Raw genomic sequence first — 112,269 nt, forward strand, 5'->3', positions numbered from 1 at the left:
TCATGGGCGTGGCCACCGGTGTGCTCTCCGCGCTCAAGCGGGGCACCCTCGTCGACCGCACGGCCATGATCACCGCCCTGGCCGGCGTCTCGCTCCCCATCTACTTCACCGCCATGCTGGCGATGTTCCTCTTCCGTACCCAGCTCGGCTGGCTCGACGCCAAGTACGTGCCGATCGAGGAGTCCTTCGGCGGCTGGTTCGGCGGCCTGCTGCTGCCGTGGATCACGCTCGCCTTCCTCTACGCGGCGATGTACGCGCGGCTCACCCGCGCCACCATGCTGGAGGTCCTCGGCGAGGACTACATCCGTACGGCACGGGCCAAGGGTCTGCAGGAGCGGGTCGTGCTGGGCAAGCACGCCATGCGCTCCACGATGACCCCCATCCTGACCATCTTCGGCATGGACCTCGGCGCCCTCATGGGCGGCGCCGTCCTGACCGAGACCGCGTTCAACCTGCCGGGCCTCGGAAACGCGGCCTTCAAGGCGGTCAGCGACCGCGACCTGCCGCTGATCCTGGCGGTCACGCTCATCACCGCGGCCGCCGTCGTCGTCGCCAACCTCGTGGTGGACCTTCTGTACGCGGTGATCGACCCCCGAGTGAGGCTCGCATGACGGACAAGCTGACCAAGACCGGCGCGGCCCTGGGGGAACCTGTCGCGTCCGGGAACGCCCCGTCCGACGCCTTCCTCGACGTCCGTGACCTGAAGATCCACTTCCCGACCGACGACGGCCTGGTCAAGTCCGTCGACGGGCTCACCTTCCAGCTGGAGAAGGGCAAGACCCTCGGCATCGTGGGCGAGTCCGGCTCCGGCAAGTCGGTGACCTCGCTCGGCATCATGGGCCTGCACACGGTCGGCCAGTACGGCCGGCAGAAGGCGCGGATCTCCGGTGAGATCTGGCTGAACGGCCGTGAGCTGCTCTCGGCCGACCCCGAAGAGGTGCGCAAGCTGCGCGGCCGCGACATGGCGATGATCTTCCAGGACCCGCTGTCCGCGATGCACCCGTACTACACCGTCGGCGCGCAGATCGTGGAGGCGTACCGGGTCCACCACCCGGTCGACAAGAAGACCGCCAAGAAGCGGGCCGTCGAGCTCCTCGACCGGGTCGGCATCCCCGAGCCGGCCAAGCGCTTCTCGAACTACCCGCACGAGTTCTCCGGCGGCATGCGGCAGCGCGCCATGATCGCGATGGCGCTGGTCAACAACCCCGAGCTGCTCATCGCGGACGAGCCCACCACCGCGCTCGACGTGACCGTGCAGGCGCAGATCCTCGACCTGATCCGGGACCTGCAGAAGGAGTTCGGCTCCGCGGTCGTCATCATCACCCACGACCTCGGCGTCGTCGCCGAGGTCGCCGACGACATCCTGGTGATGTACGGCGGCCGGTGTGTGGAGCGCGGCCCCGCCGAGGCGGTCTTCTACGAGCCGCAGCACCCCTACACCTGGGGCCTGCTCGGCTCGATGCCGCGGATCGACCGTGAGCAGACCGATCGGCTCCTTCCGGTGAAGGGCAACCCGCCCAGCCTGATCAACGTGCCCAGCGGCTGCGCCTTCAACCCGCGATGCCCGTACGCGGACGTGCCCAAGGACGGCATCACGCGCACCGAGCGCCCGGAGCTGCGGCTCGCGCCGACGGGCGGCGAGGGCGCCGACCGCCACTACTCCGCGTGCCACATGTCGCCGGAGGAGCGGAACCGGATCTGGACCGAAGAGATTGCGCCGAAGCTGTGAGCGACAACAAGAGCACTGAGCCCCTGCTCAAGGTCAACGGCCTGGTGAAGCACTTCCCGATCAAGAAGGGGCTGCTGCAGCGCCAGGTCGGGGCGGTCAAGGCGGTCGACGGCATCGACTTCGAGGTGTACCCGGGGGAGACCCTGGGCGTCGTCGGCGAGTCGGGCTGCGGCAAGTCGACGATGGGCCGGCTGATCACGCGGCTGCTCGAACCGACGGGCGGCACGGTCGAGTTCGAGGGCGTGGACGTCTCGCACCTCGGTGTGGCCAAGATGCGTCCGCTGCGCCGCGACATCCAGATGATCTTCCAGGACCCGTACGGCTCGCTGAACCCGCGCCACACGGTCGGCTCGATCGTCTCGGCGCCGTTCACGCTCCAGGGCGTGGAGCCCGAGGGCGGGGTCAGGAAGGAGGTCCAGCGCCTCCTCGGCCTGGTCGGCCTGAACCCGGAGCACTACAACCGCTACCCGCACGAGTTCTCCGGCGGTCAGCGCCAGCGCATCGGCATCGCCCGTGCGCTCGCCCTGAAGCCGAAGCTGGTCGTGGCCGACGAGCCGGTCTCCGCGCTGGACGTCTCGATCCAGGCCCAGGTGGTGAACCTCCTGGACGACCTCCAGCAGGAGCTGGGCCTGACGTACGTGATCATCGCCCACGACCTGTCCGTCATCCGGCACGTGTCGGACCGGATCGCGGTGATGTACCTCGGCAAGATCGTGGAGCTGGCGGACCGCAAGTCGCTGTACGAGGCGCCGATGCACCCGTACACCCGAGCCCTGATGTCGGCGGTGCCGATCCCGGACCCCCGCCGCAAGGGCGCGAAGAGCGAGCGCATCCTGCTCACCGGTGACGTTCCGTCCCCGATCGCCCCGCCGCCGGGCTGCCGCTTCCACACCCGCTGCTGGAAGGCGACGGAGGTCTGCAAGACGCAGGAACCGCCGCTCATCGAGCTCCGTCCGGGCCAGCGGGTGGCCTGCCACCACCCGGAGAACGCCGAGGGCCTGACGGTCCCGTCGGCGCGGCAATCGGTGGAGGTGTCGACGGCGGCCCCGGGGGAGACCCCGTCGAAGGACGCCCTCGCGAAGGCGCAGACGCCGTCGAAGGACGCCCCCGCGGAGCCGGCGGAGTCTCCGGCCGAGGCGGAGACCGCCGAAGCCCCGGCGAAGGGCGAGGAGCCCGAGGCCGCGGACGCGCCGGACACCGAAGGCGACGCACCGCCGAAGGCGTAGCGGCGTTCACCGACGCGGCGAGGCCCCGGACCGGGAAGGTCCGGGGCCTCGCCGCGCGGGGCCGCCGTCCGCCTGGCCGTCGGCGCCCCGGGGACCCGGCACAATTGCTCGGTGCTCCACGACCTCTTCAGCCCCTCCGTGCAACACGCCCTCGATCTCGTCGGCATCTTCGTCTTCGCCATCTCAGGCGCCCTCCTCGCCGTCCGCAAGAACTTCGACGTCTTCGGCATCGCCGTCCTCGCCGAGGTCACCGCCCTCGGCGGCGGCCTCTTCCGCGACCTGATCATCGGCGCCGTGCCCCCCGCCGCCTTCACGGACCTCGGCTACTTCCTCATGCCGCTCGTCGCCACGGTCCTGGTCTTCTTCCTCCACCCCGAGGTCGAGCGCACCCAGAACGCCGTCAACGTCTTCGACGCCGCCGGCCTCGGACTCTTCTGTGTCACCGGCACCACCAAGGCGTACGACTACGGTCTCGGACTCACCTCCTCCGCCGTGCTCGGGCTCGCGACCGCCGTCGGCGGCGGTGTCCTGCGCGACGTCCTGGCCAACGAGGTTCCCTCGCTCCTCCGCTGGGACCGCGACCTCTACGCCGTGCCCGCCATCGTGGGCGCCACCATGGTCGTCCTCTGCATCCGCTTCGACATCCTCAACGCGTATACGAGCGGTGTGGCCGTCGCGACCGCCTTCGTCCTTCGTCTCCTCGCGATGCGCTACCACTGGCGCGCGCCCCGCGCCTGGAACCGCCGTTCCTCCGCCCGTGAGGAACCGGAAAAAGCTACCGCTCAGTAGTTTCCTGCTGTACCGTCGAAAACATGAGCACGAGTATCGAGACGACCGCGGCGACCAGCGAGTTCGACCGCGACACCGCCGTCACCCTCCGCGCCCCCGGCGTCTACGACGCCGAACTCTCCGCCGGGTGGACCATCATCAGCGCCGTCAACGGCGGCTATCTCCTCGCTCTGCTCGGCCGCGCACTCGGTGACCACCTCCCGCACCCGGACCCGTTCACGATCTCGGCGCACTACCTCACGCCGTCCGTGCCGGGACCCGCGGTGATCCGCACCGAGACCGTCCGCACCGGCCGCACCCTCTCCACCGGTCAGGCGTCCCTCTTCCAGTACGCCGAGGACGGCACCGAGGTCGAGCGCATCCGGGTCCTCGCCTCCTACGGCGACCTCGACGCCCTCACCGACGACGTCCGCACCGTCGCCACGCCCCCCGCGATCGCCCCCATCGAGCACTGCTTCGGCGCCTCCGACGGCCCCAGGCCCCCGATCCCCGGCTCCAGCGCCATCACCGAGCGGCTCGACCTCAAGCTCGACCCCGCGACCGTCGGCTGGGCGATCGGCGCTCCGTCGGGCAAGGGCGAGATGCGGGCCTGGTTCGGTCTCTCCGACGGCCGCGAGCCCGACGCGCTCTCCCTGCTCCTCACCGTCGACGCGCTGCCGCCGACCTCGTTCGAGCTGGGCCTCAAGGGCTGGACCCCCACGGTCGAACTCACCACCCACATCCGCTGCCGCCCGGCCCCGGGCCCGCTGCGCGTCTCCATCACCACGCGCAACCTCGCCGGAGGCTTCCTGGAGGAGGACGCCGAGGTCTGGGACAGCGCGGACCGACTCGTCGCGCAGTCCCGCCAGCTGGCCCGGGCGCCGCGCGGCTGACGAGCGGTGGGGCTTCGCGAAGTCCCGCCGCCCGGGCGGCCGAACGCGCCTCCCGGCCACGGGGGCGAGCCGGCGGCGGGCGCCTCGGGCCCCCGGCGGGCCCGGGGGCCGCGTCCTCGTAGAATCTAGGCACCATGGCTTACCTCGACCACGCCGCGACCACGCCCATGCTGCCCGAGGCGATCGAGGCGATGAACGCCCAGCTCGCCGTCGTCGGCAACGCCTCCTCGCTCCACGCCGCCGGGCGGCGCGCCCGGCGGGTCGTCGAGGAGGCGCGCGAGACCCTCGCCGCCGCCCTCGGCGCCCGGCCCAGCGAGGTGGTCTTCACCTCCGGCGGCACCGAGGCCGACAACCTCGCCGTGAAGGGGCTGTACTGGGCCCGCCGCGACGCCGACCCCGCCCGCACCCGCGTCCTCGCGAGCCCCGTCGAGCACCACGCCGTGCTCGACGCTGTCGACTGGCTCGCCACCCACGAGGGCGCCACCGTCGAGTACCTTCCCGTCGACCGGTACGGCCGCGTCCACCCCGACGACCTGCGCGAGGCGATCGCCCGCGAGCCCGGATCCGTCGCGCTCGCCACCGTCATGTGGGCGAACAACGAGATCGGCACGGTCATGCCGGTCCGCGAACTCGCCGACGTCGCCCGTGAGTTCGATGTCCCGCTGCATGCCGACGCCGTCCAGGCGTTCGGCCAGATCCCCGTCGACTTCGCCGCCTCCGGCCTCGCCGCCCTGACCGTCTCCGGCCACAAGATCGGCGGACCCTACGGCATCGGCGCCCTGCTCCTGGGCCGCGAGTACAGCCCCGTCCCCGTCCTGCACGGCGGCGGCCAGGAGCGGCACGTCCGCTCCGGCACCCTCGACGTACCCGCCATCGCGGCCTTCGCCGTCGCCGGACAGCTCGCCGCCGAGCGGCGCGCGGAGTTCGCCCGCGAGATCGGCGCCCTGCGCGACGAACTCGTCGCCGCCGTCCTCGCCGCCGTCCCCGACGCGATCCTCGGCGGCGACCCGGACGACCGGCTCCCCGCCAACGCCCACTTCACCTTCCCCGGCTGCGAGGGCGACTCCCTGCTCCTGCTCCTCGACGCCCAGGGCATCGAGTGCTCCACCGGCTCGGCGTGCACCGCGGGCGTCGCCCAACCGAGCCATGTCCTCCTCGCCACCGGCACCGACCCGGACCTCGCCCGGGGCACCCTGCGCTTCACCCTCGGCCACACCTCCACCAAGGAGGACGTGGCGGCGGTCGCCGCGGCCATCGGCCCGGCGGTGGAGCGCGCCCGCACCGCCGGCCTGGTCTGAGCCGCAGCCGCAGCGCCGCGGGCTCCGGGAGCCGAGCCCTTCGAGCCGCGGCGTCCGGGTGGCTCGGCCCCGGGTGGCCCGGGCCCCGTGCGGCTCGTGCCCCGTGCGGTTCGGGCCCCGGGGCTCAGGTGACCTTCTTCGAAGCCTCCCGTACGAGCTTCATGTAGCGGTCCCAGTCCCAGTGCGGCCCCGGGTCCGTGTGGTCCGTCCCCGGCACCTCGACGTGCCCGATGACGTGCTCCCGGTCGACGGGGAGGCCGTACCGGGCGCAGATCCCGGCCGTCAGCCGCGCCGAGGACGCGTACATCGCCGCGGTGAAGTCCTGGGGCCGGTCGACGAAGCCCTCGTGCTCGATGCCGACGCTCCGCTCGTTCATGTCCCGGTTCCCGGCGTGGAAGGCCACGTCGAGCTCGCGGATCATCTGCGCCACGTGTCCGTCCTTCCGGACGACGTAGTGCGTGGCGGCGCCGTGCCCCGGGTTCTTGAAGACCTTCAGCGCGCTCGCGTAACTGCCCTGGACGACATGGATCACCACCCGGTCGATCGTGTAGTCGGCCGGCCGGTCGGCCCGCCGCCAGTTCGCCCGGGACGCGGCGGACCAGTCGGCCCCCTTGTGGTCGAGCTCGCCCTCCACCCGGTCCTTCTCGGTGCCCGGCAGCCGCCACCAGGCGCGCGCCAGCTCGTCGCGGGCCAGCGCCGCCGTACCCAGCACGGCCGCACCGCCGCCGAGCAGGACGGCCCGCCGCCCCACCCCCCGCTTCTTCTCGCTCCCCATGTGCAGGACAACGCTTACTCACGCGACCGTGGTTCCCGACGCCCCGTACCCTGGTAGGGCTATGACTCAGACTCCGCCGCAGCGCCCCCTCCGTGTCCTCGCCGCCATGTCCGGCGGGGTGGACTCCGCCGTCGCCGCCGCCCGCGCGGCCGAAGCCGGGCACGACGTCACCGGCGTCCACCTGGCGCTCTCCGCGAACCCCCAGTCGTTCCGTACCGGCGCGCGCGGCTGCTGCACCATCGAGGACTCCCGCGACGCCCGCCGCGCGGCCGACGTCATCGGCATCCCCTTCTACGTCTGGGACCTCGCCGAGCGGTTCCGCGAGGACGTCGTCGACGACTTCGTCGCGGAGTACGAGGCGGGCCGCACGCCCAACCCGTGCCTGCGCTGCAACGAGAAGATCAAGTTCGCGGCGCTGCTCGACAAGGCTCTCGCGCTCGGCTTCGACGCGGTCTGCACCGGCCACTACGCCACGGTCGTGCTCCACGAGGACGGTTCGCGCGAGCTGCACCGCGCGTCCGACATGGCCAAGGACCAGTCGTACGTCCTCGGTGTCCTGGACGAGAAGCAGCTCGCCCACGCGATGTTCCCGCTGGGCGACACCCTCACGACCAAGGACGAGATCCGGGCGGAGGCGGAGCGGCGCGGGCTCGCGGTGGCGAAGAAGCCCGACAGCCACGACATCTGCTTCATCGCCGACGGCGACACCCAGGGCTTCCTGGCCTCCCGGCTCGGCCGGGCGGAAGGCGACATCGTCGACGAGTCGGGTACGAAGGTGGGCACCCACGAGGGTGCGTACGGCTTCACCATCGGCCAGCGCAAGGGCCTGCGGATCGGGCACCCGGCACCGGACGGCAAGCCGCGCTACGTCCTGGACATCTCCCCGGTGAACAACACGGTCACGGTCGGCCCGGTCGAGGCGCTCGACGTCACCGGCCTCACGGCGATCAAGCCCCGTTGGTGCGGCACGGCCCCGGAGGGCCCCGGCCGCTACACCGCCCAGCTGCGCGCCCACGGCGGCGAGACGGCGGTGACGGCGGCCCTGGAGGACGGCGAGCTGACGGTCACCTTCGACGAAGCGGTCAGGGGTGTGGCCCCCGGCCAGGCGATCGTGCTGTACGACGGCACGCGCGTGGTGGGCTCGGCGACGATCGCGACGACGGTGCGCGGCACGGCGACGGCGACGGTCTGACGATCTGACGGCGATCGGGCCCCGGGGCGGCCGGTGCGCTCCGGTCGGCGCCGGGATCGGCCGTCCGCCGGTCCTGCCCGGACGACGGGCGGTCCACCGCTCACCCCCGGCGGTTCACTCCTCCTCGAAGAACTCCTCCAGCGCCGGTGCCAGCACGTGCGGGGCCACCTGGTGCGTCTGGCCCGTCAGGGTGCGGTGGCGAGCGCGGGGGAGGGTCGTCGAGACGACGCGGGCCGCCCGGCGCATCCAGGCGGGGCTCGCGCCGCCGTCGACGACCAGCACGCGCGCGTGGACCCGGCGCAGGCGTCCGGCCGGCACAGCGCCGTCGCCCAGCACCGCATGGTCGTAGGCCAGGGTGTGCGCCACGGCCTCCAGCCGGGGCCACTCCGCCCCGCCGCGCATCCCGGCCAGTGCCCCCGGCGGCACCGCGTCCGCCAGGAACAGTTCCAGGGCCGCCGTCCGCAGCCCCCGCTCCAGCAGCCCGGTCAGCCGGCGCCGGTGCGCGGCGTACGTCTCGCATGCGCCGGCCTCCGCCGAGAACGGCGGCTCGTAGACCGAGAGCCGGTCGATCGGCAGCCCGGCGCCCGCCGCGGCCAGCGCCAGCGCCCCGCCCGAGGAGGTGCCGTGCACGATCACCCGGCCACCCACCTCGTCGATCAGCGCCGCCAGGTCGTCGACCTCCCGCTCGACGGTGTACGGGCCGGTGTCGCCGCTTGCGCCCCGGCCCCGCCGGTCGTAGGTCACGACCGAGTACCGCGGCGCGAGGAGGCCGGCCAGGGGCGCCTCGCTCTCGGCGGTGCAGAGCGCGCCGCCCACCAGGATCACGGGCCGTCCCTCCCCGCAGCGCTCGTACGCGATCCGCGTGCCGTCCCCCGACGTGACCCGTCCCCGGGACCGGCGCAGTGTGCTGTTCACCTCGTCCATGCCGGATAGGACCGCGGTCGCTCCCCGAACTCATCGCCGCTCGGCTGGATTTCCCGGAAATTCTTGGAACCCGCAGGTCGGCGCCTACCGTGGGGCCATGAACATCTGCGTCTTCCTCTCCGCCGCCGACCTCGACGAGCGCTACACCGCCCCCGCCCGCGACTTCGCCGAACGCCTCGGGAAGGCGGGCCACACCCTCGTCTGGGGAGGCTCCGACGTCGGCCTGATGAAGGTCGTCGCGGACGGCGTGGAGGAGGCGGGCGGCCGGCTCGTGGGCGTCTCGGTCGACTTCCTCGCCGCCAAGGCCCGGCCGGGCGCGGACGAGATGATCATCGCCAAGGACCTCGCCGAGCGGAAGGCACTGCTCCTGGCCAAGTCCGACGCGATCGTCGTCATGGTCGGCGGCACCGGCACCCTCGACGAGGCCACCGAGGTCCTGGAGCTGAGGAAGCACGGCAAGCACACCAAGCCGGTGGTGCTGCTGAACACGGCCGGCTTCTACGACGGCCTGAAGACCCAGTTCCACCGCATGGACGCCGAGGGCTTCCTGCCCCTGCCTCTGACCGACCTGGTCTTCTTCGCGGAGGACGCCGTGTCCGCTCTCGCGTACCTGGAGGCCGCGGCCTAGTCGACGGCGTCCGCGCCTTCCCGGGGAGGCGCGCGTGACCTGCGGAAAGATCCACGACGGGGTTACCGCGGGTTCGGCCTCCGCGCACACAGGATCGTCACCGAACCGACATACCGAGCGGTCGGAAACCCTCTTACGCAAGGGCCATACCCATGAGTAACGTACGCGGACCACCGGCGCCACCCGCCCGTCCCCCGGGTCCGCAAGGAGCAAGATCGATGTCGTACCACCAGCCTTTCCCCGGCCCACCACCTGTACCGCAGCACCGGAACGCCGGGCGGCACCGCCACGAGGCGGCGTCGCAGTCCTGGGAGGGTGGACCGCCGTCCTGGGACACCGACCCCCAGGCGGCCTGGGACTCGTCCCCGCGAGCGTGGGACTCCGCGCAGCAGGGCTGGGACTCCACACAGCAGCCCTGGGAGGCGTCCGCCCAGCCGGGACCGCCCGCCGCCGACGACCGTGACGATCTGCGCCGGCTCGGTTCGGCCTACCGCAGGCTCCGCCGCGTCGCCACCTTCACCGCGCTCGGCTACTTCGTCGTCTTCCTCTTCCTGTCCGGCTACGCCCCCTCGATGATGACCGGCGACCTCGCCGGCGGTCTCACCACCGGTCTGGTCCTGGGGCTCCTCCAGCTGCCCGTGGCGCTGGCGGCGATCGCGCTGTACGAGCGGATCGCGCGCAAGCGCGTCGACCCGCTCGCCGCGGCGATCCGCGCACGCGCCGAGCAGGCGGCCGCGGCGGCCGCACCCCGGCCGGAGCGCCCGAGCCGCCCCGGCCGTCCCGTGTGGCAGCAGCCGGGCGGAGGTGCGCGCGCATGACCAGCTTCAGCTCCGAGGCCCAGACCATGTCGCTGATGGCCTTCATCGCCGTCATCACCGTCACGCTGATGCTGTGCGTGATGACCAGCCCCGACCGAGACGACCTGGGCGACTTCTACACCGGCTACCGCTCGCTCTCCCCCGTGCAGAGCGGCCTCGCGATCGCCGGCGACTACATCTCCGCCGGCACCGTCCTCGGCACCATCGGCATCATCGCGCTCGTCGGCTACGACGGCGTCACGCTCGCCCTGAGCACCGTGCTCTCACTGGTCCTGATGATGTTCCTGCTCGCCGAACCACTGCGCAACGCCGGCCGGTTCACGATCGGCGACGTCTTCACCCGGCGTCTCCCCGGCCCCGCCGTGCGGATCACGACGGCCGCCGTCACCCTGACCGCGCTGCTCCCGCTGGTGATCTTCCAGCTCGCGGGCGCCGGCGATCTCCTCTCCGTCGTCCTCGGCTTCGACGCCGACGGCTTCAAGACCGGGTCGATCGTCTTCCTGGGCCTGCTGATGATCGCGTACGCGGCGATCGGCGGCATGAAGGGCACCGCCTTCATCCAGATCGTCAAGACCGTCGTCCTGCTCGGCGCCTCCCTCGCGATCGCCGCGCTCATCCTCCACCGCTTCGACTTCAGCCTGCCCTCCCTGCTGGACGCCGCCCAGCGCGGCAGCGGGGCGGGAGACGCCTATCTCGCCTCCGGCCTGCAGTTCGGCGGCGACGAACTCGACATGATCAGCACGCAGCTGACGGTCGTGCTGGGCGCCGCGGTGCTGCCGCAGATCACCATGCGCATGTTCACCGCCCGCAGCGCGACAGCCGTGCGACGGTCGATGTCCTGGGCCGTGTCGACCGTCGTCGTGACCTGTCTGCTGATCACCGTCATCGGCTTCGGCGCGGCGGCGATCGTCGGCCACCAGGGGATCGTCGCCGGCGACCCGCAGGGCAAGACGGCCTTCCTCATGGTCAGCCAGGCCGTCATGGGCACGGACCAGACGACCGTGGAGACGCTGCTGTTCACGGCCGTGGCGACAGCCATCTTCCTCACCCTGCTGGCCTCGGTCGCCGGGATCACCCTCGCCTGCGCCAACACCCTGGCGCACGACCTCATCACCCACGGGCTGCGCCGCAAGGCGCGACTGAAGGGGTCCACGGAGATGGCGATCGCCCGGACCGCCGCGGCGGTCGTGGGGCTCGTGGCGATCGCGATCGCCGCCGGTGCCCGGCACCTGAACCTTCAGGCACTGCTCACCCTGTCCTTCTGCATCGGCGCGTCCGCGGTCGCACCGGCCCTCATCTACAGCCTCTTCTGGCGCCGCTACTCCCGTACGGGACTGCTCTGCACCCTCATCGTGGGCAGCGCCTCCGCGTTCATCCTCATGACCGGCAGCAACCTGGTCTCCGGATCGCCCCAGGCGATCTTCCCGGACCAGGACTTCAACTGGTTCCCGTTCACCACGTCGGGCATCCTCTCGGCCCCGCTGGGCTTCCTCGCGGGCTGGCTCGGCACGGTGCTCCGTGAACGCGACCCGGCCGACCAGCGCATCCGGTACGAAGCGGTGGAGGAGACGATCCTGGCCGGCACACCCGCGGCGAACAGCGCCTCCGCGTCCTGACGCGCACGCGCCGACGGGTGGTCGCCCGGCCCGCCGGGCGACCACCCGTACCCTCCGCCCGGCCGCGGATGGGACCATGTCCCCATGCCTACACATGTGATCACCGGGGCGGGTTCCGGCATCGGCGCGGCCGTCGCCCGTCGGCTGCACGCGCGCGGGGACGAGCTCGTGCTGCACGCGCGCGACGCCGGCCGGGCCAAGGAGCTCGCCGCCGAGTTCCCCGGCGCCAGGACCCTCGTCGGAGACCTCGCCGACCCCGACCGGCTCTCGTGGGCGTTCTCGCACCAGAGCCTGCCCGAGCGGGTCGACACGCTGCTGCACATCGCGGGCGTCGTCGACCTCGGGCCGGTGGGCGACCTCACCCCGAAGACCTGGCGCCACCAGCTCAACGTCAACCTCGTCGCCCCCGCCGAGCTGACCCGGCACTTCCTGCCCCAGCTGCGGGTCTCCCAGGGCCACGTGGTCTTCGTCAACTCCGGCGCCGGGCTCAACGCCCACGCCGAGTGGAGCGCCTACGCCGCCTCCAAGCACGGCCTGAAGGCGCTCGCCGACTCCCTGCGCCACGAGGAGCACGGCAACGGCGTGCGCGTCACCTCGGTCTACCCGGGGCGGACCGCCAGCCCGATGCAGGCCAAGGTGCACTCCCAGGAGGGCAAGGAGTACGACCCCTCCCGGTGGATCGACCCGGAGTCCGTCGCGACCACGATCCTCACGGCCGTCGACCTGCCGAGGGACGCCGAGATCAACGACCTGACGGTCCGTCCGGGACGGTAGGAACAGTGAGCGAGACCAGCGAGCGGGCGGCGTCCACCTGGGGGCCCGCCACCGGCGTCGGTTCCATGCCCGGAGGCGACGCCCGGGAGGCGGCCAGGACCGTCACGGGCTCCTTCGAGGACTTCCCCTTCCTGGCGGAGCTCCCGGCCCGCGGGCCCGGCGCCGACATGATCGGGCGGACCATCGGACTGCTCGTCGAGATGTACGCGCACGTGGAGCCGAGCGGATGGCGGGTCAGCGACCGGCCCGGCCGGGACACCCGGCGCGCCCGCTCCTGGCTCGGCGAGGACCTCGACGCCCTGGAGGAGTTCACCCAGGGTTACGAAGGCCCGCTCAAGGTCCAGGCCGTGGGCCCCTGGACGCTCGCCACCGCCCTGGAGCGACGCGGCGGCGAGGCGGCCCTCGGCGACCCCGGAGCCTGCCGGGACCTCGTGGGCTCCCTCGCCGAAGGGTTGGGCGGCCACCTCGCCGAGCTCCGCAAGCGGGTCCCCGGCGCCCGGCTCGTCCTCCAGCTCGACGAGCCCTCCCTGACGTCCGTGCTGCGCGGCCAGGTCCGCACGGCCAGCGGCTACCGCACCCACCGCGCCGTCGACCGGCAGGTCGTCGAGAGCGCCCTGCGCGAGGTGATCGCCGTCCACGACGGCCCGGTGATCGTCCACTCCTGCGCACCCGACGTCCCGTTCGGGCTGCTGCGCCGTGCCGGCGTCGCCGGGGTCTCGTTCGACTTCGGTCTGCTCACCGAACGTGACGAGGAGCCGATCGGCGAGGCCGTGGAGGCGGGCACGAAGCTCTTCGCGGGCGTGGTGCCCTCGACCGACGCCCCATTGTCGGACCCGGGCGGTAGCGTCATGGGTGTCAGGACGCTGTGGCGCAGGCTGGGGCTGAATCCGGGGACTCTCGCCGAGTCCGTGGTGATCACTCCGACGTGCGGGCTCGCGGGCGCTTCTCCGGCATATGCCCGGGCGGCGCTCGCCCACTGCGCCCGGGCGGCGAGATCGCTCGCGGACAACCCTGAGTGACTTCGGTCCAGGCAACGGGAGGACGAGTAACGGTGGCAGTCGAACAGGGGGCCCTGCCCGCCGAGGCACGGGAGAAGCACGCCGAGCTGGCCGAGCAGGTCGAGGAGCACCGCTTCCGGTACTACGTGAAGGACCAGCCCGTCATCAGTGACGGCGAGTTCGACAGGCTGCTGCGCTCCCTGGAGGCGCTGGAGGAGGAGTACCCCGGGCTGCGTACCCCGGACTCGCCGACGCAGAAGGTCTCGGGGGACTACGAGACGGGCCTGGCCAAGGTCGACCACCGCGAGCGCATGTACTCGCTGGACAACGCCTTCGACGACGCCGAACTGTCCGCCTGGGCGGACCGGGTGGCCAAGGACGTCGGCACGTCCGCGTACAGCTTCCTGTGCGAGCTCAAGGTCGACGGCCTCGCGATCAACCTGACGTACGAGAGGGGACGGCTCACCCGGGCCGCCACCCGGGGCACCGGTGTCACCGGCGAGGACATCACGCCCAACGCCCGGACCATCCACGGCATCCCGGACCGGCTGTCCGGCGACCGCATCCCGGACCTGGTGGAGATCCGGGGCGAGGTCTACTTCCCGATGGAGGGCTTCGCCGACCTCAACGCCCGCCGGGTGGCGGCCGGTGAGCAGCCGTACGCGAACCCGCGCAACTCCGCCTCCGGTTCGCTGCGCCAGAAGGACCCGAAGGTCACGGCCACGCTCCCGCTGCGCATGGTGGTCCACGGCATCGGCGCCCGCGAGGGCTTCGACATCGACCGCCTCAGCCAGGCGTACGACCTGCTGCGCGAATGGGGCCTGCCGACGGCCCGGCACAACCGCGTGGTCGGTTCGCTCGACGAGGTACGGGAGTTCATCGCGTACTTCGGGGAGAACCGCCACTCCGTCGAGCACGAGATCGACGGGGTCGTCGTCAAGCTGGACGAGATCCCGCTCCAGGGCCGGCTCGGCTCCACCGCGCGGGCCCCGCGCTGGGCCATCGCCTGGAAGTACGCGCCGGAGGAGGTCAACACCAAGCTCGTCGACATCAAGGTCGGCGTCGGCCGGACGGGCCGGGTCACCCCGTACGCCCAGGTCGAGCCGGTCAAGGTCGCGGGCTCCGAGGTCGAGTTCGCCACCCTCCACAACCAGGAGGTGGTCAAGGCCAAGGGCGTCCTGATCGGGGACACGGTCGTGCTGCGCAAGGCCGGTGACGTCATTCCGGAGATCCTCGGCCCCGTCGCCGACCTGCGGGACGGCACGGAGCGGGAGTTCGTGATGCCGGCCGAGTGTCCCGCCTGCGGGACACCGCTGCGGGCCATGAAGGAGGGCGACATCGATCTGCGCTGCCCGAACGCGCGGACCTGCCCGGCCCAGTTGCGTGAACGTCTCTTCTATCTGGCGGGCCGGGAGTGCCTGGACATCGAGAACTTCGGTGCCGTGGCGGCGGCCGCCCTGACCCGCCCGCTGGTGCCCTCCGAGCCGCCGCTCGTCGACGAGGGCGATCTCTTCGACCTCACCATCGAGCAGCTCCTTCCCATCAAGGCACACGTCCTCGACCCGGACAGCGGGCTGCCCAAGCGGGACCCGAAGACCGGTGAGGAGAAGGTCGTCACGGTCTTCGCCAACCAGAAGGGCGAGCCGAAGAAGAACGCGCTCGCGATGCTGGCGAACATCGAGGCGGCCAAGGCGCGGCCGCTGGCCCGGTTCATCAACGGTCTGTCGATCCGCCACGTCGGGCCGGTGGCGGCCCAGGCGCTGGCCCGTGAGTTCCGCTCCCTTGAGCGGATCGAGCAGGCCACCCAGGAGGAGCTGGCGGCCGTCGACGGAGTCGGCGGGATCATCGCGGCCGCGGTGAAGGACTGGTTCTCCGAGGAGTGGCACCGGGAGATCGTGCGCAAGTGGCGAGCCGCCGGAGTCACGTTCGAGGACGAGGGCGCGGGCGAGGAGCAGGGGCCGCGTCCGCTGGAGGGGCTGACCGTCGTCGTGACCGGCACCCTGCAGAACTTCACCAGGGATGGCGCAAAAGAGTCGCTCCAGAGCCTCGGGGCGAAGGTGACCGGTTCCGTTTCGAAGAAGACCCACTTCGTGGTCGTCGGTGACAACCCCGGGTCGAAGTACGACAAGGCGATGCAGCTGAAGGTTCCGGTTCTGGACGAGGACGGCTTCGCGGTGCTGCTCGCGGAGGGTCCCGAGGCCGCTCGGGAGGCGGCGGTCCCGGTAGAGGGTTAGACGGGAGAGAAGCAAGGGACAGCCGGGAACGTCACCCGTTCGGCGCATACCAGATCGTTAGGGGTGGGCGGGTCGCATTCGGGCAAGAGATGGAGAGCGCTGCCCGTCGGAGCCCTCCGCGGCCTACTGTTGTGACCGTGCGTCTGTCGTGCACGGCCTGCGAGGGCTCTGCCGGTCGTGGAGGCATGACAACGGCCCATCGCGTTGCGACGGCACCGCCGGCTGTGAGAGGGACGGAATGAAACCGACCGAGAGTGCCGCCACGGTCTCACGGCCGCGTGGCCGTGAGACCTTCGTGGGCATCACCTCCGGGCTGCCCGCCGCCGTCGTGGCCGTCGCGGCCCTCGTGCTCGCCACCGGTTTCTACCGGGCCCTGAGCACCGGCCACGGACTCTTTCCCGGCGGCGCCGCGGGCTGGTCCCTCGCGATCCTCACCGGGCTCATCGTCGGACACCTGGTCGCCCTCGGCCGCGACCGCTGGTGGGGCGGCACCGGCTCCGGCGCCGCCCTCACCCTCGCGGTCCTGCTGCTCTACGGCTGGGTGCCCGCCGGCCTCGTCTCCATGGCCGTCGTCGTCCTCGTCGGCGCGGCCCGGCGCCACCGCTGGCGCCAGGGGCTCCTGCACGGCGCCGTGGACGTCCTCGGCATCGGCGCCGCTGCCCTGGTCCTCGCCGCCTTCGGAGACGTACCGACGGTGGAGAGCCCCTGGCAGCCCCTCGACTGGGGGATCACCGACGTCCCGGAAGTGGCGCTCGCCGCCGCCGCCTACCTCGTGGTCACCCGACTGCTCCTGTGGTACGCCCTCTCGCCCCAGGGCGGCGGCCTGCCGACCGTCGCCCGCACGGCCCTGCTCCGGCAGGGCCTCGTCGCGGTCGCGCTGCTCGGCATCGCCCCGCTGATCTGTGTCGTCGCGGTCTCCCAGCCGATCCTGCTGCCGCTCTTCGCCGTCCCCCTCATCGCCCTCGACTCCACCCTCTGGATCGCCCGCGCCCGGGCCGAGGAGCAGCTGCGCGACCCGCTCACCGGCCTCCCCAACCGCCAGTGGCTCCTGGAGCGCGCCTGGACCGCGCTCGAAGAGGCCGAGGGAGAAGGCGCGCGCTCCGCCCTCGTCCTGATCGACCTCGACCGATTCCGATCGGTCAACGACACCCTGGGGCACCTCGCCGGGGACCGGCTCCTGCTCCAGATCGCCGAGCGGCTCAGGCTCGCCCTGCCGCGCGGAGCGGAGGCCGCACGGCTCGGCGGCGACGAGTTCGCCGTCCTCCTGCCGACCGCCGACTCCACCACCAGCGCCCAGCGCGTCGCCCGCCACCTCGTCGCCGAACTCTCCTCGCCGCTCGACCTGGACGGCCTCACCCTCGTCCTGGAGGCCAGCGCAGGCGTCGCCGTCTTCCCCGACCACGCCCTCGACGCCGAGGGACTGCTGCGCCGGGCCGACGTGGCGATGTACCAGGCCAAGCGGGACCGTACGGGCGTGGAGGTGTACGAGTCGAAGCGCGACTCCAACACCCCCGACCGGCTCGGACTCCTCGGCGACCTGCGCCGCGCCCTGGACGCCGGCGAGGTCGAGCTCCACTACCAGCCCAAGGTCCGCTTCGACGGGCAGGTCGCCGGCCTGGAGGCCCTGGTGCGCTGGGTGCACCCCGAGCGCGGCCGGGTCCCCCCGGACGAGTTCATCGCGATCGCCGAGTCCTCGGGGCTGATGCCCCACCTCACCGAGTACGTCCTGGAGACCGCGCTCGCGCAGGTCGCCCGGTGGCGAGCCCAGGGGTTGAACGTTCCTGTCGCCGTCAACGTGTCCCCCCGCGACGTCCACACCCCCGGCTTCGCCGGCGCCGTCGCCGCCCGCCTGGCCCGCCACGGCGTCCCGGCCGGCGCGCTGCAGCTGGAGATAACGGAGCACGTGCTCCTGGAGGACCCGCAGCGAGCCGCCGACACCATGGCCGGCCTGACCGGCCACGGCGTGAAGATGTCCCTCGACGACTTCGGCACCGGCTACTCCTCCCTCGTCCACCTGCGGCGGCTCCCGGTGAGCGAGCTGAAGATCGACCGCTCCTTCGTCGCCCGGCTCGCCGTCGACGCCGAGGACGCCGAGATCGTCCGCTGCACCCTCGACCTCGCCCACTCGCTCGGCCTGCTCGTGGTCGCCGAGGGCGTCGAGGACGACGAGACCTGGGAGCGCCTGCGGGACCTGGGCTGCGACGCCGTCCAGGGCTGGCTCGTCGCCGCCGCGATGCCGCCCGGCGAGACCACGGCCTGGCTCCGGGCCCGCGGCGAGCACGGCTGGCGCCGCCCCTCCGAGGAGGCCGCGCTCCCGGCCGTCGACCAGCCGTCCGGACACGTGGTGCAGTAGCGGTCCCGCCGCCCCCGGGGCACGCCCCCGGGGCGGCAAGGGCAAACCGTTTCACGGGCAGAGGTGCGGGCCCCATAGGATTGGGCTCAACACCATCAAACTCACCCCGTGAGGATCGCATGCCTGGCATCACGCGCGAGGAGGTCGCCCACCTCGCCCGGCTGGCGCGTCTGGAGCTGAAGGGCGAAGAGCTCGATCACTTCGCCGGTCAGCTCGACGACATCATCGGCGCGGTCGCCCGCGTCTCCGAGGTCGCCGACCAAGACGTTCCGCCGACCTCCCACCCGCTGCCGCTGACGAACGTCATGCGCGCGGACGAGGTCCGTCCGTCGCTCACCCCCGAGCAGGCGCTCTCCGGCGCCCCGGCCCAGGAGCAGCAGCGTTTCAAGGTGCCGCAGATCCTGGGGGAGGACTAATCACATGACGGACAGCACCATCATCAAGCTCACGGCCGCCGAGATCGCCGGGAAGATCGCCTCAGGCGAGCTCACCGCGGTCCAGGTGACCGAGGCCCACCTCGCCCGTATCGAGGCCGTCGACGAGAAGGTCCACGCCTTCCTGCACGTCGACCGCGAGGGCGCCCTCGCCCAGGCGCGCGCCGTGGACGAGAAGCGCGCCAGGGGCGAGAAGCTCGGCCCGCTGGCCGGCGTCCCCCTCGCGCTCAAGGACATCTTCACCACCGTCGGCATCCCGACGACCGTCGGCTCGAAGATCCTCGAAGGCTGGATCCCGCCGTACGACGCGACCCTGGTGAAGAACCTCAAGGCCGCCGACGTCGTCATCCTCGGCAAGACCAACATGGACGAGTTCGCCATGGGGTCCTCCACCGAGAACAGCGCCTACGGCCCCACCGGCAACCCCTGGGACCTGACCCGGATCCCCGGCGGCTCCGGCGGCGGCTCCTCCGCCGCGCTCGCCGCGTACGAGGCCCCGCTCGCCATCGGCACGGACACCGGCGGCTCGATCCGCCAGCCCGCCGCCGTCACCGGCACCGTCGGCGTCAAGCCGACCTACGGCGGCGTCTCCCGCTTCGGCATGGTGGCCTTCTCCTCCTCCCTCGACCAGGGCGGCCCCTGCGCCCGTACGGTCCTGGACGCGGCGCTGCTGCACGAGGCCATCGCCGGGCACGACCCGCTGGACTCGACCTCCATCGACGCCCCGGTCCCGCCGGTCGTCGAGGCGGCGCGCAACGGCTCCGTCGCCGGGATGCGCGTCGGCGTCGTCAAGCAGTTCCGCGGCGAGGGCTACCAGGCCGGTGTCGTCCAGCGCTTCGACGAGTCCGTCGAGCTGCTGAAGTCGCTGGGTGCCGAGATCGTCGAGCTGGACTGCCCGACCTTCGACCTCGCCCTTTCGGCGTACTACCTGATCGCGCCGTCGGAGTGCTCCTCCAACCTGGCCCGGTTCGACGCCATGCGCTACGGCCTGCGGGTCGGCGACGACGGCACGAAGTCGGCCGAGGACGTCACCGCCCTCACCCGTGAGGCCGGCTTCGGCGACGAGGTCAAGCGCCGCGTCATCCTCGGCACGTACGCGCTGAGCTCCGGCTACTACGACGCGTACTACGGCTCGGCGCAGAAGGTCCGCACCCTCATCACCCGCGAGTTCGAGCGGGCCTTCGAGCAGGTGGACGTGATCGTCTCCCCGACGACCCCCACCACCGCCTTCCCGATCGGCGAGCGCGCCGACGACCCGATGGCGATGTACCTCGCGGACCTGTGCACCATCCCGACCAACCTGGCCGGCAACGCCGCCATGTCGCTGCCCTGCGGTCTCGCGCCGGAGGACGGTCTGCCGGTCGGGCTGCAGATCATCGCCCCCGCCATGAAGGACGACCGGCTGTACAAGGTCGGCGCCGCCGTCGAGGCCGCCTTCGTGGAAAAGTGGGGACACCCGCTGCTCGAGGAGGCTCCGTCGCTGTGAGTGCCATGGCAAAGAAGGCCAAGAACTTCAAGAAGTCGAAGACCGGCGTCTACGTCTCGCTGGCGACCACCGCGTTCGGTGCCATCAGCGTCGCGAAGCAGGCCAAGATGGCCCGCAACGACAACGACATGCTGCGGCTGATCGACTCCGCCGTGTCCGCCGCCGCCATCGTTACCGGCCTGGCGATCCTCTACCGGGAGCTGAAGCGCCTGGGCGACGACGACGTCCTGCTGGGCTGAGAGGGAAAGTCTCACCGTGACCGTCACTGAACTGCTGTCGTACGACGCGGCGATCGCTGCGTACGACCCCGTCATGGGCCTGGAGGTCCATGTCGAACTCGGTACGAAGACCAAGATGTTCTGCGGCTGCTCGACCGAGCTGGGCGCCGAGCCCAACTCGCAGACCTGCCCCACCTGTCTCGGTCTGCCCGGCTCCCTCCCGGTCGTCAACGCGATCGGCGTCGAGTCGGCCGTCAAGATCGGTCTCGCGCTGAACTGCGAGATCGCCGAGTGGTGCCGCTTCGCCCGGAAGAACTACTTCTATCCGGACATGCCGAAGAACTTCCAGACCTCGCAGTACGACGAGCCGATCGCCTTCAACGGCTATCTGGACGTCCAGCTGGAGGACGGCGAGATCTTCCGCGTGGAGATCGAGCGCGCCCACATGGAGGAGGACACCGGCAAGTCGACGCACATCGGCGGCGCGACGGGCCGTATCCACGGCGCGTCCCACTCCCTGCTCGACTACAACCGTGCCGGCATCCCGCTCATCGAGATCGTCACCAAGCCGATCGAGGGCGCGGGCGAGCGGGCCCCCGAGGTCGCCAAGGCGTACGTCGCCGAGCTGCGCGAGCTGATCCGCGCGCTGGGCGTCTCCGAGGCGCGCATGGACAAGGGCCAGATGCGCTGCGACGTGAACCTGTCGCTGCGCCCGCACGGCACCGAGGTCTTCGGCACCCGCTCGGAGACGAAGAACGTCAACTCGCTCCGTTCGGTGGAGCGGGCGGCGCGCTTCGAGATCCAGCGCCACGCGGCCGTCCTCCAGTCGGGCGGCACGATCGTGCAGGAGACCCGCCACTTCCACGAGGACGACGGCTCCACCACGTCCGGCCGGATCAAGGACAACGCCGAGGACTACCGGTACTTCCCGGAGCCCGACCTCGTCCCCGTCGCCCCGGCCCGCCAGTGGGTCGAGGAGCTGCGCGCCGGGCTGCCCGAGCTGCCGCGCGTGCGCCGCAACCGGCTCCGCGAGGAGTGGGGCGTGTCGGAGCACGACATGCAGTCCATCCTGAACGCCGGCGCGGTCGACCTCATCGTCGCCACCACGGACGCCGGTGCGCCGTCGGACCAGGCCCGCAAGTGGTGGATGGGCGAACTGGCCCGCTCCGCCAACGAGTCGGGCACGGCCCTGGACGAGCTGCCGATCACCCCGGCGCAGGTCGCCCGGGTGACCGAGCTGGTGGCCTCCGGTGACCTCACCGACAAGCTGGCCCGCCAGGTCATCGAGGGCGTGCTCGCCGGCGAGGGCGGCCCGGACGAGGTCGTCGAGAAGCGCGGCCTGAAGGTCGTCTCCGACGAGGGCGCGCTCGGCACGGCGGTCGACGAGGCCATCGCGGCCAACGCCGGCATCGCCGACAAGATCCGCGGTGGCAAGGTCGCGGCGGTCGGCGCGCTGGTCGGCGCGGTCATGAAGGCCACGCGCGGCCAGGCGGACGCGGCGCGCGTGAAGGACCTGATCCTGGAGAAGCTGGGCGTCAGCGAGGGCTGACCGGCTGGTTTCGCAGGGACGCGTACGGGAGCGGCCCGCACCGGAGGAATCCGGTGCGGGCCGCTCCCGTCGTGAGGGGCCCGGGTTGATAGGCAAGTGGTTACTTGCCTATGGTGAGGGCATGACGGAGGATGTCTTCAAGGCACTGGCCGATCCCACCCGTCGGCGCATCCTCGATGAGCTGGTGGAACGGGACGGTCAGACCCTGTTCGAGATATGTACGCGGCTGGTCACCAAGCACGGTCTGGGACTGTCCCGCCAGGCGATCAGCCAGCATCTCGCCGTACTGGAATCAGCGGGTCTGGTCGTCTCGCGGCGGCAGGGCCGCTACAAGTTCCACGACCTGGACACCGAACCCCTTGAGCGCATCGCGAGCCGGTGGCTCAGGCCCGAGACACCGGAGAGCACCCCATGAGGATCCACATCACCAGCGTCTTCGTCGACGACCAGGAGAAGGCCGAGCGCTTCTACACGGACGTCCTGGGCTTCGTGAAGAAGCACGACGTCCCGCTGGGCACGGACCGCTGGCTGACCATGGTGTCGCCGGAGGACCCCGAGGGCACCGAACTGCTGCTGGAGCCGTCCCGCCACCCCGTGGTCCGGGCGTACAAGACGGGGCTGGCGAAGGACGGCATCCCGGCGGCCTCCTTCGCCGTGGACGACGTACCGGCGGAGTTCGACCGGCTGCGCGCCCTCGGGGTCGAGTTCACCCAGGACCCGCTGGAGATGGGCCCGTCCACCACCGCGGTCCTGGACGACACCTGCGGCAATCTGATCCAGATCGTGCACGTCAAGTAGGGACGGAACCACATCCGGCCTCGTGGCCGGAACTCGCTTGGACTTCCGTGACGGCCTGATGGACGTTCACCGCCTCGCCGCCACCGGGTCTTCTCTCCGTCATCCGGTCTCACTAGCGTCCCCTGCGTACCACCCAATGGCTCGAAAGCGAACCATTGGCCGTCGTCTGGAGGTCGTTCGTGTCACCCGAGATGTCTCGCAGAAGGCTCCTCGCCCTGGGCGGCGGCGCCCTCGGTGTCGCCGCCGCCGGGTCGTTGCTTCCGCCGTCGCTCCAGGAGGCGATGGCCGCGGGGCCCCCGGCCGGCGGGATGTCGGCGGTGCGGCACGTCGTGATCCTCATGCAGGAGAACCGGTCCTTCGACCACTACTTCGGCACCCTCCGCGGCGTGCGCGGGTTCGGTGACCGCAACGCCATCGAACTCCCCTCCGGCAAGCCGGTCTTCGAGCAGCCCGCCGCGCTCGACCGGACCGTGCTGCCGTTCCCGATCAGGAACGCCGCCGAGGCCCAGCAGAAGGACCTCCAGTACATCGGCGACCTCGACCACTCCTGGAGCGGCGGCGCCAAGGCGTGGCACGACGGCTGGATGGACGGCTGGGTCTCCGCCAAGACCGCGGCGACGATGGCGTACTACGACCGCCAGGACATCCCGCTGCACTACGAGCTGGCCGACACCTTCACCATCTGCGACGCCTACCACTCGTCCATCCACACCTCCACCAGCCCCAACCGGAACCACCTCTGGTCCGGCTGGACCGGCTTCGAGGCGGACGGCAGCCGCGCCGTCACCAACGCCGCGTACGCCGAGGGCACCCACCCCGGCTACTCCTGGCCCACCTACGCCGAGCGCCTCGAAGCGGCCGGACGGAGCTGGAAGACGTACACGGAGTGGGAGAACTTCACCGACAACAACATCGAGTTCTTCACCAGCTTCAAGAAGATCGCCCGCAAGGCGCTCGCCGGCACCGGCGGGCACACCTTCATGGAGTCCTTCTACGCCGCCGTCCGCGACACCGACGACGCCGCCGAGCGGACCCGTCTCCTCGCCGCCCTCGACGACGGGGTCGCCACGCTCACCGCCGCCGAGCGTTCGCTCTTCGAGCGCGGACTGCGCCGCGTCGAGACCGGCACGCTGGCCGACGCCTTCCGCGCCGACGTCGCCGCCGGGACACTGCCGGAGGTCTCCTACCTCGTCCCCTCCGCGATCGACTCCGAGCACCCCGGCTCCTCCTCGCCGATCGCCTCCGCCTCGCTCGTCTACAAGGTGCTCGACGCCCTCGGCTCGCACCCCGACGTGTGGCGCCACACCGTCGTGCTGATCAACTACGACGAGAACGACGGCTTCTTCGACCACGTGCCGCCGCCGGTACCGCCGGCCGACAACACGGACGAGCGGTACAAGGGCCTGCCCACCGGACTCGGCATCCGGGTTCCGCTGCTCGTCGTCTCCCCCTGGTCGGTCGGCGGATACGTCTGCTCCGAGACCTTCGACCACACCTCCGTGGTCCGCTTCCTGGAGAGACTCACCGGCATCCAGGAGCCCAACATCACCCCGTGGCGCCGCGCCGTCACCGGCGACCTGACCTCCGCCTTCGACTTCCGTCGCGGGCACCGCCAACCGGAGGTCGAGCAGCCGGGTCCGATCCCGCCGTTCTCCGGCCGCTGGCGGCCGCAGCCCCCGGCGGTCCAGCGGATGCCGGTCCAGGAGCCGGGCACCCGCCCCGCCCGCCCGCTGCCGTACCAGCCGGACGCCGATTCCGCGGTGGGGGAGAAGGAGGTCACCGTCGCCCTGCGCAACAGCGGGAAGGCGAGCGTCCACTTCGCGCTCTATCCGTACGACGGCGAGTTCGCCGTCCCCCAGCACCGGGACGTCCGCGGAACGGCGCAATGGCGGGTCCCCCTCACGAGTGATCACTACCGGTTCACGATCACCGGGCCGAACGGCTTCCGCCGCGAGTTCGAGGGCCCGGCGGCGGGCGGCGCCGAGCTCGCCTCGCACGTCGACCATCACGACCGTGACCTGCATCTCACCGTACGCAACACGGGCGCCGCCGCGGTCTCCTTCACCGTCCGCCCGCTCGGCTACGTGGACCGGGACGACCTCCGCGGCTGGACCCGCACCGTCACCGTCAAGCCCGGCAGGAGCCGCACCGTCGTGCACTCCGCCGCCGACGCGCACGGCTGGTACGACGTCGAGGTCACCGCCCCCGGCGGCTTCCGCCGACGGCTCATGGGACACATCGAGAACGGACGGGCGAGCGTCTCCGGCTGAGAAGCACCCGAAAGCGGCGTCCGAGCGGAGGTCCGGGACCAAAGCCCCGAGCCTCCGCGCGGCGCTGTGAGTAACGACACGAAAGGGACAAAGGATCTCTTAAGGCTGTAACAGTGGCCTCATGTAGGTCATGCGTTCTTTGCGGGCTTTACCCGGTAAAGATCCACGAACCACCCACCAGGGAGCCCGTCCTTTGGCAGCCATCGCACGGTGGTGCATCAAGCACCGCCTCGTCGTCGTCCTCCTCTGGCTCATCGCCCTCGGCGGAGCCGTCGCCGGCGCAGCGGTGGCCGGCAACGCCTACTCCAACGACTACGAGGTACCGGGCACCGAGTCCGGCCGTGCCACCGAGCTCCTCGACAAGGGCTTCCCCGGCGCCGGCGGCGACAGCAACACCATCGTCTGGCACACCGACGCCGGCAGCGTCCGCGCCACCGGCGTCGAGAAGCGCATGACCGAGATGCTCGACGAGGTGGCCGAACTCCCCGGCATCGCGTCGGTGACCTCCCCGTACGGAACCACTCCCGCCGCCGCGACGCAGATCAGCGAGGACGGGCACACCGCCTACGCCGCCGTCGTCTTCCACGAGCAGGCCGACGACATCCCGAAGGCCCAGGCCCAGGCGCTCGTCGACACGGCCCGCGCGGCAGCAGGCGACGGCGTCCAGGTCGAACTCGGCGGCGGCGCCATCGCCCTCACCGAAGCCCCCGGCGGGCACATCGCCGAGGCCGTCGGGGTGGTCGTCGCGGCCGTCGTCCTCTTCCTCGCCTTCGGCTCGCTCGCCGCCTCCGCGCTCCCCATCGCCACCGCCCTCGTCAGCGTCGGCATCGCGTACTCCGGGATCGCGCTGCTCGGCCACGTCATGACGGTCGCCGACTTCGCGCCCATGCTGGGCATGCTCATCGGCCTCGGCGTCGGCATCGACTACGCCCTGTTCATCGTCACGAGACACCGGAAGGGCCTCAAACGCGGGCTCTCGGTCGCCGAATCCGCGCAGATCGCCGTCGCGACCACCGGCCGCGCCGTCGTCTTCGCCGGCGCCACCGTCTGCATCGCCCTGCTCGGCATGCTGATCCTCCGGCTCAGCTTCCTCAACGGCGTCGCCATCGCCGCCTCGCTGACCGTCGTCCTCACCGTCGCCGCCTCCGTCACCCTCCTTCCCGCGCTGCTCTCCCTGATCGGCATGCGCGCGCTCAGCCGCCGCGAACGCCGGCGGCTCGCCGAGCACGGCCCCCAGCCGGAGCTCCCGACCGGCTTCGCCGCCCGCTGGTCCGCCTTCGTGGAGCGCCACCCCAAGCTGCTCGGCGCGGTCGCCGCCGTCGTCATGCTGGTCCTGGCGCTGCCGACCCTCTCGCTCCACCTCGGCACCTCCGACCAGGGCAACGGTCCCGCCACGGCCACGACACGGCAGGCGTACGACCTGCTGGCTCATGGGGGTCCCTCCCAGGCCGAAGGCTCCGGCGGAGGATTCGGGCCCGGGGTCAACGGGCCGCTCACCCTCGTCGCCCAGATCGACGGCGCCGACGACCGGGTGGCCCTCGGGGAGCTGCCGGCCGAGCTGGCGAACACCCGGGGCGTCGCGTCCGTCTCGCCGATCACCTACAACAGCGCGGGGGACACGGCCGTCCTCACCGTCGTACCGGACTCCTCGCCGCAGTCGAAGGCGACGAGCGAGCTCGTCGACCGGCTGCGCACGGACGTGCTGCCCTCGGCCGAGCGGGGCACCTCCCTGGACGTGCACGTCGGCGGTGTCACCGCCTCGTACGACGACTTCGCCGAGATCATCGTGGGCAAGCTGCCGCTCTTCGTGGGCGTCGTCATCGCGCTCGGCTGTCTGCTGCTCCTGCTCGCCTTCCGGTCGATCGGCATCCCGCTCAAGGCCGCCGCCATGAACGTGGCGGCCGTCGCCTCCTCCTTCGGCATCGTGGTCGCGATCTTCCAATGGGGATGGGGGAGCGAGCTGCTCGGTCTCGGCAGCGCCGGCCCGATCGAACCCTTCCTGCCCGTGATCATGGTGTCGGTGCTCTTCGGGCTCTCGATGGACTACCAGGTCTTCCTGGTCAGCCGGATGTACGAGGAGTGGCTGGAGACCGGCGACAACCGGCGGGCGGTCAGGGTCGGGCTCGCCGAGACCAGTCGCGTGATCAACTCCGCGGCGGTCATCATGATCTCCGTCTTCCTCGCCTTCGTGCTGAGCGGCGACCGGGTCATCGCCATGTTCGGCATCGCCCTCGCCGCCGCCGTCGCCCTCGACGCCTTCGTCCTGCGGACCCTGCTCGTCCCCGCGCTCATGCACATGCTCGGCGGGGCGAACTGGTGGCTGCCCCGCTGGCTCGACCGCCGACTGCCCCGGATCAGCATCGAACCCGCCGAGTCCCGGGCCCTCGCCGACGCCCGCGACGCCGAAAAGGACGCGGCACGCGACGACACCCGTGCGAAGATCCCCCTGCAGCGTGTGACCGTTTCGAACACGGAGGACAGCAAGGATGTTCGCGATATCGCTGGGTGACGACGGGGCCGAGCTGAGGCCGCTGGAGCCCTCCCACGCCGAGGAGTTCCTCACCCACATGAACCGCGGACGGGAGCACGTCGGGCAGCACATCGCCCTCCCCGACTTCGTGACGGACCTCGACTCGGCCCGCTCCTTCCTCACGGCGTACGCCGAGAAGACGGCCGCCGACGCCGGCCGGATCTACGGCATCTGGACCGGGGGCACCCTCGTCGGCGGTGTGCTCTTCCGCACCATGGACACGACGCAGGGAACGGCCGAGGCCGGCTGCTGGCTGGAGCCGTCGGCGGTCGGCAAGGGCCTGGTCACCCGGGCCGCGCGCACCATCATCGACTGGGCGATCACGGAACGCTCCATCCACCGCGTCGAGTGGCTGGTCTCCTCGAAGAACGAGGCCAGCATCGCGGTGGCCCGGCGGCTGGGCATGACGAAGGACGGCGTGCTCCGGCAGAGCTACGCGTACCGAGGACAGCGCCACGACATGGAGGTCTGGTCGGTGCTCGCGCCGGAGTGGAAGACGCTCGGCGCCGGGCGGGCTTCTTAAGGCCCCTCTCATACGCGGCACCTAGCGTGCCGGTCATGACTGCCAAGACTGACGAGAACACGGAAGCCGAGAAGACCGCGGAGGCCGAGAGGACCGCGGAGGCCGGCGGCGACCCCGTCGCCGCCGACGCGGCCGAGGAACGGGATGTCGTCGACGAGCAGGACGCCGCGGACGACCTGGACGACCTGGACGAGCGGGCGGGGGCCGACCGGGTCCCCGCCGCCCCCACCGGCGTCACCGCGGGCGCCGCGGCCGTCGTCTCCGCCGCCCTCGGACTCGCCGCGCTGAGCGGCACCTGGGTCGGGAAGGTCGGCAGCGAGCGCGAGACGCTCATGGGCCAGATCAAGGCCCAGGGCGGCACGGCCGCCCAGCAGATCTCCGAGATCTACGGCGACGCCTGGCACACCACCGCCCTGGTCAACGGCCTCTTCTCGCTCCTCGCCCTGATCACCGCCACGGTCGTCCTCACCCGCCCCCGGCGCCCCGTCTGGGTCCGGGCCGTGGCCGTCGCGGGCGCCGTCCTGGGCGGAATCGGACTGTTCCTCTCCACGGGCATGTACTTCGACCTGTTCCTGAGTCTCCCGACGGCGCCCTAAGGCCCCCCTAGGACCCTCCTAAGGCCCCCCACCCGCCGAACATGCGGCACTCTCCCGATGTGGCGACACCCCCTGGGAAACGAGAGTAGAGGCATCGCAAGGAGCGATACCGACACCAGGGAGCATCGAATGTTCGCGTACGAACTGCACCGCATGAACCACGACGAGCGCGTCCGTGAGGCCGCCGCCGAGCGCCTGGCCCGCCAGGCCGTCAAGGCGGCGCGGCGCGCCGCGAAGGCGGCCGCCCGGTCCGGGAGCCATGAGTCCGAAGGGCGGGTGGGAGCCGAGCGGGGACGTTTCGCCCGGGCCGCGTGATCACCCGTACGAGCGCGACCCCGGATCTCTGTGCGATGCTCGGCGCCGTGGAGACCAGGTCAGTCAGCCCCGTGTTCGTCGGCCGGGCCGGCGAACTCACCGCCCTCACCGACGCGCTCGCCCGCGCCGGTGACGGAGAGCCCCAGGCCCTGCTCATCGGCGGCGAGGCCGGCGTGGGCAAGACGCGGCTCATCGAGGAGTTCGTCGCCGCGGCCTGCGACCGCGGCGCCTTCGTCGCGGTCGGCGGCTGTGTCGAAGTCGGCGCGGACGGCCTGCCGTTCGCGCCCTTCTCGACGGCACTGCGCGCGCTGAGCCGCCGACTGCCCGACGAACTGGCGACCGCGGCCGCCGGGCAGGAGGGCGAACTCGCCCGTCTCCTGCCCGAACTCGGCGACGTCGGCAGCCACGAGCCCTCCAACGAGGACTCCACCGCCCGCCTCTTCGAACTGACCGTACGGCTCCTGGAACGGATCGCCGCCGACCGTACGATCGTGCTCGTCCTGGAGGACCTGCACTGGGCCGACGCGTCCACCAGGCACCTCCTCGCCTACCTCTTCCGCACCCTGCGCCGCGGCCGGATCGTGGTCGTCGCCACCTACCGCGCCGACGACATCCACCGCCGCCACCCGCTGCGCCCCCTCCTGGCCGAACTGGACCGGCTGCGGACCATCCGGCGCATCGAACTCGCCCGGTTCACCCGGGCCGAGGTGCGCCGCCAGCTCACCGGCATCCTCGCCGCCGAACCCGACGCCGCCCTCGTCGACGAGGTCTTCGACCGCTCCGACGGCAACGCCTTCTTCGTCGAGGAACTCGTCGTCTCCCACGAGTCGGGCTGCGCCCCGGGCGCCCTCACCGACTCCCTGCGCGATCTGCTGCTCGTGCGGGTCGAGACCCTTCCCGAGGACGCCCAGCGGGTCGCCAGGATCGTCGCCGAAGGCGGCTCCACCGTCGAGTACGCGCTGCTCGCCGCCGTCGCCCGGCTCTCCGAGGACGACCTCATCGAGGCGCTGCGGGCCGCCGTCGGCGCCAACATCCTGCAGTCCGTCCCGGACGGCGACGGCTACCGCTTCCGTCACTCCCTGGTCCGCGAGGCCGTCAGCGACGACCTCCTGCCCGGCGAACGCTCCCGCCTCAACCGGCGCTACGCCGAGGCCCTGGAGGACGACCCCTCCCTGGTCCGCGCCGACGAACGGGCCGCCAGGTCCGCCAGCTACTGGTACCACGCCCACGACCCCTCCCGGGCGCTGCCCGCCGTGCTCCGCGCCTCCGCCGAGGCCCGCAAACGCTACGCGTACGCCGAGCAACTGCGGCTCCTGGAACGGGCCATGGAACTCTGGGACGAGGTCCCCGCCGAGGTGCGCGGCTCGCTGCGGCCGATGGACTACGCCGAGGCGTACCCTCCGTGCGGCTGCGACCCCGAGACCACACCGCTGCGCTATCTCGACCTGCTCGCCGAGGCCGCCTACGCCGCCCGGCTGTGCGGCGAACGCGAACGCGCCCTGAAGATCGGCAAGATGGCGCTGCGGCTTCTCGAAGGGGAGGAGGACGAGGACCGCGACCCCCTGCGCTCCGCCTGGTTCTGGACCGAACGCTCCCGCATCGTCTCCGGGCTCGGCCGCTCCGACGGCTGGGACGAGATCGCCACCGCACAGGAACTCGTCAAGGGCCTGCCCCCCTCCGGCGTGCACGCCCGCATCCTGGCCGTGGCCGCCGGCTGGGGAATGCTCCACAACCCCGGCCCGGAGAGCCTCGCCGCCGCCGAACGGGCCGTCGAGTACGCCCGCCTCGTCAAGGACGAGTCCATCGAGCTCAGCGCCCGTCTGACCCTCGGCACCCTCCAGACCGGCGCCGGCGACCTGGAGACCGGCCTCGCCACCATGTACGAGGTCCGCGACCGCACCCGCGCCCTCGGCCTCCACCACGAGTCCTCCCGCGCCCACGTCAACCTCTCCCACTCCCTGGAGAACCTCGGCCGCTCCCAGGAGGCCGTCGACGTCGCCGAGGACGGCATCCGGCTCACCCGCGACCACGGCCTCCTCGACAGCCAGGGCTGGATCCGCTCCAACCAGGCCGAGTCCCAGCTCTCCCTCGGGCTCTGGTGCGAGGCCCAGCGCAACTGCGAGTGGCTGGAGCAGGCCGGCATCCGGTCCAAGCCGCGCGGCTCCGTGGCCCTGCGCCTCGCCCAACTGGCCCTCGCCCGGGGCGAGGTGGACACAGCCGTCACCCAGCTCGCCGCCGCCCGCGAGCACTTCGGCGAGGCCGACCCCATGCCCCAGTACACCGTTCCGACGCGCATGGTCGAGCTGAGCGTCGCCGCCGCGGGCGGTCGTATCCAGGAGGTCCGGACCGTGCTCGCCGCCGCGGTGGAGGCCGGCTTCCCGCCGGGCACCCACCGCGAGGGCTGGCCGCTGCTCCTCGCCGCCGCCACCGCCGAGGCCGACGCACGCGGACTGCCCGCCGCCGAAGAGGGCCGCGACGAAGGGATCGCCCTGCTCCGCCGCGCCGCCCGAGGGCTGGCGACCCCGGCGCCCGTCTGGGAGGCGTACTCGCTGTACACCTCGGCGGAGCTGGACCGCGCGGAGGACCGCCGCCCCGTGGACCGCTGGGCCGAGATCGTCACCGCCTTCGAGCGGGTGGAGCGCCCCTACCCGCTCGCCCAGGCCCGCCACCGGCTCGCGGACGCCCTGCTCGCCGAGGGCGGCCGCCGCGAGGAGGCGGCGGCGCTGCTGCGCGAGGCCCACGCCACCGCCGCCCGCCTCGGCGCGCACCCGCTCCGCGAGGACATCGCCCTGCTGGCCGCCCGCGCCCGGCTCTCCCTGACCACCCCGGACCACGCCCCGGAACCGGAACCGGGAGACGCCTCCTTCGGCCTGACCCCCAGGGAGCAGGACGTCCTGCGCCTGGTCGCCGCCGGCCGCACCAACCGTCAGATCGCCGAGGAGCTCTTCATCTCACCGAAGACGGCGAGCGTCCACGTCTCCAACATCCTGGCCAAACTCGGCGTCTCCGGCCGCGGCGAGGCGGCCGCCCTGACCCACCGCCTCCGCCTCCTGGAGCCGACGCCCTAGCCGTATCGACCCGCGGGCGCTTTCGCACCGGCCCCGGTGGAGACGACGAAGCGAGGCGACGCCCAGGGGAGGGGCCGACGCGCTGTGCGCAGGCAGGCCATGGCCCGCGTCCATCGCCTCGACCTCGCCGGATCGACAGACGCCCGACACGGCAGCCCGGCGCGACCGTGCGACGCGGACCCGGGGAGCTCTACGGGGCGGACGAGCCTGAACCGTCCCGCTCCTCCGGGGCGGCCTGGCTGTCCTCCGCGCCGGCCCGGCCGTCCTCCGGGGTGGCCGGGACGCGGACCGTCACGCGGCCCGAGGTCAGGTCTATCGGCCCCTTCCCGGGGTCGCCGTCGCCCAGGTCCTCCCGGGTCAGGGCGAGCCGCCGGCGCTCGTCCTCGGTGTGCTTGCGGCCCGGTGCGAAGAGCTCTTCCGCCAGATTGAACATGGTCCGCCCCTATCTCACCTCCAGCCGGAGGATCTTGTCGTCGCCCGGCCCGGGCGTGCCCCGGGAGTCGGTCTCGCTCGTGGTCAGCCAGAGCCGGCCGTCACCCGCCGCCAGGACCGTACGGAGGCGGCCGTACTCCTCCACGAGGAACGCCTCGGGCTCCCCTGAGCGTTCCGCCCCCGAGAGCGGGATCCGCCACAGGCGCTCGCCTCTGAGCCCGGCCATCCAGATCGCGCCCTCGGCGTAGGCGATCCCGCTCGGGGACGCCTCGTCCGTCCTCCACTGGGCCACCGGGCTCACGAAGCCCGACACGTCCGACGCACCCTCCACCCGCGGCCACCCGTAGTTCTTGCCGGGCTCGATCAGATTCAGTTCGTCCCAGGTGTTCTGGCCGAACTCGGCCGCCCACAGCCGGCCCTCCGCGTCCCAGGCCAGGCCCTGCACATTGCGGTGCCCGTACGAATACACCGGGGAGCCGGGGAAGGGATTGCCGGGCGCCGGTCTTCCCTCCGGCGTCATCCGCAGGATCTTGCCGCCCAGCGACTCCAGGTCCTGCGCGAGACCCGTCTCGCCCCGCTCGCCCGTCCCCGCGTAGAGCATCCCGTCCGGGCCGAACGCGATCCGCCCGCCGTTGTGCACGTTCCCCTTGGGGATGCCGGAGAGGACCACCTCGGGTGCCCCCAGCCGGTCCGTGCTCCCGCCTCCGTACGGCATCCGGACGATGCGGTTGTCCGACTCGGCCGTGAAGTAGGCGTACACCTGGCCGTCCCGCACGGCGAGGCCCAGGAGCCCGCCCTCACCGCCGGGTACCACCCCCGGAACCTCTCCGACCTGCGTCTTCTCTCCGGTCTTCGCGTCGACACGCGTGATCGTCCGCTCGTCCCGCGAGGCGACCAGGAGGTCCCCGCCGGGCAGCGCCGCGACGCCCCAGGGCGACTCCAGGTCCTCGGTCAGCGTCCCGGCCACCCGCACATCGGCCGGCGCGCCCCCCGTCCCCGTCCCCGACCGCGACGCGGACGCGGACGCCGACGTGGGCGAGGACGCGGCCCCGCTCCCGCCCGACGAGCACCCCGTCACGAGCCCCAGCACGGCGGCGGCGCTCACAGCTCCCACAAAAGCTCGGCCCACGGTCCCGATCCCTTCGAACGGCGCTCACTACCCTTGATACACCGCTCGGCCCGATCAGGTTCCCGCGCTCAGTCCCACGATCCCCGCGGCGCCGGCAGCAGCGCGATCTCCTCCAGGTCCGCCGCCGTCAGCACCAGCTCCGCCGCCCGTGCGTTCTCCACCGCCCAGAGCTCCCGCTTCGTCCCCGGGATCGGCACCACGTGCGGCCCCTGCGCCATCGCCCAGGCCAGCGCCACCTGGGCCGGAGTGACCTCCGCGCCGTGCCGGGCCGCCACCCGCCGCAGACCGGCCACCAGCGGCTGGTTCGCCGCCATCATCTCGGCGGTGAAGCGAGGATGCCGGGCCCTCGGGTCGTCCGGCTCGAAACCACCGCCCGGCGTCAGCGTCCCGGTCAGGAAGCCGTTCCCCAGCGGCATCGCCGCCAGGAACCCCACACCCCGCGCCTCGCACCACGGAAGCAGCCGCTCCAGCGCCTCGGGGGACCAGACCGACAGCTCGGCCTCCACCGCGCTGACCGGGAAGACCTGCTGGACCCGCTCCAGCTGCCGGATCGTTCCCTCGTGCAGATGTGCCGCTCCGCCGCGCCGGGCGGCCCGGGCCCCCACCGCGCAGAATCCGAGCGCCCGGACCTTGCCCGCCGACACCAGCTCGGCCATCGCGCCCCAGGTCTCCTCGACCGGCACCTCGGGATCGGCCCGGTGCAGCTGGTAGAGGTCGATCACATCCGTCTGCAGCCGGCGCAGCGAGGCGTCGCAGGCGCGCCGCACGTATCCCGGCCGCCCGTTGGCCACCACGTGCTGATCGCCCACGAGCAGACCGCACTTGGTCGACACGAACGCCTCCGCCCGGCGTTCCTTCAGCGCCCGCCCCACCAGCAGCTCATTGGTGAACGGTCCGTACATGTCGGCGGTGTCGAGCAGGGTCACCCCGGCGTCCAGCGCCGCGTGCACCGTGCGCAGAGAGCGGTCGCCGCGCTGCTGCGAGGCGCTGTAGGCCCAGTTCATCGGCATACAGCCCAGACCGACCGCCCCCACGTCGAGCGCCGCCGCCCCGATAGTCCTGCGCTCCACCTGCCGGTACCCCTCCCTGTGCCTCCCCCAAAGTAACCAATGGTGAGCCGGGTTCTTCGCATAGCCTCCCGGTCATGACACTCGATGAGACGACCGCCGACGTGTGGCTTCCGATTCCCGCGGACGAGATCGAAGGGCTTCCGGAGCCGGGCGCGTCGGGGCTGAACTACCTTTTCTGGGACGGTGGTCCGGACTTTCCCGCCGATCCCGCGCGCTGTGCCTTCTACGTGGTCCCCTACATGAAGGGCACGGAGATCGCCGTCCGGCCGCTCGCCGCGATGACCTCGGTGCGCGCGGTGCAGACGCTGTCGGCGGGCACGGACCACGTGACCCCGGGGCTCGGCTCGCTGCGCCCGGGGGTCGAGCTCTGCAACGCCAAGGGCGTCCACGAGGCCAGCACCGCCGAGCTGACGCTCGCCCTGATCCTCGCCTCGCTGCGCGGCATCCCCGGCTTCGTGCGCGGCCAGGACGCGGAGGAATGGCGGGCCGGCTTCTACCCGGCGCTCGCCGACAAGTCCGTGCTGATCGTGGGGTACGGGTCGATCGGTGCCGCCATCGAGGACCGGCTCGTGCCGTTCGAGTGCGCGCGGGTGGTGCGCGTCGCGCGCTCCGCCCGCACCACGGAGCGCGGTCCGGTCCAGCCGATGTCCGCTCTGCCCGACCTGCTGCCGCAGGCGGACGTCGTCGTGCTCTCCACGCCTCTCACGCCCGCGACCAGGCATCTTGCCGACGCGGGGTTTCTGGCGCGGATGCGCGACGGGGCCCTTCTGGTCAATGTCGCCCGGGGCCCCGTGGTGGACACCGTCGCGCTGCTCAAGGAGGTCGAGAGCGGCCGGATCACCGCCGGGCTCGACGTCACCGACCCCGAACCGCTGCCGCCCGGCCACCCGTTGTGGCACGCTCCCGGTGTCCTGGTGAGTCCCCATGTCGGCGGTTCCACTTCGGCGTTCATGCCCCGGGCCAAGCGGCTGATCGCCGGCCAGCTGACCCGGTTCGCGGCCGGAGAGCGACTGGCCAACGTGGTCCTGACCACGTGAGCCGCGCGTTCTCGTCGTGCGCCCCTCGGTGCGCCCGTCGTGAACCCCAGGGCCGTCACTGAGAGTACAGCACCCCTGTCCCTGAGTGACGGTCCTGGTGTATCGTCCCGGAACGGGGGGCTGCGTCGAGTACGAGCTGGCGCTGGGGAGCGAAGTGACGGGTCACCAGAATCCGAGGGGGGCGACGGGTGAAGTACGGCCGATGGACCGACGATCCGACGCGGCGGGGCCGCCGTCGACGACCCTCGCGCGCCCCATTCCGGCACAGGAGGCGCCCGACGGCGGCGGCGCGCGCGGGGGAGCCCCGGTGACCGCCCCCGGAGCGCTCATCGGCCGCAAGCCGGTCGCCGCGGGCGCCGCGAAGGGCGGCGCCCCGGCGCAGACGGCGGGCGGCGCCCCTCCGAAGAAGGCGGGGGGCGGTGCGAGCGGCGCCCGCGGACCCGCCCGGGCCCCGTCCGAGAGCGGCGGAGTCGTCGCCCAGGTCGTCCTCGGACTGATCTGCGCGGGCTACGCGACCGGCGCCGCCCTCGGCTGGGGATCGAGACAACTGGCCCTCATCATGGGCGACTTCGGACTGAGCGCCGCCGCCCTCGCCGCGGGCGTCTCCTGTTTCCTGTACGCCCGCGTCCGCGAGAGCCGCTTCCGCCCGGCCTGGCTGCTGTTCGCCTTCTCCTCCACGATGGCCGCCGCCGGGAACGCGGTCTGGGGCTGGTACGAAGTGGTGCTCGGCCGGGAAGTACCCAGCCCCTCCATCGCCGACCTGTTCTTCCTGCTCTTCGCCCCGCCCGCCATCGTCGGTCTGCTCGTCCTCGCCAAGAAGCCCGTCACCCGGGCCGGCTGGGTCTGCCTCGGCCTCGACGCCTGGCTCATCGGAGGGTCGCTGCTCACCCTCTCGTGGAGCCTCGCCCTCGCGCACACCGCGCACTTCCAGGGCGAGAGCGTCGCCGAGGCCGCCCTCTCGCTCGCGTACCCGCTGCTCGACATCGTTCTCGTCAGCATGGTCCTGGCCCTGCACTTCCGCCGCTCCAACGTCAACCGCTCGGCGACGAACACGGCCATCGCCGCCCTCGCCCTCACCGTGCTGTGCGACGCCCTGTTCACCTCGCCGCTGCTCCGTGAGAACTACACCTCCGGGCAGCTGCTCGACGCCGGCTGGTTCGCCGGATCGCTGCTCCTGGCCTACGCCCCCTGGGGGGTGCGCCGGGGCCCCGAGAGTCCGTCCACCCCGCGCGGCCAGCGCCTCCCGAGCCGCCCCGTGGCCGGCTCGCTGGCCGCCCTCACCCCGTATCTCGCCGCCGCGGTCTGCACGCTCGGCATCCTGTACAACGTCGTCGAGGGACGCAGAGTGGACCGCGTGGTCGTCTTCACCGGCTGCACGGTCGTGCTCGCCCTGGTCGTCCGGCAGGGCATCATGCTCCTCGACAACATCGCCCTCACGCACGAACTGGCCCAGAAGGAGAACCACTTCAGGTCCCTCGTGCAGGGTTCCAGCGACGTGATCATGATCGCCGCGCCCACCGGCATACTCCGGTACGTGAGCCCCGCGGCATCCGGGGTCTACGGCCGCGAGGCCGAGGACCTGATCGGTTCCGAACTGGCCTCCCTCATCCACCCGGAGGACCTCGGCGGCGTGGTCCACGAAGTGCGGCGGTTCCTCGCCGCTCCTCCCTCGGAGGAGCCGACGACCCGGATCGAGTGCCGCTTCCGCTCCGGCCGCGGCGACTGGCTCAACGTCGAGTCCACCGTCAACCGCCACCAGGGCGGGCTCATCTTCAACAGCCGCGACGTCACCGAACGGGTCCGCCTCCAGGCGCAGCTGCAGCACAACGCCGAGCACGACCCGCTCACCGACCTGCCCAACCGCGCGCTGTTCACCCAGCGTGTCCGCAAGGCCCTCACCGGCCGACGCTCCTCCGACCCCGGCACCGCCGTGCTCTTCATCGACCTCGACGGCTTCAAGGGCGTGAACGACCGGCTCGGCCACCAGGCGGGGGACGAGCTCCTCGTCCAGGCGGCCCGTCGCCTCCAGGACTCCGTACGGGCCGGGGACACCGCCGCCCGCCTCGGCGGCGACGAGTTCGCCGCGCTCATCCTCGGCGACGGCTCGCGGGACACGTCGGCACGCGAGTACCAGGTCCACGAGATCGCCGACCGGCTCCGGCTCACCCTCTCCCAGCCGTACCGGCTCGACGGCGGGGACGAGGTGCGGGTCGCCGCGTCGATCGGCGTGGCCTTCGCCGAGCCCGGCATCAGCGCGGGCGACCTGCTTCGCAACGCGGATCTGGCCATGTACCGGGCCAAGGCCGCCGGCAAGGACCGGGTCGAGATGTACGCCCCGCAGATGCAGGCCGAGGTCGTCCGCAGGACGGAGCTGGCCACCCGGCTGCGCACCGCCCTCGACGACGGCGAGTTCGCCCTGCTCCACCAGCCCGTCGTGAACCTCACCAGCGGCCGTATCACCGCCGTCGCTGCCCAGGCCCGCTGGCGCTCCGCCCAGGGGATCCTCTTCACCCCGGCCGAGTTCCTGCGCGTCGCGGACGACGGCGAGCGCGCCTCCGACCTCGGCCGCTGGCTCCTGGAACAGGCCGTCGAGCAGGCCGCCGAACGGGCCGGGCTCGGTCATCGGACGCCGGTCGCCGTACGGCTCTCCGCCCGGAGGCTCCTGGACCGCTCCCTGCCCCTCGGTACCGTCGAGGCGCTGCTGACCCGCCACGGGCTCCCCTCGGGCTCCCTGGTGATCGAGCTCGCCGACAGCGACCCCAGGGTCTCCCTGGACGACCTGGAGCAGCGCCTGGTCGCCCTGCGCCGGCTCGGCGTACGGATCGCCCTGGACGGCTTCGGCAGCGGGCACGCGGCCATCAACGCCCTGCGCCGCCTCCCCGTCGACGTACTGAAACTGGACAGAGGTCTGGTGGAGGGCGTCGTCGAGTCCGCCCGGCTCCGCAAGATCACCAGCGGCCTGCTCCGCATCGCCCGCGACCTCGGGCTGCAGTCCGTCGCCGACGGCGTGGACGTTCCCGAGCAGGTGATCGCGTTGCGTGCCATGGGCTGCACGCACGGCCAGGGCACGGCCTTCTCGGGTCCGCTGGACGAGTACCGGCTGCGTCGCGCGCTCGTGCGGGACACGTATCCCGTCCCCGGAGGGGTGGCGATTCCAGCCGGAAACCATCCCCCGTTCCGCTCAAATAGTGAGACGCCCGTCCCACCCCCTTGACACTGATGGTGCGTCGGGGAGAGGGTCAGTGCCATGCGCACCCGAATTCTCGTACTTGGAAAGCGCGTCGGCTGAAGCAGGGCCATAGAAGGCCCGGCTTGAACGCTACCGACGCGCTCCCCTCGCTTGCCTCCCGGCACGAGGGGTTTTTTGTTGCACCGGCTCCCCCCAAACCCTCGCAAAAACCCTCTGCTTCGAGAAGAGAATGCTGATGACCGAGCAGGCCACCGGGCACCATCCGCAGCCGCGGGCCCGTAACGGCGGACAGACCGCCACCACCGTCGAGCACGTCACGGGTGCGCAGTCCCTCATCCGTTCTCTCGAGGAAGTGGGGGCCGACACCGTCTTCGGTATTCCGGGCGGCGCCATCCTCCCCGCGTACGACCCGATGATGGACTCCACGAAGGTCCGCCACATCCTGGTCCGCCACGAGCAGGGCGCGGGCCACGCCGCCACCGGCTACGCCCAGGCGACCGGCAAGGTCGGCGTCTGTATGGCGACCTCCGGCCCCGGAGCCACCAATCTGGTGACCCCGATCGCCGACGCCCACATGGACTCCGTCCCGCTGGTCGCGATCACCGGTCAGGTCGCCTCCAAGGCCATCGGCACGGACGCCTTCCAGGAGGCGGACATCTGCGGCATCACGATGCCGATCACCAAGCACAACTTCCTGGTCACCAAGGCCGAGGACATCCCGAGGACGATCGCCGAGGCCTTCCACATCGCCTCCACCGGCCGTCCCGGCCCCGTCCTCGTCGACATCGCCAAGGACGCCCTGCAGGCCAAGACCACCTTCAGCTGGCCGCCGCAGACCGACCTGCCCGGCTACCGCCCGGTGACCAAGCCGCACGCCAAGCAGATCCGCGAGGCCGCCAAGCTGATCGCCGCGGCCAAGCGCCCGGTCCTGTACGTCGGCGGCGGCGTCCTCAAGGCCGGCGCCACCGCCGAGCTGAAGGTCCTCGCCGAGCTCACCGGCGCCCCCGTCACCACCACCCTGATGGCGCTGGGCGCGTTCCCCGACAGCCACCCGCTGCACGTGGGAATGCCGGGCATGCACGGTGCGGTCACCGCCGTCACCGCGCTGCAGAAGGCCGACCTGATCGTCGCCCTCGGAGCCCGCTTCGACGACCGCGTCACCGGCAAGCTGGACAGCTTCGCGCCGTTCGCCAAGATCGTCCACGCCGACATCGACCCGGCCGAGATCGGCAAGAACCGCGCCGCCGACGTCCCGATCGTCGGTGACGCCCGCGAGGTCATCGCCGACCTGGTCCAGGCCGTCCAGGCCGAGCACAGCGAGGGCAACACGGGCGACTACACCGCCTGGTGGAGCGATCTGAACCGCTGGCGCGAGACCTACCCGCTCGGCTACGACGTGCCGGAGGACGGCAGCCTCTCGCCGCAGCAGGTCATCCAGCGCATCGGCCAGCTCGCCCCCGAGGGCACCATCTACGCGGCCGGCGTCGGCCAGCACCAGATGTGGGCCGCCCACTTCATCGACTACGAGAAGCCGGCCACCTGGCTGAACTCCGGCGGCGCCGGAACGATGGGGTACGCGGTCCCGGCCGCCATGGGCGCCAAGGCCGGTATGCCGGACCGCCCGGTCTGGGCGATCGACGGCGACGGCTGCTTCCAGATGACCAACCAGGAGCTGGTCACCTGCGCCCTCAACAACATCCCGATCAAGGTCGCCATCATCAACAACGGCGCCCTCGGGATGGTCCGCCAGTGGCAGACCCTCTTCTACAACCAGCGCTACTCCAGCACGGTCCTGCACGCCGACGAGACGGGCCACGATGCCACCGGCTCCCAGGTCGGCGCGAGCACGGCGCCCCGCAAGGGCACCCGCATCCCGGACTTCGTCAAGCTGTCCGAGGCCATGGGCTGTGTCGCCCTGCGCTGCGAGGACCCGGCGGACCTGGACAAGGTCATCGCCGAGGCCAACGCCATCAACGACCGTCCGGTCGTGATCGACTTCATCGTCCACGAGGACGCCCAGGTCTGGCCCATGGTCGCCGCCGGCACCTCCAACGACGAGGTCATGGCCGCCCGGGGCGTCCGCCCCGACTTCGGCGACAACGAAGACGACTGAGACCGAGAGCCGTAGGAAGAGGAACGACGCACATGACTAGGCACACGCTCTCCGTCCTGGTGGAGAACACCCCCGGCATCCTCGCCCGGATCGCCGCCCTGTTCTCCCGCCGCGGCTTCAACATCGACTCGCTCGCCGTCGGTGTCACCGAACACCCCGACATCTCCCGCATCACCATCGTGGTCAATGTCGAGGACCTGCCCCTGGAGCAGGTGACCAAGCAGCTCAACAAGCTGGTCAACGTCCTGAAGATCGTCGAACTCGAGCCCTCCGCTGCGATCCAGCGCGAGCTCGTCCTGGTGAAGGTCCGCGCCGACAACGAGACCCGCTCCCAGATCGTCGAGATCGTCCAGCTGTTCCGCGCCAAGACCGTGGACGTCTCGCCCGAGGCGGTCACCATCGAGGCCACCGGTTCGAGTGACAAGCTCGACGCGATGCTCAAGATGCTGGAGCAGTTCGGCATCAAGGAGCTCGTGCAGTCCGGCACGATCGCCATAGGGCGTGGAGCCCGGTCCATCACGGACCGCTCCCTGCGAGCCCTCGACCGCAGCGCCTGACCCTGCCGCGGCGCCCGGCCCTTCCGAGCGTCAACGGGCACGGACCGCCGGGTCCATCCGGCGGTCCGCCTGGCGAGACCCGAAAACTTTCCTCCCGCTCCCCGCCGTACGGTGGGACGCAACACCAGCACATCAAGGAGATTCCCAGTGGCCGAGCTGTTCTACGACTCCGACGCCGACCTGTCCATCATCCAGGGCCGCAAGGTCGCGGTGATCGGTTACGGCAGCCAGGGCCACGCCCACGCGCTGTCGCTCCGTGACTCCGGTGTCGACGTCCGCGTCGGTCTGCACGAGGGCTCCAAGTCCAAGGCGAAGGCCGAGGAGCAGGGCCTGCGCGTGGTGACGCCCGCCGAGGCCGCCGCCGAGGCCGACGTCATCATGATCCTGATCCCGGACCCGATCCAGGCCCAGGTCTACGAGGCGTCCATCGCCCCGAACCTGAAGGACGGCGACGCGCTGTTCTTCGCCCACGGCTTCAACGTCCGCTTCGGCTTCATCAAGCCCCCGGCCGGCGTCGACGTCGCGCTCGTCGCCCCGAAGGGCCCCGGCCACCTGGTCCGCCGCCAGTACGAGGAGGGACGCGGCGTTCCCGCGATCGCCGCCGTCGAGCAGGACGCGACCGGCAACGCCTTCGCCCTGGCGCTCTCCTACGCCAAGGCCATCGGCGGCACCCGTGCCGGTGTCATCAAGACGACCTTCACCGAGGAGACCGAGACCGACCTCTTCGGTGAGCAGGCCGTCCTCTGCGGTGGCGCCTCCGCGCTGGTGAAGGCGGGCTTCGAGACCCTGGTCGAGGCCGGCTACCAGCCGGAGATCGCCTACTTCGAGTGCCTGCACGAGCTGAAGCTCATCGTCGACCTCATGTACGAGGGCGGCCTGGAGAAGATGCGCTGGTCGGTCTCCGAGACCGCCGAGTGGGGCGACTACATCACCGGCCCGCGGATCATCACCGACGCCACCAAGGCCGAGATGAAGAAGGTCCTCACCGACATCCAGGACGGCACCTTCGCCAAGAACTGGATGGACGAGTACCACGGTGGCCTGAAGAAGTACAACGAGTACAAGACCCAGGACGAGAAGCACCTCCTGGAGACCACCGGCAAGGAGCTGCGCAAGCTCATGAGCTGGGTGAACGACGAAGAGGCGTAAGCCCGACCGGGGGTCCTCCACGCCCCCCGGGGCGTGGAGGAGAGGGGTCGGACCAGGTGTGGTCCGGCCCCTCCCCACACGTTGGACAGGCCGTCCAACCACGGACGAGTGATCCTTCCAACGAGGCGCATGAACCGCGCCGACGCACCACTACACTGCTCAACAACATTCGCGTTCAGGCCCACAGCGTCGTGCGTCTTCCACGCGGCTAGCCCCTCCACCGCCTGCGGCCGTCGGGACGGCCGTCCGCACTGCAATTGTGAGGACTCACGTGAGCTCGAAACCCGTCGTACTCATCGCTGAAGAGCTGTCGCCCGCCACCGTCGACGCACTGGGCCCGGACTTCGAGATCCGGCACTGCAACGGCGCGGACCGCGCCGAACTGCTGCCCGCCATCGTCGATGTGGACGCGATCCTGGTCCGCTCCGCGACCAAGGTCGACGCGGAGGCCATCGCCGCCGCCACCAAGCTCCGGGTCGTGGCCCGCGCCGGTGTCGGCCTGGACAACGTCGATGTCTCCGCCGCCACCAAGGCCGGCGTGATGGTCGTGAACGCCCCGACCTCCAACATCGTCACCGCCGCCGAGCTCGCCTGCGGCCTGCTCGTCGCCACCGCGCGCAACATCCCGCAGGCCAACACCGCGCTGAAGAACGGCGAGTGGAAGCGCTCGAAGTACACCGGCGTCGAGCTGAGCGAGAAGACCCTCGGCGTCGTCGGCCTCGGCCGCATCGGTGTCCTGGTCGCGCAGCGCATGTCCGCCTTCGGCATGAAGATCGTCGCGTACGACCCCTACGTGCAGCCGGCCCGCGCCGCCCAGATGGGGGTGAAGCTGCTGGCCCTGGACGAGCTCCTGGAGGTCGCCGACTTCATCACCGTCCACCTGCCGAAGACCCCGGAGACCCTCGGTCTCATCGGCGACGAGGCGCTGCACAAGGTCAAGCCCAGCGTCCGGATCGTCAACGCCGCGCGCGGCGGGATCGTCGACGAGGCCGCGCTGTTCTCCGCCCTCAAGGAGGGCCGGGTCGCCGGCGCCGGTCTCGACGTGTACGCGAAGGAGCCCTGCACGGACTCCCCGCTCTTCGAGCTCGACCAGGTCGTCTGCACCCCGCACCTCGGCGCGTCCACGGACGAGGCCCAGGAGAAGGCCGGCATCGCGGTCGCCCGCTCGGTGCGCCTCGCGCTCGCCGGTGAGCTCGTGCCGGACGCGGTCAACGTCCAGGGCGGCGTCATCGCCGAGGACGTCAAGCCGGGTCTGCCGCTCGCCGAGAAGCTCGGCCGCATCTTCACCGCCTTGGCGGGCGAGGTCGCGGCGCGTCTCGACGTCGAGGTCTACGGCGAGATCACCCAGCACGACGTCAAGGTGCTCGAACTCTCCGCGCTCAAGGGCGTGTTCGAGGACGTGGTCGACGAGACCGTGTCGTACGTCAACGCCCCGCTGTTCGCGCAGGAGCGCGGTGTCGAGGTCCGTCTGACGACCTCCAGCGAGTCCCCCGACCACCGCAACGTGGTGACCGTGCGCGGCACGCTGTCGAGCGGCGAGGAGGTCGCGGTCTCCGGCACGCTGGCAGGTCCCAAGCACCTCCAGAAGATCGTCGCCGTCGGCGACTACGACGTGGACGTGGCGCTCGCCGACCACATGGTGGTGCTCCGCTACGAGGACCGCCCGGGCGTCGTCGGCACGGTCGGCCGGATCCTCGGCGAGGCCGGTCTGAACATCGCCGGGATGCAGGTGGCGCGTTCGGAGGAGGGCGGCGAGGCGCTCGTCGTGCTCACCGTGGACGACACGGTTCCGCCGGCGGTGCTCGCCGAGATCTCGGCGGAGATCGGCGCGGCCTCGGCCCGCTCGGTCAACCTGGTCTGACCCCTACCGGGCCCCGGCCCGGTACGCGAGCGACCCCGTACCCGGTGCGCTAGACGATCGTCTTACACGAGCGTCTAGCCGCCGGGTACAGTGCTGTCATGGGACACAAGGAAGACCTGCTCGAAGGCGCGAAGCACTGCCTCCTGGAGAAGGGCTACGCCCGCACCACGGCGCGCGACATCGTCGCCGCCTCGGGCACCAACCTGGCCTCGATCGGCTACCACTACGGCTCCAAGGAGGCCCTGCTCCAGCAGGCGTTCCTCACCCTGACGGAGGAGTGGGGCAACCGGGTCGGCCCCGCCGGGACCGGCGAGGAGCGGAAGGCGCTGCCCGCCGACCCGTACCAGCGCTTCCACGCCGTCTGGGAGCAGGTCATCGCCGCGGCGGACGCCAGCCGGCCCGTGTGGAAGCTCCAGACGGAGGTCGTCACCCGCCTCGACGACGACGAGAGGCTCCGTGAGGCCATCAAGGAGCCCCAGCGGGAGGGCCGCCTCGGCATGGCCGAGGGCTTCCTCGGCATCGATCCGGAGGCCGACCCGGAGAAGGCCCGTGTGGCGGGGCTGCTCTGCCAGGCGCTCGCCACGGGCGTGATGATCCAGTGGATGGTGGACCCCGAGACGGCCCCGACCGCCGAGGACCTGACGGCCGGACTCAGGGTGCTGATGGGGGAGGAGTAGCGCCGGGTGCGGGTGGGGCCCCCGCGCGGGCGTGACCCCGGTCGCCGGCCGGAGCGCGGGGGCTCAGCGCCACGGAAGGTTCCGCCAGGGGCTGCCCTCATGCTCCGTCAGGACGCGGTGGGCGGCCACGTTCTCCTCGTGGAACCGGCCGTACTCCTCCCCGTCGAAGCGCAGCACCCGTCCCAGCGCGTACCCCGCCGAGTACTCCTCCCACGAGGGGTACGCCGAGCGCGCCAGCGCCCCCGCGTGGACGATCGCCTGCTCCGCCTCCGGGGGCGCGCAGAACCGTGCCGTCAGCCCCCAGCGGGCCAGGTTCACCGCCCGGCCGTAGTCGTACGCGACCGTCCTGCGGACCCGCCCGTCCGGCGGCAGCAGCCCGTCGGCCCGGAACCGGGCCTCGTAGCGCAGGATGCGGCGCACCAGTTCCTCGATGTGCCGCACCGTCCCCGGGCTCGCGCCCAGATCCTGGGCGTGTCCGGCGGCCGTCTCCCGCCACTCGTCCGGCGAAGGCACCGCGCCACGGGCGACCCGCAGCTCCTCGCGGATCCGGAGGGCGAAGTCCGGTTCCGGTGGGCTGTTGCGCCCGTCGAGCAGCGCGTCCAGCTGCTTGCGCCAGCCCGCGCGGTCCGTGACGCCCCACCCGTCGCGGAGCGTGTCGAGCTCGTGGGTGTACCCCAGATAGACCGAGCCGACGTCGTTCCAGGGGACGCCGTTGCCGAAGGCCAGATGGGTGCCGCAGGCGAGACCGAAGGCGAGCGGCCCGTGCAGGGGACCGTGGCGCAGGGCGACGAACCGGTCGCCCGCACCCCGTTCCCGCTCGGCGTACACGCGCAGCCACTTCGCGCGGGCCTCCGGAGTGGTGGGCAGCAGCAGTTGACCCGGGGTGCCGCCGTTGACCGCGAGGAGCACCCGGGAGTCGCGCCAGCCGAACTCGGCGACCCACCGGAGGGTGACGTGGTGGAACACCCACTCCGGATGCCAGGGCGGCAGCATCCCGCGCGTCAGGACCGGCCGGACGTAGAGGGCCCTCCCCACCTGCTGGACCGGCCAGTAGACGTCGTCCGGGGCGGCGTCCACGTCCGCCTTGGGGGCGCCGATGAAGAGTTCGGCCTCGGCGAGGACACGGATCTGTGCCGCGACGTCGCCGCGCAGCCCCGCCTCGTGCAGCAGCTGCTCGGTCTCGGACGGCGGGGTCCACGGGGCGCCCTCCGGGGCGGGCGTGCGACGGGGGCTCATGACCACGGGATGTTCCGGTAGGGGCTCGACGGGTCCTGCGTGAGCGCGCGGTGGATGGTCACGGATTCCTGGTACATCGGTTCGGGGTCGCCCTCGTCGAAGTGGATCAGCCGGGCCAGCAGGTAGCCGAGCGAGAAGTCGGTCCAGGAGCCGTACGCCCGCCGGGCCGGTTCGAGGACCTGGAGCAGGGACCGCTCCGCCTCCTGCGGGTCGCAGTAGCGCGCGCCGAGCGCGAGCCGTACGACGTTCACCGCCCGGCCGTGGTCGAAGGCGGCGAGGGTGTCGACCCGCCCGTCCGGCGGGAGGAGGCCGTCGACGCGGAACCGTCCCTCGTACTGGGTGATCCGGCGCACGAACTCCAGGGCCTCGGCCAGCTCCTCGGCGGAGGCGTCGTTCCGCTCGAACGCGCCGGTGACCATCGACGTCCACTGCACCTCGCTGGGCGTGTGGCGCAACCGCGCGGTGAGGCGGCGCCGCATCTCCAGGACGGACTCGGGGACCCGGCCGACGAGCCGGGTGGCGATCAGGGTCCGCACCTTGTCGCGGAAGTCCGCCCGGTGGTGGACGGCCCAGGGGCGGCGCAGCCGGGAGACGTCGGTGGGGTAGTCCTCGTACTGGGCGCCGAGCCGGTTCCACACCAGGCCGTTGAGCACGGCGAGGTGCGCGCCGAGCGCGAGGGCGTGCGCGACCGGCCCGTGCAGCTGCTCTCCGGAGTGGGTGAGCAGGCGCAGCCGAGCGGGTCCGCCGCCGCGCGCGCCGGCCTCCTGCCAGGCCCGGCGGTCCGAGGGCCTGGCGGGCAGGGCGGCCGCGCACGGGGTGTCGGAGTTGACGGCGAGCCACCACCTGTCGTACGGCCAGGCCGCGGCGAGCCTGTCGAGGGTGGTCTGCTTGAACACCCAGTCCGGGTGCCACGGCGGCAGCATGCCCTCGGTCAGCACGGGCACGACGGTGCGCCGGGCGCCCTTGTCGCGGTGGCTGGGGAGCGGCGGGGTGTAGCCGGGCGCGTCGGCGTGGAGCCGCGGGAGGAGTACGTAGAGACGGGTCCGCCCGAGGGCGTCCAGTACGGCCGTCCGGTCCCCGCGTGCCTGGTACAGCAGCTGCTCGGTGTACGTCGGCGCCGCCCAACTCCCCGTGGTCATGGGGAGATCCTATAAACCGGTCCGGTGCGGCCCGTGGTCAGAGCCTCGCGGCCTTGAGCGCCATGTGCAGCAGCAGGCGGTCCTCGCCCGCGTCCAGGTCGAGGCCGGTCAGCTGCTCCACGCGGGACAGGCGGTAGTAGAGGGTCTGGCGGTGGATGCCGAGAGCCGTCGCGGTGCGTCCGGCCTGGCCCGCGTGGTCGAGGAACACCTCGGCGGTGCGGGCCAGTTCGGTGTGGGAGGCGGAGAGCAGCGTCCGGACCGCCGGGTCGGGGGTGGTCCGGGGGAGGGCGGTGAGCAGACGGTACGGGCCGATGGCCGACCACTCGGCGAGCGGACCGAGCCCCGGCTGGGCGGTCGCCGCCCGCGCGGCCGCGGCGGCCTCGTGCCAGGCGGTGTCCAGGTCGGCGAGACCGCGGCGGGGGAGCGCGATGCCCGCGACGGCGTCGCTGCCCGCCCCCGCCGCCGTCTCCCGCAGCCGCCCGGCCGCCGCGGTGGCCGGGGCGAGGTTGTCCGCGGCCCTCAGCCGCACGAGCGCCGCCAGCGCCCACGCGTCCGCGTCCTCCGGGCTCCCCGTGGCCGGCGTGGCGGCGCGCCACGGCATCGTGCAGAGCGCCGCCGCGGCCGGGACCGTGCGGACCGAAGGGCTGTCCTCGCCCGGCCAGGGGGTCACGGCCACCACCGCGTGCAGCCCGTCGGCGTCCGCGCCCAGAGCCGTGCGGAGCGCGGCGAGCGCCATGTCGTACTGCCAGCCCCGCTCGGCGGTCAGGGCGGCCCGCAGCTCCCGGGACAGGTCGGAGCCCGCCCGCTCCTCGTCCGCGAGCAGCCCGCCGATCCGCGCCGCGACCTCCATGGCCGCCGTGAGCTGGTCGGGGGTGGGATGGGGCTCGGCGTCCAGCAGCCAGACGTACCCGAGGACGACGCCCCGGTGCCGTACGGGAAGGCAGATCCGGTCCCGGAACACCCCGGCGTCCGGTGCGGCGGGGATACGGACCGGGCCCGTCGCACGCGTGATGCCGAAGCCCTCGAACCAGGCGCGGACCGCCGGCGTCGACTTCCTCGTCAGGATCGAGCGGGTGCGGACGGGGTCCATGGCGGTGTCGTCGTCGCTGTCGTGGGCCCCGAACGCGATCAGCCCGAAATCGCGGTTCTCCAGGGTCGCCGGGGCGCCGAGCAGCGCCGAGATCTCGTCGACCAGGTCTTGGTAGTCGCCCTTCACGGCGCCATTCTCGCACCCTCTCAGACATATGTATGAGATGCCGTCCACGGATGCGTGACAGCTGTCGATGGCAGAGGATCGGAGCGATCCTTAGGTTTCACGGTGGTTCTCCGTGCTGTTCCCGTTTCCGTACGAAAGATCGGGTAAGGCACTCTTCGTCACCCTGCCCTTCTGGAGGTCCCCGTGCTGGGTCCCGTGATCCTCGCCGCGTCGCGCAGCGACAAGATGCGCCGTTTCGTGTCGGCCGCCCCCGGGACCAAGCAGGTCGTCGACCGCTTCATCGCGGGCGAGACGGTCGAGCACGTCATCCCGATCGTCGAGGACATCACCGGCCGCGGTCTGGAGGTCACCCTCGACGTCGTCGGTGAGGACATCACCACCGTCGAGCAGTCCCACGCCGCCCGTGACGCCTACCTGGAGCTCATCGGCCGCCTCAAGGAGCTGGGCCTCGGCGAGCGCGCCGAGATGTCCGTCAAGCTGTCGATGTTCGGCCAGGCGCTGGAGGGAGGCCACGAGCTGGCCCTCGCCAACGTCCGCCCGGTCGTCGAGGCCGCCGCCGAGATCGGCACCACGGTGACCCTGGACGCCGAGGACCACACCACCCTCGACTCGATGTTCGCCATCCACGAGGAGCTGCGGAAGGACTTCCCGCAGACCGGCTGCGTCATCCAGGCGTACCTCTTCCGCACCGAGGAGGACGCCCGGCGCCTCGCCGCCAACGGCTCCCGCGTCCGGATCGTGAAGGGCGCCTACAAGGAGCCCGCCTCCGTCGCCATCCAGGACAAGCCCGAGATCGACAGGGCCTACGTCAGGATCATGAAGATCCTGATGGAGGGCGAGGGCTACCCCATGATCGGATCGCACGACCCGCGACTGATCTCCATCGGCCAGGAGCTCGCCCGCCGTGCCGGGCGCAAGCTGGACGAGTACGAGTTCCAGATGCTCTACGGCATCCGCAGCGAGGAGCAGAACCGTCTCGCCGCCGAGGGCCACCGGATGCGCGTCTACACGGCCTACGGCACCGACTGGTACGGCTACTTCATGCGGCGCCTCGCGGAGAAGCCGGCCAACCTGCTCTTCTTCGCCCGCTCCATCCTCACCAAGGGCTGAGCCCACCCCTCAAAAGGAGTTACGAGACTCATGGACGCTGTGACCCAGGTCCCCGCTCCGGTCAACGAGCCGGTGCACAGCTACGCCCCCGGTTCCCCGGAGCGCGCCCGTCTCGAGACCAAGCTCAAGGAGCTTGCCGAGAACCCGCGCGACCTGCCGATGACGATCAACGGCGTGAAGCGCATGGGCGGCGGCGAGCGCGTCGACGTCGTGCAGCCGCACAACCACAAGGCCGTCATCGGCACCTTCGCCGGCGCCACCCAGCAGGACGCCCAGGACGCCATCGACGCCGCCCTGGCCGCCGCCCCGGCCTGGCGCGCGATGTCCTTCGACGACCGCGCCGCGATCATCCTGCGCGCCGCCGAGCTGCTGTCCGGCCCGTGGCGCGAGACCCTGGCCGCCTCCACGATGCTCGGCCAGTCGAAGACCGCCCAGCAGGCCGAGATCGACACCCCGTGCGAGCTCGTCGACTTCTGGCGCTTCAACGTCGCGTACGCCCGCCAGATCCTGGCCGAGCAGCCGCCGGCTAACTCCCCGGGTGTGTGGAACCGTCTGGACCACCGCCCGCTGGAGGGCTTCGTCTACGCGATCACGCCGTTCAACTTCACGGCCATCGCGGGCAACCTGCCCACCGCCCCCGCCCTCATGGGCAACGTCGTGGTCTGGAAGCCGTCCCCGACCCAGACCCACTCCGCCGTGCTCCTGATGGAGCTCCTGGAGGAGGCCGGCCTGCCCAAGGGCGTCATCAACCTGGTGACGGGCGACGGCATCGCCGTCTCCGAGGTGGCCCTGAACCACCGCGACCTCGCCGGCATCCACTTCACCGGCTCGACCAAGACCTTCCAGCACCTGTGGAAGACGGTCGGCAACAACATCGAGTCCTACCGCTCCTACCCGCGGATCGTCGGCGAGACCGGCGGCAAGGACTTCGTCGTCGCCCACCCCAGCGCCGACCGCGCGATCCTCAAGACCGCGCTGACCCGCGGCTCCTTCGAGTTCCAGGGCCAGAAGTGCTCCGCGTCCTCGCGTGCGTACGTCCCGGCCTCCATCTGGAACTCGGGCTTCAAGGAGGAGTTCGCGGCCGAGGTCGACGGCATCAAGATGGGTGACGTCACCGACCTGACGAACTTCATCGGCGCCGTGATCGACGAGCGTTCGTTCGCCAAGAACAAGGCCGCGATCGACCGCGCGAAGGCCGACGAGACCTGCACGATCGTCGCCGGCGGCACCTACGACGACTCGGAGGGCTACTTCGTCCGTCCGACCGTCATCGAGTGCACCGACCCGGAGAACGAGGTCTTCACGACCGAGTACTTCGGTCCGATCCTCGCGATCCACGTCTACGAGGACGACGCGTACGACGAGATGCTGACCCAGATGGAGTCGGCCTCCGACTACGCGCTGACCGGCTCGGTCATCTCCGGCGACCGCGCCGCCACGGCGTACACGATGGAGAAGCTCCGCTTCGCCGCGGGCAACTTCTACATCAACGACAAGTCGACCGGTGCCGTCGTCGGCCAGCAGCCCTTCGGCGGCGGCCGTGCCTCCGGCACGAACGACAAGGCCGGTGCGCCGCAGAACCTGATGCGCTGGACGCTGACCCGCGCGATCAAGGAGACGCTGGTTCCGCCGACCGAGTACGGCTACCCCCACATGGGCTGACGCCCCCCCGGGCCGCTCCGCGGCCCGCCTCCGACACCGCCCCCCTCCCCGGTCCCCCAACCGAGGACGGGGGCGGTTCTCATGCGGGGGGCTTAGGCTGCTGGGAGGGGGCACGCTGAGGAGGTACGCCATGCCTGGTTCGACGACACTCGGCCCCGGGCACGGGGTGGACGCGATCGAACACCTCGACGCGGTGCGGATGACATCCCTGATGAAGGAGCTCCACCGGCTGCTGAGCGAACCGGGGCCCGACCGGCTCACGGACGCGCAGGTCGCGGCCCTGCGCGGGGGCGAGGGCCCGCACCGGGAGGGCTTCACCGACTGGGTGGAGCGCATGGCCCGCGACCTGGAGAAGGCCACGGCCTGAGGCGGCGCGGACGCGCTGTGTAGGGTGACTGGACCGACGCCCATCTCACGGGGGTGGATATGGCGTTCGACGACGAGTGGTCGCGGATCAAGACCGAGACGACCACGAACCGATGACATGGCCCACCCGTGCCGCCCGCCCGGTGCTCGGGGTGGCTCTCCTCGCCGCCGTGCTGCTCACCGGCTCCGGCTGTTCGTCCGGGGCGGACGAGCGGCGCGGGCCGGAGTGGAAGAAGGGCGCCGGAGCGCCCGAGACCGCGGCGTACATGAAGGTCGAGGTGCCCGAGGGAGCCACCGAGGTGAAGGGAGCGGTGAAGCTCGTCCCCCAGGACGCCGTCCAGCTGCTCACCTTCGTCACCACACCGGAGAGGGCCGAGGACCTCGGGCAGCAGTTCGTGGGGCAGGGGCCCTTGATCGTGCGGCCCGCGCAGAGCGGGCAGTCCGCGGGCGACCCGTCCTTCGCCCACCTCGGGACCCCCGAACCGGAAACCCTCCCCGGTCTGCGCTGGGCCGGTGTCTGCCCGCCCTGCCTCAAGGACCAGCGGCGCAAGCACATGCAGTGGATCGAGATCTACCTCCAGAAGCTGGACGCCGACCGCACCCGGGTCTATCTGCGCGCCTGGTGATCGCCACGGCCCGGACAGGAGAACCGCCCCCGTCCCCGGTCCCCGGACCGTGGGCGGGGGCGCTTCTCGTTGCGGTGGTCCGCGATCCGGAGCCGGCTACGGCCCGACGGGGACGCGCCGCGCGAGGAAGTCCCCGATCAGCTCGGCGATCCGGGGTGCGTGGGTCTCCAGGGCGAAGTGTCCCGTCGGCAGGAGGTGGATCTCGGCCTCCGGGAGGTCGCGGCGGAAGGCCAGGGCGCCCGCCGGGACGAAGACCTCGTCGCCCTCGCCCCAGACGGCGAGCAACGGGACCCGGGTCGTGCGGAAGTAGTCGTGGAAGGCGGGGTAGAGCGCGAAGTTGGAGCCGTAGTCGCCGATCAGGTCCAGCTGGACGGCGTCCTGTCCCTCCCGGGCCATCAGGGCGGCGTCGTGGTGCCAGGCGTCCGGGCTGAGGAGGTCGTGGAACTCGGCGGGGACGCCCGTCTCGTACTGCCACCTGATGCCGTCGAGGGAGCGGATGCCGCGTACCGGCTCCTCGGTCTCGGAGGTGCGGTCGGCGATCATGGCGAGGACGGGTGCCCAGGCGTCCGCGCCGAGGCCCTCCTCGTAGGCGTTGCCGTTCTGAGTGACGATCGCGGTGATCCGCTCGGGGTGGGCGAGGGCCAGGCGAAGGCCGATGGGGGCGCCGTAGTCCTGGATGTAGAGGGCGAACCGGTCCAGGCCCAGAGCCTCCGTGAACTCCTCGGTGAGGGAGGCCAGTTCGGCGAAGGTGTAGTCGAACCGGTCGGCCGGCGGCGCCGCGCTGCGGCCGAAGCCGATGTGGTCCGGGGCGACCAGGTGGTACCGGTCGGCGAGGAGCGGCATCAGATCGCGGAACATGTGCGAGCTGGTGGGGAAGCCGTGCAGGAGGAGCAGGGCGGGGGCGTCCGCGGGGCCCGCCTCCCGGTAGTGGATCTCGTGGCCGCGGACGGTGACGGAGCGGTGGTGGACGGGCTGCACCGGAGACGTCATGTCTCCCCCCTCGACTCTTCGTGACTGGTTGACGGTGAGAGTGAAGCAGCGGCGCATCTAACCTGTCAATAATCCTTTGAGGGTTAGTCGACGTGGAGGGGAGACTTGGGGGGTGATCGTGACGACCGCCACCACCCATGAACTCGGGCCCGAACGCCTCCGCTCGATCAGGAGCCTGCTCGACGCCGCCTTCGACGGCGACTTCTCCGACGAGGACTGGGACCACACCCTCGGAGGCGTCCACGCCTGGATCGAGGACGGACGGGGAATCGCCGCCCACGGCAGCGTGATCATGCGGCGCGTGCTCCATGACGGGCGTTCGTACCGGATCGGCTACGTCGAGGGCGTGGCCGTGCGGAGCGACCTGCGCCGGCGCGGGCTCGGCGGGCTCGTCATGGACGAGCTGGAGCGGGTGATCGACGGGGCGTACGCCTTCGGGGCGCTGTCCGCCTCCGACGAGGGGGCCGCGCTCTACCGGGCGCGAGGCTGGGAGCCCTGGGGCGGGCGGATCGACGTGATCGGCCCCGAGGGGGTCGTCCGGCTTCCGGACGAGGAGGGGTCCACCTTCCTGCGTCCGGCGGCCGGCCGGGCGCTGCCGGACCCCGCCGCCGCGCTCCGCTTCGACTGGCGCGACGGCGACGTGCTCTGAGTGGGGGGGGAGGGCTCAGCCCTGGCAGCCCTTGGCCGCGTCCCGCTTCAGGCCGATCAGCGCGCCCGTCGCGCCGAACAGCGCGACGAAGGGTGTCGTATAGGCCGGCATGTCGAAGACGCCGACGAGGGTCACTCCGACCGCCGCGATCACCATCAGCATCCAGACCGTGAGCAGCACCTTGCCCTTGCGGCTGAGGAAGAGCCACCGGCCGGGCCGCTCGGGCAGGGCGTCGAGCGTCGCGGCCGGGCCTTCGCTCGCCGCCTTCGGGCGCTTGAAGTACGCGAAGATCATCCACTCCCCGCACAACTCCCAGCCCTCGGGCGTCAGTCGGTCGAGGACCTCGTCGCGGCGCTTCCGGCTGATCAGCTCGCGGCGGTACTCCCAGCGGAGCGCGGCGCCGGGCACACGGCGGCACATGAACCGGCCGAGCGTGTCCAGCCCCTCGACCTCCCAGCCCTGGTCCCCGTGGAGGGCGAGCAGGCGCCGGTCGCTGTAGATGTCGGCCGTCCATACCCAGGTCTCGGCCCGGTCCGCGGGCTCCGCGGCCACCGGTGCCGTACCGCCCAGGCGCGCCGCGAACTCCTCGGCGGGACCGAACTCCTCCTCCGGCGCGGAGTCCGTCTCGGCGAGGTGCCCCCGCAGTTCGGCGACGGTGGCGGCGATCTGCTCCGCCGGGACGCCTGCCTCGCGCAGCGCGGCGGCCAGCGTGTCGAAGTACGTGCCCTGCTCGGTGTTCATCGTGTTCCCCCGGTCTTCAGCATGGTCTGTACGGCGGTGTGGAAGGTCAGCCACGCCCCGCTCTCGGCGGCGAGGTGACTCCGGCCCTGGTCGGTGAGCCGGTAGTAGCGGCGGCCCGGGCCGCGCTCGGCGGCGCGGAACTCGGCCCGCACCAGGCCGGCTTCCTCCAGCCGGTTCAGCACCGGATAGAGGGTCCCGCCCTTGATCTCCCCCAGCCCGGCCTCGGCGAGGGCCTTGGAGATCTCGTACCCGTAGCTCTCGTCCTCGGTGAGGCAGGAGAGGACGAGGAGGTCCAGGACGCCCTTGAGCCAACTTGATCTGCGGTCTGCGGCCATGGCTGTATTTCAGCACCAGCTAGATAGGAATGCAACCTAGCTGGCACGGCTAGCTGGATCGGGACACCAGCATCTTGCCGATGTTCTCGCCGCGCAGCATCCCCAGGAACGCGTCCACGATGTGCTCGAAACCGTCCACCACGGTCACGTCCAGCGGCAGTCGCCCGCTCCGCAGATGCGGTACGGCGAAGTCGTACAACTCCTGCTGCGCGTCGGTGTGGTCGCTGACCAGGAAGCCTTCGAGGCGGATGCTCTTCTCCACCAGGTCGAAGAGGTTGCGCGGAGCCGGCGGGGGAGCGGAGAGCGAGTGGTACTGCGCGACCGCCCCGACCCAGGCGATCCGGCCGTGCTCGCGCAGCGCGGCGATCGATGCCTCCAGGTGGTCCCCGCCCACCCCGTCGAGAGCGGCGTCCAGGCCGTCCGGTGCCGCCTTCGCGAGCAGTTCGGAGACCGGTCCCGCGTGGTAGTCGAAGGCAGCGTCGAAGCCGACGTGTTCGGTGAGGTGCGCGACCTTCCGTGCCGAGCCCGCGCTGCCGACGAGCCGCCCCGCGCCCAGGAGCCGGGCGAAGCGGCCCGCCGCCGTGCCGACCCCGCCGGCCGCGGCGGAGACGAACAGGTCCTCGCCCGGCTGGAGTCGCGCGATCCGGGTCAGTCCGACGTACGCCGACAGGCCCGTACCGCCCAGCACGCTCAGATGCGCGGCGAGGGGCACTCCCTCGAACTCCGGGACGGGGCGCACGTCGCCCGGCCGGACGACGGAGTGCGTCCGCCAGCCCCTGCGGTGCATGACCAGGTCGCCGGGGGAGAGCCCGGGAGCGCGGGAGTCGACGACGCGGCCCAGGGTGCGACCCTCCATGGGGGAGTTCAGCGTCCACAGGGAGTCCCCGTCCATCGCCTCGCGGTGGTACGGGTCCACGGACCAGAGCAGGTTCTCGACGAGTGCGGTGCCGCGCGCGGGGGCCGGGACCGGGGCCTCGACGAAGGCGAAGTGGGCGGGGGTGGGGAAGCCGTCGGGGCGGGCGGTCTGCTGGACGGTGATCATGGTCTCGTGGGTCATGGGGAGACCGTAGGAAGGATCCCCGGGGCCGGGCAGTAGGTTGCTTCGATGGATCACGCCGATCCATCGACATCGCTCATACTCCGAGGTGGCTGACCTGATGACCGACCTCGCGCCGCAGGAACTGCGCGTCCTTCTCGCCGTCGGGGCCGAGGGCGGCTTCTCGGCCGCGGCCGCCGCGCTGGGCATGACGCAGTCCGCGGTCTCCCACTCGGTGCGGAGCAGCGAACGCAAGCTCGGCGCCGTCCTCTTCGACCGGGGGCGGTCCGGGGCCACGCCCACCGCCGCCGGTGAGCGGGCACTCGGTCACGCGCGGCGGGTGCTGCGGCTCCTGGAGGTGATGGCGGCCGAGGTACGGGGCGTCGGGGCGGGTGCGGTCGTCGGCCCGTTGCGGATCGCCGCCTTCCGCAGCGCCGCGCTGCATCTGCTGCCCCGCGCCCTGGAGAGGCTGGCGGTCCGCCATCCGGAGATCGCCCCGGAGGTGCGGATCGTCCGGGAGGTTGGGCCCGGGACCGCGGGGGAGGTCCTGGAGGGGCGGGCCGACATCGGCATCGCGACCATCGGGACGACTTCGCCCGTACCGTCTCGGCTCGTCGGGGGCGTGCTGGTCGAGGAGGGGTACGCGCTGGTCCACCCGGCCGGTCATGCCGCGCCGCGCTCGCTCCCGCTCGTGGACTGGACCGAGAACTGCACCTCCTACACGAGGGACTGGTGGGCGGGGCAGGACTGGCTGCCTTCGGCGACCGTCGAGGCAGAGGACGACGGAGCGGTGCTCTCGATGGTGAGCAGCGGTTTCGGTATGGCCGTGATGCCGGAACTCTCCCTGATCGGAGCACCGCCCTCGGTGCAGATCGCCGATCTCGGTCCGGACCGCCCGACGCGGTCCGTCGGCTATGTCACCACTCCTGAGCTGGCGAAATCCCTCGCCGTGCGGGCCTTGATACGAGAGCTGAGGGCTGCCCGGCCGTCGCGGTGAGTCGATCGCCGTCTCAGATAGTAGGAAGTCCGACTAACTGTGGAGACAGATGCGGCCAGCTGTCCTAGCTTTGTAGGAGCCGAACGTCTCGCTTCATCAGCGAATGGCGGTCGAGAGCGCGATGCCCTGTGCAGGCAACCCCTGCGGCGGCGCTCCCCGCCCCTTCCGGCGCCTTTGATCATCACTGATCTCCGATCTCGGATCACCACTGATCTCTAGGAGTCGATCCCTCATGACCGCTGAGACCGCTCGCCGTGTCCGCCACTCCGTCGCCCGCCCCGCCGCCGACGACGCCCGCAAGAACGCCGCCGCCGCCCTCCAGCGCGCCCTCGACCGCCGTGACAACGGCGGTTCCACCGGGCACTAGGCCGCATCCGGGACGTCTCGCCCTGCCCGCGGAGCCCCGCGGGCGGACGGCGATGCGTTCCGGACGCTCCCCGGCACGTCAGATCCTCCGCCGGGTCCCGGAGCGACCGGCGCGCCCGTAGCCCCCGGCGAGCGCGCTCGCCGTCGGGGCCGGCGACGCCTGTGCGTCGATCCGACTCACCCGTCCGCATGGTGGACGACGAGTGTCAATGAATGGGACGGGGAGTAAGGTGCCGACATGTCTCACAGCATCAATCTCGCAGTCATTCCCGGCGACGGCATCGGGCAGGAGGTCGTGGCCCAGGGCCTCAAGGTCCTCGCCGCCGCGCTTCCGCAGGACGTGAAGCTGGAGACGAAGGAGTACGACTTCGGCGCCAGGCGCTACCACGCCACCGGTGAGACCCTCACCGACGCGGACGCCGAGGCCCTCAAGCAGCACGACGCCATCCTGCTCGGCGCGATCGGTGACCCGTCGGTCCCGTCCGGCGTGCTGGAGCGCGGCTTCCTGCTGAAGCTCCGCTTCCTCTTCGACCACCACGTGAACCTGCGTCCCTCGAAGCTGCTCCCCGGCGTGTCGACCCCGCTCAAGGGCCAGCCCGAGATCGACTTCATCGTGGTCCGAGAGGGCACCGAGGGCCCGTACACCGGCAACGGCGGTTCGATCCGTACCGGCACCCCGCACGAGGTCGCCACGGAGGTGTCCGTCAACACGGCGTTCGGTGTCGAGCGCGTCGTCCGCGATGCCTTCGCCCGCGCCCAGGCCCGCCCGCGCAAGAAGCTGACGCTGGTCCACAAGAACAACGTCCTCGCGTTCGCGGGTCACCTCTGGACCAACATCTTCGCCAAGGTGGCCGAGGAGTTCCCCGAGGTCACCACCGACTACCTGCACGTGGACGCGGCGACGATCTTCCTCGTCACGCAGCCCGAGCGGTTCGACGTGATCGTCACCGACAACCTCTTCGGCGACATCATCACCGACCTCGCCGCGGCCGTCTCCGGCGGCATCGGCGTCGCCGCCTCCGGCAACATCAACCCGAGCGGCGAGTTCCCCTCCATGTTCGAGCCGGTCCACGGCTCCGCGCCGGACATCGCGGGTCAGGGCAAGGCCGACCCGACGGCCACCGTCCTCTCCGTCGCCCTCCTGCTGCGCCACCTCGGCCACGAGACCGAGGCCGCCCGCGTCGAGGCCGCCGTCGCCGCCGATCTGACCGAGCGCGGCGACTCCGTCCGCACCACGGACGAGATCGGCGACGCGCTCGCCGCCCGAGTAGCGAGCTGACCCGTCGACTGACGTCACACAGCCGCCGGGTCGCACAAGCGCCCGGCGGCTGTACCTATGCGGCCGTGGGGTGCCACCATCAACTCATGGACCGCATGCACGCCGTTTTCGTGCACCGCCACCCACGGGCGATAATCGAACGTGGGGCCGCGGCATGCGGGAAAGCTCGGACGTCCTAGCAGAGCACTGATAGCGGCGTGAGCGCGGTCCGTCACACACAACCGGTGAAGGACAAGCACTCATGACGACGCCCACGATCGAGCTCAAGCCCTCCTCCAGCCCGCTGTCCGTCGTGGAGCGCGAGGCGATCCTGGCCAACCCGGGATTCGGCCGCCACTTCACCGACCACATGGTGACCATCCGGTGGACCGAGGGCCGGGGGTGGCACGACGGCCAGCTGGTTCCGTACGGCCCGCTCTCCCTCGACCCGGCCACGAACGTCCTGCACTACGCGCAGGAGATCTTCGAGGGCCTCAAGGCGTACCGCCGTCCCGACGGCACCGTGGCCACCTTCCGCCCCGACGCCAACGCCCGGCGCTTCCAGGCGTCCGCGCGCCGTCTCGCGATGCCCGAGCTGCCGGTCGAGACGTTCATCGAGGCGTGCGACGTCCTCGTCCAGCAGGACAAGGCGTGGGTCCCGGCGCACGGTGGCGAGGAGTCCCTCTACCTGCGCCCGTTCATGATCGCGACCGAGATCGGCCTGGGTGTCCGGCCGGCGAACGAGTACCTCTTCGTCGTCATCGCCTCGCCCGCCGGTCCGTACTTCCCCGGTGGCGTGAAGCCCGTCTCCATCTGGCTCTCGGAGGACCGCGTCCGCGCCGTCCCCGGCGGCATGGGCGACGCCAAGACCGGCGGCAACTACGCGGCTTCCCTCCTCGCGCAGGCCGAGGCGGCGGCGAAGGGCTGCGACCAGGTCGCCTACCTCGACGCCGTCGAGCACACGTGGGTCGAGGAACTCGGCGGGATGAACCTGTACTTCGTGTACGAGGACCGCATCGTCACCCCGGAGCTGACCGGCTCCCTGCTCGCCGGCATCACCCGTGACTCGCTCCTCCGGCTCGCCGAGGACCTCGGCCACCGGTCCGAGGAGGGACGGATCTCCATCGACCAGTGGAAGGCCGACACGGAGAACGGCTCGCTCAAGGAGGTCTTCGCCTGCGGCACGGCGGCGGTCATCACCCCCGTCGGCACGGTGAAGTCGGCGCGCGGCGAGTGGCAGCAGTCGGGCGGTCAGCCGGGTGAGGTCACGATGAAGCTCCGTGAGGCGCTTCTCGCGATCCAGACGGGCAAGGCCGAGGACGTCCACGGCTGGACGCACCAGCTCGGCTAGTCCGTTCCGGATCCTGCCGGGCTCGTCCGCAGGAAACGCCCGCGTCTCTCGCGGATCCCGCCGGGCTCGCGGCCTGATCCGAGCGAGAGTCCTCGTTCCCACCGCGCACGGCCCCGGGGCACATCGCCCCGGGGCCGTTCGCGCGTTCCGGGACCCCCGGGGAGCCGTCAGACCGCCGCGGCCCCGGTCGCCGCCGTCTCCGGGGCCTCGGTCCTCGGCGCCGTGCCCGGCGTCAGGACCGCGTAGACCGCGCCGCCGACCAGGCCCGACAGGACGAAGCTGCAGTCGATCCCGCCGGTCAGGGCGAGCAGCGGCCCCTCGTAGAGCGGGGTGGACACGGCCGCGAGCCCCACGGCCGCGCCCAGCGCCCAGGACGCCGTGGCCCGCGGGTGCCAGCCGGCGCGGAACCAGTAGACGCCGCCGCGGGCCCGGCGGTTGTAGACCTGGAGCGACTCCGGGTCGTACGCACCGCGGCACCGCGCGTGCCCGATCAGCGTGATCACCGCCCAGGGCGTGCCGATCGCCGTCAGGAGCAGCACGAACGACGTCATCGCGGTCTGCGCGTCCGAGGCGAAGTGGCCGAGGAAGACGAAGGCGGTCGCGACCGCGGCCACCACCAGCGTGGCCCGTGCCCGGGTGGCGCGGGGCAGGATCGCGTCCAGGTCGAGGCCCATCGAGTACAGCATCAGACCCGCGTTGCCGACCGTTCCCGCGGTCGCCGCGAGCAGCAGCGGCACCAGGTACCAGACGGGCGAGGCGGCGACGAGGGGGCCCGCGTAGTCGGCGCCGCCGCGCGCCGCCAGCGCCGTGTACGTACCGAAGAGCTGCGGGATCAGCAGGCCGGCGAGGAGGCCCAGACAGGTGGTCCGCCAGACGGTCCTCGCGCTGTGCTTCGCGGGGGAGATGTAGCGGGTGTAGTCGCCGAGCAGGGTGATGAAGGCGACCGGGCCGCTGAGTCCGGCGGCGACGGCGGACAGCACCCAGGTGGGCCAGAACGAGCCGAGCAGGTACGGGGTCTCGGGCACGGCGGCCGTGGTGACGTCGCCCGCGTAGGCGACCAGACCGATCGCGAGCAGCAGGGTCATGCCGATCGCGAGCGCCTTGCTGAGCCGGAGCAGCAGCTTGTAGCCGTAGACCGCGGCGACGACCGTGCAGGCGGCCAGGACCGCGTAGACCACGGTGTGCGCGGCTCCGCCGGTCGGCAGTCCGACCAGCCGGGCGAGCGTCCCGACCACCACGTCGCCGCCGATCCACAGGGTCAGCGCGGTGTAGCCCAGGGAGAGCAGCAGGCCGACCACCGAGCCGACGAGCCGCCCGCGTACGCCGAAGAAGGCGCCGCTGGAGGTGGAGAGGTTCGTCGCGGTGCGCAGCGAGACGAGCGCGAGCGGCGCGGTCACGGCGACGCCGACCACCGTGCCGACGAGCACGGAGGTCACCGAGGCCCACAGCCCGAGGCCGAAGGAGACCGGAAGCCAGCCGAAGACGATCACGCCCAGGCAGAGGTTCGAGCCGAGCAGGATCGACAGGAGGTCCCGCGGCCCGCTGGTGCGTTCCGCTTCGGGGATGGTGTCGACTCCGCGCTGTTCGATCGGCATGGGTACTCCCTGCGGGGAAGAGGAGGCGGGGTGGGGGGCGGCACATCGAGATGAATTTGAGCGGCGCTCAATGTGGCTCATGTCAGTGCACCACGTCAATGCTTGGTTGTGAAGGTTTCTCGGTTTAGAGTGTCGCTCAAACAGGAGGTGCTTCCGATGCGCGAGCGACCCCCACGGAACGCGACCGGCTGCCGCTCTTCGCCGCCGCCGCCCGCCGGTGGAGGCGCTCGCCGACGGCGGCGCCTCCTGGATGGGGAGGGCCGGCGAGACCGTACGCCGGACCTTCGCCATGGCCGGGAGGATGATGGCCGAGCCGGCCGAATCCATCTCCCTGAACCGTCTCTACTTCCTCCGAGGACTCCTCCCATGACCTTCCGAATGCCGCCCGAGTGGGCCCCCCACGAGCGCACGTGGATGGCCTGGCCCGGCCCGAACCCCACCTTCACCAACGACGAGGAGCTGGCCGCGGCCCGTACCGCGTGGGCGTCCGTGGCCCGCGCCGTGCGCCGCTTCGAGCCGGTGACCATGGTGGTCGGACCCGGCCAGCTGGAATCCGCGCGCGAGCTGCTCGGCGACGCGGTCGAGCTCGTCGAGCGCGAGCTGGACGACGCCTGGATGCGGGACATCGGCCCCACGTTCGTCACGAACGGCTCCGAGCTCGCCGCGGTGGACTGGGTGTTCAACGGCTGGGGCGCCCAGGACTGGGCCCGCTGGGAGCACGACTCCAAGATCGCCCGCCATGTGGCGGACCTCATCGACGTACCGGTGCTGAGCAGCACGCTCGTCAACGAGGGCGGCGCGATCCACGTCGACGGTGAGGGAACGGTCCTGCTGACCGACACCGTCCAGCTCGGCTCCGGTCGCAACCCCGAGTGGAGCCGCGCCGAGGTCGAGGCGGAGATCCACGCGAAGCTCGGCACCACCAAGGCGATCTGGCTCCCGCACGGTCTCTCCGGCGACTACGGCATGTACGGCACCCAGGGGCACGTGGACATCGTCGCCGCCTTCGCCGGGCCCGGGGTCGTGGTCGTCCACAGCCAGCAGGACCCGGGCCACCCCGACCACGAGCGCTCCCGGATGTACGTCGACATCCTCAGCCGCCAGACGGACGCGAAGGGCCGGCGGCTGGAGGTCGTCGAGATCCCGGCGCCGACCGTCCTGAAGGACGAGGAGGGCGACTGGGTGGACTACTCGTACATCAACCACTACCTGTGCAACGGCGGCGTGGTGCTGTGCGGCTTCGACGACCCCAACGACGAGATCGCGGCGGGCATCTTCCGCCGGCTGTTCCCGGAGCGGACCGTCACGCTGGTCGACGCGCGCGGCATCTTCGCGGGCGGGGGCGGTATCCACTGCATCACCCAGCAGCAGCCGAAGGTCTGAAATCCCTTGGCCGCGGCCGCGGGCTCCGTGACAGCCTGCGGCCATGCCGCTGATCTCCCACGAGGGCACCGACTACGCGCTCCAGACCCTGTACTCCGTACCGGACGACGCCTGGTACCTGGAGCTGGACCTCGTCCCCGACAACCGGACGCTGCTGACGGCGATCGTGCCGGACGAGGACCCGGCGCGGCAGCCGACGGTCTGCGTCGACCCGGTGTCGGGGCACCACCGGATCCCGTACGAGGTCATGCGGTGGTTCATGGAGCACGTGGAGGAGGAGATCCGCACCTCACGGGGGTGGATGACGCTGAGGCCCGAGCTCGTCGAGATCATCCGCGGGCTGCGCGAGGAGTACTTCGGCCTGATCGACGACGAGCGGTTCGGGCCCGTGCACGCGGAGCTGCGGGCGACCGTGCCCGAGGAGGACCTCCCCGCCGTCCTGGAAGCCGCCTTCGGCCGGAACGCCGACGGAAGCGTGAGGTAGAACAGACGAGTGACCCGCATCAACCCCGCCGGACCCCGGCGCCGCAACAACGCCGCCCCTCCCCGTGAGGAGCTGCTCGCCGCCGCCATGGACACCATCGCCGAGCGCGGACTCGACGGACTGACCATGGCCGGGCTCGGGCGCGAGGTCGGGATGAGCAGCGGGCACCTCCTCTACTACTTCCGCACCAAGGACGAGCTGCTGCTGCAGACCCTGGAGTGGAGCGAGGGCCGGCTCGGCGCCGAACGGAGCGCGCTGCTCTCCCGGCCGGGCAGCGCCCGTGACCGGCTCGACGGCTACATCGACGTCTACGTCCCCGACGGCCCCCGCGACCCGCACTGGACCCTCTGGCTCGAGGTCTGGAACCGGTCCCAGAACGCCGACGACGACGCCCGCGCCCGACAGGCCGCCATCGAGGGCGCCTGGCACCGGGATCTCGTCGCCCTGATCGCCGAGGGCGTCTCGCGCGGGGAGTTCCGGGCGGTCGACCCCGACCGTTACGCGGCTCGGATGCGGGCCCTGCTCGACGGGTTCAGCGTCCATGTGGCGGTCGGCATCCCCGGTACCGGGCGGGATCAAGTCCTCGCCCATGTGGGGGAGTTCGTCGTCGAAACCTTGGTGCTGCGACCGTAACGCACGCAAGTACTCCTGATCGTTGCGTGGTACACCCTTGTTGCGCCGACCCGATCTCCGGCACGGTTCCGGATCATGGGACGAGAGCACTGGAAGAAGATCTGGGTCGGCTCGGCCGGCAACATGGTCGAGTGGTTCGACTGGTTCGTGTACGCGAGTTTCGCGACGTACTTCGCGGGGGCGTTCTTCCCCGAGGGCAATGACACCGCCAAGCTCATGAACACCGCCGGCATCTTCGCCGTCGGCTTCTTCATGCGCCCCGTCGGTGGCTGGCTGCTCGGCCGGGTCGGCGACCGCAGGGGACGCAAGGCGGCGCTGACCCTCACCGTGACGCTGATGTCGGCCTCCGCCCTACTGATCGCCGTCGCACCGACGTACGCCGTCGCCGGGTACGGCGGCGCCGCGGTCCTGCTGGTCGCCCGGCTGCTGCAGGGCCTCTCGGTCGGCGGCGAGTACGCGGCCAGCGCGACCTATCTGACCGAGGCGTCCGCGCCGCGGCACCGCGGCTTCGCCTCCAGCTTCCAGTACGTCTCGATGACGGCGGGCCAGATCCTCGGCCTCGGCCTGCAGATCGTCCTCCAGCGCACGATGTCCACCGAGGCGTTGCACAGCTGGGGCTGGCGCATCCCGTTCATCATCGGCGCGCTCGGCGCGGCCGTCGTCTTCTACCTGCGGCGCAACATGCTGGAGACGGAGGTCTACGAGGAGACGGCCGACGACGGCGTGGCGAGCGGCGAGAAGGGCACGCTCACGGCGCTGTGGGCGCACCGGCGCGAGGCGTTCCTCGTCGTCGCCCTCACCATGGGCGGCACGGTGGCCTACTACACGTACACCACCTACCTGACGAAGTACCTCTCCAACTCCGCCGGGCTTCCCAAGCAGACCGCGACCCTCGTCTCCTTCTGCGCGCTGATCGTCTTCGCCTGTCTGCAGCCGCTCGCGGGCGCCCTCTCGGACCGGATCGGCCGCCGCCCGCTCCTGATCACCTTCGCGGTCGGCTCCACCCTCCTGACCGTGCCGATCCTGACGATGCTGCGGAGCGCGGGCTCCTTCTGGCCGGCGCTCGGCCTGTCGCTGCTCGCGCTGGTCGTCGTGACCGGCTACACCTCGATCAACGCCTGCGTGAAGGCGGAGCTCTTCCCGACCGGCATCCGGGCGCTCGGCGTCGCCCTTCCGTACGCCATCGCCAACGCGCTCTTCGGCGGCACGGCGGAGTACGTGGCGCTGTGGTTCAAGGAGGCGGGCATCGAGTCGGGCTTCTCCTGGTACGTGGCGGGCTGCGCGGCCGTCTCGCTGATCGTCTACCTCACCATGCGCGAGACCCGGGACATCGACCTGGGCCGGGTGGGCGCACCGACCGAGGCCGCCGTGCGGACCGAGAAGGACGCCGCGCCCGCGTCGACCCGCTGACCACCGGGTCCGCGCCCGCGCCGACCCGCTGACCACCGGGACACGGCCCCGACGGGCCCGCCCGTCGGGGCTGCCCGCATCCTGAGACCCGCATCCCGCGGGCGGCGGGGGTGTGGCAGACTGCCGACGTGCTTGCTACCACCATGATTATCGGCAGCAGCGCGCCGGTCCGCAGTGACCACTGAGACGCGACTCGACCCCCGCACCAGTGGACACCGTGCCCCAGACCCGCGCGCAGACCTCTCGCACCCGCGAGAGGTTTTTTCGTTTTCCGGCCCCACCGTCGCCGGAAACGGACAGCGCGTGAGAATGGGGGCAAGTGGATCCAGACCTTCCGGAGCCACATCCGACAGGAGCCATCACAGCCATGACCACGGAGACCGACGAGAGCTCGCGCCTCGACGACAGCTTCCATGTCTTCGACACGACGCTGCGCGACGGTGCGCAGCGTGAAGGCATCAACCTCACCGTCGCGGACAAGCTGACCATCGCGCGGCACCTCGACGACTTCGGCGTCGGCTTCATCGAGGGCGGCTGGCCCGGCGCCAACCCGCGCGACACGGAGTTCTTCGCCCGTGCCCAGAAGGAGATCACGTTCAAGAACGCGCGGCTCGTCGCGTTCGGCGCGACCCGCAGGGCCGGCGGCAGCGCCGCCGAGGACCCGCAGGTCAAGGCGCTCCTCGACTCCGGAGCCCCCGTGATCACCCTGGTCGCCAAGTCCCACGACCGGCATGTCGAGCTGGCCCTGCGCACCACCCTGGACGAGAACCTGGAGATGGTCCGCGACACCGTCTCCCACCTGCGCTCCCAGGGCCGCCGCGTCTTCGTCGACTGCGAGCACTTCTTCGACGGCTACAAGGCCAACCCGCAGTACGCCAAGGCCGTCGTCAGCGCCGCGCACGAGGCCGGCGCCGATGTCGTGATCCTCTGCGACACCAACGGCGGCATGCTCCCCGCGCAGGTCCAGGCCGTCGTCGCCACCGTGATCGCCGACACCGGCGCCCGGCTGGGCATCCACGCCCAGGACGACACCGGCTGCGCGGTCGCCAACACCCTCGCCGCCGTCGACGCGGGCGCCACGCACGTGCAGTGCACCGCCAACGGCTACGGCGAGCGGGTCGGCAACGCCAACCTGTTCCCCGTGGTCGCGGCCCTGGAACTGAAGTACGACAAGAGGGTGCTGCCCCCGGGCGCGCTCGCCGAGATGACCCGGATCTCGCACGCGATCGCCGAGGTCGTCAACCTGACCCCCTCCACCCACCAGCCGTACGTGGGTGTCTCCGCCTTCGCGCACAAGGCCGGGCTGCACGCCTCCGCGATCAAGGTCGACCCCGACCTCTACCAGCACATCGACCCCGAGCTCGTCGGCAACACCATGCGGATGCTCGTCTCCGACATGGCGGGCCGCGCCTCCATCGAGCTGAAGGGCAAGGAACTCGGCGTCGACCTCGGCGGCGACCGCGCGCTGGTCGCCCGGGTCGTCGAGCGGGTCAAGGAGCGCGAGCTCTCCGGCTACACCTACGAGGCCGCCGACGCCTCCTTCGAGCTGCTGCTCCGGGAGGAGATCGAGGGCCGGCCGCGCCGGTACTTCCGTACCGAGTCCTGGCGGGCGATCGTCGAGGACCGGCCCGACGGCACCCACGCCAACGAGGCGACCGTGAAGCTCTGGGCCAAGGGCGAGCGGATCGTCGCCACCGCCGAGGGCAACGGTCCCGTCAACGCCCTCGACCGGGCGATGCGGGTGGCCCTGGAGCGGATCTACCCGCCTCTGGCCAAGTTCGAGCTGGTCGACTACAAGGTCCGGATCCTGGAGGGCCGCCACGGCACGGAGTCCACGACCCGCGTCCTCATCACCACCAGCGACGGCAACGCCGAGTGGTCGACGGTCGGTGTCGGCGAGAACGTGATCGCCGCTTCCTGGCAGGCGCTGGAGGACGCGTTCACCTACGGGCTGCTGCGCGTGGGCATCGACCCGGCGGAGTAGCTCAGGAAGCTTGCGTCCTGAATGTCTCGCAACCACCCAATAGGGGTAGTTTCGATGGTATGAGGACCAGGCCGTTCCACCTCCTGTCGGCCCTCGCCGGGCTGGCCATGCTGCTGCTCCTGGTCCTGGCCCCCTCCGCGGGGGCCGGGACCACCGGGATACCGGACGCGGGCTCGGCTCTGAAGCAGGGCCCGGTGTACGTCGACCCGGGCGCCGCCGACCAGCTCTCGCCGGCCGAGGCGAACGCCCTCGCCCAGAAGATCGAGGACGCCGACAAGCCGCTCTTCGTCGCCGTGCTGCCCGCGTCCAGCGAGTATCCGTCCGAGAACCTGCTGCGCAATCTGCGCACCCAGACCGGGGTGACGGGTCTGTACGCGGTCCGGCTCGGTGACGGGTTCGACGCCGCGGCCGACCGCTCGGTGATGTCCCCGCAGGCCGTGGACAACCTGGTCACCTCCGTACGACAGCCCGGGGTGGACGCCGCCACCGAGCTGAACAACTTCGTCGACCAGGCCCTGCCGACGATGTCCGGCACCGCGCCCTCCACCTGGTCCGCGGCGGGCGCCGACGACGGTGTTCCCGTCGGCGGGCTGATCACCCTCGGCGCGGTCGTCGTCGCCGGTGGCGCCGGCGCGTACGCGGTCGTCCGGCGCAAGCGGCTCCGCAAGGAGGCCGAGGAGCGCGAGGCCCTGGAGAGGCTCCGGGTCGTCGTCGACGAGGACATCACCGCCTTCGGCGAAGAACTCGAACGCCTCGACTTCCACCCGGCCGAGCCAGGGGCCGACGACGCCATGCGCGGCGACTACGAGCGGGCACTGGACTCGTACGACAAGGCGAAGTCGCTGATGGGCTCCGCCACCCGTCCGCACGACGTCAGGCCGGTGACCCAGCAGCTGGAGGACGGCCGCTACTCGCTCGCCGTCCTGGCAGCCCGCCGCGAGTCCCGGCCGCTGCCCGAGCGCCGACCGCCCTGCTTCTTCGACCCGCGCCACGGCCCCTCCGCCGAGGACCGGACCTGGACCCCGGCCGGCGGCACCGCCCGCGAGGTCCCGGTCTGCGCCGCCGACGCCGCCCGTCTCGACGACGGGCAGGATCCCCTGGCCCGGACCGTCGACACGTACGACGGTCGCCGCCCGTACTGGGAGGCGGGGCCGGCGTACGGCCCGTGGGCCGGCGGCTACTTCGGCGGCGGCCTGCTCCCCGGCCTGCTCGCCGGCACCCTGCTCGGCTCGATGCTCGCCACCCCCGCCTACGCCACCGAGTACGGCGGTGGGGAGTTCGAGGGCGGCGACTTCTCCGGAGGCGACTTCAGCTCCGGCGACTTCGGCGGTGGCGATTTCGGCGGCGGTGGCGGCGGTGGCTTCGGCGACTTCGGAGGCGGCGGGGACTTCGGAGGCGGCGGGTTCTAGCGGGCGGCTCCGCGGGCCCGGACGCCAACCCCCGTGCGGTCCCGGCCGCGGACCGGATGCCATCCCCGGGGCGGCCCCGGACGCGGCCCGGACGCGGCCCCGGAGTCGTCGTCCCGGCCGGCGGAGTCGGCGGGTGCACGTCGACGGCTACACCAACGGCTTCACCGACATCAGCAGATGCTGGTGGATCCCGTCCTCCCGGTCGGTGATCAGGGCGCGCTGGCCCGGGCCGAGGAGGTGGAAGCGGACGGAGTCGGTGTCGAAGCTGCCGAGCGCGTCCAGCAGATAGCCGGGGTTGAACGCGACCGTCATCGACTCCGTGCCCTCCAGGAGCGCCGGAAGCCGCTGGGAGGCCACGTCGTCCTCGTACCCGGCCCGGAGCTGGACGGTGTCGCCGGCGAAGGCGAGCTGGACCGGGCTGTCGCCCTCCGCGACCACCGCGACCCGCTTCACGGCTTCCAGGAGCGGAGCCCGCTCGGTCACGGCGACGGCGTGCTCGCCCAGGGAGAAGAGCTTGTCGTGGCGGGGGAGCCGGCCGTCGAGCAGTCGCGTCGTCGTCCGTGTCCCGTCGCTCTCGAAGCCGATCGAACCGGCGTCCAGGGCGAGCCGGACCGGTCCCGCCGTCGTCAGGGAGCGGGCGATCTCGGTCAGCCGGCGCGCCGGTACGACGACGTCCGCGCCCTCGGTCTCCTCGGAGACCGTGTCCCCGCCCTCCGGCTTCCACTCCAGGGTGCGGACCGCGTAGCGGTAGCGGTCGGTCGCGGCCAGCGTCATCGCCGTACCGTCCAGGGCCAGCCGTATCCCCGTCAGGACCGGCAGGGAGTCGTCCCGGCCCGCCGCCACCGCCACCTGTCCGACGGCCTGTGCGAACGCCTCGGCGTCCACCACGCCCCGGAACGCGGGCAGCCCGGGCTGGGCCGGATAGTCGTCGAGCGGCAGCAGGGAGAGCCCGAAGCGCGCCTCCCCTCCGGTCACCGAGAGGCGCGCCCCCTGGACCGCGCACTCCACGACGCCCCGGGGCAGCACCTTGCAGATGTCGAGCAGCCGCCGCCCGAGGACCAGCGCCCTGCCGTCCCGTGCGGTGTCGGCCTCGACCTCGATGCGCGCCGACGCCTCGTAGTCGAGGCCGGAGACGCGCAGCCGGCCGCCGCCCGCCTCCAGGAGGAGTCCGCCGAGTACGGGCACGGGCGACCGGGCGGGCAGCACACGGGCGGCCCAGGCCACGGCGTCGGTCAACTCACTGCTGTCGATGCGGAATTCCATGGCGCCGACGCTAGCGGTGGCCACTGACAACGCCCCGCGACGCCGAGCGCCCGCCCTCCGTCGTGACGGAGAGGCGGGCGCGCTCGTGGTGCGGGGACGAGCCGTTCGGAGGGCCGAAGGCTCAGGCGGCGTTCTTGATCGCGGAGATGTCGAAGTTCAGCTTCACCTTGTCGCTGACCATCACACCGCCGGTCTCCAGGGCCGCGTTCCACGTCAGGCCCCAGTCGGAGCGGAGGATCTCGGCCGAGCCCTCGAAGCCGACGCGCTCGTTGCCGTAAGGGTCCGTGGCCGTGCCGTTGAACTCCAGGTCGATGGAGAGCGGCTTCGTGACGTCCTTGATGGTGAGGTCACCGGTCACGCGGTACTTGTCGCCGCCCAGCTGCGCGGCCTCCGTGGAGCGGAAGGTCATCAGCGGGAACTGCTCGGCGTCGAAGAAGTCGCCGCCGCGCAGGTGGCCGTCGCGGTCGCCGATGCCCGTGTCGACGGAGGCGATCTTGACGTCGATCGAGGCCGTGGACGCCCCCGGGTTCGAGCCGTCGAGCTTCAGCGTGCCCTCGTGCTCGCCGAAGGTGCCGCGCACGTTGGTGACCATCGCGTGACGGACGGTGAAGCCGATGCTGCTGTGCGCCGGGTCGATCGTGTAGTCGCCGGTCAGCGCGGCGAGCGCCGGGTCGACGGGGAGGGTGGCGACGGCGGTGTCGTTCTTGCGGCTGAAGATGCCCATGACCTGCTCCTTGGGGACGGTGCGCGGATGCGGCGCGCTGGCTGGATGCCATTTGTTGAAGCTTCAACGAGAACGACAGTAACCCTATTCCATTCAACTTTCAACATCCTGGTGGGATGTTTTCCCGGGTTCACCCGAAAGACGCCGAGGCCCTCTGGCGTACGCGCGTAGAACTGCGGCACCATCTCCCTGCTCCACCTGCACAGCCGTCCCCACCGTCACGGTCACCAGCAGGAGGCAACCCCCGATGAAGCTCCGCTCCGTCCTCACCGCGCTCGCCCTGGTGCTCGGCGCCCTCTTCGCCCCCGGCGTCGGCGTCCTCGGCGGCGCCACCGACGCCCAGGCCGCCACCAAGATCAGCCACGCCACCGCGACCTCGATGTTCCGCAACGCCGGAATCACCTGGTCCTCGTCCGGCGGCTGCTCCGACCGCAACAACCCCACCTGCACCTCGTTCGAGCAGCTCAACCTCGCCACGGCACAGGGCGCCCAGACCCTCAGGAGCGCCAGCGGCTGCGCGCTCAACATCACCGGCGGCACCGAGACGGGCCACGCCGGCGGCACGTACTCCCACTGGAACGGCTACAAGCTCGACTTCAGCAAGTACACGTGCGTCGGGAACTACATCAAGAACACCTTCACCTACATCGGGGTGCGCGGCGACGGCGCTCCGCAGTGGAAGTCCGGCGCCGGCAACATCTACGCCGACGAGGGCAACCACTGGGACGTGACCTACTACAACTGCGGCGGCTGCTGACCGTCGTACCCGCGCCAAGAAGCCCCCTTCGACGGTCACTTGGCGGATTCCAGCAGTCGTCGCAACACAGAGGCTGTAGGTGCGGTCAGGGTGGATGGCGCTCGGTGGTCGACGAAGCCTGGCCCGGCCCGGGGCCGGGATGTGTGGGCCGGAAGCCGGTCCCGGATATCGTGGCCATTCAGCGCGATGGCTCGACCAGGAGTTGGTGAGCTGAGAGGCGGGCCAAGTGACTGCTGTGACTCGTTTGGTCACTTATGTCGATCTGGACAAGGCTGCCACAGACGCTCAGCACACGTCGGTGACCGCGCGGCTTGAGGCTGTACTCGCAGATGACCGCAGCCTGGTGCTGCTGAACGACCGGGGGTGGAGTTGGACCGCATCGGCTCCCACGGACGCCTGGTCGCACATTTCGGCCGAGGAAATCGAGGAGGAGGCCCGGACGGTGGTCGGGCCGGACGAGCCGACCGGTGGCGAAACACACGAGCAGGTGGCGGCCGGCCACTGGAGCTTCCTGGCCGGCATCCTCACGCAGCAGGGTGTGGATGTGGAAGCGCAGGAGCTGGCCGGGCTTTCGCATGATGTTGTGCTGAGCGAACACCTGCGAGCACGGATTCGGGGCCAGTAGGTATCGGCGCTGTACTTCCGCGCCGGAGAGCGATCATGAGTCATTGCCTCATGCAGACGGGGTGATCGGCCGCGCGAGCAGTGCAGCGAGGCGCTCGGCTGGGGTTTCCCGGCCGAGCGTTTTGCGTGGACGTCCGTTGAGTTCGGCAGTGACGGCATCCAGGTGTTCTCGGCTGTGAACGGACAGATCAGTGCCCTTGGGAAAGTATTCAGCCCGCTCACGGGTCAGCTTCCCGCGTCCCCGCGGTGTGCGGATCTTGCGGATCTCGAAGGCCATCGCGTCCCCGGAGGTCGGGTGTTGCGATGATCGCTGGAACTCAAGCTTGGACTAACCGAAGGGGGTTCTTGGACTGGCGGGGCCGCTGGGGCCCGATCTCGTTGACGGTGCCTGGCGGGCAGGGGCCAACTAGTGCGCATGTCCCTCCCCGAGTCCCGAAGAATCCGCGCGGCCTGCGCGCTCGCCGTCGCCTCGTCGGCCGTGTTCGCCCTGGCCGGGCCCGCGCTCGCCACGCCCCCCGCCGCCGTCGCCGCAGCCCCGGCACGCGCCGGCGGCGAGGCCGTGATCGGCTCCGACCAGCTCTCCGTCGCGGTCGCCGAGGACTTCCCGCGCGTCCTCTCGTACACCGACCGCTCCACCGGCGCCCGGCTCCTCGGGAGCACGGCCCCGGTCACCGAGGTCGTCCTCAACGGCACGACGTACGCGGTCCGGGCCAAGGGCGCACCCGTCCTGACCGCCACCAGTGCGGCGTACACCCTCGCCTTCCCCGCCCTGTCCGGCGTCGAGATCGACGCGACACTGAGCGTGCGCGGCCGGGCCACCACCTTCAAGGTCACCGCGGTCCGCGACACGGAGGGCTTCCGGGTCGGCACCCTCGACATACCGGGCCACGACCTCGTCTCCGTCGGTTCGTCCGACACCGGAGCCAGGACCGCCTTCACCCGGCTCGACCCCGACTCCACCCGCACCGCCGACGTCTTCGCCGAGGTCACCGACGCCACCGCCGCCGAGAGCGCCCCCGTCGGAGCGAGTTACGCGATCGTCAACACCGACCGGCTCGCCGCCGCCGTCGAGTCCAACTCCAGCTACGACAAGCCCGCGGGAGCGAGCGCCCGCGACGGCGCCCGCTTCTGGCACCAGGCCCGCAGGACGGCCGTCGAGACCCGCGTCGGCGTCTGGTCCGGCCAGTGGACCTACCGCGGAGAGGGGGCCCCGCGGCCCGAGAGCGGCGACGGCCTCCCCTGGGCCAAGGTCGTCGTCACCCCCGACGCCAACGCCGACGGGAAGACCGACTGGCAGGACGGCGCCGTCGCCTTCCGCACGATCGGCGTCACGGCACCCGGCAGCGCGCAGACCCCCGACCGCGTCATCGCCCACATCCCGTTCAACTTCGCGTCCAACGCCACGCACCCCTTCCTGCGCACCCTCGACGACGTCAAGCGGATCTCGCTCGCCACCGACGGGCTGGGCCAGTTCGCCCTGCTGAAGGGGTACGGCTCCGAGGGCCACGACTCGGCGCACCCCGACTACGGCGGCAACTACAACAAGCGCGCCGGCGGCCTCGACGACCTCAACAAGCTGCTCAGGGAGGGGAAGAAATGGGGCGCCGGCTTCGGCGTCCACGTCAACGCCACCGAGTCGTACCCCGAGGCCAGGAACTTCAGCGAGACCCTGGTCGACAAGACCAAGCCCGGCTGGAACTGGCTCAACCAGAGCTACTACATCGACCAGCGCCGGGACGTCAACAGCGGCGACCTCGCCCGCCGCTTCCAGCAGCTGCGCGACGAGACCGACCGCAATCTGTCGATGCTCTACATCGACGTCTACTACACGCACGGCTGGATCGCCGACACCACGATGCGAGCCGTCCAGGCGCAGGGGTGGAACGTCGCCACCGAGTGGTCGGAGAAGTTCGAGCGCGCCTCCCTCTGGTCCCACTGGGCCAACGACCTGAACTACGGCGGCGCCACCAACAAGGGCCTCAACTCGCAGATCATCCGCTTCATCCGCAACGGCGAGAAGGACGTCTGGAACAACCACCCGGTCCTCGGCCAGACCGCCCTCGAAGACTTCGAGGGCTGGACGGGAGAGACCGACTGGAACCACTTCTACGCCAACATCTGGCAGAAGAACCTGCCCGCCAAGTACCTCCAGCGGCAGGCGATCACCCGCTGGAACGGCGACGACCTCACCTTCACCGGAGGGGTGCGCGGCACCGTCGAGGACGGCCGGCGCACCTTCTACGAGAACGGCCGCAAGGTCCTCGACGGCGAGAACTACCTGCTCCCCTGGGACGGCGGCAAGAAGCTGTACCACTTCAACAAGGCGGGCGGCCGCACCACCTGGGCCGTCCCGGGCACCGGCTCCTACGCCGTGTACAAGCTCACCGACAACGGCCGGGTGAAGACCGCGACCGTACGCCCCGTCGACGGCAGGATCACCCTCGACGCCGTCGCCGGGCAGCCCTACGTCCTCTACCCGAACCGCGCCCCCGAGCCGCGCGACCCCCAGTGGGGCCAGGGGACCCCGGTGGCCGACCCCGGATTCAACGACGCGAGGCTCTCCGCCTGGACCAGGGCCGGCACCGTCGCCCGTGACACCGACGCCCAGGGCCGCAACAGCGCCAGGATGACGGGCCCGGCGACCGCGTCCGTCCAGCAGAGGGTCACCGGCCTCACCCCCGGCGAGCGGTACACCGCCTCCGCCCTGATCGAGGTCGAGGCGGGCAGGACCCGGCCCACCACGCTCTCCGTCGGAGGGGCGTCCGTCACCGTCGAGCGGTCGGCCGTCCAGAACCGGGTCGCCGCATCCGACTGGAACGGCACCCGCCTCCAACGCGCCAAGGTCACCTTCACCGCCCCCGGCAGCGGCTCCACCACGCTCCGGATCGAGGCCGCGAGCGGCAGCCCGGCGGCCGTCCGGATCGACGACGTCCGGATCGTCGCCAACGACCCCGCCACCAAGGCCGGCGCTCTCGTGCACGAGGACTTCGAGGCCGTCGACCAGGGCTGGGGCCCCTTCCTCAAGGGCGACGCGGGCGGCACGAACGACCCGCGCACCCACATCGCCCAGCTGCACACCCCGTACACCCAGGCGGGCTGGAACGGGAAGCTCGTCGACGACGTCATCGGCGGCGCCGAGTCGCTGAAGTCCCACGACGAGAACAGCGGGCTGGTCTACCGGACCGCGCCCTGGACCGTGCCGATGAAGGACGGGCGCGACTACCGCGTCGAGTTCGACTTCCAGTCGAGCCACCCGGGCGCCTACGAGTGGGTCACCGGCTACGACCGTGTGGACGGGACCGCGGTGGAGACGCGCCGTACGCCCGTCGGGCAGCAGAGGAGCACGGGGCACTTCTCCGAGACCGTGACCGCCGGCTGCGGCGACACCTGGACCGGACTGCGCAAGCGCGGGGACGCCCCCGACGGGGCCGACTTCGTCCTCGACGGCTTCACCGTCACCGACCTCGGTCCGGCGCCCGAGAAGGCCGCCTGCGGCACGCTCGCCCTCGACGCCCCGGAGACCCTGGAGCCGGGCCGCCCCCACCAGGTCACGGCCACCTTCGCCAACGACGAGGGCAGCGCCGTCGCCGGGGCCACGGCGGCCCTGGAGCTCCCCGCGGGCTGGACCGCCGAACCGGCGGGGCCGGTCGCCCTCGGCACGGTCGGTGCGGGCGCCGAGGCGACCGCCACCTGGCGGGTGACGCCCCCCGTGGACGCGAAGTACCAGGCGTACCCGCTCGGTTCGACGCTCACGTACACCGTCGGGGGAGAGGCGCGGAAGCTGAGCGCCGCCCTCTCCGTCCGCACCCTGCCTCCGCCGCCCACCGCGGACAGCTGGGCCAGCGATCTGGACTGGACGTCCGCGGCCAGCGGATGGGGACCGGTCGAGCGTGACCTCTCCAACGGCGGGACGGCCGCGGGCGACGGCAGCCCCCTCAGCATCGGCGGAGTGGCGTACGCGAAGGGGCTGGGCGCCCATGCCCCGTCCACGATCCGCTACTACCTGGGCGGGAGGTGCACGTCGCTGACCGCCGAGGTCGGTGTGGACGACGCCCAGGCGAGCCGGGGGTCGGTACAGTTCAGCGTGGTCGCCGACGGCACGGAGAAGGTGAAGTCGCCGGTCCTGAAGGCCGCCGACAGCGCCTGGCGGCTCACCGCCGACGTCACCGGGGCCTCCTATGTGGAGCTGGTGGTCGGCGACGGCGGCGACGGGAACGGCAACGACCACGCGGACTGGGGGAGCGCCCGCTTCCACTGCGGGGGCACCCGGTAGCGGCCGCTCGTCGGACGCGGAGCCCGGTGGAGGCGCCGGGGGGCCCAGAGCCCTCCGGCGCCTTCCCGCTCCGCCTCCGGCCCCGCTCCAGCCTCGGCTCCGGATCACTCCCGGTGCCGCCCGTGTCACGTACGGCGTCCGGGTGTCGTCCCGTGGGGTTGTGTGGAAAGCCTACAAACACATGGGGTGTATGGCTGTTGACTCGGCTCCCTCGTTCGGCGGTTCTGTCTTACTCCACCAGGAATCGACGCGGGAGACTGTACGGAGTGGACGGCGGGATTTGCTTGGTCGACTTCGTAGGGTCGGTACATGACCGTTGTGGACCAGATCTCGAGCGAGCCGACTGACGCGCGTGGCCGTGTGGCCGAACTGCACGCCCTGCGCGAGGAGGCTCGGCGCGGGCCGAGCGAGCGGGCGACCGAGGCTCAGCACGCCAAGGGCAAGCTGACCGCTCGCGAGCGCATCGAGCTGCTGCTCGACCCTGGTTCCTTCAACGAGGTCGAGCAGCTGCGCCGGCACCGCGCCACGGGCTTCGGCCTGGAGGCGAAGAAGCCCTACACCGACGGTGTCATCACCGGCTGGGGCACGGTCGAGGGCCGCACGGTCTTCGTCTACGCGCACGACTTCCGGATCTTCGGCGGCGCCCTGGGCGAGGCCCACGCCACGAAGATCCACAAGATCATGGACATGGCCATCGCGGCCGGCGCCCCGCTGGTCTCGCTGAACGACGGCGCCGGCGCCCGTATCCAGGAGGGCGTCTCCGCCCTCGCCGGCTACGGCGGCATCTTCCAGCGCAACACCCGCGCCTCCGGCGTCATCCCGCAGATCTCGGTGATGCTCGGCCCGTGCGCCGGTGGCGCCGCCTACAGCCCGGCGCTGACCGACTTCGTCTTCATGGTCCGCGAGACCTCGCAGATGTTCATCACCGGCCCGGACGTCGTCAAGGCGGTCACCGGTGAGGAGATCACCCAGAACGGCCTCGGCGGCGCGGACGTGCACGCCGAGACGAGCGGCGTGGCGCACTTCGCGTACGACGACGAGGAGACCTGCATCGCCGAGGTGCGGTACCTCCTGTCGATGCTGCCGCAGAACAACCGCGAGAACCCGCCGACCGTGGCCTCCGAGGACCCGGCCGACCGCCGCTCGGACGTCCTGCTCGACCTGGTCCCGGCCGACGGCAACCGTCCGTACGACATGCACAAGGTGATCGAGGAGCTCGTCGACGAGGGCGACTTCCTGGAGATCCACGAGCGCTGGGCCCGCAACATCATCTGCGCGCTGGCGCGCCTCGACGGCCAGGTCGTCGGCATCGTCGCCAACCAGCCGCAGTCGCTGGCGGGCGTGCTGGACATCGAGGCCTCGGAGAAGGCCGCCCGATTCGTCCAGATGTGCGATGCTTTCAATATCCCGATCGTCACCCTTCTGGACGTACCCGGCTTCCTGCCGGGCGTCGACCAGGAGCACGGTGGAATCATCCGCCACGGCGCGAAGCTGCTGTACGCGTACTGCAACGCGACCGTGCCCCGGATCAGCCTCATCCTGCGCAAGGCGTACGGCGGCGCGTACATCGTCATGGACTCCCAGTCCATCGGCGCCGACCTGACGTACGCCTGGCCGACCAACGAGATTGCGGTGATGGGCGCCGAAGGTGCCGCCAACGTCATCTTCCGCAAGCAGATCGCCGAGGCCGAGGACTCCGAGGCCATGCGGACGCGCATGGTCAAGGAGTACAAGGCCGAGCTCATGCACCCCTACTACGCGGCGGAGCGCGGACTGGTCGACGACGTGATCGACCCCGCAGAGACGCGCGAGGTCCTCATCAGGTCCCTCGCGATGCTCCGCACCAAGCACGCCGACCTGCCGTCCCGCAAGCACGGCAACCCGCCTCAGTAAGAGGAGCCACAGACGTGACCACGCCTGCCACAGCCAACCTTCTCCGAGTCGAGAAGGGCCACGCCGACCCCGAGGAGCTGGCCGCGATCACCGCGGTGCTGCTCGCCCGCGCGGCCGCCAAGCCCACCGAGACGTCCGCGCACGGCCGCTCCACGGCCGGCTGGCGCCGCCTGGAGCGCCAGTCGGGCTTCCGCCCCTCCCACTCCTGGCAGGGCTGACCCCAGCCGCACCGAAGGCCCCCGCTCCGACACGGAGCGGGGGCCTTCGGCGTTCCCGCGACGCACCCACCCGTCGGGCCCGTCCCCGCGCGCGAGCACGGCATCGGCCCGCCGCCCCCGCGCAAGCGCGAGCACGGCAAAGGCCCGCCGCACCGGAACGGTGCGGCGGGCCCTCCGCACGGGCGGCCCGTCGGGGACTACCGCAGGCGGGCCATGAGCGCGTGCTCGACCAGGGTGATGAGCGCGCTCTTGGCGTCCGCGCGGTGGCGGGCGTCGGTGGTGATGATCGGAGTGTCCGGACCGATCTGGAGGGCCTCGCGGACCTCCTCCGGGTTGTACGGCTGGTGGCCGTCGAAGCCGTTCAGGGCGATGACGAACGGCAGGCCGCTGTTCTCGAAGTAGTCGACGGCCGGGAAGCAGTCGGCGAGCCTCCGGGTGTCGACCAGAACGACGGCGCCGATCGCGCCGCGGACCAGGTCGTCCCACATGAACCAGAAGCGGTCCTGACCGGGCGTACCGAAGAGGTACAGGATCAGGTCCTGGTCCAGGGTGATACGGCCGAAGTCCATCGCGACAGTCGTCGTCGTCTTGTCGCCGGTGTGCGTGAGGTCGTCGATGCCCGCGGACGCAGACGTCATCACGGCCTCGGTACGCAGCGGGTTGATCTCCGAGACGGCGCCGACGAACGTGGTCTTGCCCACGCCGAAGCCACCCGCCACCACGATCTTCGCGCTGGTGGTTGAACGGGCCGCGCCGCCGCTAGAGCTTGCGAAGTCCACTGAGCACCCTTTCGAGCAGTGTCACGTCTGGCTGACCGCCGGCGGCCTCGTCGCCGCCGGGCTGGTGGATGGCGACAAGTCCGGCCTCGGCCAGGTCGGCGACGAGAATCCGGGCAACGCCGAGGGGAATGGAGAGAAGTGCCGAGATCTCCGCCACCGACTTGATCTCGAAGCACAGTCGGCAGATCCGCTGGTGCTCGGGCAACTGCCCCTGCAACCGGGCCGGATCGGCCGTCGTACTGACCAGCGCCTCGATGGCGAGCTGGTAACGCGGCCGGGTCCGGCCGCCGGTCATCGCATACGGGCGCACCAGCGGGTTGTTCCCGCCGGAAGCGCTGGAACCGCCGGAACCGCCCGCACCCCTGCGCGCGGCGCCCGGCGCGCCGACCGGAGCCGGCTGCTGGGCCTGAGGCTGCTGGTAGGGCTGTGCTGCGCCCTGTCTGCTCGGGGCGGAGGGAAAGTTGAACCGGTTCTGCGCGGTGTCGCCGTGCGGCTGCGATCCGTCAAAACCGTTGTAAGGGCGTCCGCCCGGGGGTGTACCCACGTCTCCTCCTCCGACTGCCTCGCGGTCCATGTCCCTGTGGAGCCGCGCCACCGCACCTTACGGTGCGGTGGCGTGAAACGCACTGTCTGTCTGTTAGTTGAGAAGACTTCCCTGAAGCTCCGCCCGGAGGTCAGGAGTCAGAACACTGCCCGCGCGGTCGACGAGCAGAGCCATCTCGTAGCCCACGAGACCGATGTCGGCCTCCGGGTGCGCGAGCACGGCCAGCGAAGAGCCGTCCGAGATCGACATGATGAAGAGGAAGCCCCTCTCCATCTCCACGACGGTCTGGTTGACCGCACCGCCCTCGAAGATGCGGGACGCGCCCGCGGTCAGCGAGGTCAGTCCGGAGGCGACGGCCGCCAGCTGGTCGGCGCGGTCCCGGGGGAAACCCTCGGACATCGCCAGCAGGAGTCCGTCGGCGGAGACCACCACGGTGTGGGACACCCCGGGGGTGTTGTCCACGAAGTTGGTGATCAACCAGTTCAGATTCTGCGCCGCCTGGCTCATGCTCACACTAACGCTCCTGGTTGTAGGTACTACCCGGGCCGAGGCCCGATCCGTTCGTGTCCGTTCCCGCGGTGCGTCCCTGCTGGACACCACGGCGCAGGTTGCTCAACCTGCCCCGCACGTCCTCGGGGGCGCGGGAGACCTGGGGGCCGCCCTGCGGGGTCTGCTCCGCCGTGCCCTCGACCAGATTGGCCTTGGGGACGCGCTTCGGAAGACCGGACGAGGTGACCCCGCCCGCCTTCGGGTCGCGGAGCTTCTCGGCCCGCTGCCAGCGCTCGTCGTTCGTCGAGCGCCATTCCTCGGTGCCGTCGGCTTGGTTCTGCTGCACCGGCTGCTGGACCGCCCGCGTGGGCAGACCCTGCTGCGCGGACTGCGAGCCCTGCGCCGCGATGCTGCCACGGCGCGGCAGACCGGCGTCGGTCATCGCGTGGCCGGCGTCCGGGGTGGGGTTCGGCGTGGGACCCGGACGGTCGAAGCCTACGCGCTCGGGGGCCGGTTCGGGAGCGCCGTGAGCAGATTCCGAATCCACACCGTACGACTGCTGGTAGCCACCCTGGTACGCACCCTGATCCTGCCAGTCACCCTGGTGGGCCTGGGGCTCGTACGCGTTGTCGTACTGCGCCTGGCCGTTCTCCTGGCCCTGATAGGCGGGTTCCGCATAGCCCTGCTCGGCGTACCCGCCGACGGGCTGACCGTAGGCGTCGTAGCCCTGGTCCTGGTAGGCGTAGCCGTCCTGCTGCGGAGCCTGGTCGGAGTAGTCGGGAGCGTACTCCTGGACGTACTCCTGCTCCTGTGCGTACTCCTGCTCGTACGGCTGCTGCTGCCCGTCTACCTCGTCGCGGTAGAGCGGACGCTCACCGCCGTGGGCCTGCGACTCCAGGGCCGCCCTGCGCTCCTCGCGCATCAGCGAACGGTTCACCGGGTCGAGCTGGCGGTCGTCCGTCTGCTCGTAGCGGGAGTCGTCGAAGCCGAGCTCCGCCGCGGTCCGCATCTGCGGCTGCGCGGGCTCGAAGGCGTGCTGCTGCTGTTGCGGGATGATCTGCGAGACCGTGAAGTCGTTCTCGGGGAGCTGCTCGCCACCACCACCGTGGGTGATCGCGTCCGGCAGCATGACCAGGGAGGTCGTGCCGGCCTGCTCGCCCGAGGGGCGGAGCTGGACGCGGATGCCGTGCCGGTCGGCCAGCCGGCCGACCACGAAGAGGCCCATGCGCTGCGAGACGGCGGCGTCCACGGTCGGCGGGTTGGCCAGCTTGTGGTTGATGTCCGCGAAGTCCTCGGCGGTCAGGCCGATGCCCTTGTCGTGGATCTCGACCATCACGCGGCCGTCGGGCAGTCGGGTCGCGGTGACGCGGACCTTGGTCTGCGGCGAGGAGAACGTGGTGGCGTTCTCCAGGAGCTCGGCGAGCAGGTGCACGAGGTCGGTCACGGCCTGGCCGTGGATCTCGGCCTCCGGGACACCGGCGAGCTCGATGCGCTCGTACTGCTCCACCTCGGAGGAGGCGGCGCGCATGACGTCGACGAGCGGCACCGGCTGGTCCCAGCGGCGGCCCGGCTCCTCGCCGGCGAGGACGAGGAGGTTCTCGCCGTTGCGGCGCATACGGGTGGCCAGGTGGTCCAGACGGAAGAGGTTCTCCAGCTGGTCCGGGTCGGCCTCGTTGTTCTCCAGGTCGGTGATGAGGGTCAGCTGGCCCTCGATCAGCGACTGGTTGCGGCGCGAGAGGTTGGTGAAGATCGCGTTGACGTTGCCCCGGAGCATGGCCTGCTCGGCGGCGAGCCGGACGGCCTCACGGTGGACCTGGTCGAACGCGCGGGCGACCTCGCCGATCTCGTCCTGGGAGTCGATCGGGATGGGCTGGACCCGGGTGTCGACCCGGCCCGGCTCGGTACGGGACAGCTGGTCGACGAGCATCGGCAGACGCTGCTCGGCGATGGCGAAGGCGGCGGTGCGCAGCTCGCGCATCGAGCGGCTCATCTGGCGCGCCATCATCCCGGCCAGGATGAAGGCCGCGAGGAGGGCGATGACGACGATGCCACCGTTGACGAAGGCGTCCGTCTTGGCGTCGGAGGAGATGTTCGCCGCCTCGGCCACGGCCTTGTCGACGAGCTCCTTCTCGACCGTGGTGTAGCCGTCGAACTTGCCGGTGGCCACGGCCATCCAGGTGTCGGCGGTGATCTGCTTCTGCTTCAGGGCGGCGATCGCGTCGGCGTCGGGGGCCGCGCCGATCTCCTTGACCACACCGGTGAAGACGGAGCCGTCCTGGCCCTTCGGCAGCGTGACGCCCGCCTGCTGCATCTTCTCGGCGCCGTCCTTGGCCTTCTCGGTCATGACCTGCTTCAGGCGGTCGACGTCCGCCTGGGTACCACCGGAGTTGTACTCGCCGAGGGCGATCTGCTCCAGGTAGTTGTACGAGTTGAAGGCCACGGACTGCTGGGCGAAGATCTTCTCGTCCTGGCTGGGCCGGACGAGGAGCTGGGTGCCGATCGAGCGCTGCAGCGACTCGGCCGCCTTGGCGAGCTGGACGGCGTAGAGCGTACGGCCGTAGGCGGTGACGTTGCCGGTGCCGAGGCCGAGCTCGTTGGAGAACTCCATCAGGAAGTGCTGGACGCCCGTGTACCCGAGCTGGGTGTTCACGGGGTCGAGGGCCTTGGTGTAGGCGACCTGGCGGAGCTTCGCGAGCTTCGGCTCCTCGTCCCTGAACAGCTTCAGGCGGCGCTCCAGGCCCTCGCCCTCGGGCATGTTCTTGGCGGCCTCGTCGAACTTGACCTTGGCGGCGTCGGTGGCCGCGTAGGCCTGGGCGACCTCGTCGCTCTTGCGGTCCTCGGGGGTCCTCGCCTTGAGCAGCGGAGTGGCGGTGAGGTCACGCTCGTTGAGCAGCGCCTGGCTGTACTCCGAGGCGGCGCGCACGATCAGCGCCGTCTTCTCGGCGTTCTGGGCCTCCTGCCAGGTGTCGATCGACCCCTTCACCTGGAAGCCGCCCATGACGAGGCCGACCAGCACGGGTATGAGGAGGATCGCGTTCAGCCTGGTCGGTACTCGCCAGTTGCGCGGGGACAGCTTGCTGGAGCTGCCCTTGCCGTTGCCGGCCTGGGGCGTCACCGGCGGTTCAGCGGGCGTCGCCACCGTGCGTGCCGGCGGCGTGAAGTTGCCTCGCGCCTGCTGCTCCGCGGAGCTTTCCTTGCTTCGCCTCACTCGACCAACAACCTCTCGGCGTCGGCACCTACGTTGTGCCGGTGTTTCGTTCAGGGCCGTACTACTCGGGAGTTCATGAATTGCAGCACGTGAAGGGTGTCCCCTCCAAACAGCCCTGAGCACTGGTTTTGGCCACGCGGAGCCCAAGATAAAACGGGCATAAAGAACGAGCCCCGCCAAAAAGCGAGGCTCATGTGAGCGCAGCGGTACCGATCGGATGCGTCGGGTGTCCGAGGGGCCGTAATTCTCATTCGAAACGTTATGAACACGGGGGCGGGCCGTGTCGAACGACACAGACCGCCCCCCAAGAGGCGTACGACAACTTCCGTAGAAGATCGCCTATTTGAGTCGTGCCATCAGCGCATGCTCGACGAGCGTGATCAGGGCGCTCTTGGCGTCCGCGCGGTGGCGGGCGTCGGTGGTGATGATCGGGGTGCCCGGACCGATCTGGAGCGCCTCGCGGACCTCGTCGGGGGTGTACGGCTGATGCCCCTCGAAGCCGTTCAGGGCGATGACGAACGGCAGGCCGCTGTTCTCGAAGTAGTCGACGGCCGGGAAGCAGTCGGCGAGCCGCCGGGTGTCCACGAGCACGACGGCGCCGATGGCACCGCGGACCAGGTCGTCCCACATGAACCAGAAGCGGTCCTGACCGGGCGTACCGAAGAGGTACAGGATCAGGTCCTGGTCCAGGGTGATACGGCCGAAGTCCATCGCCACCGTCGTGGTGGTCTTCCCACCAGTGTGCGTCAGATCGTCGATCCCGGCCGAGGCCGAGGTCATGACGGCCTCGGTACGCAGCGGGTTGATCTCCGAGACGGCGCCGACGAACGTGGTCTTGCCCACGCCGAAGCCACCGGCCACCACGATCTTCGCGCTGGTGGTCGACCTGGCCGCGCCGCCGCCGTTAGAGCTTGCGAAGTCCACTGAGCACCCTTTCGAGCAGTGTCACGTCCGGCGTGCCGCCGGCCTCTCCGTTGCCCGGCTGGTGGATCGCCACCATGCCCGCCTCCGCCAGGTCGGCGACGAGGATCCGGGCGACGCCGAGCGGCATGGACAGCAGTGCCGAGACCTCGGCCACCGACTTGACCTCACGGCACAGATGGCAGATCCGCTGGTGCTCGGGGAGCAGTGTCGAGAGGTGCGCCGGGTCGGCCGTGGTGCTGACCAACGCCTCTATGGCGAGTTGGTAGCGCGGCCGGGTCCGGCCGCCGGTCATCGCGTACGGACGCACCAGCGGCTGGTCGCCTTCATGTCCGTACGACTCATCCAGTGAGGAGCCGTACGGATCGTGAGAGGCGGGGGGCGGGGTCATGAATCCTCCGGGCGTGACGGCACGGGTGGGATGCCGTCTGATGGGGCCGGTGGGGGGCCGGATGGGGGCGGCCGGACGGTGTGTGATCCCAGGGCGGCACGGAGGGGCGTGCCGCCCTGTCGGTGTCTTAGTGCAGGAGGCTTCCCTGGAGCTCGGCACGGAGATCCGGGGTGAGCACGCTGCCGGCCCGGTCGACCAGCAGCGTCATCTCGTAGCCCACGAGGCCGATGTCGCACTCCGGGTGCGCGAGCACGGCCAGTGAGGAACCGTCGGAGACGGACATCAGGAAGAGGAAGCCGCGCTCCATCTCCACGACCGTCTGGGCGACCGGTCCGCCCTCGAAGATCCGGGACGCGCCCGCGGTCAGCGAGGTCAGTCCGGACGCGACCGCCGCCAGCTGGTCGGCGCGGTCGCGGGGGAATCCTTCCGACATGGCCAGCAGCAGGCCGTCGGCGGAGACCACCACCGTGTGGGACACCCCGGGGGTGTTGTCCACGAAGTTGGTGATCAACCAGTTCAGATTCTGCGCCGCCTGGCTCATCGCGCTCAACTAACGCTCCTGCTGGTGGGTCGGGCCGAGACGGAAGCTACCCGTGGTCGAGTTGCCCGCCTGGCGGCCCTGTTGGATACCGCGGCGCAGATTGGTGAGCCGGCCGCGGACGTCATCGGGTGCACGCGAGACCTGAGGGCCGGCCGTGTGGGCCTGCTCCTGCGCGGTTCCGGGTACGAGGTTGGCCTTCGGGACCCGTCGCGGCAGCCCGGAGGTGGTGACGCCACCGGCGGCGGGCTTGCGGACCCGCTCGGCCTGGCGCACCAGTTCGTCGTTGGGAGAGGTCCGCCAGGAGGCGGGGCCGCCCTGCTGCTGACCACCCTCGCCGCCGCCCTGCGCGGCGGGGCGCCGCGGTGCGGGGGAGGAGGGCTGCTGGGGCACGACCGGGGTCTGCGTCGTCTGCTCGGCCGAGCCCTGTCCCTGCTCCTGACCGTGGAACCAGTTGGTCTCCAGCGTGTCGTACAGGGGGGTACGGGCGTCACCCGGGCCGCTCGCCGGAGGCAGGGCCTCGGGCTGACGGGGCTGCTGCAGCTGGGGCTGCTGCGGCTGCTGGGGCAGGTTGCCGGCCGGGCGCGGAGCGCCGTAGTCGCCGCCGCGCGGGTTCTGCCGCTGGTACCCCTGCGGGGCCTGCGGCTGCTGGGGCGCCTGCTGCGGCTGCCCGAAGTCCGGGCGCGGGAACTGCGCGGTGGACGCCGGGTCCTGCGAGGGCTGCTGGAATCCCTGGGGAGCCTGCTGCGGGTTCTGCTGCTGGCGGCCGAGGTCCGGTCGCGGGAACTGGCCGGTGGAGCCGGGACCCTGAGGCGCCGACGGCCGCGGGTACTGGCCCGTGGTCTCCGGCTCCTCGTGACCGCGCGGGGCGTCCATCGGCGACATGTCCTGCTGCGGACGACGGACCGGCTGCGCCTGGTCGTTGCCCCAGCTCGTGGACTGCGGACGCTGCTGCTGCGGGTTGCCTCCGGGCAGCTCGGCGGGCGGGAAGCCGCCCTGGCCCTGGCGACCGCCCTGCGGAGCCTGGTTGCCCTGGCCCCGCTGCGGCTGCTGGGGAGCCTGACCCTGGTTGCCCTTGCCGCCCCAGACGTCCGTACGGGACGGGATGGCGCTCTGCGCTCCGCCGAAGCCACCGGCACCGAGGCCCGGACGCTGCGGCTCCGCGGAGACCTGGGGCATCTGCGAGGTCTGCTGGCCCTGGGGCTGCGGCTGCTGCGGGGCCTGGCCCTGCGGACCGGCCGGACGCTGCGGGCCCTCACGGCCGGGCAGCGCCGCGCGCGGGCCGCTGCCCGCGCCGACCTGACCGCGGGCGGCGCTCGCACCGGCACCGAGCCGGCCGGCCGACGCCGAGGAGGCGGACGGCGCGCCGCCGACGCCGGGACGGCCTCCGGCCGCACCCGGACCGCCGGTCAGGCGGCCACCCGGAGCGGAGGGAGCCTGCGGCATCGCGCCCTGGCCGCCGGGGCCCTGCTTGGGCGCGGGCTTCTTGCCGCCGTGGGCGACGTCGACGGGGAGCATGACGAGCGCGGTGGTGCCGCCGGAGTCCGACGGGCGCAGCTGGATCCGGATGCCGTGTCGCAGGGACAGGCGGCCGACCACGAACAGACCCATGCGGCGGGAGACCGAGACGTCCACGGTGGGCGGCGAGGCGAGCCGCTCGTTGATCGCGGCGAGGTCCTCGGGGGAGAGGCCGATGCCGGTGTCGTGGATCTCGACGAGGACGCGTCCGTCGGGCAGCGCGTGACCGGTGACGCGGACCTTGGTCTGCGGCGAGGAGAAGGAGGTGGCGTTCTCGAGCAGCTCGGCGAGGAGGTGCACGAGGTCGTTGACGACGCGGCCGGCGACCTCGGTCGCCGGGACGGCGGCCAGTTCGATGCGCTCGTACTGCTCCACCTCGGAGGCGGCGGCACGCAGGACGTCGACCAGGGGGACCGGACGGGTCCAGCGGCGTCCCGGCTCCTCACCGGCGAGGACGAGGAGGTTCTCACCGTTACGGCGCATACGCGTCGCGAGGTGGTCGAGCTTGAAGAGCGAGGAGAGCTGGTCCGGGTCGGCCTCGCGGGACTCCAGCTCGGAGATGAGCGACAGCTGACGCTGGATGAGGCCCTGGGAGCGGCGCGAGAGGTTGGTGAACATCGCGTTGACGTTGCCCCGCAGCAGGGCCTGCTCGGCGGCGAGGCGGACCGCCTCGCGGTGCACGTCGTCGAAGGCCGCGGCCACCTGGCCGATCTCGTCCCGGGAGTGCACACCGACGGACTCGACGGAGGTGTCGACGTCCTGCGGGTCGGACTCGGAGAGCTGCTTGACGAGCTCGGGCAGACGGTCCTGGGCGACCTTGGTCGCGGTGTCCTGGAGCCGGCGCAGCGAGCGGATCATGGACCGCGCCACGACGAAGGCGCCGACGAGCGAGACACCGAGGACGAGGAGGATCAGCGCACCGTTGATGATGGCGTCGCGCTGCGACTCGGCGCGCAGCTCACGGGCCTTGGTGTCCATCTGGCCGAGCAGGTTGGCCTCGATGCGGCTCATCGCCACGATCTTGGTGCCGTACTCGTCGGTGAAGTTCAGGTGACCGCGCGGCGTGCTGCCGGCCAGGAAGGTGTCGTTGCTCAGCACCCGGTCCGCGTACTTGTCGGCCGCCTCGATGGAGGGGTTGCCGGTGGTGAGCGAGGCGGTCAGCTCGGCGGCGTCGCCACCGGCCGACTCGTAGATCGTCTCGAAGGACTTGAGCTCGACCTTCTCACCCTGCTGGGCGGCGTAGCCGTAGAGGCGGTCGCCCTGCTCCAGCTTGCCGGGGCGGCTGTCGCCCGAGGGGAGCGCGGAGGCGATGATCGCCTGCTGGACGGAGGCGTACTCCTTGGCGGACGAGAACGCCGCGAGTGCTCGGGTCCGCTTGATCATCTCGGGGTTGCTGGTCGCCTGCGCCATGTCCTGGGAGAGGCTGAGCAGCGAGCGGATCAGTCGGCTGTACGCCTCGACCGTCACCGAGTTGGAGACGCCCTTCTTGTACGCGTCTCCGCGGATGCCACCGAGCTGGACGACCTGGGACGCGATCTGGCTGACGTTCTGCCGGATGCTCTGCAGCGCCTCGTCGCCCTCGGCGGCGGGGATCTCCGAGGTCGCGGCCATGAAGGCCTTCTGGGCGCGGTCCGTCGCCTTGCGCTTGGTGGAGACCTGGTAGTCGCTGGCCGACTTGCCGTTGGCCAGCGGACCGGCGGAGGAATCACGCTCGGCCTGCAGGGCCTGGGCGAGGTCGGTCGCTTCCTGCGTCAGCTTGGTGAGCAGCTGGAGGTGGTCGAGCTGCTCCATGTCCTGGAGCGACTCGCTGATCCGGATGCCGCCGAGGCTGGTGGCCGCGACCACGGGGAGGGTCAGCAGGGCGACCAGACGCGTCGAGATGCGCCAGTTGCGCAGGGCTATTCGCGGCCCGACCTCGTTCGTGGCCTTGGGCTTCGGCGCGGTGGCGGAGGACTCGGTGGCCGAGGTCGTGGCGCCGGAGCGTCCGGACGCGTCACCGCCCTCGCCTGCCGGACCCTTGCCCGGGTTCGGGGCGTGCTGGGCCGAGGAACCGCGATCGGTTCCGGCGCGAGGCTCCTGCTCTGCGGCAGCGTTGCTGCCATCCCTCTTGAATCGTCCCTGCACTAGCGTCGCAACCTCTGGACCAGGCGTCCTTCCGCGTGAACGGAGAAGACGGTGTCGGCGTCTCGGGACGCGGAATGCGCCCCATGGTGGTCGTCGATGACCGGCGCAGTTCCCCCTTCCCCGCCGCTCACCCGGCGCTGCGTTGCGCCCCCTGCGCGCCGGCTTGAAACCCGCGGCGGTGCGTGGAATTCCAGCACAGTGCAGGATCTCCAACAAGGGCCGCGTGTCGGACGTCGGGCGGCATGACAACGCGTGAACATCATGTCACCCCACGTAGAAGATGATCATGGAGGAATCGGACTTATTACTCCCAAAGGCTCATGGAGTCCGAGTGTCCCAGTCGCCATGATCAGGAGCGGAATGAAGCATTCAGTAGTGAAATGTCCGTTTGTTCACCCCCTCTGAGCGGTCCGTTATGCCCGAATCCTCCCAGCCGTGGTGAGCAAACTCACACGTAGATCGTTGTCGCTCCCATGCATTCGAAGGGAATGACACGTTTAGCCTGACGCTTTACAAGACTCCCCGTTCTGTAGAGGCTCCCGTAGACATGAAGACGACGATGCTGCTCCGCTCCACGGCCAACCCCCGCCGCACCACGCTCGCCCACCTCGAGGACGCCGAGCAGCTCGGGCGGGGCGCGCAGCTGGAGCACGTGGCCCAGCTGCCCACGCAGACGGCCAACCCCCGCCGCACCGTCCTCATGACCGCCCCCGAGGCGGCGCAGACCGCACAGTAATACGGCGGGAGCCGCCCCTCACCGCGTTAGCCTGGAGCGTCAGACTCCAGCAAGTACCAAGTGAGGGGCGACAGCACTCGTGCGCATCGCCAGATTCTCCATCGACGGCAATGTCGCCTTCGGCGCCGTCGAGGGCGAGGGAACCGTCGAGTCCGGCGGCCTGGTCCTCGACATCATCAAGGGCATCCCGTACACCGACTTCGAGCTCAGCGGCACCAAGGTCCCGCTCGGCAAGGTACGGCTCCTGCCGCCCGTGCTCCCCAACAAGGTCGTGGCCATCGGCCGCAACTACGCGGAGCACGCCGCCGAACTCGGCAACGAGGTCCCGGAGGTTCCCGTCGCCTTCTTCAAGCCGACCACCTCGGTGATCGGCCCCGGCGACGCCATCGAGTACCCCTCCTTCTCCAACGAGCTGCACCACGAGGCCGAACTGGCCGTGGTCATCGGCCGCATGTGCCGCGAGGTCCCGCGCGAGCGCGTCAAGGACGTCATCTTCGGCTTCACCTGCGCCAACGACGTCACCGCCCGCGACGCGCAGGCCCGCGAGAAGCAGTGGGCCCGGGCCAAGGGTTTCGACACCAGCTGCCCGCTGGGCCCCTGGGTCGAGACGGGCCTGGACCTCGCCGCGGCGAGCGACCTCACCGTCCAGGCCACGGTCAACGGCGAACAGCGCCAGCTCGGTCGCACCAGCGACATGATCCGCTCCATCGAGGACCTGGTCGTCCACATCACCGAGGCCATGACGCTGCTCCCGGGCGACGTCATCCTCACCGGCACCCCCGCCGGGGTCGGCCCCCTCAACGTCGGCGACGAGGTCGCCGTCACCATCGAAGGCATCGGCACTCTCACCAACAAGGTGATCAAGCGTGGCTAACGCGATCCGCGTCCGTTTCTGTCCCTCCCCGACCGGCAACCCCCACGTGGGCCTGGTCCGCACCGCCCTCTTCAACTGGGCCTTCGCCCGGCACAACCAGGGCACGATGGTCTTCCGTATCGAGGACACCGACGCGGCCCGCGACTCCGAGGAGTCGTACAACCAGCTGCTCGACTCGATGCGCTGGCTCGGTCTCGACTGGGACGAGGGCCCCGAGCTCGGCGGGCCCCACGAGCCGTACCGCCAGTCGCAGCGGATGGACATCTACCGGGACGTCGCGGAGAAGCTGCTCGCCGGCGGCCACGCCTACCACTGCTTCTGCACCGCCGTGGAGCTGGAGGCCCGTCGTGACGCGGCCCGCCTGGCCGGCAAGCCCTCCGGCTACGACGGCACCTGCCGCAACCTGAGCGCCGAGCGCATCGAGCGCTACCGCGCCGAGGGGCGCGAGTCGATCGTCCGCTTCAAGATGCCCGACGAGCCGATCACCTTCACCGACCTGGTCCGCGGCGAGCTCACCTTCACCCCGGACAACGTCCCGGACTACGGCATCGTGCGCGCCAACGGCGCGCCGCTGTACACGCTGGTCAACCCGGTCGACGACGCCCTGATGGAGATCACCCACGTCCTGCGCGGCGAGGACCTGCTCTCCTCCACCCCGCGCCAGATCGCGCTCTACAAGGCGCTGATCGAGCTGGGCGTCGCCAAGGAGATCCCCGCCTTCGGCCACCTGCCGTACGTGATGGGCGAGGGCAACAAGAAGCTCTCCAAGCGCGACCCGCAGGCGTCCCTGAACCTCTACCGGGAGCGTGGCTTCCTCCGCGAGGGCCTGCTGAACTACCTCTCGCTCCTGGGCTGGTCGTTCTCGGCGGACCAGGACATCTTCACCATCGAGCAGATGGTCGAGAAGTTCGACATCGCCGACGTCAACGCGAACCCGGCGCGCTTCGACCTCAAGAAGGCCGAGTCGATCAACGCCGACCACATCCGCATGCTGGACGTGAAGGCGTTCGCCGCGGCCTGCGAGCCCTGGCTCCAGGCCCCGCACGCCAACTGGGCGCCCGAGGACTTCGACGCGGCGGCCTGGGAGCGGATCGCCCCGCACGCCCAGACCCGCCTCACGGTGCTCTCGGACATCACCGCCAACGTGGACTTCCTCTTCCTGCCCGAGCCGGTCTTCGACCAGCCCTCGTGGGACAAGGCCATGAAGGGCGAGCCGGCCGCGCTGCTGACCACGGCCCGCGCCAAGCTGGAGTCGGCCGACTGGTCCGACCCCGAGTCGCTCAAGAACGCCGTCCTGGCCGCCGGTGAGGAGCACGGCCTGAAGCTCGGCAAGGCCCAGGCCCCGGTCCGCGTCGCGGTCACCGGCCGCACGGTCGGCCTGCCGCTCTTCGAGTCCCTGGAGATCCTGGGCAAGGAGAAGACCCTCGCCCGCGTCGACGCGGCGCTGGCGAAGCTGGCCGCGTAACGACTTCCGGTACGCGACGAGGCCCCGGCCCCCTGAAGGGGGCCGGGGCCTCGTCGCGTCCGGGAGCGGGCGGTTCAGCCCTTGGCGACGATCGCCCGCGCGGCGGCGATCTTCTTCTCGTGCAGCCCCCGCAGCTTCTGGAGCACAGCGGAGTCCTTCGCGATCATCGCTTCCTGGAGCCGGGACTCCACCGCGAGCCAGGTCTCCGGCAGCCCGGTGTCGTTCTTGCATGCGACATCGGCGACGGCGGTCGCCTTCTCCTCGTCCGTCACCGGCCCCTTCTCGAATTTCTCCACCGTGAAGAGATCAAGCGGCGAGGAGTAGCTGAACCCCTTCTTCGTCATGCAGCCGGACCATTGCGCGAACCCCGCCCGAACGGATTTGTCCTTTTGGGAGTCGACGAAACTCTGCGCCGATATCCGGGTGGCCACCGCGCCGCCCTCCGGATAGTCGTAATCCTTCCGGAAGTCTATGGCGGCTTTCCCGAGGCAGCCTTCCACCAGAATCTTCCGTCCCCGGTACTCGACGGGGCCCGATGTCTTCTCGGCGCCTCGCGTTCCGTACAGGACGACCAGCTCGTCCTTGCCGATTCCGGAGTCCGGAGCCGATTCCCGCACGGGGGGAAGGCGGTATCCGTACCGTGCCGCGGTGCTTTCGTCGGAGAGGCCGTAGCGTCGGTCGAGTGCCTGCGTGGGGGCCGGCCTGACGGGAGGCTCGTAGGCGATCGAGTAGTCGGCCATGCACCGCTTCGCCAGCACCTGCTCGGCCGCCTCGATGACCGCGTAGTCGGCGCTCGTGTAGCTGAAGCGGGCGATGGGAAGCCGGAAGGTGTAGTCCCGGGCGGAGACCGTCGGTTCCGGACCCCGGCTCGCCGCCGGCCGGGCCTGCGGGTCCGCCGCGGCGTTCTGCTCCGGCTCCTGTGCTGTGCACCCGACCAGGGCGAACAGGGTGAGCAGTGGTATCGCCAGACGTCTCATCGTGTCGCTTCCCATGCGGAGCCCCGCGCGGGCGGTCGCCGTCGCGCGGGGCTGTCGTGCGTATTCGGACGCGGCAGCCCGCGTCAGTTGAACATGTGGCAGTTCTGGCCGATCAGGCCGAAGCCCAGCGAGGCGTTCTCGTTGTACGTCTGAACGAGCTGGTTGGCGCTGGTCAGCTTCGCGACCGTGTCGCAGGGACCGTTGTACTGGCTGGAGTAGAAGACCGTGGCGACCTGCATGCTCGCGTTGTAGAAGGAGGCGGCGTTGTTCTTCACCGGCTGCCCCTGACCGGCTCCACTGCTCAGGAACGTGTATCCCGCGAGATTGGAGATGCTGCCCATCTGGCCGCTCTTTCCGGTGAATACGGTCCGCGAACCCTTGAGGCCGGTGTTGTAGTAGAAGTGGCCGCAGTTCGCCTGCGCGTCGACACAGTAGATACCCACATCGGCCTGGGCCGGTGCGACTCCGAGCGCGAGAACGGCGGCGGTGGGCAGCGCGACGGCGAGGGTACGGCGAAGGGCGCTCATGTATTTCTCCACGAGGTTCATGATCACGAGTGAGGCGAACGGAGTGTAGGCGAACGATGAGGACGCGAGTCAAGGCAATTGATCCGGCGGCAGAAATGGAATTCTGGATTCCGATAGGAATTGTTCGTTCCGGCCTTTCCGTCGGCCCCTCGCGTACCGTGGCTCCATGGCCATCCGCGCGGTCCTGTGGGACATCGACGACACACTCTTCGACTACTCCCGCGCCGACCTGGCCGGGATGCGCGACCACCTCGCGGCCGAGGGCCTGGTCGACGGATTCGGCTCCGTCGACCAGGCCCTCCGCCGTTGGCAGGAGCTCACGGTCGTCCACTGGCGCCGCTTCGAGGCCGGCGGGGTGGACTTCCAGGACCAGCGACGGGAGCGGGTGCGCGACTTCCTCGCCGCCCCGGGGCTGACCGCCGCCGAGGCCGACGCCTGGTTCGAGCGGTACGTCGCGCACTACGAGGCGGCCTGGGCGCTCTTCCCCGACGCGCTCCCCGTGCTCGACCTGCTCGCGGGTGACTACCGTCACGCCGTCCTGTCGAACTCCTCGATCCACAACCAGGACCGCAAGCTGCGCGTGCTCGGTGTGCGGGACCGCTTCGAGGCCGTCGTCTGCGCGGCGGAGCTCGGGGTCGCCAAGCCGGCCGCCGAGGCGTTCCACGCCGCCTGCGCCGCACTGGGGCTGGCCCCGGCCGAGGTGGCGTACGTCGGAGACCAGCCCGACATCGACGCCTCGGGGGCGGACGGCGCGGGCCTGCGGGGTATCTGGCTGGACCGGGCCGGCGTCGGCGGCAGGCCCGAGCTCACGCGGATCACCGGCCTCGCTCAGCTCCCCGGACTGCTGCGCGGGGATACCCGTTTTGGAGCGCCGGACACCTTCGGGTAATGTTCTTCCTGCGCCGAGGGGAGCAAGCCGAAAGGCCGAAACCCCCGGAGCACAACCCGAACAAGATCCCCCTCGCCGGGGGTCGAGTTTTGGTGGCCTATGGTGTAATTGGCAGCACGACTGATTCTGGTTCAGTTAGTCTAGGTTCGAGTCCTGGTAGGCCAGCTCGCAGAGCTCATCTGCACGTACGCGGATCTCATCCGCAAAGCCCCCGTTGTGTAGCGGCCTAGCACGCTGCCCTCTCAAGGCAGTAGCGCCGGTTCGAATCCGGTCGGGGGTACAGATCCTTCCCGCGGGATCACCTGGGTCGCACCCGGTGAACCCGATGCAGGATCGCTAGGGCCCCCGTTGTGTAGCGGCCTAGCACGCCGCCCTCTCAAGGCGGTAGCGCCGGTTCGAATCCGGTCGGGGGTACCAACTGGTCTAAACCACCAGTGGCCTATGGTGTAATTGGCAGCACGACTGATTCTGGTTCAGTTAGTCTAGGTTCGAGTCCTGGTAGGCCAGCGCAGTGAACATCACGCGACTCCGTCGTGTGGTGACAAGATCTTGCCCCCGTTGTGTAGCGGCCTAGCACGCCGCCCTCTCAAGGCGGTAGCGCCGGTTCGAATCCGGTCGGGGGTACGAACGGAGAAGCCCTTCCCTTCGGGGGAGGGCTTCTCCGCTTTCCGGTGTCGTACTACACAACTCCGGCCCACCGCTGCGGCGTTGAAGCGGTGGGCCGGGATGTACGTACGGGCAGGAGGGGCGTGAGGTGCGTCAGCCGTTGCGGCGGAGCGCCTCGGAGAGGCGGGCGGCGGCGTCGATGACCGCCTGGGCGTGCATACGGCCCGGGTGGCGCGTCAGGCGCTCGATCGGCCCGGAGACCGACACGGCGGCCACCACGCGGTTCGAGGGGCCTCGTACGGGCGCGGAGACGGACGCGACGCCCGGCTCCCGCTCGCCGATCGACTGCGCCCAGCCGCGGCGCCGTACACCGGAGAGGGCCGTCGCCGTGAAGCGGGCGCCCTGAAGGCCGCGGTGGAGCCGCTCGGGCTCCTCCCAGGCCATCAGGATCTGCGCCGAGGAGCCGGCCTTCATCGTCAGCGTCGAGCCGACGGGGACCGTGTCCCGGAGGCCGGACAGCCGCTCGGCCGCCGCGACGCAGATGCGCATGTCGCCCTGGCGACGGTAGAGCTGGGCGCTCTCGCCGGTGACATCGCGCAGATGCGTCAGTACGGGGCCCGCGGTGGCGAGCAGGCGGTCCTCACCGGCCGCGGCGGCGAGCTCCGCCAGGCGCGGTCCGAGGATGAACCGGCCCTGCATGTCGCGAGCCACCATCCGGTGGTGTTCCAGTGCCACGGCGAGGCGATGTGCCGTGGGTCGTGCGAGTCCCGTCGCCGCGACCAGACCTGCGAGGGTGGCCGGACCGGACTCCAGGGCGCTCAGGACAAGGGCTGCCTTGTCGAGAACGCCCACGCCGCTAGAGTTGTCCATGCAACGATATTCACGTCTCACTCTGTGAAACGCAAGTTCAATTTTCCCTGGATCTTGCGACCCTGGTGAGGCGGCCGCACAACGGCTCGCGAAACGGGTCTCTAGTTGCGCCGACGTAGCCGTCGGCCGGAGGGAAAGCGATGGGTAGGACACTCGCGGAGAAGGTCTGGGACGACCACGTCGTCCGGCGCGCCGAGGGCGAGCCCGACCTCCTCTTCATCGATCTGCACCTGCTGCACGAGGTGACCAGCCCCCAGGCGTTCGACGGCCTGCGCCAGAACGGCCGGCAGGTGCGGCGCCTCGACCTCACCATCGCCACCGAGGACCACAACACCCCGACCCTCGACATCGACAAGCCCATCGCCGACCCGGTCTCGCGCGCCCAGTTGGAGACCCTGCGCAAGAACTGCGCGGAGTTCGGCGTACGGCTGCACCCGCTGGGCGACGTCGAGCAGGGCGTCGTCCACGTCGTCGGCCCGCAGCTGGGCCTGACCCAGCCCGGCACCACCGTCGTCTGCGGCGACTCGCACACCTCCACGCACGGCGCCTTCGGCGCGCTGGCGTTCGGTATCGGCACCAGCCAGGTCGAGCACGTCCTGGCCACCCAGACCCTGCCGCTGGCCCGCCCCAAGACCATGGCGATCACCGTCGACGGCGAGCTGCCCGAGGACGTCACCGCCAAGGACCTGATCCTGGCGATCATCGCCAAGATCGGCACCGGCGGCGGCCAGGGCTACATCCTGGAGTACCGCGGCTCCGCCATCGAGAAGCTCTCGATGGAGGCCCGGATGACCATCTGCAACATGTCGATCGAGGCCGGCGCCCGCGCGGGCATGATCGCCCCCGACGCGACCACCTTCGCCTACCTGAAGGGCCGTGCCCACGCCCCCGAGGGCGAGGACTGGGACGCCGCCGTCGCGTACTGGGAGACCCTGAAGTCCGACGAGGACGCGGTCTTCGACGCCGAGGTCGTCATCGACGCCGCCTCCCTGGCGCCGTTCGTCACCTGGGGCACCAACCCCGGCCAGGGCGCGCCGCTTTCGGCGAACGTCCCCGACCCGGCTTCGTACGAAGACGCTTCGGAGCGCCTGGCCGCCGAAAAGGCCCTGGAGTACATGGGGTTGACCGCCGGGCAGCCGCTGCGGGACATCAAGGTCGACACCGTCTTCGTAGGCTCCTGCACCAACGGCCGCATCGAGGACCTGCGCAACGCCGCCGCCCTGCTGGAGGGCCGCAAGGTCGCCGAGGGCGTCCGGATGCTGGTCGTCCCCGGCTCCGTCCGGGTGGCCCTGCAGGCCGTCGAGGAGGGCCTGGACAAGGTCTTCAAGGAGTCCGGCGCCGAATGGCGGCACGCGGGCTGCTCGATGTGCCTGGGCATGAACCCCGACCAACTGGCGCCCGGTGAGCGCTCCGCGTCCACCTCCAACCGCAACTTCGAGGGTCGGCAGGGCAAGGGCGGCCGTACCCACCTGGTCTCCCCCCAGGTCGCCGCCGCCACCGCCGTACTGGGCCACCTGGCCTCCCCGGCCGATCTGTCCGACGTCGCTACGCCCGCGGGGGTCTGAGGAACCATGGAAGCTTTCACCACGCACACCGGCCGGGCCGTCCCGCTGCGCCGCAGCAACGTCGACACCGACCAGATCATCCCGGCGCACTGGCTGAAGAAGGTCACCCGCGACGGCTTCGAGGACGGGCTGTTCGAGGCCTGGCGCAAGGACTCCGAGTTCGTGCTCAACCGCCCCGAGCGGCAGGGCGCCACGGTCCTGGTGGCCGGCCCCGACTTCGGCACCGGCTCCTCCCGTGAGCACGCCGTCTGGGCGCTGCAGAACTACGGCTTCAAGACCGTCATCTCCTCCCGGTTCGCCGACATCTTCCGCGGCAACTCGCTGAAGAACGGCCTGCTGACCGTCGTCCTGGACCAGAAGACCGTGGACGCGCTCTGGGAGCTGACCGAGGCCGACCCGACGGCCGAAATCACCGTTGACTTGGAGCGCCGGAAGGTGCTGGCAGCCGGGATCGACGCCGACTTCGAGCTGGACGAGAACGCCCGCTGGCGTCTGCTGAACGGTCTGGACGACATCAGCCTCACCCTTCAGAACGAAGCCGACATCGCGACCTACGAGGCGGCCAGGCCGACCTTCAAACCGCGTACAATTACGGTCTGAGCAGCGCTTTTCCACGACTGCGCCCCCCACCTTCCGGTGGGGGGCGCAGTCGCTTGTTGAGACCCCGTCGGGCGACAACTCGCCCTAGATGGCACAATCGGTGCATGGAACGCGACAGCCAACTCGAGCTCTACGAGGCAGTCGCCGCCCGATTGAAGGAAGCGCACACAAGAGTGCGCGAACTGCAAGTCCCGGAGGGCGTAAGGATGGCGCTGTCCCGGAAGCTGCTGGTCGTCACGGCAGCGGCGAAGCACGATCTCGCGGACGCGGCGACGCGTCTCGACCGGTTGATGAAGGACCTCGATGAGGGCCGATTCCCTGAAGACGACTGACACCAGGAACTCCGCAACGGCACTTCCGCGTTGCGGCACTAGGGTGATTAGCCCGTTTCGTGTTTGATTTGCGGTATATACATGCCTAACGTGCGAAAAAGCTTGAACACTTTCGTTCTGGCAATGTCTCCGAAGGGGAAGACGTGAACAAGGCGCAGCTCGTAGAAGCGATTGCCGACAAGCTCGGCGGCCGTCAGCAGGCCGCGGACGCTGTCGACGCGGTGCTGGACGCGATCGTGCGTGCCGTGGTCGGCGGGGACCGGGTCTCGGTCACCGGCTTCGGCTCGTTCGAGAAGGTCGACCGTCCGGCCCGGTACGCCCGTAACCCGCAGACGGGTGAGCGCGTGCGGGTCAAGAAGACCTCGGTGCCGCGCTTCCGTGCGGGTCAGGGCTTCAAGGACCTGGTCAGCGGCTCGAAGAAGCTCCCCAAGGGTGGCGAGGTCTCCGTCAAGAAGGCGCCCAAGGGCAGCCTGACCGGCGGCGCTTCCGCGACCGTGAAGAAGGCCGCCGCCAAGAAGGCCACCACCGCCAAGAAGGCGGCCGCCAAGAAGGCCACCGCCAAGAAGACCGTGGCGAAGAAGACCACCGCGGTCAAGAAGACCACGGCCGCGAAGAAGACCACCACCGCGGCGGCGAAGAAGACCACGGCGGCCAAGAAGGCCACCCCCGCGAAGAAGACCACCACCGCGGCGGCGAAGAAGGCCACCGCCAAGAAGACCGCGCCGGCGAAGAAGGCCACGGCCAAGAAGGCGCCCGCCAAGAAGACGACGGCGCGCAAGACCACCGCCAAGAAGGCCGCCGCGAAGAAGTAGAAGTAAGCGGCGCAGGGGCCATTGGCCACTCACACGCCGGGCCGGGCTCCCCTCGGGGAGCCCGGCCCGCGGCGCGTTCGCGCCCCTTTCGGCCCATTCGGGCCGATCTCCTCGCCCCCTCCGGCCGGTTCGGCCCGGCCGAGCCGATCGTTCAGAGGGTCTGCAGCGTCACCAGGGTGATCCGCATTTCGCCGTCGGCGGCCGGTCCGGCCTCCGTCTCGATCCGCACCCGCTGCCCGGGACGCAGCAGCAGCAACCCGCCCGCGTCGAAGGCGTCGGCCCCGAACTCCACCGGGGTGCCGTCGTCGAGCAGCACACTGCCGCTGCGGGTCTCGGGGTCGTACGTGTACGCGGTCGCCTGCATGTCCGCAGCCTATCCGGCCGGATGGAAGCGATGGGCCGCCGTCCGAGGGCCGACCCCCAGCGCCCACGCGGCCGCCAGATCCTCGCCGGTGTCCACGTCCCGGCGTACGGAATCCACCCCCGCCAGCCGTATTTCCACCGCCCCCGAAGACAAATGCCGGCGCCGCGAAGCGCCCCCGAATGCAGGTGCCAATTCCACTCCCGGGCCCGCCGAGAGGAATGTCGTACCGATTTCGGCGGCATCCGCGAGAAATGTCCGGGGGAATTCGCCGGCGGCGTCCAGGACCAGGGCCAGCTCGCCCGGGCGCAGCGCGGGCAGGTCCGCGTTGAGCGCCGCGATCCCCGCCTCCGGCCGGGACTCCCGTACCGTCCGCGCCCCGTGCGCCAGCGCCGCGTTCAGTCCTGAACCCGGGGAGTCGGGCACGATCCGCGCGCCGAGCGCCGCCAGCGCCACCGCGGCCACCGGATCGTCCGTGACGACCGCCACATCCCGCACCCGCCCGCATTCCAGCGCCGCGGCCACCGTGTCCTGCGCGAACGCCAGCGCGAGGCGGGGGCGCAGCAGTGCCCCGGCGGCCGCGGCGAGCCTGCTCTTCGCCCGCGCGAGGGGCTTCAGGGGGACGACCAGGGACCAGCCGCCGTCCGGATCGGTGTTCATCGGGGCCCATTCTGTCCCCACACCGCCGGGATGATCGACGGGCCGTAGGGGCCGGTGCCCGGCGGCCGCCCGATCCCGGGGCGTACGGTGTTCTCGACAGACCAGGAGCATGGGGCGACACTTGACCCCCTGCACGCCAGTCCCAGAGGAAGGTGCACGAGTGTCCCGCCGCAGAATCGGCTTCTGGTACCGCCTGGCGGCGGTCATCGCTAAACCGCCGCTGGTGGTTCTGTTCAAGCGGGACTGGCGCGGAACGGAACACATTCCGGCCGACGGCGGATTCATCACCGCCGTCAATCACAACTCGTATCTGGACCCGCTGTCCTACGCGCACTACCAGTACAACACCGGACGCGTCCCGCGCTTCCTCGCCAAGGCCGCCCTCTTCAAGGGCTCGTTCGTCGGCACGATGCTCCGGGGCACCGGTCAGATCCCCGTCTACCGCGAGACGACCAACGCGCTGGACGCGTTCCGCGCCGCCGTCAACGCCATCGAGCGCGGCGAGTGCGTCGCCTTCTACCCCGAGGGCACCCTCACCCGGGACCCCGACATGTGGCCCATGGCGGGCAAGACCGGCGCGGCCCGCGTCGCGCTGCTCACCAAGGCCCCGGTCATCCCGGTCGCCCAGTGGGGCGCCAACCTGGCGATGCCGCCGTACGCCAAGGAGAACAAGCTCAACCTGTTCCCGCGCAAGACGCTGATCGTGCAGGCCGGCCCGCCCGTCGACCTCTCCCGCTTCTACGAGCTGGAGCCGACGCCCGAGGTGCTGCGCGAGGCGACCGAGGCCATCATGGCCGCGATCACCGAGATCCTCGAGGACGTACGCGACGAGAAGGCGCCGGCCGAGCCGTACGACCACCGCAAGGCCCGGCTGGAACAGCGGCGCAAGGCCGCCGGGGAGGGCACGAAGTGACCAAGGCAGCCGTCTTCGGCACCGGATCCTGGGGCACCGCCTTCGGCATGGTGCTCGCCGACGCGGGCTGCGAGGTGACCCTCTGGGGCCGCCGCGCCGGACTCGTCGAGGCCATCAACACCACCCGCACCAACCCCGACTACCTGCCGGGGATCGAACTCCCCGCGAACGTCCGGGCCACCACGGACCCCGCCGAGGCCGCCCACGACGCCGACTTCACCGTCCTCGTCGTGCCCTCGCAGACGCTCCGCGCCAACCTCGCCGAATGGGCCCCCAAGCTGGCCCCGGACACCGTCCTCGTCTCCCTGATGAAGGGCGTCGAACTCGGCACGGCCGAGCGGATGAGCGAGGTCATCATGGAGGTCGCCGACGTGCCCGCGGAGCGCGTCGCCGTCCTCACCGGCCCCAACCTGGCCAAGGAGATCGCCACCCGGCAGCCCGCCGGCGCCGTCGTCGCCTGCGCCGACGAAGCGGTCGCCCAGCGGCTCCAGACCGCCTGCATGACCCCCTACTTCCGGCCGTACACCAGCACCGACGTCGTCGGCTGCGAGCTCGGCGGCGCGGTGAAGAACGTCATCGGGCTCGCCGTCGGCATCGCCAACGGCATGGGGCTCGGCGACAACTCCAAGGCCACGCTCATCACCCGTGGCCTGGCCGAGACCACCCGCCTCGGCCTCGCGATGGGCGCCGACCCGCTCACCTTCGCCGGTCTCGCCGGCCTCGGCGACCTGGTCGCCACCTGCTCCTCGCCGCTCTCCCGGAACAACACCTTCGGCACCAACCTGGGCCGCGGGATGACCCTGGAGGAGACCATCGCGGCGACCAAGCAGACCGCCGAGGGCGTCAAGTCCTGCGAGTCCGTGCTCGATCTGGCCCGCCGCCACGGGGTCGACATGCCGATCACCGAGACGGTCGTCTCCATCGTCCACGAGGGCAAGCCGCCGATCGTCGCCCTCAAGGAACTGATGTCCCGCAGCGCCAAGCCCGAGCGCCGCTGACACACCCGCTACGCCGGACGCGCGCGGCGGCCCGGGCTCTTAAGCGCATCGAACACGCAAGGTACGCTCAACGCGTTATGAGCGAGAACACCCAGAGCCCCCGCAAGCCGCGCGTGGCCGTCGTCTTCGGCGGACGCAGCTCCGAGCACGCCATCTCCGTCGTCACGGCCGGCGCCGTCCTGCGCGCCATCGACCGGACCAAGTACGACGTGCTGCCCATCGGCATCACGACGGACGGGCGCTGGGCGCTGACCGCCGACGCCCCCGAGCGGATGGCCATCGCCGACCGCGCGCTCCCGAACGTCACCGACCTCACCGAGTCCGAGCACGGCGGTGTCGTCCTCTCCGTCGACCCGGCCAACCGCGAGGTCGTGTACACCGAGCCCGGCTCCGTGCCGAAGGCGCTCGGCGAGGTGGACGTCGTCTTCCCGATGCTGCACGGCCCGTACGGCGAGGACGGCACCCTCCAGGGCCTCCTGGAACTCTCCGGCGTCCCCTACGTCGGCGCGGGCGTCCTCGCCTCCGCCGTCGGCCAGGACAAGGAGTACATGAAGCGGGTGTTCACCTCCTTCGGGCTGCCCGTCGGCCCGTACGAGGTCATCCGCCCCCGCGAGTGGGAGCAGAGCCCCGCGGCCGCCCGCAAGAAGATCGTCGAGTTCGCCGCCGAGCACGGCTGGCCGCTCTTCGTGAAGCCGGCCCGCGGCGGCTCCTCCATGGGCATCACCAAGGTCGACGACCTCTCGGGCCTGGACGAGGCCATCGAGGAGGCCCGTCGCCACGACCCCAAGATCCTGGTCGAGTCGCTGCTGCGCGGCCGTGAGATCGAGTGCGGAGTCCTGGAGTTCGAGGACGGTCCGCGCGCCAGCGTGCCGGCCGAGATCCCGCCCGTCACCGACCACGACTTCTACGACTTCGAGGCCAAGTACATCGACTCGGCGTCCGGGATCGTGCCCGCGCCGATCGGCGACGAGGCGACCGCCGAGATCCAGCGGCTCGCGGTGGCCGCCTACGAGGCCGTCTCCTGCGAGGGACTGGTCCGCGCGGACTTCTTCCTCACCGAGGACGGCGAGTTCGTGATCAACGAGATCAACACCATGCCGGGCTTCACCCCGATCTCCATGTACCCGCGCATGTGGCAGGAGAGTGGCGTCAGCTACCCCGAGCTGGTCGACCGGCTGATCCAGGCCGCGCTGACCCGCTCCACGGGCCTGCGCTGACGGACGGCGCCCCGGGCGTCTCCTCCGGACCGGGACGGGCGTCGTGAGCCCGGCAGGGCCCGGAGGGGACGCCCTACTCGCACTCGGGCTCCAGAGCACACGGAACCGTGCGCTCCACGGGGGCGGCGAGATCCACGAGCGGTGCGGCGTCGTGCGCGTACCGCTCGTCCAGCGTCACCTCGACATAGGTCTTCCGGTACACCGAGGTGAAGCGGGGTCCGCTGCCCTCCCGCTGTTCCAGCATCCAGCGCACGCCGTCGACCGAGACGCCCTGGGACTGGGGATCGGTCATCTTTTCGGGCCGGGGAACTCCACAGCGCAGTACGATCGCCGCGTCCCCCCACCCGGCGGTCAGCTCGGACTCGGGCTTCGGATCGGTCCGTCCCAGCCCCGCCACGGTGTCCGGAAGCTCCTTCGCCAGCGCCTGGCAGAGGGCGGCCTCCTCCGCCGGAGGGCTGGGAAGCGGGACCGCCTTCGCATCCGTGGAGGAGCAGCCCGCAGCGGTCAGCAGCAGGAGTGCCGCGGCGGCGGTGGGCAGGCCGAAGGGCCGGTGGGAAGACTTCACCGGCCAAGGGTAGACGGGGGCTACAGATGCACGACCGGGCAGGTGAGGGTTCGCGTGATGCCGTCCACTTGCTGGACCTTGGCGACCACCATGCGGCCCAGTTCGTCGACCGTGTCGGCCTGGGCGCGGACGATCACGTCGTACGGGCCCGTCACGTCTTCCGCCTGGATCACCCCCGGGATCTTGGAGATGGTCTCGGCGACGGTCGACGCCTTGCCCACCTCGGTCTGAATAAGGATGTACGCCTGTACCACGGAACCTCCAGGGCGACCACGAGGATCTTGTGGGAGAAAGGGACGCCACGGTACCGCGTCGCCGAGGGCCGCGGGGAGACCTGCGCGCCCCGAGGCGCCCACAGTGTGGCGTACGCACGACAGAAGTTGACGGTCTACTTGACGGTACCCAGCGCGGTGACGGCTCGCGACCCGCAGAGCGAGCGGCGGGCGACGCGCACGGCCGGCACGACAACACGAGGTGATACGCGGTGAAGGGCACAGTAGGAGAGCTGGGGGAGTTCGGTCTCATCAGAGAGCTCACCTCCCGGCTCACCTCCACCCCGGCGGTACGGATCGGACCCGGCGACGACGCCGCGGTCGTCTCCGCACCGGACCGGCGCGTGGTGGCCAGTACGGACATCCTCCTCGAAGGACGTCACTTCCGCCGCGACTGGTCGACGGCGTACGACGTCGGCCGCAAGGCGGCCGCACAGAACCTCGCCGACATCGCGGCCATGGGCGCCGTACCCACCGCGCTCCTGCTCGGCCTCGTCGTCCCGGCCGAACTCCCCGCCACGTGGCCCGTGGAACTCATGGACGGTCTGCGCGACGAGTGCCAGGTCGCCGGAGCGGCCGTCGTCGGCGGCGACGTCGTCCGCGGCGACACGATCACCGTCGCCATCACCGCCCTGGGCGACCTGCGCAACCACGACCCGGTGACCCGGGCCGGGGCGCAGCCGGGCGACGTCGTCGCCTACACCGGCTGGCTCGGCTGGTCCGCCGCCGGATACGCGGTGCTCTCCCGTGGCTTCCGCTCCCCGCGCGCCTTCGTCGAGGCCCACCGGCGGCCCGAACCGCCGTACCACGCGGGCCCCGCGGCGGCCGGTCTCGGCGCCACCGCCATGTGCGACGTCAGCGACGGACTCATCGCCGACCTCGGCCACATCGCCGAGGCCAGCAAGGTCCGCATCGACCTGCGCTCCGGGCTCATCGACATCCCGACCCAGATGAACGACATCGGCCAGGCGGTCGGCGTGGACCCGCTGCAGTGGGTGCTCACCGGGGGAGAGGACCACGCGATCGTCGCCACCTTCCCGCCGGACGTGAAACTGCCGGCCCGCTGGAAGGTCATCGGCGAGGTCCTCAACCCCTCCGCGCTGCCGCAGGTGACGGTGGACGGGGCGCCCTGGCACAGCACGGGCGGCTGGGACCACTTCGGGGGCACCGAGTGAGGCCGCCGCTGGTCCTCACCGTCGCCGGATCCGACTCCGGCGGCGGCGCCGGCATCCAGGCCGACCTGAAGACGATGCTCGCCCTCGGCGTCCACGGCATGAGCGTGCTCACCGCCGTCACCGCCCAGAACTCCCTGGGCGTCCGGGGCGCGTGGGAACTGCCCGAGGACGCCGTACGGGCCCAGTACCGGGCCGTCGTCGACGACATCGGCGTCCAGGCCGTGAAGACCGGGATGCTGTCCTCCGCCGCGCTCGTGGAGACCGTGGCGGAGCTGCTCGCCGGCACACCGGACGTGCCCGTGGTCGTCGACCCGGTCGGCGTCTCCAAGCACGGGGATCCGCTGCTCGCGGCCTCGGCGCTGGACTCCGTACGGGCCAAGCTGCTGCCCGTGGCCACGGTGGCCACGCCCAACCTCGACGAGGTGGCGCAGCTCACGGGATTCGTCGTCGAGCGGGAGGCCGACCTGCGGGAGGCCGCGGCGGCGATCCTGGCGTACGGGCCGCGGTGGGCGCTCATCAAGGGAGGCCACCTCGAAGGGGACGCGGTCGACCTGCTCACGGACGGGACCGAGGAGCACTGGCTGCGCGCTCCCCGGCACGACAACCGGCACACGCACGGCACGGGCTGCACCCTGGCCTCCGCCGTGGCGTCCGGCCTCGCCAAGGGGCTGACCGTGCCGGAGGCGGTGCGGGAGGCGAAGGAGTACGTGACCGGCGCGATCGCCGCCGGCTTCGCGCTGGGCACGGGCATCGGCCCCGTGGACCACGGCTGGCGATTCCGCGCCTAGGCAGCGCCCCAGGGCATGGCAAAAGGCCGGTTCACCGAGGTGAACCGGCCTTTCAAGGCAACCGCAGGGGCTGCGCTACGACGAAACGTCGGCGTTAGCGCGAGACCTTGCCGGCCTTGATGCACGAGGTGCAGACGTTGAGCCGCTTCGGCGTCCGACCGACCACGGCACGCACACGCTGGATGTTCGGGTTCCAGCGACGAGACGTACGGCGGTGCGAGTGCGAAATGTTGTTGCCGAAGCCCGGCCCCTTGCCGCAGACGTCGCAGTTGGCAGCCACGGGTCACTCCAAAGACTTCAGATTTACAGTGAAATCCGGCGCACCGGAATCAGAGTTCTGAAGTGGCTTGCCGGGGGAATGGCCCGACTCGCGCCGGGCAACCGAAGCAGCATACAACGGCTGCTCCCGTAGAACGAAACTACCATGACGACCGCGGCCCCCGCCCCGGGTGCAGGTCACGACCGGGTCTACGCTGCGGTGAGCCGCCCGCAGACGCCGCCTAGCCGGAGGATCACCCGTTGCCGCAGACCGCGCAGACCCTCGACGCCGCAGCGGTTCGCTCCTGGTGCGTACGGGCGCTCGACGCGCTCGGCAGGGAGCGCGAGGAGATCGACGCGATCAACGTCTATCCGATCGCCGACGGGGACACCGGCACGAACCTGTACCTGACCGTGGAATCCGCCGCCCGGGCCGTCGAGGCGCTCTTCGACGAGGACGCACCCGACGCGGGCGACGCCATACGGGCCATGGCCCACGGCGCCCTGATCGGTGCCCGCGGCAACTCCGGGACCATCCTCTCCCAGCTGCTGCGCGGCATGGCCTCCGTCCTCGCCGCCGGGCACGACGGCGACCATCTCGCCCGATCCCTGGAGGCGGCGGCGCGCTCGGCCCGCGCGGCCGTGGCGCACCCCGTCGAAGGGACGATCCTCAGCGTGGCCACCGCCGCCGCGGCCGCCTGCGACGGCGGCGGCAGCCTCGTGACGGTGGCCAGAGGGGCCTACGAGGGGGCCAGGAACGCTCTGGAGGCCACCCCCGGACAACTGGCCGTCCTCGAACGCGCCGGCGTCGTGGACGCGGGCGGACGGGGCCTGGTGGCCGTCCTCGGCGCCCTCGTGGAGGCCGTGTCGGGGGAGGCCCAGGTACGCCCGACCGGGACGACGCACCGGCCGGTCGCCGACGACACCTGCGCCCCCGAGAGCGGGCCCGCCTTCGAAGTGATCTACCTCCTGGAGGCGGACGACCCGGCAGTGGAACGGCTCAGGGCCCGGCTGGACGCGCTGGGGGACTCTCTGGTCGTGGTCGGCGGAGACGGGCTGTGGAACGTCCACGTCCATGTCGACGACGCGGGAGCGGCCGTCGAGGCCGGTGTGGAGGCGGGCCGGCCGTACCGGATTCGCATCACGCACTTCTCGGGCGTCACCGAGACGCGGGAGCGGACGCAGCGGGCGGTCGTCGCGGTCGTGCCCGGCGAAGGGCTCGCGGGCCTCTGCGCCGAGGCCGGGGCGACGACGGTGCTGGCCAGGCCGGGCGAACCGCCGGCCAGCGGCGAACTCGTCGACGCCATCCGCCGGGCCCACGCGCGCGAGGTCGTGCTCCTGCCGAACGACACCGACCTGCGGCACACCGCCGGCGCCGCGGCGGAACAGGCCCGCGCGGAGGGCATCAGGGTCGCCCTGATCCCGACCCGGGCGGCCGTCCAGGGCATCGCCGCGCTCGCCGTCCACGAACCGGACCGGCGCTTCGACGAGGACGTCGTGGCGATGACGGCGGCCGCGGGAGCGACCCGGTACGCCGAACTCGCCGTCGCCGAACGGCAGTCCTTCACCTCGGCCGGCGTCTGCCAGGCCGGCGACATCCTCGGTCTGATCGAAGGCGACGTGGCGGTCATCGGCCAGGACCTGACCACGACGGCCCGCACGGTCCTGGACCGCATGCTGTCGGCGGGCGGCGAACTGGTCACCCTCATCGTGGCCGACGAGACCCCGCCCTCCCTGGCGGCGGCGCTCGAACGCCACGTCCGCGAGACGCACCTGGCCGTCGACACGACCACCTACCGCGGCGGAGCGGGGGCGCCGGCCCTCCTGATCGGGGTCGAGTAGCGGGCGGGCGGCCCCTCCCCGGCACGGCGCCCCGCCGACGTGACGCGGCGATATCCACGGCCTGCGGGACGGGTGTCAGTGCGGTGGTGTGCAATGGAACGCGTGCCAGTGCTCGACGAACCCCTCAAGAACCTCCTCGGCGCCGCCACCGCGAAGGTGATGGCCGAGCACCTCGACCTGCGCACGGTCGGGGACCTCCTCCACCACTACCCGCGGCGGTACGCCGAGCGCGGCGAGCTGACCGCCCTCGCCGATCTGCCGCTGGACGAGCACGTCACCGTCGTCGCGCGGGTGGCCGACGCCCGCGTGCTGACCTTCAACAAGGGCGGCCGGGGCAAGGGCCAGCGCCTGGAGGTCACCATCACCGACGGCAGCGGCCGGATGCAGCTGGTCTTCTTCGGCCGCGCCGTCCACTTCCACCAGAAGGAGCTCCTGCCGGGCCGCCGCGGGATGTTCGCCGGCAAGGTCGGGGTCTTCAACCGCAAGCTCCAGCTCGCCCACCCCGAGTACAAGCTCCTGGACGCGGAGAGCAGCGACGAGACGGTCAAGGCGTTCGCCAACGAACTCCTCCCGATCTACCCCGCCTGCAAGCAGCTGGAGTCCTGGACCATCGAGCAGTCCGTCTCCATCGCCCTCGACTCGCTGGTCGCCACCGACTGGGCGGGGCTCGCCGACCCGCTGCCGCGAGCGCTGCGCGAGGACCGCGGCCTCGCCGACCTGCACGAGGCCCTCCTCAAGGTCCACCGCCCGCGCACCAAGGCGGACATCGAGGACGCGCGGCAGCGGCTCAAGTGGGACGAGGCGTTCGTCCTCCAGGTCGCCCTCGCCCGCCGCCGGTTCGCCGACACCCAACTGCCCGCCGTCGCCCGCAGACCCGCCCCCGACGGCCTCCTCGACGCCTTCGACGCCAAGCTGCCCTTCACCCTCACCGACGGCCAGCAGAAGGTCTCCAGGGAGATCTTCGACGACCTCGCCACCGAGCACCCCATGCACCGCCTCCTCCAGGGAGAGGTCGGATCGGGAAAGACCATGGTGGCCCTGCGGGCCATGCTCGCCGTCGTCGACGCCGGCGGACAGGCCGCGATGCTCGCCCCCACCGAGGTCCTCGCCCAGCAGCACCACCGCTCGATCACCGAGATGATGGGCGAGCTCGCCGAAGGCGGGATGCTCGGCGGCGCCGAGCACGCCACCAAGGTCGTCCTGCTCACCGGCTCGATGGGAGCCGCCGGCCGCCGGCAGGCCCTGCTCGACCTCGTCACCGGCGAGGCCGGCCTCGTGATCGGCACGCACGCGCTCATCGAGGACAAGGTCCAGTTCCACGACCTCGGCCTCGTCGTGGTCGACGAGCAGCACCGCTTCGGCGTCGAGCAGCGCGACGCCCTGCGCGGAAAGGGCAAGCAGCCGCCCCACCTGCTCGTCATGACGGCCACCCCGATCCCGCGCACGGTCGCCATGACCGTCTTCGGCGACCTGGAGACCTCCGTCCTGGACCAGCTGCCCGCCGGGCGCTCCCCGATCGCCAGCCATGTCGTCCCGGCCGCCGACAAGCCGCACTTCCTCGCACGCGCCTGGGAGCGGGTGCGGGAGGAGGTGGAGAACGGCCACCAGGCGTACGTGGTCTGCCCCCGCATCGGCGACGGCGAGGACGAGAACGGCAAGGGAGCACGGAAGAAGCCGTCCCCCGAGGACGAGGCCGAGAAGCGCCCACCGCTCGCCGTCGTCGAGATCGCCGACCAGCTCACCAGGGGACCCCTCGCCGGACTCCGCGTCGAGGTCCTGCACGGCCGGATGCACCCGGACGACAAGGACGACGTCATGCGCCGCTTCGCCGCCGGCGACGTCGACGTCCTGGTCGCCACGACCGTCATCGAGGTCGGCGTCAACGTCCCCAACGCCACCGCCATGGTGATCATGGACGCGGACCGCTTCGGCGTCTCCCAGCTCCACCAGCTCCGCGGCCGCGTCGGCCGCGGCTCCGCCCCCGGCCTGTGCCTCCTCGTCACCGAGATGCCCGAGGCCAGCCCCGCCCGGCAGCGCCTCGCCGCCGTCGCCTCCACCCTCGACGGCTTCGAGCTCTCCCGCATCGACCTCGAACAGCGCCGCGAGGGCGACGTCCTCGGCCAGGCCCAGTCCGGCGTCCGCTCCTCGCTGCGGATGCTCACCGTCATCGACGACGAGGAGGTCATCGCCGCCGCCCGCGAGGAGGCGACCGCCGTCGTCCTCGCCGACCCCGACCTCACCGGACACCCCGAGCTGCGCACCGCCCTGGACGCCCTCCTGGACAAGGAGCGGGAGGAGTACCTGGAGAAGGGGTGACGCCATCCCCGCCCCACCCGCCATATCGTGGAGGGGCAGACCACGGAGCGCCCCCGAGAAGGACAAGGACCTCAGATGACCCGCGTGATCGCCGGTGCCGCCGGCGGACGCCGACTGGCCGTGCCCCCGGGCAACGGCACCCGCCCCACGTCCGACCGGGCGCGCGAGGGCCTCTTCTCCACGTGGGAGTCGCTCCTCGGGACCCTCGACGGCACCCGGGTGGCCGATCTGTACGCGGGTTCGGGCGCCGTCGGACTCGAGGCGCTCTCCCGGGGCGCCTCCCACGCGCTCCTCGTCGAAGCGGACGCCCGTGCCGCCCGGACCGTCCGGGAGAACGTCCGGACGCTCGGACTCCCGGGCGCCGAACTCCGTACGGGCAAAGCGGAACAGATCGTGACGGGAGCCGCCCCCACCGCCCCCTACGACGTGGTCTTCCTCGACCCGCCGTACGCCGTCTCGGACGACGATCTTCGCGAGATCCTCCTCACACTCCGCTCTGGGGGCTGGCTCACGGAGGACGCCCTCGTCACCGTGGAGCGCAGCACCCGAGGCGGGGAGTTCGGCTGGCCGGCCGGATTCGAACCATTGCGGGCCCGTCGTTACGGCGAGGGAACGTTTTGGTACGGTCGCGCCGCCTCTACGTGCGAAGACGCACGATGACCGGACCGGAGAGCGAGGGACCCACGTTGCGCCGCGCCGTCTGTCCGGGGTCATTCGACCCCATCACCAACGGACATCTCGACATCATCGCCCGCGCCTCCAAGCTGTACGACGTCGTACACGTCGCGGTGATGATCAACCAGTCCAAGAAGGGACTGTTCACCGTCGACGAGCGGATCGAGCTGATCCGCGAGGTCACGGCGGACTTCGGCAACGTCGAGGTCGAGTCCTTCCACGGCCTCCTGGTCGACTTCTGCAAGCAGCGCGACATCCCCGCGATCGTGAAGGGCCTGCGCGCGGTCAGCGACTTCGACTACGAGCTGCAGATGGCGCAGATGAACAACGGGCTCTCGGGCGTCGAGACCCTGTTCGTCCCCACCAACCCCACCTACAGCTTCCTGTCGTCCTCCCTGGTCAAGGAGGTCGCCGCCGGGGGCGGCGTCGTCTGCCCCCGGGTGGCACCGGCCCGGCACGGCCGGCTGCCCCGCCGCCCCGCCGCGCCGCCCCGCGGGCAGTGTACCCC

101 protein-coding genes, 5 tRNA genes and 1 pseudogene (1 of these 107 cut by a window edge) are annotated in these 112,269 nt (G+C 71.2%); 75 read left to right on the forward strand and 32 right to left on the reverse strand.

Annotation, left to right across the window (positions count from 1 at the left end; translation table 11 throughout):
* The 6 genes from AB0D99_RS15035 to AB0D99_RS15060 form a co-directional block, all read left to right on the forward strand.
* Nucleotides 1-611, forward strand: the 3' portion of a protein-coding gene (locus AB0D99_RS15035) for an ABC transporter permease (protein ID WP_362360733.1). It extends 388 nt beyond the left edge of the window; 611 of the gene's 999 nt are visible here — the last part of the coding sequence; the start codon falls outside the window, past its left edge; it ends in the stop codon at nucleotides 609-611.
* Entirely contained in the window at nucleotides 608-1,729 is a 1,122-nt protein-coding gene (locus AB0D99_RS15040; RefSeq protein ID WP_362360736.1) for an ABC transporter ATP-binding protein, read from the forward strand. Before AB0D99_RS15035 ends, AB0D99_RS15040 begins: the two co-directional genes overlap by 4 nt.
* Nucleotides 1,726-2,955, forward strand: a complete 1,230-nt coding sequence (locus AB0D99_RS15045) for a dipeptide ABC transporter ATP-binding protein (RefSeq protein WP_362360739.1) — start codon at nucleotides 1,726-1,728, stop codon at nucleotides 2,953-2,955. The genes AB0D99_RS15040 and AB0D99_RS15045 overlap by 4 nt, the downstream gene beginning before the upstream one ends.
* A 111-nt stretch (nucleotides 2,956-3,066) precedes the next feature.
* Nucleotides 3,067-3,744: a trimeric intracellular cation channel family protein gene (locus AB0D99_RS15050; protein WP_362360742.1), complete on the forward strand. Its 678-nt coding sequence runs from the start codon at nucleotides 3,067-3,069 to the stop codon at nucleotides 3,742-3,744.
* A gap of 23 nt (nucleotides 3,745-3,767) precedes the next feature.
* A complete protein-coding gene (locus tag AB0D99_RS15055) occupies nucleotides 3,768-4,616 on the forward strand; it encodes a thioesterase family protein (RefSeq protein ID WP_362360745.1) in 849 nt (282 codons plus the stop codon).
* A gap of 134 nt (nucleotides 4,617-4,750) precedes the next feature.
* Nucleotides 4,751-5,914, forward strand: a complete 1,164-nt coding sequence (locus AB0D99_RS15060; protein ID WP_362360748.1) for a cysteine desulfurase family protein — start codon at nucleotides 4,751-4,753, stop codon at nucleotides 5,912-5,914.
* A gap of 124 nt (nucleotides 5,915-6,038) precedes the next feature.
* Here AB0D99_RS15060 and AB0D99_RS15065 read toward each other — a convergent pair whose 3' ends face one another.
* A complete protein-coding gene (locus AB0D99_RS15065; RefSeq protein ID WP_362360751.1) occupies nucleotides 6,039-6,689 on the reverse strand; it encodes an N-acetylmuramoyl-L-alanine amidase in 651 nt (216 codons plus the stop codon).
* Between the two features lie 61 nt (nucleotides 6,690-6,750).
* Between AB0D99_RS15065 and mnmA the strand changes: the two genes are divergently transcribed.
* Nucleotides 6,751-7,881: a tRNA 2-thiouridine(34) synthase MnmA gene (gene mnmA / locus AB0D99_RS15070; protein WP_362360754.1), complete on the forward strand. Its 1,131-nt coding sequence runs from the start codon at nucleotides 6,751-6,753 to the stop codon at nucleotides 7,879-7,881.
* Nucleotides 7,882-7,995: 114 nt separating this feature from the next.
* On the opposite strand, the gene AB0D99_RS15075 is transcribed toward mnmA, so the two are convergent.
* Nucleotides 7,996-8,805, reverse strand: coding sequence for an alpha/beta fold hydrolase (locus tag AB0D99_RS15075; RefSeq protein WP_362360757.1), 810 nt, complete (start codon nucleotides 8,803-8,805; stop codon nucleotides 7,996-7,998).
* A gap of 97 nt (nucleotides 8,806-8,902) precedes the next feature.
* Here AB0D99_RS15075 and AB0D99_RS15080 point away from each other — a divergent pair, with 97 nt between their 5' ends.
* From AB0D99_RS15080 to AB0D99_RS15170, 19 genes are all read left to right on the forward strand, one after another.
* Nucleotides 8,903-9,433 carry a TIGR00730 family Rossman fold protein gene (locus AB0D99_RS15080; RefSeq protein ID WP_362360760.1) on the forward strand — a complete coding sequence of 177 codons (531 nt, stop codon included), beginning with the start codon at nucleotides 8,903-8,905 and terminating at the stop codon, nucleotides 9,431-9,433.
* 218 nt (nucleotides 9,434-9,651) lie between these two features.
* Entirely contained in the window at nucleotides 9,652-10,251 is a 600-nt protein-coding gene (locus AB0D99_RS15085; protein WP_362360764.1) for a DUF485 domain-containing protein, read from the forward strand.
* Nucleotides 10,248-11,867, forward strand: a complete 1,620-nt coding sequence (locus tag AB0D99_RS15090) for a cation acetate symporter (protein WP_362360767.1) — start codon at nucleotides 10,248-10,250, stop codon at nucleotides 11,865-11,867. Before AB0D99_RS15085 ends, AB0D99_RS15090 begins: the two co-directional genes overlap by 4 nt.
* Nucleotides 11,868-11,951: 84 nt before the next feature.
* The gene (locus AB0D99_RS15095; protein ID WP_362360770.1) at nucleotides 11,952-12,641 is read left to right on the forward strand and encodes an SDR family oxidoreductase; all 690 of its coding nucleotides are present in this window, start codon (nucleotides 11,952-11,954) and stop codon (nucleotides 12,639-12,641) included.
* Nucleotides 12,642-12,646: 5 nt separating this feature from the next.
* A complete protein-coding gene (locus AB0D99_RS15100) occupies nucleotides 12,647-13,660 on the forward strand; it encodes a methionine synthase (protein WP_362360773.1) in 1,014 nt (337 codons plus the stop codon).
* Between the two features lie 32 nt (nucleotides 13,661-13,692).
* On the forward strand, nucleotides 13,693-15,873 hold the full coding sequence (gene ligA, locus AB0D99_RS15105) for an NAD-dependent DNA ligase LigA (RefSeq protein ID WP_362360776.1): 2,181 nt from the start codon (nucleotides 13,693-13,695) through the stop codon (nucleotides 15,871-15,873).
* 238 nt (nucleotides 15,874-16,111) lie between these two features.
* Nucleotides 16,112-18,226, forward strand: a complete 2,115-nt coding sequence (locus AB0D99_RS15110) for a bifunctional diguanylate cyclase/phosphodiesterase (protein WP_362360780.1) — start codon at nucleotides 16,112-16,114, stop codon at nucleotides 18,224-18,226.
* Nucleotides 18,227-18,345: 119 nt separating this feature from the next.
* Nucleotides 18,346-18,642, forward strand: a complete 297-nt coding sequence (gene gatC, locus AB0D99_RS15115; RefSeq protein ID WP_015036350.1) for an Asp-tRNA(Asn)/Glu-tRNA(Gln) amidotransferase subunit GatC — start codon at nucleotides 18,346-18,348, stop codon at nucleotides 18,640-18,642.
* Between the two features lie 4 nt (nucleotides 18,643-18,646).
* Nucleotides 18,647-20,146 (forward strand): Asp-tRNA(Asn)/Glu-tRNA(Gln) amidotransferase subunit GatA, encoded by a 1,500-nt coding sequence (gene gatA, locus AB0D99_RS15120; RefSeq protein WP_362360783.1) that lies wholly within the window; start codon nucleotides 18,647-18,649, stop codon nucleotides 20,144-20,146.
* A gap of 5 nt (nucleotides 20,147-20,151) precedes the next feature.
* Complete coding sequence (locus tag AB0D99_RS15125; protein ID WP_189513203.1) at nucleotides 20,152-20,385, forward strand: hypothetical protein; 234 nt, start codon at nucleotides 20,152-20,154, stop codon at nucleotides 20,383-20,385.
* Nucleotides 20,386-20,401: 16 nt separating this feature from the next.
* Nucleotides 20,402-21,913, forward strand: a complete 1,512-nt coding sequence (gatB, locus tag AB0D99_RS15130; RefSeq protein ID WP_362360786.1) for an Asp-tRNA(Asn)/Glu-tRNA(Gln) amidotransferase subunit GatB — start codon at nucleotides 20,402-20,404, stop codon at nucleotides 21,911-21,913.
* 121 nt (nucleotides 21,914-22,034) lie between these two features.
* Entirely contained in the window at nucleotides 22,035-22,328 is a 294-nt protein-coding gene (locus AB0D99_RS15135; RefSeq protein ID WP_362360789.1) for a metalloregulator ArsR/SmtB family transcription factor, read from the forward strand.
* Nucleotides 22,325-22,711: a VOC family protein gene (locus AB0D99_RS15140; protein WP_362360792.1), complete on the forward strand. Its 387-nt coding sequence runs from the start codon at nucleotides 22,325-22,327 to the stop codon at nucleotides 22,709-22,711. Before AB0D99_RS15135 ends, AB0D99_RS15140 begins: the two co-directional genes overlap by 4 nt.
* Nucleotides 22,712-22,890: 179 nt before the next feature.
* Entirely contained in the window at nucleotides 22,891-24,981 is a 2,091-nt protein-coding gene (locus AB0D99_RS15145; protein WP_362360795.1) for a phosphocholine-specific phospholipase C, read from the forward strand.
* 193 nt (nucleotides 24,982-25,174) lie between these two features.
* Nucleotides 25,175-27,490 (forward strand): MMPL family transporter, encoded by a 2,316-nt coding sequence (locus tag AB0D99_RS15150; RefSeq protein WP_362360798.1) that lies wholly within the window; start codon nucleotides 25,175-25,177, stop codon nucleotides 27,488-27,490.
* Nucleotides 27,468-28,034: a GNAT family protein gene (locus AB0D99_RS15155; protein ID WP_362360801.1), complete on the forward strand. Its 567-nt coding sequence runs from the start codon at nucleotides 27,468-27,470 to the stop codon at nucleotides 28,032-28,034. The genes AB0D99_RS15150 and AB0D99_RS15155 overlap by 23 nt, the downstream gene beginning before the upstream one ends.
* Before the next feature lie 35 nt (nucleotides 28,035-28,069).
* Complete coding sequence (locus AB0D99_RS15160) at nucleotides 28,070-28,630, forward strand: hypothetical protein (protein WP_362360804.1); 561 nt, start codon at nucleotides 28,070-28,072, stop codon at nucleotides 28,628-28,630.
* A 129-nt stretch (nucleotides 28,631-28,759) separates the two neighbouring features.
* Nucleotides 28,760-28,945, forward strand: coding sequence for a hypothetical protein (locus AB0D99_RS15165; RefSeq protein ID WP_362360807.1), 186 nt, complete (start codon nucleotides 28,760-28,762; stop codon nucleotides 28,943-28,945).
* 35 nt (nucleotides 28,946-28,980) lie between these two features.
* Nucleotides 28,981-32,013 carry an AAA family ATPase gene (locus tag AB0D99_RS15170; RefSeq protein ID WP_362361002.1) on the forward strand — a complete coding sequence of 1,011 codons (3,033 nt, stop codon included), beginning with the start codon at nucleotides 28,981-28,983 and terminating at the stop codon, nucleotides 32,011-32,013.
* Nucleotides 32,014-32,203: 190 nt separating this feature from the next.
* Here AB0D99_RS15170 and AB0D99_RS15175 read toward each other — a convergent pair whose 3' ends face one another.
* The 3 genes from AB0D99_RS15175 to AB0D99_RS15185 form a co-directional block, all read right to left on the reverse strand.
* Complete coding sequence (locus AB0D99_RS15175) at nucleotides 32,204-32,446, reverse strand: DUF6191 domain-containing protein (RefSeq protein ID WP_362360810.1); 243 nt, start codon at nucleotides 32,444-32,446, stop codon at nucleotides 32,204-32,206.
* 9 nt (nucleotides 32,447-32,455) lie between these two features.
* Nucleotides 32,456-33,559 (reverse strand): PQQ-dependent sugar dehydrogenase, encoded by a 1,104-nt coding sequence (locus AB0D99_RS15180; protein ID WP_362360813.1) that lies wholly within the window; start codon nucleotides 33,557-33,559, stop codon nucleotides 32,456-32,458.
* Nucleotides 33,560-33,642: 83 nt separating this feature from the next.
* Nucleotides 33,643-34,644, reverse strand: coding sequence for an aldo/keto reductase (locus tag AB0D99_RS15185; RefSeq protein ID WP_362360816.1), 1,002 nt, complete (start codon nucleotides 34,642-34,644; stop codon nucleotides 33,643-33,645).
* Nucleotides 34,645-34,718: 74 nt separating this feature from the next.
* On the opposite strand from AB0D99_RS15185, the gene AB0D99_RS15190 reads away from it, so the two are divergent.
* The 7 genes from AB0D99_RS15190 (at nucleotide 34,719) to AB0D99_RS15220 (ending at nucleotide 45,228) form a co-directional block, all read left to right on the forward strand.
* Nucleotides 34,719-35,681, forward strand: coding sequence for a 2-hydroxyacid dehydrogenase (locus AB0D99_RS15190; protein ID WP_362360819.1), 963 nt, complete (start codon nucleotides 34,719-34,721; stop codon nucleotides 35,679-35,681).
* A gap of 202 nt (nucleotides 35,682-35,883) precedes the next feature.
* Nucleotides 35,884-38,895: an EAL domain-containing protein gene (locus AB0D99_RS15195; protein WP_362360822.1), complete on the forward strand. Its 3,012-nt coding sequence runs from the start codon at nucleotides 35,884-35,886 to the stop codon at nucleotides 38,893-38,895.
* A 211-nt stretch (nucleotides 38,896-39,106) separates the two neighbouring features.
* Nucleotides 39,107-40,984, forward strand: coding sequence for an acetolactate synthase large subunit (locus AB0D99_RS15200; protein WP_362360825.1), 1,878 nt, complete (start codon nucleotides 39,107-39,109; stop codon nucleotides 40,982-40,984).
* Nucleotides 40,985-41,016: 32 nt separating this feature from the next.
* A complete protein-coding gene (ilvN, locus tag AB0D99_RS15205; protein WP_215065241.1) occupies nucleotides 41,017-41,541 on the forward strand; it encodes an acetolactate synthase small subunit in 525 nt (174 codons plus the stop codon).
* A gap of 147 nt (nucleotides 41,542-41,688) precedes the next feature.
* On the forward strand, nucleotides 41,689-42,690 hold the full coding sequence (ilvC, locus tag AB0D99_RS15210) for a ketol-acid reductoisomerase (protein ID WP_362360831.1): 1,002 nt from the start codon (nucleotides 41,689-41,691) through the stop codon (nucleotides 42,688-42,690).
* A gap of 271 nt (nucleotides 42,691-42,961) precedes the next feature.
* On the forward strand, nucleotides 42,962-44,551 hold the full coding sequence (gene serA, locus AB0D99_RS15215; protein WP_362360834.1) for a phosphoglycerate dehydrogenase: 1,590 nt from the start codon (nucleotides 42,962-42,964) through the stop codon (nucleotides 44,549-44,551).
* 98 nt (nucleotides 44,552-44,649) lie between these two features.
* Nucleotides 44,650-45,228, forward strand: coding sequence for a TetR/AcrR family transcriptional regulator (locus tag AB0D99_RS15220; RefSeq protein WP_362360837.1), 579 nt, complete (start codon nucleotides 44,650-44,652; stop codon nucleotides 45,226-45,228).
* Nucleotides 45,229-45,291: 63 nt separating this feature from the next.
* Here the strand turns inward: AB0D99_RS15220 and AB0D99_RS15225 are convergent, their stop codons facing one another.
* Genes AB0D99_RS15225 through AB0D99_RS15235 form a run of 3 tightly spaced genes read right to left on the reverse strand, consistent with a single transcriptional unit; the run spans nucleotide 45,292 to nucleotide 48,819 of the window.
* On the reverse strand, nucleotides 45,292-46,464 hold the full coding sequence (locus AB0D99_RS15225) for a DUF1266 domain-containing protein (RefSeq protein WP_362360840.1): 1,173 nt from the start codon (nucleotides 46,462-46,464) through the stop codon (nucleotides 45,292-45,294).
* Nucleotides 46,461-47,603 (reverse strand): DUF1266 domain-containing protein, encoded by a 1,143-nt coding sequence (locus tag AB0D99_RS15230; protein ID WP_362360843.1) that lies wholly within the window; start codon nucleotides 47,601-47,603, stop codon nucleotides 46,461-46,463. The genes AB0D99_RS15225 and AB0D99_RS15230 overlap by 4 nt, the downstream gene beginning before the upstream one ends.
* Nucleotides 47,604-47,640: 37 nt before the next feature.
* On the reverse strand, nucleotides 47,641-48,819 hold the full coding sequence (locus tag AB0D99_RS15235) for a helix-turn-helix domain-containing protein (RefSeq protein ID WP_362360846.1): 1,179 nt from the start codon (nucleotides 48,817-48,819) through the stop codon (nucleotides 47,641-47,643).
* Nucleotides 48,820-49,002: 183 nt separating this feature from the next.
* Between AB0D99_RS15235 and AB0D99_RS15240 the strand changes: the two genes are divergently transcribed.
* From AB0D99_RS15240 to AB0D99_RS15255, 4 genes are all read left to right on the forward strand, one after another.
* Entirely contained in the window at nucleotides 49,003-49,929 is a 927-nt protein-coding gene (locus tag AB0D99_RS15240; protein WP_362360849.1) for a proline dehydrogenase family protein, read from the forward strand.
* Nucleotides 49,930-49,959: 30 nt separating this feature from the next.
* The gene (pruA, locus tag AB0D99_RS15245; RefSeq protein ID WP_362360852.1) at nucleotides 49,960-51,591 is read left to right on the forward strand and encodes an L-glutamate gamma-semialdehyde dehydrogenase; all 1,632 of its coding nucleotides are present in this window, start codon (nucleotides 49,960-49,962) and stop codon (nucleotides 51,589-51,591) included.
* 130 nt (nucleotides 51,592-51,721) lie between these two features.
* Nucleotides 51,722-51,958, forward strand: a complete 237-nt coding sequence (locus AB0D99_RS15250; RefSeq protein WP_362360855.1) for a hypothetical protein — start codon at nucleotides 51,722-51,724, stop codon at nucleotides 51,956-51,958.
* Nucleotides 51,959-52,070: 112 nt separating this feature from the next.
* Nucleotides 52,071-52,583 carry a hypothetical protein gene (locus AB0D99_RS15255; protein ID WP_362360858.1) on the forward strand — a complete coding sequence of 171 codons (513 nt, stop codon included), beginning with the start codon at nucleotides 52,071-52,073 and terminating at the stop codon, nucleotides 52,581-52,583.
* Between the two features lie 96 nt (nucleotides 52,584-52,679).
* Here the strand turns inward: AB0D99_RS15255 and AB0D99_RS15260 are convergent, their stop codons facing one another.
* Nucleotides 52,680-53,573, reverse strand: coding sequence for an alpha/beta fold hydrolase (locus AB0D99_RS15260; RefSeq protein WP_362360861.1), 894 nt, complete (start codon nucleotides 53,571-53,573; stop codon nucleotides 52,680-52,682).
* Nucleotides 53,574-53,685: 112 nt separating this feature from the next.
* Here AB0D99_RS15260 and AB0D99_RS15265 point away from each other — a divergent pair, with 112 nt between their 5' ends.
* A complete protein-coding gene (locus AB0D99_RS15265; protein ID WP_362360864.1) occupies nucleotides 53,686-54,222 on the forward strand; it encodes a GNAT family N-acetyltransferase in 537 nt (178 codons plus the stop codon).
* 15 nt (nucleotides 54,223-54,237) lie between these two features.
* Here the strand turns inward: AB0D99_RS15265 and AB0D99_RS15270 are convergent, their stop codons facing one another.
* The 3 genes from AB0D99_RS15270 to AB0D99_RS15280 are packed head-to-tail and all read right to left on the reverse strand — an operon-like array spanning nucleotide 54,238 to nucleotide 56,355.
* Nucleotides 54,238-54,963, reverse strand: coding sequence for a hypothetical protein (locus AB0D99_RS15270; protein ID WP_362360867.1), 726 nt, complete (start codon nucleotides 54,961-54,963; stop codon nucleotides 54,238-54,240).
* Nucleotides 54,960-55,298, reverse strand: a complete 339-nt coding sequence (locus AB0D99_RS15275; protein WP_362360870.1) for a PadR family transcriptional regulator — start codon at nucleotides 55,296-55,298, stop codon at nucleotides 54,960-54,962. The genes AB0D99_RS15270 and AB0D99_RS15275 overlap by 4 nt, the downstream gene beginning before the upstream one ends.
* A 49-nt stretch (nucleotides 55,299-55,347) precedes the next feature.
* Nucleotides 55,348-56,355 (reverse strand): NADP-dependent oxidoreductase, encoded by a 1,008-nt coding sequence (locus tag AB0D99_RS15280; RefSeq protein ID WP_362360873.1) that lies wholly within the window; start codon nucleotides 56,353-56,355, stop codon nucleotides 55,348-55,350.
* Nucleotides 56,356-56,455: 100 nt separating this feature from the next.
* Here AB0D99_RS15280 and AB0D99_RS15285 point away from each other — a divergent pair, with 100 nt between their 5' ends.
* From AB0D99_RS15285 to AB0D99_RS15300, 4 genes are all read left to right on the forward strand, one after another.
* Nucleotides 56,456-57,331, forward strand: a complete 876-nt coding sequence (locus AB0D99_RS15285) for a LysR family transcriptional regulator (RefSeq protein ID WP_362360876.1) — start codon at nucleotides 56,456-56,458, stop codon at nucleotides 57,329-57,331.
* Nucleotides 57,332-57,563: 232 nt separating this feature from the next.
* Nucleotides 57,564-57,698: a hypothetical protein gene (locus tag AB0D99_RS15290; protein WP_362360879.1), complete on the forward strand. Its 135-nt coding sequence runs from the start codon at nucleotides 57,564-57,566 to the stop codon at nucleotides 57,696-57,698.
* Between the two features lie 237 nt (nucleotides 57,699-57,935).
* The gene (locus AB0D99_RS15295) at nucleotides 57,936-58,976 is read left to right on the forward strand and encodes a 3-isopropylmalate dehydrogenase (protein WP_362360882.1); all 1,041 of its coding nucleotides are present in this window, start codon (nucleotides 57,936-57,938) and stop codon (nucleotides 58,974-58,976) included.
* Nucleotides 58,977-59,217: 241 nt separating this feature from the next.
* On the forward strand, nucleotides 59,218-60,306 hold the full coding sequence (locus AB0D99_RS15300) for a branched-chain amino acid aminotransferase (protein WP_362360885.1): 1,089 nt from the start codon (nucleotides 59,218-59,220) through the stop codon (nucleotides 60,304-60,306).
* Between the two features lie 167 nt (nucleotides 60,307-60,473).
* On the opposite strand, the gene AB0D99_RS15305 is transcribed toward AB0D99_RS15300, so the two are convergent.
* Nucleotides 60,474-61,901: a cytosine permease gene (locus AB0D99_RS15305; protein WP_362360888.1), complete on the reverse strand. Its 1,428-nt coding sequence runs from the start codon at nucleotides 61,899-61,901 to the stop codon at nucleotides 60,474-60,476.
* 366 nt (nucleotides 61,902-62,267) lie between these two features.
* On the opposite strand from AB0D99_RS15305, the gene AB0D99_RS15310 reads away from it, so the two are divergent.
* From AB0D99_RS15310 to AB0D99_RS15335, 6 genes are all read left to right on the forward strand, one after another.
* Nucleotides 62,268-63,284 (forward strand): agmatine deiminase family protein, encoded by a 1,017-nt coding sequence (locus tag AB0D99_RS15310; RefSeq protein WP_362360891.1) that lies wholly within the window; start codon nucleotides 62,268-62,270, stop codon nucleotides 63,282-63,284.
* A gap of 43 nt (nucleotides 63,285-63,327) precedes the next feature.
* The gene (locus AB0D99_RS15315; protein ID WP_362360894.1) at nucleotides 63,328-63,768 is read left to right on the forward strand and encodes a hypothetical protein; all 441 of its coding nucleotides are present in this window, start codon (nucleotides 63,328-63,330) and stop codon (nucleotides 63,766-63,768) included.
* A gap of 18 nt (nucleotides 63,769-63,786) precedes the next feature.
* Complete coding sequence (locus tag AB0D99_RS15320; protein ID WP_362361005.1) at nucleotides 63,787-64,401, forward strand: TetR/AcrR family transcriptional regulator; 615 nt, start codon at nucleotides 63,787-63,789, stop codon at nucleotides 64,399-64,401.
* Between the two features lie 75 nt (nucleotides 64,402-64,476).
* Entirely contained in the window at nucleotides 64,477-65,811 is a 1,335-nt protein-coding gene (locus AB0D99_RS15325) for an MFS transporter (protein WP_362360897.1), read from the forward strand.
* A 367-nt stretch (nucleotides 65,812-66,178) separates the two neighbouring features.
* Nucleotides 66,179-67,795: a citramalate synthase gene (cimA, locus tag AB0D99_RS15330; protein ID WP_362360900.1), complete on the forward strand. Its 1,617-nt coding sequence runs from the start codon at nucleotides 66,179-66,181 to the stop codon at nucleotides 67,793-67,795.
* 59 nt (nucleotides 67,796-67,854) lie between these two features.
* A complete protein-coding gene (locus tag AB0D99_RS15335; protein WP_362360903.1) occupies nucleotides 67,855-69,204 on the forward strand; it encodes a hypothetical protein in 1,350 nt (449 codons plus the stop codon).
* A gap of 147 nt (nucleotides 69,205-69,351) precedes the next feature.
* Here the strand turns inward: AB0D99_RS15335 and dnaN are convergent, their stop codons facing one another.
* Nucleotides 69,352-70,467: a DNA polymerase III subunit beta gene (gene dnaN / locus AB0D99_RS15340; RefSeq protein WP_362360906.1), complete on the reverse strand. Its 1,116-nt coding sequence runs from the start codon at nucleotides 70,465-70,467 to the stop codon at nucleotides 69,352-69,354.
* 121 nt (nucleotides 70,468-70,588) lie between these two features.
* Nucleotides 70,589-71,191 (reverse strand): YceI family protein, encoded by a 603-nt coding sequence (locus AB0D99_RS15345; RefSeq protein ID WP_362360909.1) that lies wholly within the window; start codon nucleotides 71,189-71,191, stop codon nucleotides 70,589-70,591.
* 247 nt (nucleotides 71,192-71,438) lie between these two features.
* Between AB0D99_RS15345 and AB0D99_RS15350 the strand changes: the two genes are divergently transcribed.
* Both AB0D99_RS15350 and AB0D99_RS15355 read left to right on the forward strand, forming a co-directional pair.
* Nucleotides 71,439-71,948: a hypothetical protein gene (locus AB0D99_RS15350; protein WP_362360912.1), complete on the forward strand. Its 510-nt coding sequence runs from the start codon at nucleotides 71,439-71,441 to the stop codon at nucleotides 71,946-71,948.
* A gap of 226 nt (nucleotides 71,949-72,174) precedes the next feature.
* Nucleotides 72,175-72,573 (forward strand): hypothetical protein, encoded by a 399-nt coding sequence (locus tag AB0D99_RS15355; protein ID WP_362360915.1) that lies wholly within the window; start codon nucleotides 72,175-72,177, stop codon nucleotides 72,571-72,573.
* A gap of 48 nt (nucleotides 72,574-72,621) precedes the next feature.
* On the opposite strand, the pseudogene AB0D99_RS15360 reads toward AB0D99_RS15355, so the two are convergent.
* Nucleotides 72,622-72,783: pseudogene (locus AB0D99_RS15360) on the reverse strand (IS30 family transposase); the annotation flags it as partial.
* A 204-nt stretch (nucleotides 72,784-72,987) separates the two neighbouring features.
* Between AB0D99_RS15360 and AB0D99_RS15365 the strand changes: the two are divergent.
* From AB0D99_RS15365 to AB0D99_RS15375, 3 genes are all read left to right on the forward strand, one after another.
* The gene (locus tag AB0D99_RS15365; RefSeq protein ID WP_362360918.1) at nucleotides 72,988-76,845 is read left to right on the forward strand and encodes an endo-alpha-N-acetylgalactosaminidase family protein; all 3,858 of its coding nucleotides are present in this window, start codon (nucleotides 72,988-72,990) and stop codon (nucleotides 76,843-76,845) included.
* 309 nt (nucleotides 76,846-77,154) lie between these two features.
* Nucleotides 77,155-78,738, forward strand: a complete 1,584-nt coding sequence (locus AB0D99_RS15370; RefSeq protein ID WP_362360921.1) for an acyl-CoA carboxylase subunit beta — start codon at nucleotides 77,155-77,157, stop codon at nucleotides 78,736-78,738.
* A 14-nt stretch (nucleotides 78,739-78,752) separates the two neighbouring features.
* Complete coding sequence (locus tag AB0D99_RS15375; RefSeq protein ID WP_362360924.1) at nucleotides 78,753-78,956, forward strand: acyl-CoA carboxylase subunit epsilon; 204 nt, start codon at nucleotides 78,753-78,755, stop codon at nucleotides 78,954-78,956.
* A gap of 197 nt (nucleotides 78,957-79,153) precedes the next feature.
* Here the strand turns inward: AB0D99_RS15375 and AB0D99_RS15380 are convergent, their stop codons facing one another.
* The 8 genes from AB0D99_RS15380 to AB0D99_RS15415 form a co-directional block, all read right to left on the reverse strand.
* Nucleotides 79,154-79,735 (reverse strand): ATP/GTP-binding protein, encoded by a 582-nt coding sequence (locus tag AB0D99_RS15380; RefSeq protein WP_050791473.1) that lies wholly within the window; start codon nucleotides 79,733-79,735, stop codon nucleotides 79,154-79,156.
* Nucleotides 79,716-80,279, reverse strand: a complete 564-nt coding sequence (locus AB0D99_RS15385) for a DUF742 domain-containing protein (RefSeq protein ID WP_362360928.1) — start codon at nucleotides 80,277-80,279, stop codon at nucleotides 79,716-79,718. The genes AB0D99_RS15380 and AB0D99_RS15385 overlap by 20 nt, the downstream gene beginning before the upstream one ends.
* A 93-nt stretch (nucleotides 80,280-80,372) precedes the next feature.
* Nucleotides 80,373-80,786 (reverse strand): roadblock/LC7 domain-containing protein, encoded by a 414-nt coding sequence (locus AB0D99_RS15390; protein ID WP_005311461.1) that lies wholly within the window; start codon nucleotides 80,784-80,786, stop codon nucleotides 80,373-80,375.
* A gap of 7 nt (nucleotides 80,787-80,793) precedes the next feature.
* On the reverse strand, nucleotides 80,794-83,976 hold the full coding sequence (locus tag AB0D99_RS15395) for a nitrate- and nitrite sensing domain-containing protein (protein WP_362360931.1): 3,183 nt from the start codon (nucleotides 83,974-83,976) through the stop codon (nucleotides 80,794-80,796).
* Nucleotides 83,977-84,315: 339 nt separating this feature from the next.
* A complete protein-coding gene (locus AB0D99_RS15400; RefSeq protein ID WP_362360934.1) occupies nucleotides 84,316-84,900 on the reverse strand; it encodes an ATP/GTP-binding protein in 585 nt (194 codons plus the stop codon).
* A complete protein-coding gene (locus tag AB0D99_RS15405) occupies nucleotides 84,881-85,288 on the reverse strand; it encodes a DUF742 domain-containing protein (RefSeq protein WP_362360937.1) in 408 nt (135 codons plus the stop codon). Before AB0D99_RS15405 ends, AB0D99_RS15400 begins: the two co-directional genes overlap by 20 nt.
* Before the next feature lie 127 nt (nucleotides 85,289-85,415).
* A complete protein-coding gene (locus tag AB0D99_RS15410; RefSeq protein ID WP_030325548.1) occupies nucleotides 85,416-85,829 on the reverse strand; it encodes a roadblock/LC7 domain-containing protein in 414 nt (137 codons plus the stop codon).
* A gap of 9 nt (nucleotides 85,830-85,838) precedes the next feature.
* Complete coding sequence (locus tag AB0D99_RS15415; protein WP_362360940.1) at nucleotides 85,839-89,468, reverse strand: nitrate- and nitrite sensing domain-containing protein; 3,630 nt, start codon at nucleotides 89,466-89,468, stop codon at nucleotides 85,839-85,841.
* A 547-nt stretch (nucleotides 89,469-90,015) separates the two neighbouring features.
* Here AB0D99_RS15415 and AB0D99_RS15420 point away from each other — a divergent pair.
* From AB0D99_RS15420 to gltX, 3 genes are all read left to right on the forward strand, one after another.
* Nucleotides 90,016-90,204: a hypothetical protein gene (locus tag AB0D99_RS15420; protein ID WP_362360942.1), complete on the forward strand. Its 189-nt coding sequence runs from the start codon at nucleotides 90,016-90,018 to the stop codon at nucleotides 90,202-90,204.
* Nucleotides 90,205-90,283: 79 nt separating this feature from the next.
* Nucleotides 90,284-91,078, forward strand: coding sequence for a fumarylacetoacetate hydrolase family protein (locus AB0D99_RS15425; protein WP_362360945.1), 795 nt, complete (start codon nucleotides 90,284-90,286; stop codon nucleotides 91,076-91,078).
* Nucleotides 91,071-92,543, forward strand: coding sequence for a glutamate--tRNA ligase (gltX, locus tag AB0D99_RS15430; protein ID WP_362360948.1), 1,473 nt, complete (start codon nucleotides 91,071-91,073; stop codon nucleotides 92,541-92,543). Before AB0D99_RS15425 ends, gltX begins: the two co-directional genes overlap by 8 nt.
* A 74-nt stretch (nucleotides 92,544-92,617) precedes the next feature.
* Here the strand turns inward: gltX and AB0D99_RS15435 are convergent, their stop codons facing one another.
* The gene (locus AB0D99_RS15435) at nucleotides 92,618-93,520 is read right to left on the reverse strand and encodes a hypothetical protein (protein ID WP_362360951.1); all 903 of its coding nucleotides are present in this window, start codon (nucleotides 93,518-93,520) and stop codon (nucleotides 92,618-92,620) included.
* 83 nt (nucleotides 93,521-93,603) lie between these two features.
* Nucleotides 93,604-94,047 (reverse strand): peptidase inhibitor family I36 protein, encoded by a 444-nt coding sequence (locus tag AB0D99_RS15440; protein ID WP_362360954.1) that lies wholly within the window; start codon nucleotides 94,045-94,047, stop codon nucleotides 93,604-93,606.
* Between the two features lie 166 nt (nucleotides 94,048-94,213).
* Here AB0D99_RS15440 and AB0D99_RS15445 point away from each other — a divergent pair, with 166 nt between their 5' ends.
* The 6 genes from AB0D99_RS15445 (at nucleotide 94,214) to AB0D99_RS15470 (ending at nucleotide 95,560) form a co-directional block, all read left to right on the forward strand.
* Nucleotides 94,214-94,936 (forward strand): HAD family hydrolase, encoded by a 723-nt coding sequence (locus AB0D99_RS15445; protein WP_362360957.1) that lies wholly within the window; start codon nucleotides 94,214-94,216, stop codon nucleotides 94,934-94,936.
* Nucleotides 94,937-95,029: 93 nt separating this feature from the next.
* A tRNA-Gln gene (locus AB0D99_RS15450) sits at nucleotides 95,030-95,101 on the forward strand.
* 42 nt (nucleotides 95,102-95,143) lie between these two features.
* Nucleotides 95,144-95,216: transfer RNA gene (locus AB0D99_RS15455), tRNA-Glu, on the forward strand.
* A 61-nt stretch (nucleotides 95,217-95,277) separates the two neighbouring features.
* A tRNA-Glu gene (locus AB0D99_RS15460) sits at nucleotides 95,278-95,353 on the forward strand.
* Nucleotides 95,354-95,371: 18 nt separating this feature from the next.
* Nucleotides 95,372-95,443, forward strand: a tRNA-Gln gene (locus AB0D99_RS15465).
* Nucleotides 95,444-95,487: 44 nt separating this feature from the next.
* Nucleotides 95,488-95,560 (forward strand) — tRNA-Glu (locus tag AB0D99_RS15470).
* 135 nt (nucleotides 95,561-95,695) lie between these two features.
* On the opposite strand, the gene ndgR is transcribed toward AB0D99_RS15470, so the two are convergent.
* Nucleotides 95,696-96,412, reverse strand: coding sequence for an IclR family transcriptional regulator NdgR (gene ndgR / locus AB0D99_RS15475; protein ID WP_005311436.1), 717 nt, complete (start codon nucleotides 96,410-96,412; stop codon nucleotides 95,696-95,698).
* Nucleotides 96,413-96,552: 140 nt separating this feature from the next.
* On the opposite strand from ndgR, the gene leuC reads away from it, so the two are divergent.
* The 4 genes from leuC (at nucleotide 96,553) to AB0D99_RS15495 (ending at nucleotide 99,721) form a co-directional block, all read left to right on the forward strand.
* Nucleotides 96,553-97,977, forward strand: coding sequence for a 3-isopropylmalate dehydratase large subunit (gene leuC, locus AB0D99_RS15480; protein WP_362360960.1), 1,425 nt, complete (start codon nucleotides 96,553-96,555; stop codon nucleotides 97,975-97,977).
* A gap of 6 nt (nucleotides 97,978-97,983) precedes the next feature.
* Entirely contained in the window at nucleotides 97,984-98,577 is a 594-nt protein-coding gene (leuD, locus tag AB0D99_RS15485; RefSeq protein WP_362360963.1) for a 3-isopropylmalate dehydratase small subunit, read from the forward strand.
* A gap of 104 nt (nucleotides 98,578-98,681) precedes the next feature.
* Nucleotides 98,682-98,909, forward strand: a complete 228-nt coding sequence (locus AB0D99_RS15490; protein WP_260227783.1) for a hypothetical protein — start codon at nucleotides 98,682-98,684, stop codon at nucleotides 98,907-98,909.
* Between the two features lie 143 nt (nucleotides 98,910-99,052).
* Nucleotides 99,053-99,721, forward strand: coding sequence for an HU family DNA-binding protein (locus AB0D99_RS15495; protein ID WP_362360967.1), 669 nt, complete (start codon nucleotides 99,053-99,055; stop codon nucleotides 99,719-99,721).
* A 151-nt stretch (nucleotides 99,722-99,872) separates the two neighbouring features.
* Here AB0D99_RS15495 and AB0D99_RS15500 read toward each other — a convergent pair whose 3' ends face one another.
* Both AB0D99_RS15500 and cofC read right to left on the reverse strand, forming a co-directional pair.
* A complete protein-coding gene (locus AB0D99_RS15500) occupies nucleotides 99,873-100,085 on the reverse strand; it encodes a hypothetical protein (RefSeq protein WP_362360970.1) in 213 nt (70 codons plus the stop codon).
* Nucleotides 100,086-100,094: 9 nt separating this feature from the next.
* Entirely contained in the window at nucleotides 100,095-100,742 is a 648-nt protein-coding gene (gene cofC, locus AB0D99_RS15505; RefSeq protein WP_362360973.1) for a 2-phospho-L-lactate guanylyltransferase, read from the reverse strand.
* Nucleotides 100,743-100,902: 160 nt separating this feature from the next.
* Between cofC and AB0D99_RS15510 the strand changes: the two genes are divergently transcribed.
* The 3 genes from AB0D99_RS15510 (at nucleotide 100,903) to AB0D99_RS15520 (ending at nucleotide 103,870) form a co-directional block, all read left to right on the forward strand.
* Nucleotides 100,903-101,655 (forward strand): lysophospholipid acyltransferase family protein, encoded by a 753-nt coding sequence (locus AB0D99_RS15510; RefSeq protein ID WP_362360976.1) that lies wholly within the window; start codon nucleotides 100,903-100,905, stop codon nucleotides 101,653-101,655.
* On the forward strand, nucleotides 101,652-102,653 hold the full coding sequence (locus tag AB0D99_RS15515) for an NAD(P)H-dependent glycerol-3-phosphate dehydrogenase (RefSeq protein ID WP_362360979.1): 1,002 nt from the start codon (nucleotides 101,652-101,654) through the stop codon (nucleotides 102,651-102,653). The genes AB0D99_RS15510 and AB0D99_RS15515 overlap by 4 nt, the downstream gene beginning before the upstream one ends.
* Nucleotides 102,654-102,730: 77 nt before the next feature.
* Entirely contained in the window at nucleotides 102,731-103,870 is a 1,140-nt protein-coding gene (locus tag AB0D99_RS15520) for a D-alanine--D-alanine ligase family protein (protein WP_362360982.1), read from the forward strand.
* Nucleotides 103,871-103,943: 73 nt separating this feature from the next.
* Here the strand turns inward: AB0D99_RS15520 and AB0D99_RS15525 are convergent, their stop codons facing one another.
* Both AB0D99_RS15525 and AB0D99_RS15530 read right to left on the reverse strand, forming a co-directional pair.
* Nucleotides 103,944-104,435: a DUF3515 domain-containing protein gene (locus AB0D99_RS15525; RefSeq protein ID WP_362360984.1), complete on the reverse strand. Its 492-nt coding sequence runs from the start codon at nucleotides 104,433-104,435 to the stop codon at nucleotides 103,944-103,946.
* Between the two features lie 20 nt (nucleotides 104,436-104,455).
* The gene (locus tag AB0D99_RS15530) at nucleotides 104,456-104,689 is read right to left on the reverse strand and encodes an Lrp/AsnC ligand binding domain-containing protein (protein ID WP_028802415.1); all 234 of its coding nucleotides are present in this window, start codon (nucleotides 104,687-104,689) and stop codon (nucleotides 104,456-104,458) included.
* A gap of 230 nt (nucleotides 104,690-104,919) precedes the next feature.
* Here AB0D99_RS15530 and AB0D99_RS15535 point away from each other — a divergent pair, with 230 nt between their 5' ends.
* Together AB0D99_RS15535 and thiD are read left to right on the forward strand one after the other, a co-directional pair.
* A complete protein-coding gene (locus AB0D99_RS15535; RefSeq protein ID WP_362360987.1) occupies nucleotides 104,920-105,882 on the forward strand; it encodes a thiamine-phosphate kinase in 963 nt (320 codons plus the stop codon).
* Nucleotides 105,879-106,670 carry a bifunctional hydroxymethylpyrimidine kinase/phosphomethylpyrimidine kinase gene (thiD, locus tag AB0D99_RS15540; protein WP_362360990.1) on the forward strand — a complete coding sequence of 264 codons (792 nt, stop codon included), beginning with the start codon at nucleotides 105,879-105,881 and terminating at the stop codon, nucleotides 106,668-106,670. The genes AB0D99_RS15535 and thiD overlap by 4 nt, the downstream gene beginning before the upstream one ends.
* A 94-nt stretch (nucleotides 106,671-106,764) precedes the next feature.
* On the opposite strand, the gene rpmB is transcribed toward thiD, so the two are convergent.
* Nucleotides 106,765-106,950 carry a 50S ribosomal protein L28 gene (gene rpmB, locus AB0D99_RS15545; protein WP_003957616.1) on the reverse strand — a complete coding sequence of 62 codons (186 nt, stop codon included), beginning with the start codon at nucleotides 106,948-106,950 and terminating at the stop codon, nucleotides 106,765-106,767.
* A gap of 239 nt (nucleotides 106,951-107,189) precedes the next feature.
* Between rpmB and AB0D99_RS15550 the strand changes: the two genes are divergently transcribed.
* The 4 genes from AB0D99_RS15550 to coaD form a co-directional block, all read left to right on the forward strand.
* A complete protein-coding gene (locus AB0D99_RS15550; RefSeq protein WP_362360993.1) occupies nucleotides 107,190-108,770 on the forward strand; it encodes a DAK2 domain-containing protein in 1,581 nt (526 codons plus the stop codon).
* Between the two features lie 93 nt (nucleotides 108,771-108,863).
* Nucleotides 108,864-111,086 carry an ATP-dependent DNA helicase RecG gene (gene recG, locus AB0D99_RS15555; protein ID WP_362360996.1) on the forward strand — a complete coding sequence of 741 codons (2,223 nt, stop codon included), beginning with the start codon at nucleotides 108,864-108,866 and terminating at the stop codon, nucleotides 111,084-111,086.
* A 75-nt stretch (nucleotides 111,087-111,161) separates the two neighbouring features.
* A complete protein-coding gene (gene rsmD / locus AB0D99_RS15560; protein WP_362360999.1) occupies nucleotides 111,162-111,746 on the forward strand; it encodes a 16S rRNA (guanine(966)-N(2))-methyltransferase RsmD in 585 nt (194 codons plus the stop codon).
* Between the two features lie 26 nt (nucleotides 111,747-111,772).
* The coding region (gene coaD / locus AB0D99_RS15565) for a pantetheine-phosphate adenylyltransferase (protein WP_362361010.1) at nucleotides 111,773-112,269 on the forward strand (497 nt) is incomplete at its 3' end.

This window comes from Streptomyces sp. NPDC047971, from assembly GCF_040653355.1.
GTDB lineage: Bacteria > Actinomycetota > Actinomycetes > Streptomycetales > Streptomycetaceae > Streptomyces.

Bases quoted from the DNA above. Each gene is read 5' to 3' on its own strand.
- AB0D99_RS15040 (WP_362360736.1), top strand. From the start codon at position 608: ATGACGGACAAGCTGACCAAGACCGGCGCGGCCCTGGGGGAACCTGTC.
- AB0D99_RS15055 (WP_362360745.1), top strand. From the start codon at position 3,768: ATGAGCACGAGTATCGAGACGACCGCGGCGACCAGCGAGTTCGACCGC.
- AB0D99_RS15060 (WP_362360748.1), top strand. From the start codon at position 4,751: ATGGCTTACCTCGACCACGCCGCGACCACGCCCATGCTGCCCGAGGCG.
- AB0D99_RS15065 (WP_362360751.1), bottom strand. From the start codon at position 6,689: ATGGGGAGCGAGAAGAAGCGGGGGGTGGGGCGGCGGGCCGTCCTGCTC.
- mnmA (WP_362360754.1), top strand. From the start codon at position 6,751: ATGACTCAGACTCCGCCGCAGCGCCCCCTCCGTGTCCTCGCCGCCATG.
- AB0D99_RS15075 (WP_362360757.1), bottom strand. From the start codon at position 8,805: ATGGACGAGGTGAACAGCACACTGCGCCGGTCCCGGGGACGGGTCACG.
- AB0D99_RS15080 (WP_362360760.1), top strand. From the start codon at position 8,903: ATGAACATCTGCGTCTTCCTCTCCGCCGCCGACCTCGACGAGCGCTAC.
- AB0D99_RS15085 (WP_362360764.1), top strand. From the start codon at position 9,652: ATGTCGTACCACCAGCCTTTCCCCGGCCCACCACCTGTACCGCAGCAC.
- AB0D99_RS15090 (WP_362360767.1), top strand. From the start codon at position 10,248: ATGACCAGCTTCAGCTCCGAGGCCCAGACCATGTCGCTGATGGCCTTC.
- AB0D99_RS15095 (WP_362360770.1), top strand. From the start codon at position 11,952: ATGCCTACACATGTGATCACCGGGGCGGGTTCCGGCATCGGCGCGGCC.
- AB0D99_RS15110 (WP_362360780.1), top strand. From the start codon at position 16,112: ATGAAACCGACCGAGAGTGCCGCCACGGTCTCACGGCCGCGTGGCCGT.
- gatC (WP_015036350.1), top strand. From the start codon at position 18,346: ATGCCTGGCATCACGCGCGAGGAGGTCGCCCACCTCGCCCGGCTGGCG.
- gatA (WP_362360783.1), top strand. From the start codon at position 18,647: ATGACGGACAGCACCATCATCAAGCTCACGGCCGCCGAGATCGCCGGG.
- AB0D99_RS15125 (WP_189513203.1), top strand. From the start codon at position 20,152: ATGGCAAAGAAGGCCAAGAACTTCAAGAAGTCGAAGACCGGCGTCTAC.
- AB0D99_RS15135 (WP_362360789.1), top strand. From the start codon at position 22,035: ATGACGGAGGATGTCTTCAAGGCACTGGCCGATCCCACCCGTCGGCGC.
- AB0D99_RS15140 (WP_362360792.1), top strand. From the start codon at position 22,325: ATGAGGATCCACATCACCAGCGTCTTCGTCGACGACCAGGAGAAGGCC.
- AB0D99_RS15155 (WP_362360801.1), top strand. From the start codon at position 27,468: ATGTTCGCGATATCGCTGGGTGACGACGGGGCCGAGCTGAGGCCGCTG.
- AB0D99_RS15160 (WP_362360804.1), top strand. From the start codon at position 28,070: ATGACTGCCAAGACTGACGAGAACACGGAAGCCGAGAAGACCGCGGAG.
- AB0D99_RS15165 (WP_362360807.1), top strand. From the start codon at position 28,760: ATGTTCGCGTACGAACTGCACCGCATGAACCACGACGAGCGCGTCCGT.
- AB0D99_RS15170 (WP_362361002.1), top strand. From the start codon at position 28,981: ATGCTCGGCGCCGTGGAGACCAGGTCAGTCAGCCCCGTGTTCGTCGGC.
- AB0D99_RS15175 (WP_362360810.1), bottom strand. From the start codon at position 32,446: ATGTTCAATCTGGCGGAAGAGCTCTTCGCACCGGGCCGCAAGCACACC.
- AB0D99_RS15190 (WP_362360819.1), top strand. From the start codon at position 34,719: ATGACACTCGATGAGACGACCGCCGACGTGTGGCTTCCGATTCCCGCG.
- AB0D99_RS15195 (WP_362360822.1), top strand. From the start codon at position 35,884: ATGGACCGACGATCCGACGCGGCGGGGCCGCCGTCGACGACCCTCGCG.
- AB0D99_RS15200 (WP_362360825.1), top strand. From the start codon at position 39,107: ATGACCGAGCAGGCCACCGGGCACCATCCGCAGCCGCGGGCCCGTAAC.
- ilvN (WP_215065241.1), top strand. From the start codon at position 41,017: ATGACTAGGCACACGCTCTCCGTCCTGGTGGAGAACACCCCCGGCATC.
- AB0D99_RS15220 (WP_362360837.1), top strand. From the start codon at position 44,650: ATGGGACACAAGGAAGACCTGCTCGAAGGCGCGAAGCACTGCCTCCTG.
- AB0D99_RS15225 (WP_362360840.1), bottom strand. From the start codon at position 46,464: ATGAGCCCCCGTCGCACGCCCGCCCCGGAGGGCGCCCCGTGGACCCCG.
- AB0D99_RS15230 (WP_362360843.1), bottom strand. From the start codon at position 47,603: ATGACCACGGGGAGTTGGGCGGCGCCGACGTACACCGAGCAGCTGCTG.
- pruA (WP_362360852.1), top strand. From the start codon at position 49,960: ATGGACGCTGTGACCCAGGTCCCCGCTCCGGTCAACGAGCCGGTGCAC.
- AB0D99_RS15250 (WP_362360855.1), top strand. From the start codon at position 51,722: ATGCCTGGTTCGACGACACTCGGCCCCGGGCACGGGGTGGACGCGATC.
- AB0D99_RS15255 (WP_362360858.1), top strand. From the start codon at position 52,071: ATGACATGGCCCACCCGTGCCGCCCGCCCGGTGCTCGGGGTGGCTCTC.
- AB0D99_RS15260 (WP_362360861.1), bottom strand. From the start codon at position 53,573: ATGACGTCTCCGGTGCAGCCCGTCCACCACCGCTCCGTCACCGTCCGC.
- AB0D99_RS15270 (WP_362360867.1), bottom strand. From the start codon at position 54,963: ATGAACACCGAGCAGGGCACGTACTTCGACACGCTGGCCGCCGCGCTG.
- AB0D99_RS15275 (WP_362360870.1), bottom strand. From the start codon at position 55,298: ATGGCCGCAGACCGCAGATCAAGTTGGCTCAAGGGCGTCCTGGACCTC.
- AB0D99_RS15280 (WP_362360873.1), bottom strand. From the start codon at position 56,355: ATGACCCACGAGACCATGATCACCGTCCAGCAGACCGCCCGCCCCGAC.
- AB0D99_RS15285 (WP_362360876.1), top strand. From the start codon at position 56,456: ATGACCGACCTCGCGCCGCAGGAACTGCGCGTCCTTCTCGCCGTCGGG.
- AB0D99_RS15290 (WP_362360879.1), top strand. From the start codon at position 57,564: ATGACCGCTGAGACCGCTCGCCGTGTCCGCCACTCCGTCGCCCGCCCC.
- AB0D99_RS15295 (WP_362360882.1), top strand. From the start codon at position 57,936: ATGTCTCACAGCATCAATCTCGCAGTCATTCCCGGCGACGGCATCGGG.
- AB0D99_RS15300 (WP_362360885.1), top strand. From the start codon at position 59,218: ATGACGACGCCCACGATCGAGCTCAAGCCCTCCTCCAGCCCGCTGTCC.
- AB0D99_RS15305 (WP_362360888.1), bottom strand. From the start codon at position 61,901: ATGCCGATCGAACAGCGCGGAGTCGACACCATCCCCGAAGCGGAACGC.
- AB0D99_RS15310 (WP_362360891.1), top strand. From the start codon at position 62,268: ATGACCTTCCGAATGCCGCCCGAGTGGGCCCCCCACGAGCGCACGTGG.
- AB0D99_RS15315 (WP_362360894.1), top strand. From the start codon at position 63,328: ATGCCGCTGATCTCCCACGAGGGCACCGACTACGCGCTCCAGACCCTG.
- AB0D99_RS15325 (WP_362360897.1), top strand. From the start codon at position 64,477: ATGGGACGAGAGCACTGGAAGAAGATCTGGGTCGGCTCGGCCGGCAAC.
- cimA (WP_362360900.1), top strand. From the start codon at position 66,179: ATGACCACGGAGACCGACGAGAGCTCGCGCCTCGACGACAGCTTCCAT.
- AB0D99_RS15335 (WP_362360903.1), top strand. From the start codon at position 67,855: ATGAGGACCAGGCCGTTCCACCTCCTGTCGGCCCTCGCCGGGCTGGCC.
- dnaN (WP_362360906.1), bottom strand. From the start codon at position 70,467: ATGGAATTCCGCATCGACAGCAGTGAGTTGACCGACGCCGTGGCCTGG.
- AB0D99_RS15345 (WP_362360909.1), bottom strand. From the start codon at position 71,191: ATGGGCATCTTCAGCCGCAAGAACGACACCGCCGTCGCCACCCTCCCC.
- AB0D99_RS15350 (WP_362360912.1), top strand. From the start codon at position 71,439: ATGAAGCTCCGCTCCGTCCTCACCGCGCTCGCCCTGGTGCTCGGCGCC.
- AB0D99_RS15365 (WP_362360918.1), top strand. From the start codon at position 72,988: ATGTCCCTCCCCGAGTCCCGAAGAATCCGCGCGGCCTGCGCGCTCGCC.
- AB0D99_RS15370 (WP_362360921.1), top strand. From the start codon at position 77,155: ATGACCGTTGTGGACCAGATCTCGAGCGAGCCGACTGACGCGCGTGGC.
- AB0D99_RS15390 (WP_005311461.1), bottom strand. From the start codon at position 80,786: ATGAGCCAGGCGGCGCAGAATCTGAACTGGTTGATCACCAACTTCGTG.
- AB0D99_RS15405 (WP_362360937.1), bottom strand. From the start codon at position 85,288: ATGACCCCGCCCCCCGCCTCTCACGATCCGTACGGCTCCTCACTGGAT.
- AB0D99_RS15410 (WP_030325548.1), bottom strand. From the start codon at position 85,829: ATGAGCCAGGCGGCGCAGAATCTGAACTGGTTGATCACCAACTTCGTG.
- AB0D99_RS15420 (WP_362360942.1), top strand. From the start codon at position 90,016: ATGAAGACGACGATGCTGCTCCGCTCCACGGCCAACCCCCGCCGCACC.
- AB0D99_RS15435 (WP_362360951.1), bottom strand. From the start codon at position 93,520: ATGAGACGTCTGGCGATACCACTGCTCACCCTGTTCGCCCTGGTCGGG.
- AB0D99_RS15440 (WP_362360954.1), bottom strand. From the start codon at position 94,047: ATGAGCGCCCTTCGCCGTACCCTCGCCGTCGCGCTGCCCACCGCCGCC.
- AB0D99_RS15445 (WP_362360957.1), top strand. From the start codon at position 94,214: ATGGCCATCCGCGCGGTCCTGTGGGACATCGACGACACACTCTTCGAC.
- ndgR (WP_005311436.1), bottom strand. From the start codon at position 96,412: ATGGACAACTCTAGCGGCGTGGGCGTTCTCGACAAGGCAGCCCTTGTC.
- leuC (WP_362360960.1), top strand. From the start codon at position 96,553: ATGGGTAGGACACTCGCGGAGAAGGTCTGGGACGACCACGTCGTCCGG.
- leuD (WP_362360963.1), top strand. From the start codon at position 97,984: ATGGAAGCTTTCACCACGCACACCGGCCGGGCCGTCCCGCTGCGCCGC.
- AB0D99_RS15490 (WP_260227783.1), top strand. From the start codon at position 98,682: ATGGAACGCGACAGCCAACTCGAGCTCTACGAGGCAGTCGCCGCCCGA.
- AB0D99_RS15500 (WP_362360970.1), bottom strand. From the start codon at position 100,085: ATGCAGGCGACCGCGTACACGTACGACCCCGAGACCCGCAGCGGCAGT.
- cofC (WP_362360973.1), bottom strand. From the start codon at position 100,742: ATGAACACCGATCCGGACGGCGGCTGGTCCCTGGTCGTCCCCCTGAAG.
- AB0D99_RS15520 (WP_362360982.1), top strand. From the start codon at position 102,731: ATGAGCGAGAACACCCAGAGCCCCCGCAAGCCGCGCGTGGCCGTCGTC.
- recG (WP_362360996.1), top strand. From the start codon at position 108,864: ATGGAACGCGTGCCAGTGCTCGACGAACCCCTCAAGAACCTCCTCGGC.
- rsmD (WP_362360999.1), top strand. From the start codon at position 111,162: ATGACCCGCGTGATCGCCGGTGCCGCCGGCGGACGCCGACTGGCCGTG.